At 40.6% G+C, this 115,343-nt stretch carries 118 protein-coding genes (2 of these 118 only partly in view); 69 read left to right on the forward strand and 49 right to left on the reverse strand.

Annotation, left to right across the window (positions count from 1 at the left end):
- Together KF820_04840 and KF820_04845 are read left to right on the forward strand one after the other, a co-directional pair.
- Positions 1-830, forward strand: the 3' portion of a protein-coding gene (locus KF820_04840; protein ID MBX3457667.1) for a hypothetical protein. The gene continues 346 nt to the left of window position 1, outside the view; the window shows 830 of its 1,176 coding nt (coding positions 347-1,176); its start codon lies beyond the left edge, outside the window; it ends in the stop codon at positions 828-830.
- A 3-nt stretch (positions 831-833) separates the two neighbouring features.
- Positions 834-2,045 (forward strand): hypothetical protein, encoded by a 1,212-nt coding sequence (locus tag KF820_04845; GenBank protein ID MBX3457668.1) that lies wholly within the window; start codon positions 834-836, stop codon positions 2,043-2,045.
- A gap of 61 nt (positions 2,046-2,106) precedes the next feature.
- Here KF820_04845 and KF820_04850 read toward each other — a convergent pair whose 3' ends face one another.
- Entirely contained in the window at positions 2,107-3,606 is a 1,500-nt protein-coding gene (locus KF820_04850; GenBank protein ID MBX3457669.1) for a serine protease, read from the reverse strand.
- A gap of 83 nt (positions 3,607-3,689) precedes the next feature.
- Here KF820_04850 and KF820_04855 point away from each other — a divergent pair, with 83 nt between their 5' ends.
- The 9 genes from KF820_04855 to KF820_04895 all read left to right on the forward strand — a co-directional run bounded on the left by KF820_04855 (position 3,690) and on the right by KF820_04895 (position 14,824).
- A complete protein-coding gene (locus KF820_04855; GenBank protein MBX3457670.1) occupies positions 3,690-4,778 on the forward strand; it encodes a glycosyltransferase family 4 protein in 1,089 nt (362 codons plus the stop codon).
- Between the two features lie 122 nt (positions 4,779-4,900).
- Positions 4,901-6,202: an MFS transporter gene (locus KF820_04860; protein MBX3457671.1), complete on the forward strand. Its 1,302-nt coding sequence runs from the start codon at positions 4,901-4,903 to the stop codon at positions 6,200-6,202.
- 2 nt (positions 6,203-6,204) lie between these two features.
- The gene (locus KF820_04865; protein MBX3457672.1) at positions 6,205-6,963 is read left to right on the forward strand and encodes a class II aldolase/adducin family protein; all 759 of its coding nucleotides are present in this window, start codon (positions 6,205-6,207) and stop codon (positions 6,961-6,963) included.
- Between the two features lie 138 nt (positions 6,964-7,101).
- On the forward strand, positions 7,102-8,028 hold the full coding sequence (locus KF820_04870) for an ABC transporter substrate-binding protein (GenBank protein MBX3457673.1): 927 nt from the start codon (positions 7,102-7,104) through the stop codon (positions 8,026-8,028).
- 70 nt (positions 8,029-8,098) lie between these two features.
- Positions 8,099-8,959 carry an ABC transporter substrate-binding protein gene (locus tag KF820_04875; GenBank protein ID MBX3457674.1) on the forward strand — a complete coding sequence of 287 codons (861 nt, stop codon included), beginning with the start codon at positions 8,099-8,101 and terminating at the stop codon, positions 8,957-8,959.
- A complete protein-coding gene (locus tag KF820_04880; GenBank protein MBX3457675.1) occupies positions 8,956-9,837 on the forward strand; it encodes an ABC transporter permease in 882 nt (293 codons plus the stop codon). Before KF820_04875 ends, KF820_04880 begins: the two co-directional genes overlap by 4 nt.
- Entirely contained in the window at positions 9,837-10,616 is a 780-nt protein-coding gene (locus tag KF820_04885) for an ABC transporter ATP-binding protein (GenBank protein ID MBX3457676.1), read from the forward strand. The genes KF820_04880 and KF820_04885 overlap by 1 nt, the downstream gene beginning before the upstream one ends.
- A 51-nt stretch (positions 10,617-10,667) precedes the next feature.
- Positions 10,668-11,780: an efflux RND transporter periplasmic adaptor subunit gene (locus KF820_04890; protein ID MBX3457677.1), complete on the forward strand. Its 1,113-nt coding sequence runs from the start codon at positions 10,668-10,670 to the stop codon at positions 11,778-11,780.
- A complete protein-coding gene (locus KF820_04895; protein MBX3457678.1) occupies positions 11,777-14,824 on the forward strand; it encodes an efflux RND transporter permease subunit in 3,048 nt (1,015 codons plus the stop codon). The genes KF820_04890 and KF820_04895 overlap by 4 nt, the downstream gene beginning before the upstream one ends.
- 6 nt (positions 14,825-14,830) lie before the next feature.
- Here KF820_04895 and KF820_04900 read toward each other — a convergent pair whose 3' ends face one another.
- Positions 14,831-15,814 carry an RluA family pseudouridine synthase gene (locus KF820_04900; protein MBX3457679.1) on the reverse strand — a complete coding sequence of 328 codons (984 nt, stop codon included), beginning with the start codon at positions 15,812-15,814 and terminating at the stop codon, positions 14,831-14,833.
- A 90-nt stretch (positions 15,815-15,904) separates the two neighbouring features.
- Between KF820_04900 and KF820_04905 the strand changes: the two genes are divergently transcribed.
- The 4 genes from KF820_04905 (at position 15,905) to grxD (ending at position 17,843) form a co-directional block, all read left to right on the forward strand.
- On the forward strand, positions 15,905-16,333 hold the full coding sequence (locus tag KF820_04905) for a hypothetical protein (protein MBX3457680.1): 429 nt from the start codon (positions 15,905-15,907) through the stop codon (positions 16,331-16,333).
- A 125-nt stretch (positions 16,334-16,458) separates the two neighbouring features.
- Positions 16,459-17,274 (forward strand): hypothetical protein, encoded by an 816-nt coding sequence (locus KF820_04910; GenBank protein ID MBX3457681.1) that lies wholly within the window; start codon positions 16,459-16,461, stop codon positions 17,272-17,274.
- 6 nt (positions 17,275-17,280) lie between these two features.
- Entirely contained in the window at positions 17,281-17,514 is a 234-nt protein-coding gene (locus KF820_04915) for a BolA family transcriptional regulator (GenBank protein ID MBX3457682.1), read from the forward strand.
- 8 nt (positions 17,515-17,522) lie between these two features.
- The gene (gene grxD, locus KF820_04920; protein MBX3457683.1) at positions 17,523-17,843 is read left to right on the forward strand and encodes a Grx4 family monothiol glutaredoxin; all 321 of its coding nucleotides are present in this window, start codon (positions 17,523-17,525) and stop codon (positions 17,841-17,843) included.
- A 15-nt stretch (positions 17,844-17,858) separates the two neighbouring features.
- On the opposite strand, the gene KF820_04925 is transcribed toward grxD, so the two are convergent.
- Both KF820_04925 and alaS read right to left on the reverse strand, forming a co-directional pair.
- Complete coding sequence (locus tag KF820_04925) at positions 17,859-18,992, reverse strand: glycosyltransferase family 4 protein (GenBank protein ID MBX3457684.1); 1,134 nt, start codon at positions 18,990-18,992, stop codon at positions 17,859-17,861.
- A complete protein-coding gene (gene alaS, locus KF820_04930) occupies positions 18,989-21,631 on the reverse strand; it encodes an alanine--tRNA ligase (protein ID MBX3457685.1) in 2,643 nt (880 codons plus the stop codon). Before alaS ends, KF820_04925 begins: the two co-directional genes overlap by 4 nt.
- A gap of 331 nt (positions 21,632-21,962) precedes the next feature.
- Here alaS and rpoH point away from each other — a divergent pair, with 331 nt between their 5' ends.
- Positions 21,963-22,838 (forward strand): RNA polymerase sigma factor RpoH, encoded by an 876-nt coding sequence (rpoH, locus tag KF820_04935; GenBank protein ID MBX3457686.1) that lies wholly within the window; start codon positions 21,963-21,965, stop codon positions 22,836-22,838.
- Positions 22,839-22,862: 24 nt separating this feature from the next.
- On the opposite strand, the gene KF820_04940 is transcribed toward rpoH, so the two are convergent.
- From KF820_04940 to hslV, 8 genes are read right to left on the reverse strand one after another with little or no spacing between them, the layout of a single operon-like run.
- Positions 22,863-23,093, reverse strand: coding sequence for a succinate dehydrogenase assembly factor 2 (locus tag KF820_04940; protein ID MBX3457687.1), 231 nt, complete (start codon positions 23,091-23,093; stop codon positions 22,863-22,865).
- Entirely contained in the window at positions 23,090-24,124 is a 1,035-nt protein-coding gene (gene zapE, locus KF820_04945; GenBank protein ID MBX3457688.1) for a cell division protein ZapE, read from the reverse strand. Before zapE ends, KF820_04940 begins: the two co-directional genes overlap by 4 nt.
- A complete protein-coding gene (locus KF820_04950) occupies positions 24,121-25,248 on the reverse strand; it encodes a glycosyltransferase (protein ID MBX3457689.1) in 1,128 nt (375 codons plus the stop codon). Before KF820_04950 ends, zapE begins: the two co-directional genes overlap by 4 nt.
- Before the next feature lie 44 nt (positions 25,249-25,292).
- Positions 25,293-25,838, reverse strand: coding sequence for a 16S rRNA (guanine(966)-N(2))-methyltransferase RsmD (gene rsmD / locus KF820_04955; protein MBX3457690.1), 546 nt, complete (start codon positions 25,836-25,838; stop codon positions 25,293-25,295).
- On the reverse strand, positions 25,813-26,610 hold the full coding sequence (locus tag KF820_04960) for an rRNA pseudouridine synthase (GenBank protein ID MBX3457691.1): 798 nt from the start codon (positions 26,608-26,610) through the stop codon (positions 25,813-25,815). Before KF820_04960 ends, rsmD begins: the two co-directional genes overlap by 26 nt.
- Positions 26,607-27,329 (reverse strand): gamma-glutamyl-gamma-aminobutyrate hydrolase family protein, encoded by a 723-nt coding sequence (locus tag KF820_04965; protein MBX3457692.1) that lies wholly within the window; start codon positions 27,327-27,329, stop codon positions 26,607-26,609. Before KF820_04965 ends, KF820_04960 begins: the two co-directional genes overlap by 4 nt.
- 11 nt (positions 27,330-27,340) lie before the next feature.
- On the reverse strand, positions 27,341-28,651 hold the full coding sequence (hslU, locus tag KF820_04970; GenBank protein MBX3457693.1) for an ATP-dependent protease ATPase subunit HslU: 1,311 nt from the start codon (positions 28,649-28,651) through the stop codon (positions 27,341-27,343).
- Positions 28,648-29,187, reverse strand: a complete 540-nt coding sequence (hslV, locus tag KF820_04975) for an ATP-dependent protease subunit HslV (GenBank protein ID MBX3457694.1) — start codon at positions 29,185-29,187, stop codon at positions 28,648-28,650. Before hslV ends, hslU begins: the two co-directional genes overlap by 4 nt.
- 60 nt (positions 29,188-29,247) lie before the next feature.
- On the opposite strand from hslV, the gene KF820_04980 reads away from it, so the two are divergent.
- Entirely contained in the window at positions 29,248-29,607 is a 360-nt protein-coding gene (locus KF820_04980; GenBank protein ID MBX3457695.1) for a histidine triad nucleotide-binding protein, read from the forward strand.
- A gap of 45 nt (positions 29,608-29,652) precedes the next feature.
- Here KF820_04980 and KF820_04985 read toward each other — a convergent pair whose 3' ends face one another.
- Positions 29,653-31,071 (reverse strand): chloride channel protein, encoded by a 1,419-nt coding sequence (locus KF820_04985; protein ID MBX3457696.1) that lies wholly within the window; start codon positions 31,069-31,071, stop codon positions 29,653-29,655.
- Positions 31,072-31,262: 191 nt separating this feature from the next.
- Here KF820_04985 and KF820_04990 point away from each other — a divergent pair, with 191 nt between their 5' ends.
- Positions 31,263-31,778 (forward strand): hypothetical protein, encoded by a 516-nt coding sequence (locus tag KF820_04990; GenBank protein MBX3457697.1) that lies wholly within the window; start codon positions 31,263-31,265, stop codon positions 31,776-31,778.
- A gap of 31 nt (positions 31,779-31,809) precedes the next feature.
- Here KF820_04990 and gyrA read toward each other — a convergent pair whose 3' ends face one another.
- A complete protein-coding gene (gene gyrA, locus KF820_04995) occupies positions 31,810-34,569 on the reverse strand; it encodes a DNA gyrase subunit A (GenBank protein ID MBX3457698.1) in 2,760 nt (919 codons plus the stop codon).
- A gap of 59 nt (positions 34,570-34,628) precedes the next feature.
- Complete coding sequence (ssb, locus tag KF820_05000) at positions 34,629-35,120, reverse strand: single-stranded DNA-binding protein (GenBank protein ID MBX3457699.1); 492 nt, start codon at positions 35,118-35,120, stop codon at positions 34,629-34,631.
- A 129-nt stretch (positions 35,121-35,249) separates the two neighbouring features.
- On the opposite strand from ssb, the gene KF820_05005 reads away from it, so the two are divergent.
- From KF820_05005 to KF820_05015, 3 genes are all read left to right on the forward strand, one after another.
- On the forward strand, positions 35,250-35,969 hold the full coding sequence (locus tag KF820_05005; GenBank protein ID MBX3457700.1) for a dienelactone hydrolase family protein: 720 nt from the start codon (positions 35,250-35,252) through the stop codon (positions 35,967-35,969).
- A gap of 149 nt (positions 35,970-36,118) precedes the next feature.
- Entirely contained in the window at positions 36,119-37,672 is a 1,554-nt protein-coding gene (gene ftsZ / locus KF820_05010; GenBank protein ID MBX3457701.1) for a cell division protein FtsZ, read from the forward strand.
- A 235-nt stretch (positions 37,673-37,907) separates the two neighbouring features.
- Entirely contained in the window at positions 37,908-38,093 is a 186-nt protein-coding gene (locus KF820_05015; GenBank protein MBX3457702.1) for an entericidin A/B family lipoprotein, read from the forward strand.
- Between the two features lie 63 nt (positions 38,094-38,156).
- Here KF820_05015 and KF820_05020 read toward each other — a convergent pair whose 3' ends face one another.
- Positions 38,157-38,822 (reverse strand): NUDIX domain-containing protein, encoded by a 666-nt coding sequence (locus tag KF820_05020; protein MBX3457703.1) that lies wholly within the window; start codon positions 38,820-38,822, stop codon positions 38,157-38,159.
- A 285-nt stretch (positions 38,823-39,107) separates the two neighbouring features.
- Here KF820_05020 and KF820_05025 point away from each other — a divergent pair, with 285 nt between their 5' ends.
- Positions 39,108-39,269, forward strand: coding sequence for a hypothetical protein (locus tag KF820_05025; GenBank protein ID MBX3457704.1), 162 nt, complete (start codon positions 39,108-39,110; stop codon positions 39,267-39,269).
- Here KF820_05025 and KF820_05030 read toward each other — a convergent pair.
- The 4 genes from KF820_05030 to KF820_05045 form a co-directional block, all read right to left on the reverse strand.
- Complete coding sequence (locus tag KF820_05030) at positions 39,266-39,841, reverse strand: DUF3501 family protein (protein ID MBX3457705.1); 576 nt, start codon at positions 39,839-39,841, stop codon at positions 39,266-39,268. The two genes, KF820_05025 and KF820_05030, sit on opposite strands and share 4 nt — an antisense overlap.
- Complete coding sequence (locus KF820_05035; GenBank protein MBX3457706.1) at positions 39,838-41,157, reverse strand: hypothetical protein; 1,320 nt, start codon at positions 41,155-41,157, stop codon at positions 39,838-39,840. The genes KF820_05030 and KF820_05035 overlap by 4 nt, the downstream gene beginning before the upstream one ends.
- Before the next feature lie 118 nt (positions 41,158-41,275).
- Positions 41,276-41,737, reverse strand: a complete 462-nt coding sequence (locus KF820_05040) for a rubrerythrin family protein (protein MBX3457707.1) — start codon at positions 41,735-41,737, stop codon at positions 41,276-41,278.
- Positions 41,738-41,775: 38 nt separating this feature from the next.
- The gene (locus tag KF820_05045; protein MBX3457708.1) at positions 41,776-42,375 is read right to left on the reverse strand and encodes a DUF882 domain-containing protein; all 600 of its coding nucleotides are present in this window, start codon (positions 42,373-42,375) and stop codon (positions 41,776-41,778) included.
- A gap of 151 nt (positions 42,376-42,526) precedes the next feature.
- Between KF820_05045 and KF820_05050 the strand changes: the two genes are divergently transcribed.
- From KF820_05050 to KF820_05065, 4 genes are all read left to right on the forward strand, one after another.
- Positions 42,527-44,116, forward strand: coding sequence for a lysine--tRNA ligase (locus KF820_05050; protein ID MBX3457709.1), 1,590 nt, complete (start codon positions 42,527-42,529; stop codon positions 44,114-44,116).
- A 176-nt stretch (positions 44,117-44,292) separates the two neighbouring features.
- On the forward strand, positions 44,293-45,240 hold the full coding sequence (locus KF820_05055; GenBank protein ID MBX3457710.1) for an L-histidine N(alpha)-methyltransferase: 948 nt from the start codon (positions 44,293-44,295) through the stop codon (positions 45,238-45,240).
- Positions 45,240-46,499 (forward strand): HAMP domain-containing histidine kinase, encoded by a 1,260-nt coding sequence (locus tag KF820_05060; protein ID MBX3457711.1) that lies wholly within the window; start codon positions 45,240-45,242, stop codon positions 46,497-46,499. Before KF820_05055 ends, KF820_05060 begins: the two co-directional genes overlap by 1 nt.
- 78 nt (positions 46,500-46,577) lie before the next feature.
- Entirely contained in the window at positions 46,578-47,282 is a 705-nt protein-coding gene (locus KF820_05065) for an aquaporin (GenBank protein ID MBX3457712.1), read from the forward strand.
- Positions 47,283-47,323: 41 nt separating this feature from the next.
- Here the strand turns inward: KF820_05065 and KF820_05070 are convergent, their stop codons facing one another.
- From KF820_05070 to KF820_05085, 4 genes are all read right to left on the reverse strand, one after another.
- Positions 47,324-49,261 carry an acetoacetate--CoA ligase gene (locus tag KF820_05070; protein MBX3457713.1) on the reverse strand — a complete coding sequence of 646 codons (1,938 nt, stop codon included), beginning with the start codon at positions 49,259-49,261 and terminating at the stop codon, positions 47,324-47,326.
- A 12-nt stretch (positions 49,262-49,273) separates the two neighbouring features.
- Positions 49,274-49,897 carry a MarC family protein gene (locus tag KF820_05075; GenBank protein ID MBX3457714.1) on the reverse strand — a complete coding sequence of 208 codons (624 nt, stop codon included), beginning with the start codon at positions 49,895-49,897 and terminating at the stop codon, positions 49,274-49,276.
- A 10-nt stretch (positions 49,898-49,907) separates the two neighbouring features.
- A complete protein-coding gene (locus KF820_05080) occupies positions 49,908-50,978 on the reverse strand; it encodes a Glu/Leu/Phe/Val dehydrogenase (GenBank protein ID MBX3457715.1) in 1,071 nt (356 codons plus the stop codon).
- Between the two features lie 67 nt (positions 50,979-51,045).
- Positions 51,046-51,921, reverse strand: a complete 876-nt coding sequence (locus KF820_05085) for a hypothetical protein (GenBank protein MBX3457716.1) — start codon at positions 51,919-51,921, stop codon at positions 51,046-51,048.
- Between the two features lie 75 nt (positions 51,922-51,996).
- Between KF820_05085 and rsmG the strand changes: the two genes are divergently transcribed.
- From rsmG to KF820_05120, 7 genes are all read left to right on the forward strand, one after another.
- The gene (rsmG, locus tag KF820_05090) at positions 51,997-52,608 is read left to right on the forward strand and encodes a 16S rRNA (guanine(527)-N(7))-methyltransferase RsmG (GenBank protein MBX3457717.1); all 612 of its coding nucleotides are present in this window, start codon (positions 51,997-51,999) and stop codon (positions 52,606-52,608) included.
- A gap of 6 nt (positions 52,609-52,614) precedes the next feature.
- The gene (locus KF820_05095; protein MBX3457718.1) at positions 52,615-53,409 is read left to right on the forward strand and encodes a ParA family protein; all 795 of its coding nucleotides are present in this window, start codon (positions 52,615-52,617) and stop codon (positions 53,407-53,409) included.
- A complete protein-coding gene (locus KF820_05100; protein MBX3457719.1) occupies positions 53,381-54,253 on the forward strand; it encodes a ParB/RepB/Spo0J family partition protein in 873 nt (290 codons plus the stop codon). Before KF820_05095 ends, KF820_05100 begins: the two co-directional genes overlap by 29 nt.
- Complete coding sequence (locus KF820_05105) at positions 54,246-54,689, forward strand: 3-dehydroquinate dehydratase (protein ID MBX3457720.1); 444 nt, start codon at positions 54,246-54,248, stop codon at positions 54,687-54,689. Before KF820_05100 ends, KF820_05105 begins: the two co-directional genes overlap by 8 nt.
- Positions 54,686-55,138, forward strand: coding sequence for an acetyl-CoA carboxylase biotin carboxyl carrier protein (gene accB / locus KF820_05110; protein MBX3457721.1), 453 nt, complete (start codon positions 54,686-54,688; stop codon positions 55,136-55,138). The genes KF820_05105 and accB overlap by 4 nt, the downstream gene beginning before the upstream one ends.
- A gap of 13 nt (positions 55,139-55,151) precedes the next feature.
- Complete coding sequence (accC, locus tag KF820_05115) at positions 55,152-56,510, forward strand: acetyl-CoA carboxylase biotin carboxylase subunit (GenBank protein MBX3457722.1); 1,359 nt, start codon at positions 55,152-55,154, stop codon at positions 56,508-56,510.
- A 123-nt stretch (positions 56,511-56,633) separates the two neighbouring features.
- Positions 56,634-57,689, forward strand: coding sequence for a low specificity L-threonine aldolase (locus KF820_05120; protein ID MBX3457723.1), 1,056 nt, complete (start codon positions 56,634-56,636; stop codon positions 57,687-57,689).
- A 10-nt stretch (positions 57,690-57,699) separates the two neighbouring features.
- Here the strand turns inward: KF820_05120 and pyk are convergent, their stop codons facing one another.
- The 6 genes from pyk to ykgO all read right to left on the reverse strand — a co-directional run bounded on the left by pyk (position 57,700) and on the right by ykgO (position 62,301).
- Entirely contained in the window at positions 57,700-59,133 is a 1,434-nt protein-coding gene (pyk, locus tag KF820_05125; protein ID MBX3457724.1) for a pyruvate kinase, read from the reverse strand.
- Positions 59,134-59,196: 63 nt separating this feature from the next.
- On the reverse strand, positions 59,197-60,648 hold the full coding sequence (locus tag KF820_05130; protein MBX3457725.1) for a Tad domain-containing protein: 1,452 nt from the start codon (positions 60,646-60,648) through the stop codon (positions 59,197-59,199).
- Positions 60,629-61,192, reverse strand: coding sequence for a pilus assembly protein (locus KF820_05135; protein ID MBX3457726.1), 564 nt, complete (start codon positions 61,190-61,192; stop codon positions 60,629-60,631). Before KF820_05135 ends, KF820_05130 begins: the two co-directional genes overlap by 20 nt.
- A 1-nt stretch (position 61,193) precedes the next feature.
- Complete coding sequence (locus tag KF820_05140) at positions 61,194-61,751, reverse strand: pilus assembly protein (GenBank protein MBX3457727.1); 558 nt, start codon at positions 61,749-61,751, stop codon at positions 61,194-61,196.
- Positions 61,752-61,773: 22 nt separating this feature from the next.
- Entirely contained in the window at positions 61,774-61,956 is a 183-nt protein-coding gene (locus tag KF820_05145; GenBank protein ID MBX3457728.1) for a Flp family type IVb pilin, read from the reverse strand.
- 219 nt (positions 61,957-62,175) lie between these two features.
- On the reverse strand, positions 62,176-62,301 hold the full coding sequence (ykgO, locus tag KF820_05150) for a type B 50S ribosomal protein L36 (GenBank protein ID MBX3457729.1): 126 nt from the start codon (positions 62,299-62,301) through the stop codon (positions 62,176-62,178).
- A 194-nt stretch (positions 62,302-62,495) separates the two neighbouring features.
- Here ykgO and KF820_05155 point away from each other — a divergent pair, with 194 nt between their 5' ends.
- From KF820_05155 to KF820_05220, 14 genes are all read left to right on the forward strand, one after another.
- Positions 62,496-62,915: a DUF2750 domain-containing protein gene (locus KF820_05155; protein ID MBX3457730.1), complete on the forward strand. Its 420-nt coding sequence runs from the start codon at positions 62,496-62,498 to the stop codon at positions 62,913-62,915.
- A gap of 150 nt (positions 62,916-63,065) precedes the next feature.
- On the forward strand, positions 63,066-64,889 hold the full coding sequence (gene typA / locus KF820_05160; protein MBX3457731.1) for a translational GTPase TypA: 1,824 nt from the start codon (positions 63,066-63,068) through the stop codon (positions 64,887-64,889).
- A complete protein-coding gene (locus tag KF820_05165; GenBank protein MBX3457732.1) occupies positions 64,889-65,821 on the forward strand; it encodes a mitochondrial fission ELM1 family protein in 933 nt (310 codons plus the stop codon). The genes typA and KF820_05165 overlap by 1 nt, the downstream gene beginning before the upstream one ends.
- Positions 65,812-66,552 (forward strand): hypothetical protein, encoded by a 741-nt coding sequence (locus KF820_05170; GenBank protein MBX3457733.1) that lies wholly within the window; start codon positions 65,812-65,814, stop codon positions 66,550-66,552. The genes KF820_05165 and KF820_05170 overlap by 10 nt, the downstream gene beginning before the upstream one ends.
- Positions 66,553-66,597: 45 nt before the next feature.
- Positions 66,598-67,515 (forward strand): aspartyl/asparaginyl beta-hydroxylase domain-containing protein, encoded by a 918-nt coding sequence (locus KF820_05175; protein ID MBX3457734.1) that lies wholly within the window; start codon positions 66,598-66,600, stop codon positions 67,513-67,515.
- 62 nt (positions 67,516-67,577) lie between these two features.
- Positions 67,578-67,991: a hypothetical protein gene (locus tag KF820_05180; protein ID MBX3457735.1), complete on the forward strand. Its 414-nt coding sequence runs from the start codon at positions 67,578-67,580 to the stop codon at positions 67,989-67,991.
- A gap of 76 nt (positions 67,992-68,067) precedes the next feature.
- Positions 68,068-69,027 (forward strand): arginase, encoded by a 960-nt coding sequence (locus KF820_05185; GenBank protein ID MBX3457736.1) that lies wholly within the window; start codon positions 68,068-68,070, stop codon positions 69,025-69,027.
- Positions 69,024-70,226 carry an ornithine--oxo-acid transaminase gene (rocD, locus tag KF820_05190; GenBank protein MBX3457737.1) on the forward strand — a complete coding sequence of 401 codons (1,203 nt, stop codon included), beginning with the start codon at positions 69,024-69,026 and terminating at the stop codon, positions 70,224-70,226. Before KF820_05185 ends, rocD begins: the two co-directional genes overlap by 4 nt.
- 77 nt (positions 70,227-70,303) lie before the next feature.
- Positions 70,304-71,962: an ATP-binding cassette domain-containing protein gene (locus tag KF820_05195; protein MBX3457738.1), complete on the forward strand. Its 1,659-nt coding sequence runs from the start codon at positions 70,304-70,306 to the stop codon at positions 71,960-71,962.
- Positions 71,959-74,031 carry an ABC transporter ATP-binding protein gene (locus KF820_05200; protein MBX3457739.1) on the forward strand — a complete coding sequence of 691 codons (2,073 nt, stop codon included), beginning with the start codon at positions 71,959-71,961 and terminating at the stop codon, positions 74,029-74,031. The genes KF820_05195 and KF820_05200 overlap by 4 nt, the downstream gene beginning before the upstream one ends.
- Positions 74,028-75,365: an HlyD family efflux transporter periplasmic adaptor subunit gene (locus tag KF820_05205; GenBank protein MBX3457740.1), complete on the forward strand. Its 1,338-nt coding sequence runs from the start codon at positions 74,028-74,030 to the stop codon at positions 75,363-75,365. The genes KF820_05200 and KF820_05205 overlap by 4 nt, the downstream gene beginning before the upstream one ends.
- A gap of 66 nt (positions 75,366-75,431) precedes the next feature.
- Positions 75,432-75,602: a hypothetical protein gene (locus KF820_05210; protein MBX3457741.1), complete on the forward strand. Its 171-nt coding sequence runs from the start codon at positions 75,432-75,434 to the stop codon at positions 75,600-75,602.
- Between the two features lie 8 nt (positions 75,603-75,610).
- Positions 75,611-76,972, forward strand: coding sequence for a phosphoglucosamine mutase (locus KF820_05215; GenBank protein MBX3457742.1), 1,362 nt, complete (start codon positions 75,611-75,613; stop codon positions 76,970-76,972).
- Positions 76,969-77,532 (forward strand): sugar transferase, encoded by a 564-nt coding sequence (locus KF820_05220; GenBank protein ID MBX3457743.1) that lies wholly within the window; start codon positions 76,969-76,971, stop codon positions 77,530-77,532. The genes KF820_05215 and KF820_05220 overlap by 4 nt, the downstream gene beginning before the upstream one ends.
- A 45-nt stretch (positions 77,533-77,577) precedes the next feature.
- On the opposite strand, the gene KF820_05225 is transcribed toward KF820_05220, so the two are convergent.
- The gene (locus tag KF820_05225; protein MBX3457744.1) at positions 77,578-77,808 is read right to left on the reverse strand and encodes a hypothetical protein; all 231 of its coding nucleotides are present in this window, start codon (positions 77,806-77,808) and stop codon (positions 77,578-77,580) included.
- 152 nt (positions 77,809-77,960) lie between these two features.
- Here KF820_05225 and KF820_05230 point away from each other — a divergent pair, with 152 nt between their 5' ends.
- The gene (locus KF820_05230) at positions 77,961-78,821 is read left to right on the forward strand and encodes a polyprenyl synthetase family protein (GenBank protein ID MBX3457745.1); all 861 of its coding nucleotides are present in this window, start codon (positions 77,961-77,963) and stop codon (positions 78,819-78,821) included.
- A 332-nt stretch (positions 78,822-79,153) separates the two neighbouring features.
- The gene (locus tag KF820_05235) at positions 79,154-79,774 is read left to right on the forward strand and encodes a porin family protein (protein MBX3457746.1); all 621 of its coding nucleotides are present in this window, start codon (positions 79,154-79,156) and stop codon (positions 79,772-79,774) included.
- 52 nt (positions 79,775-79,826) lie between these two features.
- Here the strand turns inward: KF820_05235 and grxC are convergent, their stop codons facing one another.
- The 4 genes from grxC to KF820_05255 form a co-directional block, all read right to left on the reverse strand.
- The gene (grxC, locus tag KF820_05240) at positions 79,827-80,081 is read right to left on the reverse strand and encodes a glutaredoxin 3 (protein ID MBX3457747.1); all 255 of its coding nucleotides are present in this window, start codon (positions 80,079-80,081) and stop codon (positions 79,827-79,829) included.
- Positions 80,082-80,125: 44 nt separating this feature from the next.
- On the reverse strand, positions 80,126-81,556 hold the full coding sequence (gene lnt / locus KF820_05245) for an apolipoprotein N-acyltransferase (GenBank protein ID MBX3457748.1): 1,431 nt from the start codon (positions 81,554-81,556) through the stop codon (positions 80,126-80,128).
- Between the two features lie 105 nt (positions 81,557-81,661).
- Positions 81,662-83,665, reverse strand: coding sequence for an F-box protein (locus KF820_05250; GenBank protein ID MBX3457749.1), 2,004 nt, complete (start codon positions 83,663-83,665; stop codon positions 81,662-81,664).
- A gap of 342 nt (positions 83,666-84,007) precedes the next feature.
- Complete coding sequence (locus KF820_05255; protein ID MBX3457750.1) at positions 84,008-84,940, reverse strand: leucine-rich repeat domain-containing protein; 933 nt, start codon at positions 84,938-84,940, stop codon at positions 84,008-84,010.
- A 134-nt stretch (positions 84,941-85,074) separates the two neighbouring features.
- Between KF820_05255 and KF820_05260 the strand changes: the two genes are divergently transcribed.
- Both KF820_05260 and KF820_05265 read left to right on the forward strand, forming a co-directional pair.
- Entirely contained in the window at positions 85,075-86,760 is a 1,686-nt protein-coding gene (locus KF820_05260; protein MBX3457751.1) for a hypothetical protein, read from the forward strand.
- A gap of 10 nt (positions 86,761-86,770) precedes the next feature.
- Entirely contained in the window at positions 86,771-87,241 is a 471-nt protein-coding gene (locus KF820_05265) for a hypothetical protein (protein ID MBX3457752.1), read from the forward strand.
- A gap of 7 nt (positions 87,242-87,248) precedes the next feature.
- Here the strand turns inward: KF820_05265 and KF820_05270 are convergent, their stop codons facing one another.
- Positions 87,249-87,482, reverse strand: a complete 234-nt coding sequence (locus KF820_05270; protein ID MBX3457753.1) for a DUF1653 domain-containing protein — start codon at positions 87,480-87,482, stop codon at positions 87,249-87,251.
- A gap of 6 nt (positions 87,483-87,488) precedes the next feature.
- Entirely contained in the window at positions 87,489-90,851 is a 3,363-nt protein-coding gene (gene mfd, locus KF820_05275; protein MBX3457754.1) for a transcription-repair coupling factor, read from the reverse strand.
- Between the two features lie 123 nt (positions 90,852-90,974).
- Here mfd and KF820_05280 point away from each other — a divergent pair, with 123 nt between their 5' ends.
- Positions 90,975-91,649 (forward strand): tRNA-dependent cyclodipeptide synthase, encoded by a 675-nt coding sequence (locus KF820_05280; protein ID MBX3457755.1) that lies wholly within the window; start codon positions 90,975-90,977, stop codon positions 91,647-91,649.
- Positions 91,650-91,677: 28 nt separating this feature from the next.
- Entirely contained in the window at positions 91,678-92,889 is a 1,212-nt protein-coding gene (locus KF820_05285; GenBank protein MBX3457756.1) for a PAS domain-containing sensor histidine kinase, read from the forward strand.
- On the opposite strand, the gene KF820_05290 is transcribed toward KF820_05285, so the two are convergent.
- Positions 92,852-93,754 (reverse strand): cation diffusion facilitator family transporter, encoded by a 903-nt coding sequence (locus KF820_05290; protein ID MBX3457757.1) that lies wholly within the window; start codon positions 93,752-93,754, stop codon positions 92,852-92,854. The two genes, KF820_05285 and KF820_05290, sit on opposite strands and share 38 nt — an antisense overlap.
- Entirely contained in the window at positions 93,727-94,317 is a 591-nt protein-coding gene (pdxH, locus tag KF820_05295; protein MBX3457758.1) for a pyridoxamine 5'-phosphate oxidase, read from the reverse strand. Before pdxH ends, KF820_05290 begins: the two co-directional genes overlap by 28 nt.
- Before the next feature lie 111 nt (positions 94,318-94,428).
- Between pdxH and KF820_05300 the strand changes: the two genes are divergently transcribed.
- Positions 94,429-94,803, forward strand: coding sequence for a CrcB family protein (locus tag KF820_05300; protein MBX3457759.1), 375 nt, complete (start codon positions 94,429-94,431; stop codon positions 94,801-94,803).
- A gap of 160 nt (positions 94,804-94,963) precedes the next feature.
- Here the strand turns inward: KF820_05300 and yihA are convergent, their stop codons facing one another.
- The 5 genes from yihA to rpmH are packed head-to-tail and all read right to left on the reverse strand — an operon-like array spanning position 94,964 to position 98,038.
- Positions 94,964-95,620: a ribosome biogenesis GTP-binding protein YihA/YsxC gene (gene yihA / locus KF820_05305; protein MBX3457760.1), complete on the reverse strand. Its 657-nt coding sequence runs from the start codon at positions 95,618-95,620 to the stop codon at positions 94,964-94,966.
- Positions 95,620-97,302 (reverse strand): membrane protein insertase YidC, encoded by a 1,683-nt coding sequence (yidC, locus tag KF820_05310; protein MBX3457761.1) that lies wholly within the window; start codon positions 97,300-97,302, stop codon positions 95,620-95,622. The genes yihA and yidC overlap by 1 nt, the downstream gene beginning before the upstream one ends.
- A complete protein-coding gene (yidD, locus tag KF820_05315; protein MBX3457762.1) occupies positions 97,302-97,550 on the reverse strand; it encodes a membrane protein insertion efficiency factor YidD in 249 nt (82 codons plus the stop codon). Before yidD ends, yidC begins: the two co-directional genes overlap by 1 nt.
- Positions 97,547-97,891, reverse strand: coding sequence for a ribonuclease P protein component (gene rnpA / locus KF820_05320; protein MBX3457763.1), 345 nt, complete (start codon positions 97,889-97,891; stop codon positions 97,547-97,549). Before rnpA ends, yidD begins: the two co-directional genes overlap by 4 nt.
- Before the next feature lie 12 nt (positions 97,892-97,903).
- Complete coding sequence (rpmH, locus tag KF820_05325; protein ID MBX3457764.1) at positions 97,904-98,038, reverse strand: 50S ribosomal protein L34; 135 nt, start codon at positions 98,036-98,038, stop codon at positions 97,904-97,906.
- A gap of 150 nt (positions 98,039-98,188) precedes the next feature.
- Between rpmH and KF820_05330 the strand changes: the two genes are divergently transcribed.
- Positions 98,189-98,602 (forward strand): flagellar assembly protein FliX, encoded by a 414-nt coding sequence (locus KF820_05330; protein MBX3457765.1) that lies wholly within the window; start codon positions 98,189-98,191, stop codon positions 98,600-98,602.
- Here the strand turns inward: KF820_05330 and KF820_05335 are convergent.
- Together KF820_05335 and KF820_05340 are read right to left on the reverse strand one after the other, a co-directional pair.
- Entirely contained in the window at positions 98,547-98,759 is a 213-nt protein-coding gene (locus KF820_05335) for a hypothetical protein (GenBank protein MBX3457766.1), read from the reverse strand. The two genes, KF820_05330 and KF820_05335, sit on opposite strands and share 56 nt — an antisense overlap.
- A gap of 52 nt (positions 98,760-98,811) precedes the next feature.
- Complete coding sequence (locus KF820_05340; GenBank protein ID MBX3457767.1) at positions 98,812-99,369, reverse strand: hypothetical protein; 558 nt, start codon at positions 99,367-99,369, stop codon at positions 98,812-98,814.
- A gap of 161 nt (positions 99,370-99,530) precedes the next feature.
- On the opposite strand from KF820_05340, the gene KF820_05345 reads away from it, so the two are divergent.
- The 6 genes from KF820_05345 to KF820_05370 all read left to right on the forward strand — a co-directional run bounded on the left by KF820_05345 (position 99,531) and on the right by KF820_05370 (position 104,318).
- On the forward strand, positions 99,531-100,538 hold the full coding sequence (locus KF820_05345; GenBank protein ID MBX3457768.1) for a hypothetical protein: 1,008 nt from the start codon (positions 99,531-99,533) through the stop codon (positions 100,536-100,538).
- Between the two features lie 334 nt (positions 100,539-100,872).
- Entirely contained in the window at positions 100,873-101,283 is a 411-nt protein-coding gene (locus KF820_05350) for a hypothetical protein (GenBank protein MBX3457769.1), read from the forward strand.
- Positions 101,284-101,336: 53 nt separating this feature from the next.
- A complete protein-coding gene (locus KF820_05355; protein MBX3457770.1) occupies positions 101,337-102,062 on the forward strand; it encodes a flagellar hook-basal body complex protein in 726 nt (241 codons plus the stop codon).
- 26 nt (positions 102,063-102,088) lie between these two features.
- Positions 102,089-102,886, forward strand: a complete 798-nt coding sequence (gene flgG, locus KF820_05360) for a flagellar basal-body rod protein FlgG (GenBank protein ID MBX3457771.1) — start codon at positions 102,089-102,091, stop codon at positions 102,884-102,886.
- An 11-nt stretch (positions 102,887-102,897) separates the two neighbouring features.
- Positions 102,898-103,578 (forward strand): flagellar basal body P-ring formation protein FlgA, encoded by a 681-nt coding sequence (flgA, locus tag KF820_05365; GenBank protein MBX3457772.1) that lies wholly within the window; start codon positions 102,898-102,900, stop codon positions 103,576-103,578.
- 2 nt (positions 103,579-103,580) lie between these two features.
- A complete protein-coding gene (locus KF820_05370) occupies positions 103,581-104,318 on the forward strand; it encodes a flagellar basal body L-ring protein FlgH (GenBank protein MBX3457773.1) in 738 nt (245 codons plus the stop codon).
- A gap of 275 nt (positions 104,319-104,593) precedes the next feature.
- Here KF820_05370 and KF820_05375 read toward each other — a convergent pair whose 3' ends face one another.
- Positions 104,594-105,877: a DNA-packaging protein gene (locus tag KF820_05375; protein ID MBX3457774.1), complete on the reverse strand. Its 1,284-nt coding sequence runs from the start codon at positions 105,875-105,877 to the stop codon at positions 104,594-104,596.
- A gap of 81 nt (positions 105,878-105,958) precedes the next feature.
- Positions 105,959-108,361, reverse strand: coding sequence for a sulfur globule family protein (locus KF820_05380; protein MBX3457775.1), 2,403 nt, complete (start codon positions 108,359-108,361; stop codon positions 105,959-105,961).
- Between the two features lie 116 nt (positions 108,362-108,477).
- On the opposite strand from KF820_05380, the gene KF820_05385 reads away from it, so the two are divergent.
- Complete coding sequence (locus KF820_05385) at positions 108,478-109,284, forward strand: TIGR01459 family HAD-type hydrolase (GenBank protein MBX3457776.1); 807 nt, start codon at positions 108,478-108,480, stop codon at positions 109,282-109,284.
- A gap of 140 nt (positions 109,285-109,424) precedes the next feature.
- Positions 109,425-109,979, forward strand: a complete 555-nt coding sequence (locus KF820_05390; protein MBX3457777.1) for an ABC transporter substrate-binding protein — start codon at positions 109,425-109,427, stop codon at positions 109,977-109,979.
- A 33-nt stretch (positions 109,980-110,012) separates the two neighbouring features.
- Here the strand turns inward: KF820_05390 and KF820_05395 are convergent, their stop codons facing one another.
- Positions 110,013-110,888 (reverse strand): UTP--glucose-1-phosphate uridylyltransferase, encoded by an 876-nt coding sequence (locus KF820_05395; GenBank protein MBX3457778.1) that lies wholly within the window; start codon positions 110,886-110,888, stop codon positions 110,013-110,015.
- Between the two features lie 144 nt (positions 110,889-111,032).
- Between KF820_05395 and KF820_05400 the strand changes: the two genes are divergently transcribed.
- The 6 genes in view from KF820_05400 to mutM are tightly spaced (each overlapping or abutting the next) and all read left to right on the forward strand, a layout consistent with a single transcriptional unit that may run on beyond the window.
- Entirely contained in the window at positions 111,033-112,466 is a 1,434-nt protein-coding gene (locus tag KF820_05400) for a type II/IV secretion system protein (GenBank protein ID MBX3457779.1), read from the forward strand.
- Complete coding sequence (locus tag KF820_05405) at positions 112,456-113,469, forward strand: type II secretion system F family protein (GenBank protein MBX3457780.1); 1,014 nt, start codon at positions 112,456-112,458, stop codon at positions 113,467-113,469. The genes KF820_05400 and KF820_05405 overlap by 11 nt, the downstream gene beginning before the upstream one ends.
- Entirely contained in the window at positions 113,462-114,367 is a 906-nt protein-coding gene (locus tag KF820_05410; GenBank protein ID MBX3457781.1) for a hypothetical protein, read from the forward strand. The genes KF820_05405 and KF820_05410 overlap by 8 nt, the downstream gene beginning before the upstream one ends.
- A complete protein-coding gene (locus tag KF820_05415) occupies positions 114,364-114,870 on the forward strand; it encodes a hypothetical protein (GenBank protein MBX3457782.1) in 507 nt (168 codons plus the stop codon). The genes KF820_05410 and KF820_05415 overlap by 4 nt, the downstream gene beginning before the upstream one ends.
- Positions 114,845-115,192, forward strand: coding sequence for a hypothetical protein (locus KF820_05420; protein ID MBX3457783.1), 348 nt, complete (start codon positions 114,845-114,847; stop codon positions 115,190-115,192). Before KF820_05415 ends, KF820_05420 begins: the two co-directional genes overlap by 26 nt.
- A protein-coding gene (mutM, locus tag KF820_05425; GenBank protein ID MBX3457784.1) for a bifunctional DNA-formamidopyrimidine glycosylase/DNA-(apurinic or apyrimidinic site) lyase crosses the window boundary here: on the forward strand, positions 115,185-115,343 show its 5' end (the start). The gene runs 675 nt beyond the window's last position; 159 of the gene's 834 nt are visible here — the first part of the coding sequence; its start codon is at positions 115,185-115,187; its stop codon lies beyond the right edge, outside the window. Before KF820_05420 ends, mutM begins: the two co-directional genes overlap by 8 nt.

The following is a 115,343-nucleotide window of genomic DNA, read 5'->3' on the forward strand; positions in this document are numbered from 1 at the left end:
TAGTCTTAGGTTTATCGTCGATTTCCTATTTGTTTGTCCTCGTCCTATCTTTAGGAATCATTGATAAAATCAATCGTGTTTTGTTTTTGATTATGTTAATGATTTTAATTGGGTTTACTGGAATTCTTGGCCAGTTTATCGATTGGAAAATACCTGTATTAGAAGGATTGCAGACGGGATCAATATCATCTATGTTGGCTGCTGTTCCTGTTGTCTTCACATCGTTTGGCTTTCAAATTATTTTTCACACCATTGGTCAGTATTTGAATTTATGTCCAACCAAAATGAGGCGGTCTTTTTTCTGGGGAAGCTTCATACCAGCATGTGCTTATGTAGTTTGGACCTGTGTGAGTTTATTGGCTATTTCTAGCAAGAACCCTGATCTTATTGGGGCAATTCAGCAAAAACCCTTGGATGTTGGACAGTTTATGACTGTGCTGGGATCAATTACTCAGTCGCTAGTATTTACGAAACTATCTTGGGTTCTGTCAATTCTAGCAATTGTAACTTCCGGAATTGGGGTTGGTTTGGGGTTGGTTCATACCCTTGAAACTTACTTAAAAAATAGATTTATGTCCGCCCTGGTGACGATTATTCCTGCGTATCTTGTGGTTTCTTTTATTCCGGGCGCTTTTATTAAAGCCTTGGGGTTTGCTGGGATGATTCTTGTGGTAATCGCATTATTGCTCCCAATCTACCTTCTCTATCGGTCTGACGACCGAGATACATTTTACTCTATTTTAAAAAATAAATTATTACGATGGATTATGGTTCTGCTTAGTTTTGGAATCATGGCCATTGAGATTGCTCACTTATTAAACTGGTTATAAAAAATGAATAGAACCTTTGGTTCAATCTGCATGATTGCAGGAACAGCTATCGGTGCAGGTATGATTGCTCTACCGATGACGCTTGCCAAACTCGGTGTATTAGGCAGCTTAACATTAATGTTGGGGACATGGCTTGTTATTTATTATTCGGCGTTAATAGGCTCTGAATTAACATTGCGGGTTAAAGAAAATTTATCCCTGAACGAGATTGCTCATCGTTTGAGTGGTAAGGGAACTGCATTCGCTGCCATGGCATGTGTGATGATTCTATCCTATGCCTTAATTGCTGCTTATTTATATGGAGGAAGCTCTATTACTGCATCCATATGCCAATCTTTGTGGGGGGAAAGTCCTGATCCATATAACCTCATTCAGTATTTTTCATTAGCAATGATGGTTGTATTGGTTCTGGGGATCACTTGGGTTGATTATATCAATCGCTTGATGTTTTTTGCCCTCATCGGTATTTTGGGCGTCACTATTGTTGGATTAGGGGTGACTGTTAATTTTCAATCGTTGCCAACGTTAACCGATAAAACTTTTGATGTTTCCACGTGGACGGTTGCGATTCCTGTGATCTTTACGTCTTTTGGTTTTCAGATGATGATTCCTGCTATGTCAGGGTATTTGAATCGGGATAGTCACCTTTTAAAAACAGCTTTTCTTTGGGGGAGCTTAATTCCTGTTGCGATCTATTTAGCGTGGACAGTATCAACTCTTGGCACCTTGACAACGCATCATATTGATTCTTTTAATCAGGTTCTGTCTGGGACCATTGATGTGGGTGATTTTGTCAAAATGCTCTCGAGTTCGGCTTCATGGCGTCATTTACAGCATTTGGTCTGGGGGGTATCTTTTTTTGCGATTATCACCTCTGCTTTTGGGGTGGCGTTGGGATTGATCGATTTATGGAAGCGCTTATTGGCCCATAGATTTCAGGGGGTTGTCCTGCAAAGCGTGGCGGCATTTTTAACAATAGTTCCATCTTTTATTATTGCCTTGTTAACACCGGGAGCCTTTATTAAAGCTTTGGGATTTGCTGGGATGATTTTGGTTGTAATTGCCATTGTTTTGCCAATCTATCTTTTGTTCAAAAGCGACCAGAATAGTAAAATGACTTATTTTAAGATCACTCAGCATAAAGGCCTAAGAGTATTAGTCCTAGGCCTTGCTTTTGGATTGATTGCCTGTGAGATCTGGAATTTATATCAATAATAAATAGTCTGGAAGGCCCTACGTAGCCTTGTCCTTGGATTTACCGTACTCCTTATTGATATTATTCAATCTCTTTTGAATCCCATTCGAGTGACTTATCATTAAAGGTATAGAGCTTGGGTGAATCAAATTTACCCTCATAGGTAATGATCGCCATACGTTCTTGCCGATCCATACTTGAAAAACTCCCGAGTCCTATTGATCCTTGATAATCAACAAAGCGAACAGTAAATGTTTTTTTCTTATTAAGTTCCGGGATTATTTTTTGGAGCTCTTCAAGACTTGAAACTTTTTTGCCATCCAGTTCACGAATCATGAAGAGGCGAGATGATGGAAAAAAGGGGTGGCTAAAAACTTCACCTTTGGTTATAGACTTAAATGGTGATGTTTGTCCCATACCCATGACAAAAACACCTGGTTTTTGTTCACCAAACAAATATTTAACATATTCATTTCCTTCAAACCAAGTTACATCAGCAAAAGAAACAAACTTTTTATAGGGTGAGGTAGATAAAAGTGTTGGGGTTACTTTAACATCCAGAAGCTTACCATTTTGGTAAATCCCTAAAGTAATTTCCTTACCTTGGGCATGATTAACAATTTTTTCAAAGTCATACAGGTTTGGCCCAACAAGGTCCCCGTTGACTGACCACAAAACATCCCCAATTTCAATAGATTCGCTTGCCTTTGTTCCCTTAACTGTCCCTTGAATAACAGCAATTTTATTGTGAGAATCAGGAAATTTCTCTTTGTATGTTGCAATAGCTTCTTTTGATAGGATCCCTGCTTTTTCATAATCTGACAATGATCCGTAACCAGGGACAGCACCGGTTGTGTAAATTTCTGGAATCTTATCTTGCTTTAGAGCGACTAGAGCATCTTGAATATAACTAATGGGTAGGCCCGATCCAGAGGTGAATTTTCCGCCGTAAACAATACCAACAACTTTTCCTAGATCATCAAAAATTGGCGACCCGCTGGCCCCGCCAACCGTAAGACCTGAAAAACTAAAGGATTGCTCGCCATAAGGGCCAAGGTTTTCAAAAATACTATACACAGTTCCTTTGAAGGTAGAAAACTCATCGCGTGCCGAATTTCCCATAGAATAAACCGTATCATTAACACTAATGGGTTTTTGAGAAAATTCTAGAGCAATGGCTGTTTTGGGTAGTTTTTCCGGATTAACTTTTAAAAAGGCATAGTCCCCTAATGTTGCAAATGGGATGTGTTTAGCCTCTGCTGATGAACCGTCTGAAAATTTAACAGAATAGGTGCTGACTGTCATGTCGCCAGCGACGTGTTTATTGGTAGCAATTATGCCTTTATCACGATCAACAATGAATCCGCTACCAGCCCAAGAAACCCGCTCATTGGCATCAACATTCGCATAGGTTTTAACATCAATGACAACAACACCCTTGCGAACAAGGTCTAGGATTCTTTTTTTTCCTTTTGAATCAACTGGTTGTTCCTCTTGTAACGGTTGAGAAATTGCTGTTTCGGTTGCATGTATCTGGGACAAAGAAGACAATAAAAGAGCAATTAACAATTTTTGTGGCATTTTGTGGGCTCCTGTTGTGAATTAAATCATTTAAAAGATAGGTTAAGAACGTTAATATAACTTTAACAGAAAGTTATTATTGAATGAAATTAGCCCTATTTATATCCTCTCTCGGATCTGGTGGAGCAGAGCGTGTTATATCTGACCTTGCGAATCATTGGACTCAGTGTGGTCACGATGTGCACTTAATCACTTTTGCGTCCCGTGACGAAATACCATTTTACCCATTGGATGAAAAAATCACAATTCACCCTTTGAACTTATTAGCCGAAACATTGTCAATATTTAAGAGATTTGTTAATATAATCAATCGATTAATCGTCATAAGACGAACGGTTAAGTTTCTCAAACCAGACAGAATCCTATCTTTTGTCGATATTACCAATATCACTGTTTTAATGGCAACTTTGGGGCTTAAAATACCTGTGGTTGTATCAGAGCGGATAGACCCCCATTTTCACAATATTTCTAATTTATACAAAAGGTTGAGACTATTTTTTTATCCTAAAGCTGATAAAATTATTGCTCAGACTCGAAATGCTGCTGATTATTTTGATCTGAAAAATAAAATGATAATACAAAATATCGTCCCTATGCCGTTACACAAAAAATCTGCTTGGGGTTCTATGATTAACATTATCTGTGTTGGTAGGCTTAGTTTGCAGAAGAATCATGACTGGCTCATCCGTGTATTTGAGAAAGTTGGATTTTTACCTCCCAATACAAGCCTCACCATTTATGGTGAAGGCCCCGAGCGTGCAAATCTTGAAAGGTTAATTCGTCAACTAAAATTAGAAGATCGTATTTTTCTGCCGGGTGCTGTTAAAAATATCCAAGAAAAATTAGCTGAAGCTGACCTTTTTATTTTTCCGTCGCGGTATGAAGGGTTTCCTAATGCTTTGTGTGAAGCAATGGCCGTGGGTTTACCCGTTATTGCTTCTAACTGTACTGGTAATATTGACGTGGTTGAGGATGGTTGTAATGGGTTGCTGTTTCCAATTGGTAACGAAGAAGCACTAATAAATCATATGAAAATTCTATGTGATGATGCTGGGTTACGTGAAAAGTTAGGGAAAAAAGCTATGGAGATTTCGGACACTTATAGCCCTGAAAAAATATATAGGCTTTGGGATGAAACCGTAATAAAATTAACTGAGTTTAATAAATTTTAGAAAACTTCAAAACAAAAAAGCTTGACCAGATTGTCTTTTTTTTGCCAAAGTGAACGATATTGTGTTGTATTTTATTCTCGGCAACCTTGTCTAGAGCTTATTAAAGAAAGGGTTTGTTCGCATTGACTGAACTATCAAGAAAAATATTTGGTATTCCACGAGCGTGGATTGTTGTCTCAAGTGGTGCTTTGTTTTATTGTTATCAATTTATACTTCGTGTTGCCCCTAACGTTTTAAAAGACGATTGGTCTCGTTATTTTTCATTAGATGCCAGTGATTTTGGTCAGTTGATCTCTCTTTATTCGTGGTCCTATGCTGCTGTTCAATTACCTTTAGGGGTTATGCTTGATCGATTTGGTGCAGGTCGAATCATTGTGATAGCCTCGACCTTGTGCGCCCTCTCTTGTTTTATTTTAACAATGACTGACTCAACGGTTGTTGCTGGTATCGCCATGCTTTTAATGGGGTTGGGCTCTGCTGCTGGATTTTTAGGGAGTATTAAACTTGGGACAACATGGTTTCCTCCATCTCAACTTGCAAAAGTTGTCGCATTGACCCTTGTTTTTGGGACAGTTGGTGCCAGTATCGGAGGATCTCCCCTGTCTGCTGTGGCAACAACTTATGGTTGGCAATATGCTGTTAATATCCTTGGTTTTGTTGGCTTAGCTATATCGGCAATTATTTTTCTGGCTGTAGGGCGTCATGGCGAGCCGCATACGTATCAACCATCAGAAGATTTGTTGCATGGTGTACTCAAAGTCATTAAAAAGCCTCAGGCTTGGCTTATCGCTACTTATGGCATGTTAATGTACGCTCCAATCACAATTATGGGAACAGCTTGGGGCGTTCCGTTTATCAAATCAGTTTATGAGATTCCAGAAACGGTTGCAGCGACTTTGACGACAGCTCTCTTTATTGGCGCTGCTGTTGGGAGTCCTGTTTTTGCTCTTTATTCCGATAAGATTCAACGTCGTCTACCGCCGATGATGCTGGGTGTTTCCATGAGTTTACTCATTAATGCCTTGGTTATTCTTGTTCCGAATATTCCTTTGCTGATGATGTATGTTTTGTTTTTTGGGATTGGTTTTTGCTATACAGCAAAATCACTATCTTTTACGTCCATCTGTGAGATTATGCCACCATCATCGAGTGCAGTGGCTGTTGGGTTTTTAAATACAATTACCATGGCAACGGGTGCTCTTTTCCATCCGCTGGTTGGGCGTTTATTAGATCATCATTGGAATGGGACTGTCATTGATGATGTGAATATTTACAGCCAATGGGATTATCGATTTGCTTTGGCAATTGTTCCTGTTTGCATGTTGTTTGGTGTTGTTGTTGTTCGATTTATCAAGGAAACACACCATGCTCATAAATTGACCCCAGCTGAAGAATCAGCTGCTACTTTAAGCTCTTTGGAGTAAAGATGAGTGTCCATAAATTGAAACCCCCCTCTCCTGAAGAACAGGTTATTCGTGAAGAATTGACAGATTGTTATCATTTAGCAGCAAAAATGGGATGGACAGATTCTATTTTTACCCATTTTACAGCCAGAGTTCCTGGGGAAGAAGCTTTTTTAATTAATGCTTTTGGTTTGAATTTTGAAGAGGTTACACCGGCAAACCTTGTCAAAGTAACTCTAGAGGGTGATGTCATTTCTCCGGAAGGCAGTTTTATTAATAAAGCAGGCTATACATTGCATAGTGCTATTCACGAGGCACGACCCGAAGTTAATTGTATTCTTCATACTCATACGCCTCATGGGGTGGCCTTATCAATGTTGGAAGATGGGCTGGGTGTTTATTCACAACATTCCTGTCGATTCTATCAACGAATTGCGTATCACGAATATTCGGGTATTTTATTTGATCATTCTGAAAAAAACCGGTTGATTACATCCTTGGGAGACCGAGATACGTTGATCTTAAGAAATCACGGATTGGTTACTATGGGCGAGACAATTGGTGATGCGTTTTTTGTAATGTATAACTTGGAGCATTCAGCCAGAACACAGTTAATGGCCATGGCAACCGGTCAGAAATTAACACAGATTACCCCAGATGTAGCGGGTTATACATCCAACCAAATGAACCATTCCAATCATTACGTGATTGATGATCTGGCATGGCAAGCATTTCGACGCTGGTTAACCTTAGACAAAAATAGTTTGACATCAAATAAATAAAACTTATATATCTAAAGTATATAAAAAGGGAAACTTTAATGTTTAATATTTCTAATATTCATTCATGGCGTTGGCGACATCATCACAGCTGTTAAGTGATCGTTGTTTGTTGTCCATAGTGTTTGTTAGAGAGTTAAAATGTTAAAATCTATTTTCGTAATTTGTGCCCTTAGTCTATCCCTATCCCATTCAAAACCGGTTATTGCAATCACAAAAATTGCACCTCATCCCTCCCTTGATGCTATCGAACAAGGTGTACGAGATGGTCTGAAAAATTCTGGTATTGAGGCAGATATTATTGCCGATAATGCGCAAGGAAATATCACAACAGCAACCCAGATTGCAAAAAAATATGTGGGTAAAAAAGTTGATTTGATTATTCCGATTACAACACCATCAGCACAAACTGCCTACCAGGCTGCAAAAACGTCGAGTATCCCGATTGTTTTTGCGGGCGTTTCTGATCCAGTTGCTGCAAAATTAGTTGATGCCCAGACAAAAAAGGGGGATGGGATTACCGGTGTGAGTGATTTATCTCCCATTAAAGAACAAGTTGACCTCATTAAAACCCTTCAACCAACAGCAAAAACCATTGGGGTTATTTATAATCCATCTGAAGCAAACTCAGTATCGCTTCTCAGTTTATTTACGGTTGAAGCTAAACAGCAAAATATTGATGTTAAAGGTTTCGCTTGTCCATCTGTTACTGATTTAATCATGGTCAGTAAGTCAATTTCTGAGAAAGTTGATGCGGTTTATATTCCTAATGATAATACAGTTATTTCTGGTTTAGACATTGTTTTAAAAAATGTAAAAGAGATTCCGATTTATGCAGCAGATCCTGAATCTGTTGACCGAGGATGTCTAGCCTGTGTTGCTATGGGGCAATATGATATGGGGGTTAAAACAGGAGAGCTGGCTGCTTTAGTCCTCAAGGGAAAAGTAATTTCTGAAATTCCAGTGGTACAAACCACGGATGTTGTTAAAAAAATCAATCAATCCACAGCAGATAGATTGGGAATTGAAATTCCCAAAGATCTGAAGTCTAAGAGAATAGGAGCATAATTATGGACCATCATCATTGTTGTTTAAAAATACCTGACGATTTACCAATTTTCCTGAAAAGAGATTTATTATGTTTAAGATTATTACAACCGTTTCCGCTTATTGTTTTTTAACACTTGCCTGTTGGGCAAAATCCATTGGGATTATTCAGGTCATTGAACACCCTGCCCTTGATTCAGCCCGTGCTGGGATCATCAAAACCCTTTCTCAAAAATATCCAGATCTTAAAATTACTTGGCAATCTGCCCAAGGGAATATGGCAACAGCCGTGCAAATTGCTCAGACTTTTGCCGGTAAGCAAGTCGACTGTGTTGTCGCACTGGGAACAACACCGGCTCAAGCGGCTGTTAATGTTTGCAAAAATCAGAATATTCCTGTCATTTATGCTTCAGTTACCGATCCAAAATCCGCTGGTCTGATTGATAAAGCTGCAGGGATTACCAATTTTGTTGATGTGACGCGTCAGATGGATGCGATGCTGAAATTTGTACCTAACATGAAAACCTTAGGGATTATTTATAACCCGGGTGAGGCAAACTCTGAAGAATTGCTCAAATTAACCCAAAATGAGTGTACCAAAAGGAATATTCAACTCAAAACCGCTATTGCTTTAAAAGTGACCGATGTGCGATCTGCTGCTCAAAAACTCATTGGATCTGTTGATGCGATTTTTGTGAATAATGACAATACTGCCCTTGCTGGATTTGCAAGCATTGCTAAAGTTGCAAATGAGGTTAATTTGCCGTTGTTTGCCAGTGATGCAGATTTGATTAATCAAGGCGCTTGGGCGGTTTTAGGTCCTGATCAATATGAAATTGGTGTTCAAACAGCAGAATTTGTTTCGGAAATTCTTGATAAAAAATTAACCATAAGTGATTTAGGAATTGGTTATCCTCGATCCGTGAATCTGTATACAAGGGATAAAATATGACCATTTTACAACTAACAGGAGCCTTAGAATTAGGGCTTATTTACGGCCTGGTTGCTCTGGGTGTTTATTTAACGTTTCGTATCTTGAATTTTCCAGATTTAACGGTGGATGGAAGTTTTCCGTTGGGTGCCGCCGTTTCTATTTCGATGATTTATGCTGGATATAATCCTGTGTTTGCAACTTTTGCGGCTATTATAGCGGGATGTATAGCCGGATTAATCACAGGAATTCTGGCAACTCGTTTTAAGATTATGGATCTTATTTCGGGGATTATCACGATGACCGCTTTATACTCTGTTAATATTCGGATTATGCAAGGTAAACCTAATATCAGCATTATGAATCAATCAACGATTATTACAAATTTAAAGGCATGGGTCAGCCCGTATTTAGGTATGTTTAGCCTTTCCGTGATTCTTATTGTTCTAATTGCTTTGATTATTTATATTCTGTATCGATTTTTATCCAGTCAGTTGGGTCTTGCGATTCGTGCAACTGGCAATAATGCCACAATGGCACGGGCTAATGGTATAGCGGACCATCTGATGATTTTAATCGGACTAGCCCTATCTAATGGATTAATCGCTCTCGGTGGGTCTTTATTTGCCCAAGAGAACGCCTTTAGTGATGTTAATATGGGGATTGGGACAATTATCGCAGGATTTGCCTCTGTTATTTTAGGCGAAGCCCTTATCCCGGCTCGTCGTCTTAAGTATCAGTTGTTGGCTTGTATTTTCGGAGCGATTGTTTATCGGACAATTGTTGCGTTTGCTTTGAATGGCAGTGATTTTGGCCTTGAGGCTACAGACTTGAATTTAGTAACAGCTGTTATCTTAACAGTGGCGTTAGTCTATCCAAAGTTGAAAGGACAAAAATAATGATTACACTTTCAAATATTAATTTAACATTCGCGCCGAAGACAATTCGGGAAAAAAAAGCCCTTAGAAATATTTCTCTACAAATTAACGAAGGTGACTTTATCACTGTTATTGGGAGTAATGGGGCTGGTAAATCCACATTATTGAATACAATTTCAGGCGAGTATATTCCTGACTCAGGGCGAATCCAGATAGATGACGCGGACGTTACTAGAATTAACGCTGCTGGTCGTTCTAAGGATGTGGCTCGGGTATTCCAAGACCCGCTCGCGGGCACGTGTGGCGATTTGACAATTATGGAAAATATGGCGTTGGCGCAACGACGTGGTCAAAGCCGAGGGTTATCGCGTGCGCTTAAGAATCATGCGTTGCAGTTTTATCAAGAGGCACTACAAAAATTGGAACTCGGTCTAGAATCTCGTCTTGAAACGGCCATGGCGATGTTATCCGGGGGGCAACGTCAAGCCGTTAGTTTATTAATGGCAACACTCAGCCCTCTTAAAATTTTATTGTTAGATGAACATACATCTGCCCTTGATCCCAAAACAGCAGCATTTGTCATGGATTTAACGGATAAGATTATTCAGGAACAAAATTTAACAACTCTTATGGTAACCCACAGCTTGCATCAAGCTTTGAAATACGGAAATCGGACGATTATGTTGCACGAAGGACAAATTGTTAAGGATATTTCTGGCGATGATCGTCGTCGGATGACACCTGAGGATGTGATGATGCTTTTTTCGGATGCTGCTGATGATAAGTTATTATTAGGTTAACGAACTTTTTACCGAAAAAGATGTACTCTTAAATTAAGGGAGTACATCATCTTGACCACAAATTTACACAAATATAAATATGGGCTGATCGGCATTGCCATTTTATTGGTCTGTTGGTTAATATATGTTTTTATACCGGCATCTCCGCCTGTAAAGACACCCCCGCTTGTTAAGATTGCTCAAGTGATTAAAGGAGACCGTGTTGAACAACTGCATTTAATCGGAACCGTTGTTGCACCTGAGTCCGTGACCATTAGATCGCGGTTAGATTCACAAATTACTAAAATATATATTCAAAATGGCCAAACTGTTAAAAAGGGTGACAAACTCGTTCAATTAGATGATCGGAGCCTAAAAGCACAATTGGATCAAGCCAAAGCAAACTTAGACAGCAATAAAGCCGAGGTTATTCGCTCTGAAAAGAAATTCCAACGAGATACTGAACTTGCTAAACGCGGTGTAGCTGCTAAAGAAACATTGGATCAATCAACACAAACATTTTTATCCGCTAAGGCTGCTCTTGCTGCGACCCAAGCGCAGATTGTCAATCTGGAAACGCAAATTGATTATGCTGATATCAAATCACCGTTGGATGGTGTTGTTGGCACTATTGCCATAACTGAGGGGAATCTTGTTAAGGCGAATGATACGAATGCTATCATGACCATCAATAAAATTAACCCAATCAACGTCGATATTCCCCTGCCCCAGCGTTATTACGATGCCCTGAAGAGTAAAATCGATAAACTAGATTTGACAATTAAGTATTCTGACTTGAGTTCTCCTAAAAAGTCTAAAGGAGCAATTTTAGATAACTCAATAGACACAACAGCCCGTACTTTAACCCTGAGGACAGAGTTAGATAATACAGATCGAAGTTTGTGGCCCGGTATGTTTGTCGATGTCATTCTCGACTTAAAGAATTATAAAGATGTTCTTGTTGCGCCCATAAAATCGATTATGCACACCCAGAAAGATCAGCAAGTTTTTGTAGTGACACCAGATAATACAGCTCATTTGCATTCGGTGACTGTTTTATTCACAACCGAAACCGAAGCCGTTATCACAAGTGATTTAAAAGAAGGGGATTCAATTATTACTGACGGTGGTTTTAACGTCAGACCGGGTGGTCCAGTTGTTGTGGCTAAGGATTCTGTCCAATGAACCTTTCTGAATTTTGTATACGCCGTCCTGTTTTTACCACATTGTTGATGGTGTCTTTTCTCACCTTAGGTATTTATGGGTACTTACGTCTTGCAACAAATGCGTTGCCAAATGTTGATTTTCCAACAATCCAAGTAACGGCTTCTTTGCCGGGGGCAAGTCCTGAATCTATGGCGGCAACAGTTGCAACGCCTTTAGAGCGAGAGTTTGCAACCATTTCAGGTATCGATAACATGACATCCTCCAGTATTACCGGATCGTCGAGTATTACGATTCAATTTAACTTAGATCGTAATATAGATGGGGCAGCTCTTGATGTTCAGACGGCCATATCTGCAGCACAACCGGATTTGCCAAAGGAAATGACATCAGTTCCGAAACTTCGTAAAGTCAATCCTGCAGATCAACCCGTTTTTTATATCGCCGTTGCCTCTGATGTTTTGCCCATGACCCAGTTGTCCGAATATGCTGATACAATTATGGGACAGCGAATTGCTATGTTACCCGGTGTATCTCAGGTTAATATATATGGGCAACAAAAACGAGCTGTCAGAGTTCGGGTTAACCCTGAACTTTTAGCAGGTCGCAATCTAACCATGTCGGATATTGCTCAATCAATTCAACAAGCGGCTTCGATCACGCCGCCTGGGACATTAATGGGGCGGTATCAACAGTTTAATATCGATATTGTCGGTCAACCAAACGTTGCTAATGCTTTTAAATCTTTGATCGTTTCCCAGTCATCTAAAGGAGGGATATCCCGTTTATCTGATGTGGGTGATGTTATTGAAGGGGCAGAAGATGATCGGACTGCAGGCTATGCCAATGGTAAATCTGTTGTCACATTAGCAATTCAGCGCCAACCAGGGAGTAATACTGTTGATGTTGTTGATCGTGTTAAAAAATTGCTTCCCCAATTTGAGCAGATTATACCAGCTTCGGTGACGCTAACGCCTATGTTCGATCGATCTGTTTCAATCAAAGATTCGATCCACGATGTGCAAATAACGCTCTACATTGCGGTCATTCTGGTTATTTTGGTTATTTTCTTATTCCTGAGACAGTTTTCTGCAACCTTAATTCCTTCTTTAGCAATTCCCTTTTCCCTTATTGCTACTTTTGGTGGGATGGCAGCCTTAGGTTTTTCTTTGAATAATGTTTCTTTATTGGCATTGGCTTTGTCTATTGGGTATGTTGTCGATGATGCAATTGTTATGCTGGAAAATATCATTCGGTATCGTGAAAAAGGATTACCCGCCCAAGAAGCTGCTTTAGTCGGAGCAAAGGAAATTGGTTTTACAATTTTAGCCATTACTTTTTCATTAGTTGCTGTGTTCATTCCGGTATTATTTATGCCCGGCATTGTTGGCCGGTTATTTCGTGAATTTGCGGTTACGATTAGTATGGCGATTTTGATATCAGGGGTTGTATCCTTAACATTAACGCCGATGTTGTGCCAGTATATGAGTTTTAAGGAAGGTGGGTGGTCTCATGACAAAACGCAATGGTTTCAGACAGCCTTTGACCGTGTTTTAGGATTTTATGGTCGCACGTTAACGTTTGTCCTTGCGCATCGATTCAAAACGCTGATGCTCACGATCGGCTCATTGTTTGTCACTGTTTTGATGTTGATTTATTCTCCAAAAGGTTTTTTTCCCCTTGAAGATAATGGTTTGATTTTGACACAAACCGAAGCCTCTCAAGATATCTCGTTTGATGCGATGGTCGCTCTGCAGACAAAGTTAGCCCAGATTGTCGAAAATAACCCTATGGTTGATAAGGTAACGTCACGTATTGGGGGGCGCGGTTCTTTGAATCAGGGTATCCTTGTCATTGGTTTAAAACCCCAATCTCAACGCCCGAAAATACAAGAAGCTATGCGCCAATTGCGTCAAGAGCTTTCAAAGATCCCGGGGATTAATTCATATATGCAACCCGTGCAAAATATTTCAGTAGGGGGACGCTTATCACGGGGGCTTTATCAATATACCCTTCAAGGATTGGATTATCATGATTTAAAAAAATGGTCGGAATCTATGATTGCAGAGATTAAAAAGATTGATGATGTAATCGAGGTGTCAACAGACCTTCAGATGGGGAGTCTTCAGATTAATGTTGAACTTATAAAAGATAAGGCTGAATCTTTAGGGATAACCTATGATCAGATGCGTAAAGAGCTATATTATGCTTACGGAACAGCGCAAGTCGGTACCATTTATACTCAAAGTAATAATTTTGAAATTATTCTTGAGGTTGATAAATCCTATCAACGTGAAATTGATAATCTTAAAGATTTATATCTGAGAACATCTAGTGGTAAGCTTATTGAATTTGATTCTGTTGCTCGGTTAAAACTAGGGCCGACGGCTTTGTCTATTAACCATCAAGGTCAACTTCCCTCAGTGACGATTTCTTTTAACCTGAAAGAGGGTGGATCCCTTGGTCGGGTCACCGATCAAATTAAGGCCATTGAAAAACAGATTTTCTTACCCGCATCGATTATTTCATCCTATCAAGGCACAGCGCAGGTTTTTCAAAATTCAATGGCTGGTATGGGATGGCTCTTGTTGCTATCTGTTGTTGTTATGTACATCATTTTGGGCATGTTGTATGAAAACTTTATTCACCCCATTACCATTTTATCCGGTTTGCCGTCGGCTATTATTGGGGCGATTATTGCCATCCTGATCATGGGGATGAATGTGGATATGATTGCCATGATTGGGATGATTTTATTAATCGGTATTGTTAAAAAGAATGGCATTATGATGGTTGATTTTGCCTTGCACGCTCAACGCAGTGGTGTTTCGGCAGATCAAGCAATTTATGACGCCTGTTTGGTCAGATTTCGTCCTATTATGATGACGACTTTATCCGCCTTTTTTGGGGTTTTGCCGATCGCTTTTGCTTTGGGGGCCGGGGCTGAACTTCGACAACCCTTGGGAATTGCGGTTGTCGGTGGATTGCTGACTTCACAAATTCTAACGCTTTATATTACCCCTGTTATCTATTTGTATTTGAATCGGTTCGTTAGAAATGTATAACCTTCGTTAATCCAGGGATATAAGTATGGATTCCAGCTCTTTTAAATCATCGGCCAAATCGCATTCAAATGTTTCAATATCTCCTGATGTTGGATGGATGAATGAGATGATTTTTGCGTGTAAGGCTTGGCGCGAAAATTTTGTAACACCATCACTCCAGATTTTATCGGCCCCTTTTGGTTTGTGGCCATAGACGGGATCACCAATTAGCGGATGGTTGATATGGTTCATGTGGACACGAATTTGATGAGTACGTCCTGTGGCTAATTTGCACTCAATTAAACTGATGCGCAGACGCGGATCATCGGACTGTCCAAATACTTTTAGGCATTTGTAGTGTGTTATAGCATCACGACCACCTGAATTTAAAACAGCTTGTTTCTGGCGATTTGATGGATGTCTGCCGATCTGTGTTTCAATCGTTCCTGTGCGCGGGATAACATCACCCCAAACAAAAGCCCAATAAGTTCGGGACAGGGATCTGTCTGTAAATTGAGAGGATAACCCGTGATGCGTTGCATCATTCTTGGCAACAACCATCAGTCCGGATGTTTCTTTATCAAGGCGATGGACAATGCCGGGGCGACGAACGCCACCAATGCCTGATAAACTATTCCCACAATGGGCGAGTAAGGCATTAACGAGCGTGTCATTGGCATGACCGTTGGCGGGATGGACAACCATGCCAACAGGTTTATTCAAAACAATTAAGTCTGTATCTTCGTAAAGAATGTTGAGGGGAATGTCTTGTGGAATCGGATCTGCATCTTGGGGGGCAGGAACAAATAAATAAATAACATCGTTGAGTATTGTTTTGCTAGAAGACGAAATTTTGCGATCTGATTCTAACCGAACATGTCCTTGATCAATCAAATCCTGAATTCGGGATCGGCTAAATTCAGGAAAAGCTTCTTGTAATGCTTTGTCTAGGCGGATGCCAACTTTGTCTTCTGCGATTATTAATGTATAACTCATTGATGAATTTTGCATTTTAGATAAATTAAAGAAATATATTGATAAGTTAAAAAAATCAATTAAAGTCAAGTATATCAGATTTAATTTAAAAGAGGTAGTTTTATCATGTCCAAGTTATTGTTATTAACTGTATTTACACTTTTTCTAGGTCAAGAAGCTTTTGCAGACACTGCTAAGCAAGAAGAAGCTAAGACCGAAACAGCGAAAAAGAATGAGCCAAAGGCAGAAGAGTCAAAATCTCGTGATGAAAAAAAAGCTGAGAAGAAAGCTGAAAGAGCGCATAAAGTTCTAGAGAAATGTGAAGCATCTTTAAAAGAATCGGAAGAAAAAGGTAAGGCTCTCACGGGGTCAGATAAGAAGATGTTTGATCTATTTGTTGCCCATGCAAAACTCGAAATGGAGGCAGCAAAAGACGTCGATATGAAAGATCATGCGTTGAGTCATGCACGCCATTGTAAACGCTTTATGGCTAATGCTCATAAATATTTAAAATCTGAGTCAAAAGAACAGGCAAAATCAGAAGAGAAAAAATAAATCAATTCTGATCTTGGGTATAGGGCTATGTTGTTCAACATAGCCCTTATCTATTGTATGATTTGTCCTTGTAATTGTCGGTGTTTAATCCTATTTTAGAGATAAGTTAAAAAAGGAAATAATGTATGGCAACCAATTTTCTATCCAACCTCAAAGGAATGTTTGGATCACGGCGTCGCCAGGCAGTCGAAGGTTATCGTAAGACACTCTATGAAATGGCCGATTCAGCTGGATCTTATGCCATGCAATTTCGTGATATACTCAATGGAGTAGAAGAACCGATACCGGGCAAAGGATCTTTAAATAACCGTCTATCAGAACTTTTTATGTCGCGGTTGAATGATATTGGGATTGAAACGCATTTTGTGCGTCGTCTTAATATGTCAGAGCAACAAATCAAAATTGCCGATCCCTATAACTTTAAAATAACGGTCCATAATGTGGCATGTGACGCCCTACAGGCAAGATTAGGGTTGAGTGAGCATGAAGTTCTGCCAAAACCGATTGTTGAACTGGCTTTGCGAGACCTTGAGTTAAATTATCCAATTATTGCACCAGAACATGTGGATGCTATGGATTGGGCCTCAGCAGATGAAGTCGAAGATATGATTGTCTTATCTCGACGAATTAATGATTTTATCAGTGGGCAGTTTTTTGCTGTTGGTTTGCGTTTATTGACACTTGATCTTGAATTTGGGCGTCTTTATCAAGGTGAGTTTTTTGAGCAAACAAAAATTATTTTGATTGATGAGATTACGTTAGATACATGTGCAGTTCTTGACCTTCAATCGGGAGAAAGGATTGATGGTCGTTCAATTCAAGATAAAATATCTTTAGATATAGCGGCTCGTTATCAAGAAGTTGCTCGGCGTTTTCGCATTTTGGGAGATGTTGCCCCCCTTGATTTAAATGAAAATTTTGGTGTCATTGAAAAGGATTAAATACCGATGGCTATGAAACAAGAAGATATTCACGCGTTGATTTTGGCTGCTCTACCGGATGCAGACATCGAGATCAAAGATTTAGCCGGTGATGGTGATCATTATTCTGCAACGGTGAAATCATCAGTATTTGCTGGAAAATCGCGTGTTCAGCAACATCAGTTGGTTTATACTGCACTTGGTGGTCGCATGGGCGGAGAGCTACACGCACTCGCTTTAACAACTTTAGTAAAAGAATAGGAAAGAACATGGCTCGTAATATTCATGCTGAACTTGAAACAACAATTAAAGCATCTCCAATTGTTTTATTCATGAAGGGAGACGCAGAAATGCCACAATGTGGATTTTCTGCTGTTGTTGTGCAAATCTTAAAACTTTTAGACAAGCCATTTACTGCTGTTAATGTTTTGCTTGATGCTGAAATACGTCAAGGTATTAAGGATTTTAGCAATTGGCCAACTATTCCTCAGCTGTACATTAGCGGTGAATTTATTGGTGGTTGTGATATCGTCCGTGAGATGTATCAAACGGGTGAGTTACGCCAGATTCTTGAATCAAAAGGCTTATAGCCATTCCATTTGACTCTAGGAGAAAATTTGCAGTTTACTCAGTATTTGTTGATTAACAAAACGAACATCATAAACAGTCTCTGCTAATCGGCGACTATTTTGAGCAAATTCTTCAAGTTTAGGCCTATCTAACAGAATCATCTGCTCCATAGCTTGTTTGAGGGTCTCTGTATCCTGAACAGGCACCATAAAACCATTATTTGAAATTAAATCACGGCAGCCTTGGGTATCTGTCGTGACAATGGGGCGAGCACAACTCAAAGCTTCTAGCCCTGCTCGGGGCATACCTTCGCGATAAGACGGCAAGACAAAGATACTCGATGCTTGTAACGCTTGAGGCATATCCTTAACTTCTCCCATATACATAAGATTATGGTTTTCGCAGAATTCTTGAATATCTTCAACCTTAAGAGCTGCCGGGTTATCACTCTTCCCACCGGCTAATTTAAAAATCACATGAGGGTATTTTTTTTTTAATGCTGCTGCAGCTTCTAAGTATTCCAGTACACCCTTATCTCGTAAGAGTCGAGCTGCCATCAGAAAACTCAATGTTTTTGGCAACGGGGTTACAGGAAAGGTATCAAGATCAACACCTGATCCGCCCACGACAGATGTTTTTGCTGTGTTTACTAGATTCTGGTTTAGAAAGAACTCTCGGTCATCTTTGTTTTGAAAGAAAATCCAGTGGGATCGTGCTAAACTCAGGCGATATAATTGATTGGTAATAAACCTTAGAATCGTTGTTTTAGCGGTTTTCTGCGTATAGACATATCCAAGACCCGTAATGGTTGCGATGGGTTTTACAGACGTTCCTAATGCAGCGAGTGAGCCATAAATAACAGGCTTAACCCGATACAGTAACGCATGAGTAATTACGTGTGTTTTGTATAAACGCCTTAACCATATCAAAAATTTTAAGTCTGCTAATGGATTCAATCCGTTGTTACGAATTGGATAAGGGATGAGTTGAACCTGATCTTGTTTGGCTGCCTGTTGTAGGGCATCAAACGAAGCATCTTGATTACAGACAATAGACACGGTGGTTTGTTGTTGTCGCAACGATTGAATCAAACCCCACCTAAAGTCTAGGAGAGATTTGCTATCGTTGCTCACAATCAAAACATGTGTTGTAGCAATGCTTGGTATCATTGAAGCTGAGCCTCAATAGCTGAGATTGCTGCAGGCACGAGTGAGGCATCAGATCCGCCAGCCTGTGCCATGTCCGGACGACCACCGCCCCCTTTACCGCCTAGTGCTTCAGCACCACAACGGACTAAATCAACAGCACTAAGTGTTGGTGTCAGATCATCGGTTACGCCAATCACTAAGGCAACTTTGTCTTCCACAACACTAGTGACAACCACAATGCCTGATCCAATATCTTTTTTAAGCTGATCCGCCAGTGGTTTTAAGTCTTTGGCTGGAACGTCCTGCAATTGACGTGCTATCAACTTATAGGATCCGACTTGCTTTGGCTCATTTGATGAGGTGGTTGAGCCTGATCCTGATAACGCAACTTTCTGACGCAGATCACTCACTTGTTTTTCTAAAGATTTGCGCTCTGCAAGTAAAACATCAATTTTCTCATTAACTTCAGGACTTGGGCATCGCAGGGTTGATGCTATTGTTGCGACTTGATTTTGTAGGGTTGATAACACATCAAGGGATGCCATACCTGCAACTGCTTCAATTCGTCGAACTCCAGCAGAAACCCCGGTTTCGGACATGATTTTAAACAAACCAATATCACCCGTTCGGTGAGCGTGAGTTCCGCCACACAGTTCAATAGAATAGGATTGATCGTTCGACACTCCCATTTTTAAAACACGGACTTCATCACCATATTTCTCACCAAATAAAGCCATGGCACCGCTGGCAATTGCATCATCAGAAGTCATTAGATGGGTTTCAATTTCTGTATTCAACAAAACTTGACGATTAACATCATATTCGATTGCTTTGAGTTCTTCGGTTGATAATGCTTTTGTGTGGGTAAAGTCAAAACGAAGCCGATCCTCAGAGACCAATGATCCTTTTTGAGTTACATGGTCGCCCAAATGACGACGTAGCGCTGCATGCAATAAATGAGTTGCTGAGTGGTGTGCACGCAGTCCTTGGCGACGATCTGCATCTACTTTAAGCAATGCAGAGCTTTCTAAAGTAAATTCTCCAGATATAACTTTCAATTTATGAACATGTAAAGTGCCAACACTCTTTGTTGTATCTAAAACATCAGCAATAGCACCATTCGATAATTTGATTGTTCCTCTGTCTCCTTCTTGTCCACCGGATTCTGCATAAAATGGGGTTTGATTAAATAGGACATCCACCGTATCACCGGCTTTGGCTGATGTCACGGTTTTGCCATCTTTAACCATGGCGATCAATAGGCCTTCTGCGGATTCCGTTTCATAACCTAAGAATTCCGTTGCACCGTGTTCTTGCCGTAGATCAAACCAGACCTGATCATTTTTTGCATCTCCTGAACCGGTCCAACTTGCGCGAGCTGCTGCTTTTTGTGCTTCCATGGCTGTATTAAAACCCATAAGATCCACATCTCGGTTTTGACTGCGTAAAACATCCTGTGTCAAATCAAGCGGGAATCCATAGGTGTCATATAATTTAAAGGCAACATCACCAGATAAAGCCTGAGAACCGGATAATTTTGTTGTTTCTTCTTCAAGAAGTTTAAGGCCTCGTTCAAGTGTTTGGCGGAATCGTTCTTCTTCGAGTTTTAAATTTTCAGTGATCATGGCTTGAGCGCGAACCAGTTCAGGGTAAGCCGTCCCCATTTGCTCAACCAATGACTTAACCAAACGGTACATCAATGGTTCTTTGGCTCCTAATAGATGAGCGTGACGCATAGCGCGGCGCATAATACGACGCAATACATAACCGCGTCCTTCGTTGCTCGGCAAAACACCATCGGCGAGTAAAAATGAGCTCGCCCTGAGGTGATCTGCAACCACGTTGTGGGAATGACGGTGATCTGCGATCGTTGCACCTGTCAAATCTGCCGAAGCTGAAATAAGAGCTTTAAATAAGTCGGTGTCATAGTTATTGTGAACACCTTGCATGATTGTTGCAAACCGCTCTAGCCCCATTCCAGTATCAACGGATGGTTTTGGCAAGGCAATGCGTGAGCCATCAGCCTTTTGTTCGTATTGCATAAAAACAAGATTCCAGAATTCCGTAAAACGGTCGCCATCTTGATCCGGACTCCCCGGAGGGCCACCTGCTATAGATTCGCCATGATCATAGAAGATTTCGGTGCACGGTCCGCAGGGACCTGTATCGCCCATTGACCAAAAGTTATCATTGGTGGTAATGCGAATAATTTTATGATCCGGAAGGCCAGCAATCTTTTTCCACAAATTGGCTGCCTCTTCATCCTCATGATAAACCGTGACAAGCAACCGTTCTGGTGTTAATCCAAAATTCTTAGTCACAAGATTCCATGCATAATAAATTGCTTCTTCTTTGAAATAATCCCCGAATGAGAAATTTCCTAACATTTCAAAAAATGTATGGTGACGGGCTGTGTAGCCGACATTTTCTAAGTCATTATGCTTACCGCCTGCGCGAACGCATTTTTGGGATGTTGTTGCGCGTGTATAAGGGCGTTTTTCCATGCCCGTAAAGACATCTTTAAACTGTACCATTCCCGCGTTGGTGAACAAAAGAGTGGGGTCGTTACGGGGAACAAGGGGACTGGATGAGACAACTTCGTGTTGGTTCTCTTTAAAATAATCCAAAAATGTTGAACGAATGTCGGCTAAGCTGCGCATAAATTATGTCTCTGTTATACACTATATTAGGTCCAAATTAGCATAGCTCTTTGTAAAAGTGAAATAATACGAACTCTTGGAAATAATTCTAATTTTGAAAATTAATTTTCTCATCTTTTACTCAGGGAGGATATAATATAATCGTTCGGCTGTTCTTAAATCAATATAATTTAATAAAAAAATATCTTCAGGTAATAAAAAACGTGATATTTTATAAAAGATGTGGTATTTTATGACGAGTTAATAAAATTGTAACAAGTTTATAAACACGTTTTGACCTGTTACACTATTAAGTATACAGCATAAAAGCTGTCCTTAAATGAGGTTTATTATGGTGAGCCGTCCAGAATATCAGGAAATGACCAACAATTATTTGCATCGGATGAAAAATTTACCGATGCTTGAAATTGATGAAGAGTATCAACTGGCAAAGCAATGGAAAGAACATGGCGATACAAAGGCTGTTGACAAGTTAGTCACAAGCCATCTTAAGCTTATTTCCAAAATTGCCCATGGATATCGTGGATATGGCCTACCTGTCAGTGATCTGATTTCTGAAGGTCATGTTGGTATGATGCAAGCCATGAAACATTTTGATCCGGACAAAGGTTTTCGGTTGTCAACCTATGCTATCTGGTGGATTAAGGCTGCTATTCAAGAATATATCTTACATAGCTATTCCCTTGTTAAAATGGGAACAACGTCCGCTCAGAAAAAATTGTTTTTTAATCTTCGCCGTGAAAAATCAGCATTCCAAGATTATGACGAAGTTGATTTATCCCCTGAAAAAGCCAAAGCGATTGCAACGAAATTAGGCGTGAAAATCGACGAAGTGATGCAGATGAATCATCGTATGTCAACCAACGATCAATCGCTCAATGCTCAGGTAAAATCAGCTGGAGATAGTGCTTCAGAATGGATGGATTGGCTTGCTGATGATCGCGAACGTCATGATGTGACTTTAGCTGAAAATGATGAATTAGCTAAGCGTCGTGCTTTATTGGATGAGGCGATGGATGGTTTGACCGAACGTGAAATGATTATTATGCGTGACCGTCGTCTGATTGATGATCCTCTAACTCTTGAGGAAGTCAGTGAAAAACTTGGAATCTCGCGTGAACGGGTTCGTCAAATTGAGGTTCGTGCTTTTGAAAAATTACAAAAAGCTGTTAAACGTCTATCACGGCAGCAAATGGATCGACATTAAATGGGAGAAGATCTCTCCTCTTAATCACTGTTGAACTATAATACGAATCATATCTTGATATTCATTCGGGGCTAGTTTCTTTCCTAAGCACCAATCTAAGATATCGGTATCTTGCTCTTCCAAAAGACGTTCAAAAATCAATAGATCTTTGTCAGATAGGTCAGTAGCGTGGCGATTGGCAAAACCACCTAATAAAACATCCATTTCTTTCAGTCCACGATGATTTGCATTATAAATAATTTTTTTGAGAGTCACTCGACTAAACCTACCATTTGTGTTAATCGTGAAGCTGTTCGATCAAAAGGAAGTTTAGATTTGTTTGTATCTTGATACAGATGATCAGGATCTGCTGCTGCATGAAGATGGAGCATAACACCTTCGTCATATAGACAGTCAATAAGCGTCATAAAGCGTTTAGCGCTATCTTTTTGATCGGCTGTTAAAATGGGCACATTGACAAGAAACAGATGCTTGACTGATTTCGCGATAGCTTGATATTCTCCGGGTCCATAGGGGACTTCGCACATATCTTTGAAATCAACCCACAGTGTTTGATTTGATGCTTCTGGAAAGATTAGAACCCGTCCATGAACTGTAAGTTTAAGTCCGGAATGACCTTCTAACTTTAGACGTCGAAGAAATTGTTGATGGAGTTCGCTGTAGGTCTGGGGGTTAAAGGTTGATATTTTTTCTAAATCTTGTCGCCTGTAATCAACACTATTTTGACTATCGAGATGAATGATTTGTAGGTATTTTTTTAAGATCTTAACAAACGGAGAAAAGCGGTCATAGTGCAGCCCCCCCTTATATAGATTGTCAGGTTGAATGTTTGACGTTGTCACAAAATGAATTCCCTGATCAAATAGAGATTCAAATAAACGTGCCAGGATCATCGCATCAGCAATTTCGGTGACTTGGAATTCGTCTAAACAAATTAGATCGTATTGTTGACGGAAACTTTTAGCTGTTGCCATAAGATCACCGTTATGAGCTTTCAATTCTTGATGAACGCGTTGCATAAAAGCCGTAAAGTGTAGGCGAATACGTTTCTCGATATATGAATTATTAAAGAACAAATCCATCAGATAGGTTTTGCCGCGCCCGACATCACCCCAGATATAACACCCTAACATAGTATTTGTTTTAGATCGCCGAAATATGCTTGAAAAAAGGCTTGCTTTTTTATAGAACAAATCTTGAATTTGCTGAAGGATTAACTGATGATTGATATCAGGTTGCCATCCTTGAATCTCACAATCTTGTTGATAGATTTCAGCTAAACTCATGGAGTCTCCGTTATCATCGAAGTGTAAATTTTTTCATACTTTTTAACTATATCAGAAAGAGAAAATTCTGTCTCAATTCTTTGTCGAGCTTTGTTTCTTAAGGTTACATGATCGGGATTATCAATTATTTGACATATCCCTTGAGCTAATAGTTTTGGATTCATTGCCGGAACAACAATGCCTGTATCACCAACGCATATTGCTGAATCACCAACGTCAGTGACAACACAAGGAATCTGACAAGCCATGGCTTCACCCACAACGTTGGGAAATCCTTCTTGATGGGACGGCGAGACAAAAATATCAAGAGCAGGCAAAACTCGTTCTGGGTTGGATAGATCACCTAAGAGCAAAACATGATTGTTCAGTTTGAATTGATTTAACTTGGCTCGAATCTCTGGGTTAGATTCGTCTACGTGAAGTCCTGCCAGGGCTAATTTAGTTTTAGGAAATTGACGATGAACCTGGCTAAAAGCCTCGATTAAATCAAAATGCCCTTTCATTTTATGGAACCTAGCAAAATAACCAATAAGCACATCATGGTCATCGATATTCATTAATGAACGATACTGCCGGCGATAGTCGTCGTTCGGTTGGAATTTATTAAGCTCGAAGCCATTGGCAAGAACACATGAGTTTGCAGATTGATATCCAATTGCTTCATGATGGTCTTTGGCAACCTGAGACACATAGATGATTTTATTGGCAGCCTTTGACAATAGAGTTCCCAAACGAATAATCACGCGAGTGCTAAAACGTTCAAAGTTGAAATCATAAAGGGCGACTCTAACCCCAAAAACCAATTTAGCCCGTGTGAATAATGAGGCAAACCAAGCCAAAATATTACCATGATACATCCAACCTTGAAGGATATCCGGTGAAAATTCTCGGCAATCTTTAATAAACTTGATTAAGTGAAATACAAGATATAGCGGTGAATTAATTCGGTAGCTTTGGACTGAAATACCAATTGCCTCTAGTTCAGGTTTTAGGACTAAATTATTGCTTAAGCAAAAAACTGTTGGATCAAACTGTGTCCTGTCAATAGAGGATAGGAGTTTAATGAGCATTCGCTCTGCACCACCACGCCCTAATCCTGTAATAACAAAAGCTATTTTGATCATTTTAATATCCATATGAAATGTATTTTTAGCTTAACGCATTTCAACTATGCCTGCAATTTTCCAAAGATAATTTTTGTCTGCCCGTACTGACGATGATCTAGGCATTGGAACCAGTGAATTTCTGGCAAATCATCTTGTCTGTGCATCTCCAGACAAACAAGGGTATCGTTATTAATCCAACCTTGATTCTTAAGATGTGTCAGTATTGGAATTTCAAGCTCTTTTTTATAGGGTGGGTCTAAGAGCACCAAATCCATAGGACGTGAAGTTGGTAAGATTTTTTCAATGGGATGCGTTAAGAGATTTTTATCCCCAGAAACCGCTTCCATATTTTGCTTTAAAATAGGGATAATTTTAGGGTGCGATTCAACAAATGTAACATGAGCTGCTCCTCGAGAAAGAGCTTCTAGACCTAAGGCTCCGCTTCCGGCAAAAGCATCGAGAACGTATGCCCCATTCCAATCAAAATCAGGATGGTGGGACAAAATATTAAATAGAGATTCACGCACCCGATCTGTTGTTGGGCGTGTGATTGTCTCATCTGGCAAAATCAGTTTTTTGCCTTTATTTTTTCCGCCGATGATTCGCATAAGACTGACTTTTAGTGTTTTTCGCAAGAGATAAAGTTCCTTTTGAGATCATACCGGGAAAATGCCGTGAAAAATCTGAAAACGGGATTTCCCATAGGTCATCTGGCTTCTTTGATTTATCTAAACCAAAGGGACCATAGGCAACACGAATAAGACGGTTCACATGCAAGCCCAAATGTTGCATAACGCGTCGAATCTCACGATTTTTACCTTCGTATAAGGTGACAAATAACCATGTGTTCCGACCTTTTAGCTCACCCACATCCACATCAATTCTGCCATAATTAACACCTTCAATGGTGATGCCGTTTTTTAGATCAGCCATGATGTCAGGATTAACCTCTCCAAAGACACGAACTCGATATCGGCGAGGCCATTGTGTCGAAGGGAGTTCAGCATGTCGTGACATAGAACTATCTGTGGTTAACAGAATGAGTCCTTCTGAATTCAAATCTAAGCGTCCAATAGAAATGACCCGTGGCATATCCTCTGGCATTTGGTCAAAGACCGTTGGACGACCCTGTGGATCATTGTGGGTTGTAATCACGCCTGTTGGTTTATAATAACCCCATAGTCTGGGTTTTTGAGCACTAGGTAATGTCTTACCATCGACAAAAATCTTAGCTTCAGGGCCGACATCTAGAGCCGGCGATGTAATAACAACACCATCGACATTAACGCGACCAGCTTCAATCCACCGTTCTGCTTCTCGACGAGAACACAGACCAGCAGCGGCAATCCGTTTAGCGATTCTTTCTTTTTCTTGGGTCACTTTTTGGCTGCTTGTATAAAATGATTAAAAATAGATTTGTCCACTTCACTAATGTGGAATTCAGGGTGCCACTGAAGTCCAAGGGCAAATTGACCTTGGTCAGACAATTCAATTCCCTCAATAACGCCATCGCATGCCCGTGCATTCACGATAAAGCCTGGTGCTACTTGACGAATGGCTTGGTGATGGGCACTATTCACAGCAACTTGAATTTGGGATTCTGCAATACGATGCAATAACGTTCCTTCAACCACATCAATATCGTGGCCCGCTTCATGACGAGGGTTGGGTTGTTCATGCGCGAGTGCATTTTCAACTTCAGCAGGAATATGTTGAATTAAGGATCCACCAAAGATCACATTCATCAGTTGCATTCCCCCACAAATCCCAAGCAATGGTTTGCCTTGTTCTTTGATGCGACGAGTCATTGCAAACTCAAAGTTTGTTCTCTCCGGGTTTGTTTTGACGGACTCATGGGAAATCTCTTCACCATAATGGCTTGGGCAGATATCGAAAAATCCCCCAGGAATCAACAAACCATCAATACGATTCACGTATTCCTCGAGCAAATCATAGGCATAAGGGAGTAATAATGGAACGCCACCAGCATCAATAACAGCATTTACATAGTTGTACCGGATTGCATACCATGGATAGCGCGAATAGCTTCCACCAACATCAGAATCTAAAGTTATACCAATGACGGGTTTTAATGACATTATTTTTCTCCTTACAGAATGAATTTGGACAGATCCGTATTCTTTGCTAAGTGTCCTACTTTGTTATGGACATCCTGAGTGGAAATTTCAATGGTTTGTCCGGCCATATCAGGTGCTTTAAAGCTAATATCTTCGACAAGTTTTTCCATGATGGTATGCAAACGACGTGCCCCAATGTTTTCGACATCTCTGTTCACATCAGCTGCCAGTCCTGCAATGGATTCAATGGCATCCTGTGCAAAATTAACGGTTAAAGATTCTGTCGCCATCATGGCTTGAGCTTGCTTAATCAAGTTTGCTTCAGGTTCTGTTAAGATGCTAACAAAATCATCCTTGGTCAAGGCACTTAGTTCGACACGAATTGGCAAACGACCTTGAAGTTCTGGCAACAAATCAGATGGTTTAGATACATGGAAAGCACCCGATGTGATAAATAAAATATGATCTGTTTTAACGGTACCATGTTTAGTTGTAACACTGGTTCCTTCGATTAACGGCAACAGATCACGTTGAACACCTTCACGGCTTACATCGCCACCAGATTGTTCTGTTCGAACGCAAATTTTGTCGATTTCGTCTAAAAAGACAATGCCGTTTTGCTCAACAGCCTCGATGGCTTCTTTGGTCACGCGATCCTGATCCAGTAACTTGTCACTTTCTTCTTGAATCAAAAGCTCTATTGCATCTGAGACTTTCATTTTTTTGGTCTTCATGCGTTCGCCCATGGATTTACCAAAAATATCCCCCAGACTAATCATTCCCATTTGCGCACCAGGCATTCCCGGCACATCAAAAGCGGGCATACTGGCTGTTGCTGTATCCAAAACCTCAATATCGATTTCTTTGTCATCGAGTTTTCCTTCATTCAGCATTGACCTGAACTTGGTTCGTGTTTCAGCCCCTGCTGTATCGCCGACCAACGCATCCAGAATACGCTCTTCAGCATGGACTGCTGCTTTGGCTTCGACTTCATACTTTAAGCGTTCACGGGTCATATGCAACGAGATTTCGATCAAATCCCGAATGATTTGTTCAACATCACGTCCCACATAGCCAATTTCTGTAAATTTTGTTGCCTCAACTTTAATGAAAGGTGCATTAGCCAGTTTTGCTAATCGACGAGCAATCTCTGTTTTACCGCAGCCTGTAGGTCCAATCATAAGAATGTTTTTTGGCAGAACTTCATCTCTTAAGTCTTTTGGTAATTGCATACGACGCCAACGATTGCGTAAAGCGATGGCAACAGCGCGTTTTGCTTCATCTTGACCGATAATAAACCGGTCAAGTTCACTGACGATTTCGCGAGGAGTCAAGGTAGTCATAGGGAAATACTCTCTAAAACGATATTATTATTAGTATAAATGCAAATGTTAGCCGCAATCTCAAGGGATTTACGGGCAATGTTTTCAGCAGTCAATCCATCAATATCATGGAGAGCACGGGCTGCTGACAGCGCAAATGAGCCTCCGGATCCAATCCCCATTAATCCGTCTTCCGGCTCAAGAACATCGCCGTTTCCGGTTAGAATCAGGCTGGTTGTTTTATCAGCCACAGCCATCATGGCCTCAAGGCGTCGCAAATAACGATCGGTACGCCAATCTTTGGCAAGTTCCACACAAGCCCGAGTGAGTTGTGCCGGATATTGCTCAAGCTTTGCTTCAAGGCGCTCAAATAATGTAAAAGCATCAGCTGTAGCGCCTGCAAATCCGGCAATGACATGACCACCCGCTAATCGGCGAACTTTACGAGCCTGAGATTTGATCACCACATTCCCTAAGGTTACCTGACCATCACCAGCGATGACTACTTGATTTCCTTTACGAACGCTAATTATTGTTGTTCCGCGCCACTGTGGCATTGAAGTACTTGATTCCATTTTTAAGCTCCTGCAAAGTTGTATCGAAAGGAGAAAAACATTATGTCTTATGATTTAAATAACATATTTGCGCGAATTTTGCGCCAAGAAATTCCATGTAATAAGGTTTATGAAGATGAGAAACTGCTCGCTTTTCATGATATTAGTCCCAAAGCCCCTGTGCATATTCTCATTATCCCCAAGGGATCTTATGTAAATTTCCATGATTTTCATCATTCCGCAAGTACAGATGAAATTACCCATTTCTATGAGAAAATTGCAGAAATTGCAGCTTCTCAAGGATTGGTAGATTCTGGCTATCGTATCATTAGTAATTGCGGCCTTGATGGCGGGCAAGAAGTCCCCCACTACCATGTTCACTTACTGGGAGGGGGTAAATTGGGAGCTATGGTCGGAAAGTAACGCCAATTATCAGAAATAGTTCTATGGTGAATTCTGAGGAAACCCCTAATAAGTAGGATGGTCTTTGGTCGCAACCTTACTGAGTGGGATTTTATCTCCGCGACGAATTAGTTTTAGCGTATAAATCGATGCACTTGAGATGATAAAACTGATACAGGCTGCAGTTGAGGCAACACAGGTAATTTCAAGGACGGCACTATAGGATGAGGTCATTTCGACCATCATGATAATTGCTGTTATAATGGCGTGTGTTGTACCAGCAATCATGCCAGCCATACAAAGAACAGCAAATAATGGTGTGGGAATGGGGCAGTCAAGCCATACACCATGGACCATTCCCCCAATAAAACATCCAAATGCGGCGCCTATAAATAGGCTGGGCGAAAATATTCCACCAGAGCCACCAGAACCAAGGGTTATACTTGTTGCGATTATTTTCAAAAAGACGAGGTATAGTAAAAATGAAACGTTAAAAGACGCATTGTTAAGGATGGTCTGAATGGTTTCATACCCAACTCCAGACACATAAAAATGGCCAAAACTCATTTTTAAATTCCAGATAATGAATCCTAAAAATAGCATCCCTATAAAATGCCGCTTATAAGGATTAGGAAAATACTTTTCGAATGTATCTTCGAAGAGATAGATTGAGCGACTAAAAATAAATGAAATTCCACCGACTAAAACCCCCAGAACACATAAATAAACCCAGTACTGAGGATCATTATTGATAATTTCAGGAGTTGCTATTGATGGAATATTAAAGGCTGTCATATCCCCAATTAAGATACGAGCAACAAAAGTTGCCATTGTACAGGCAACAATAACAGGCGCAATTGTGCGCATACTGATTTCTGACAAAATTAATTCGACAGCAAATAAAATGCCGCCAATTGGTGTATTAAAAGTCGCAGCAATGCCGGCTCCAGCCCCAGCCGCAACAAGAGTCATTTTCTGCCAGGGTTCCATTTTCAGCTTATGACCAAAAAATGAGCCTACTGCACCCCCTATCTGGATAATGGGTCCTTCTCGCCCGACAGATCCACCTGATCCGATTGTAATGGAGGATGCTAACGCTTTGATAAAACTGATGCGGGGTCGAATATGACCGTTTTTATTAAAGACAGCATCTAAAACTTCGGGAACACCATGCCCTTTGGCCTCAGGGGCAAAATTTCTGACGATATAGACAACGGCTAAACCGCAAACAGCCGGAACAAAAATAATCCCCCACCCCCAAAAATTAGTATCATCATAGACAAGAGGATCAAAATTCAATGAGAGTTTTCCCAACAGCAAAAGATTGTGAAAAAATCCCAATAGCTCCCGAAATCCATAAGCACCAAAGGCTGTCACAACACCAAGTAAGGATGCCGTAAACAACGTTGTTAGAAAACCATTTCGTGCGAGCAGTAGTAATATTTGTGGCTTTTGAATGTCAGTCTGCATGGATATCATACTCATAATCCTCTCCCTTACTCTTAAGGTTAGAATTGATCCGCAAGCAGGGTCAATGGGTAAAAAGAGTAAAGACAAATCGACTATCATATTAATAAGTATTTTTAAATATGGATATATATGGATATGTTTATGGATATTTTTAATAATAACATATTGATAAAAAATTGTTTTTATCATGTAAAATGGATTATTTTATGTTTGAAAAATTACGTAACGCTTTTAACAAAGTCAAATCTCTGTATTTCTTTTGTTCAATTATAGTCATTAAAATACAACTCCTTGCTCTCCCCTTAATGATATTTTGCCTCAAACAAATGAATCAACCTTCTCACTATGAAGCTATGAATAACATGTTTAATATTGATATTTCTCCTAATGAGGCATCAGCTATTCACTGCACAAAAACATTTCTGGACATAAGTCGATGTATGACTTTTTGTTTGATGGTTTCTGCAATTTTAGTTTTCAAAGCGATAACATCCAAGCATGTAACAAAATGGACAAAATTTAACGTACAAGCCCCAACTTTATCGGTCATAAAATTTTCAATTTGGTGGGCGTTAATTGGTACATTTATGAATGGCATCTTCGAAGTTGTCGTGACATCAATTACACTTTATTATCCGCTGACATTAGTTAGTCAGATAGTTATTTTATTTATTATGGTCAAAGACCAATCTTTTGGTATTAAAATAAAGCTCGCACGTTAGGAAATAGGCCTTCGTTAAAGAAGGCCTTCTTTTATGCATCCTCTGGGGTGTTTTCCTCAGCAGTTTCAACAACTGGATTCTCAACAGTTTCTACTGTATCCTCTAGGGAGTCATCCTCATCATCGTTGATTTTATCGCCCGGGATGTGGCTGACAGAGACAACCCGTTCATCATCTGCGATACGGAAGATTGTCACACCTTGGGTTCGACGTCCGGCAATTCGTACATCATGAATTGGGCAACGAATCAATTTACCGGCATCGGTCACCAACATGATTTGGTCTTTCTCTTCCACAGGGAAAGAGGCAACAACTCCACCATTACGAGCATTGACGATAATGCTGTCAACCCCAACGCCACCACGACCTGTGGTTCGGTATTCATAGGCTGAAGATCGCTTACCATAACCGTTTTCTGTAATAGTTAGAATGAATTGCTCGCCCGCTGCAAGTTCATCGAAACGTTCTTGAGATAAACTTCCTTCAACAGTATTTTCTTCCTCAGGGGTTTCATCGTCGACTTGACGTAGCTTTGAGGCTTGACGCAAATATAGATCGCGCTCATCCGGAGATAGCTTTCCTTGACCCAAAATTGTCATAGAAATCACGCTATCTTTATCGGCAAGTTTAACACCTCGAACACCTGTTGAATCGCGTCCGGCAAATACACGAACTTCATCAACGTTAAAGCGAATACACTTACCAAGAGCTGTTGATAACATAACGTCATCTGCTTCGGTACATGTTTTCACAGCAATTAGGTCTTCACCTTCATCTAGCTTCATGGCAATTTTACCGTTGGAACGAATATTCATAAAGTCAGAGAGTTTGTTTCGGCGGACATGACCACGCGATGTTGCAAACATGATATGGGTGTTTTCCCAGTCTGATCCCTCTTCAGGCAATACCAATACGGTGGATACTTTCTCGCCATCGCTGAGAGGCAACATATTAATCATCGGGCGTCCCTTAGAGGTCGGACTACCCAATGGCAAACGATAGACCTTAAGGTTATAGACGATTCCCTTGTTGGTAAAGAACATCACCGGACAATGAGTGTTGGCAACGAACAAATCTTGGACGATATCTTCTTCTTTTGTGGTCATGCCAGATCGACCTTTACCACCACGGCGTTGGGCGCGGTAAGTGCACAACGGTACGCGCTTGATGTATCCTTCCATGCTGACTGTAACAACCATTTCTTCTCGTTGAATCAGGTCTTCCATCTCAACAGAAGAATCGCCTTCTTCAATGCTGGTTCGGCGTGGGGATTTAAATTGGTCGCGTACGGCAACCATTTCTTCACGCATAATGGTCAAAACACGATTGCGATCCCCAAGGATATCCAAAAGGTCTTTGATTTGCATCGCGAGTTCATTCAAATCATTGGCAATCTTTTCACGTTCTAGGCCTGTTAAACGATGGAGGCGTAGATCTAAAATAGCTTGAGCTTGGGCATCGGTTAGGCGATAGGTTGTCTGACCTTCAACAAACGAGCCATTTTCATCGACGATCGCTAAAAGTGGTGCTACAGATTCTGCTGGCCAATCCCGCGCCATCAATTGTTCTTTGGCAACCACACGATCAGGGGCTTTGCGAATTAATTCAATAATTGGGTCAATGTTCGCAACAGCAATGGCAAGTCCAACAAATAAGTGAGCTTTTTCACGAGCTTTAGCCAATTCAAAACGGGTGCGACGCAAAATAACTTCTTCGCGGAAAGCTAAAAAGGCTGTCAGAATTTGTTTGATTGACATTTGTTCGGGGCGACCATGATTCAAGGCCAGCATGTTGACCCCAAAAGACGTCTGCAACTGCGTAAAGCGATACAATTGGTTTAAGACCACGTCTGCAACCGCATCTCGCTTAAGTTCAATCACAACACGGACCCCGTCACGGTCTGATTCGTCTCGTAGGTCAGAAATTCCTTCAATAATTTTTTCTTTGACGATCTCAGCGATTCTTTCCACAAGACGGGCTTTGTTGACTTGATATGGAATTTCATCAATGATGATGGCTTCTTTTTCACCGCGAACTGTTTCTGTGTGGGTTTTTCCGCGCATAACAATAGACCCACGTCCTGTGCGAAATGCCTCATAGATTCCTGTCCGGCCAACGATAATACCGCCTGTTGGAAAGTCAGGACCCGGAATAATCTGCAACAGATCTTCGACTTCAAGTTCGGGGTTTTCAATCAACGCACAGCAGGCATCAATAACTTCGCCTAAATTGTGTGGCGGAATGTTTGTTGCCATACCAACAGCAATACCGTTACCCCCATTCACCAAAATGTTGGGGAACTTCGCTGGCAAAACTTTTGGCTCAACAGTCGAGTCATCGTAGTTTGGTTGAAAATCAACAGTGTCTCGGTCAATGTCTTCCAAGAGTTCATGAGCTGGTCGGCTCAGACGTGCTTCCGTATAACGTTCTGCCGCTGCGGGGTCTCCGTCCATGGAACCAAAGTTACCTTGACCATCAATGAGCGGAACTCTAAGGCTAAAGTCTTGGGCCATACGAACCATTGCATCGTAAATTGCCATGTTACCGTGGGGATGGTATTTACCCATCACATCACCAACGGTACGCGCTGATTTACGGTACGGACGATTGTATTCGTTGTTGGCTTCTTTCATGGCGTACAGAATACGACGATGAACGGGCTTAAGGCCATCTCGGACATCTGGGAGTGCACGCGATACGATAACGCTCATGGCGTAATCGAGATACGAGCGCTTCATTTCATCTTCAATTGCAACAGGCTTAATGTCGGTTGAAAGGACAGCGTTAGTCATGAGTTACCCTCACTTTAGAATAAAAAAGATCAGCAGAAATTAAAGAACTGAGCACTTAATTAGAATGGAATATCGTCATTTAAATCATCAAACCCTTTAGATCCACCGGCCGGCGGCAAACTAAATGGATCATTGTTTGATGAAGCCCCCAACGGAGAGGAATCAAATTCGTAACCACTGTCAGAATTATTGCTTCCACTTGCCCCACCCATGAGTGTCATTTCGCCGCGATAGCGTTGTAAGACAACTTCGGTTGTGTACTTTTCTTGCCCTTGTTGATCTGTCCATTTACGAGTTTGAAGGCTACCTTCGATATAAACAGAAGATCCTTTTTTCAAGAAACGCTCTGCGACATCACCTAGGCGATCATTAAAAATAACAACACGGTGCCATTCTGTTTTCTCTTTGCGTTCACCTGTATTTTTATCTTTCCATGTTTCACCAGTGGCCATGGTAAATGTTACAATTTTTGATCCATCGGGGCTGTTACGAACCTCCGGGTCCTTTCCCAAGCGACCAACCAAAATTACTTTATTTACTGAACCACTCATTCCTCAACATCCTTAACAAAAAATATACATGTATTGTTATAGTTATACGAAACTATAGGGCAAAAAGCTATCCCCAAAAATACTTTCAACAAAACAATCTTTGTGCAACCATAGTAGCGGAGGTGCCCCATGAAAACCAAACAAGAAATTCGTTCAATTACCCATAACAACCAACGTCTTGACTTATTTTATAGTTGGCCTCAGGAAAATGGTAAAAAGCGTCCTGCTGTTCTTATTTTCTCCCCTTGGTCGGGACGTGATCACTTTGCCGAACACAAAGCCCATTGGCTTTCTTGTATGGGTTATATTGCTATCGCCGTGGATCTTTATGGTGAGGGAAAAACAGGCGAATCGCGCGAAGAATGTTCGGCTTTAATGATGCCCTTTATCACGGATCGCACTTTATTGAAAGGCAGAATTCAAGCAATCATGAGTCATGTCAAAAACGATCCTGCTGTGGATGCCTCAAAAATTGCTGCGATTGGCTATTGCTTTGGCGGATTATGTGTTTTAGATACTGTACGTAACAATCTGGGCTTATGTGCGGGGATCAGTGTCCATGGTTTGTATAGCAAGCCCGATTATAAACTTCCTAATACTTATTCAGCTAAGGTTTTGACACTTCATGGTCAAAAAGATCCCATGATTAGTCGTGAAGATGTGTTGAATTTGCAAGACGAATTGCAAAACGCCGATGTTGATTGGCAAATGATCACCTATGGCCTTGGATATCATGCTTTTACGACCCCAGAAGCGGATGATCCTGACTTTGGGACAGTTTTTAATACTTATCTGGACGACCGGACAACGAAATACATAACAGCATTTTTAACAGAAACATTCGCTTAATCTCAAAAATTGATTTATGTTATTTCTTTCTAAGATAAGGTGCCAAATTTGTTTAACTTATCAAGGATTTTCATAAAACTGTGGAAATTGAAATTTCTTTAGGCGATGATATACTTAAATGATCTAAAAGCAATTCGGAGAGGGTTTCTATGGCGATGGATACGGAATTAAGACCACGCATCACAGTTGTCGGTGTTGGAGGAGCAGGCGGCAACGCAGTTAATAATATGGTTCGAGCAAAGCTTGAAGGGGTTGAGTTTGTTGTAGCAAACACGGACGCTCAGGCTTTGGCTCAGTCCTTGGTGAATGCAGAAAACCGTATCCAGCTTGGGTTAGGGGTAACTCAAGGTTTGGGTGCTGGATCGAAACCAGATGTTGGTCGTTCGGCAGCCGAAGAGTCCCATGATGATATTACAAAACTCATCAACGGAAGTAACATGGTCTTTATTACTGCCGGTATGGGTGGTGGAACCGGAACGGGGGCTGCCCCGGTCATTGCTCGTGCAGCACGTGAACTGGGTATTCTAACCGTTGGTGTTGTAACTAAGCCATTCCATTTCGAAGGATCTCATCGTACCCGTACAGCCGAACGCGGGATTGATGAACTTCAACAATATGTTGACACTCTCATTATCATCCCAAACCAGAATTTATTCCGTATTGCTAATGAACGCACAACATTTGCTGATGCTTTTAAGATGGCCGATGACGTTTTGTATTCTGGCGTTCGCGGTGTTACTGATTTGATGATTATGCCTGGTTTGATCAACCTTGACTTTGCTGATATTCGTGCTGTTATGGCGGAAATGGGTAAAGCGATGATGGGTACGGGCGAAGCCCAAGGCGAACGCCGTGCGCTTGACGCCTCTGAGGCTGCGATTTCCAACCCACTCTTGGATGACGTTTCGATGAAGGGTGCTCGTGGTGTCTTGATTAACATCACCGGTGGTTTTGATATGACCTTGTATGAAGTTGATGAAGCAGCGAACCGTATCCGCGATGAAGTTGATCCTGATGCTAATATTATCTTTGGTTCCACCTTTGATGAAAAACTTAATGGTACGATGCGCGTTTCTGTTGTTGCAACGGGTATTGGCGATTTTAAACCGGCGCATGCAGGCTTAACAGCAACAACACCAAAAGTTGAAACGCAACAATCCACAGCGCCATCTTTTGGCGGATCAAGTTTTGCTCATCGTGATTTTGGTTTTGGTGTTTCAAACTTTACACCCCCAAAAACCGATGAACAACAAGATGAGCATGCCACTGAAGAAGTCAGTTCTGCCGAGCCGGTTGTTCAAGAACCAAGTGCTGCTATTAATGAGTCAGGGGGTTCTGAAGACATATCAGTAGAGAATGCTGATGCAAAACCTGCTTTACAAGAGTCATCAACTGTTGATTTGTTGAATGATATTGTTGCTGATCTTGGTCAAACACGGGATAAGGTTGATTCGATACAGTCGGCACCAACGCCTGAACCGGCAGTATCGACAAAGCCAGCAATTAGTGTTGAGCCTCAGAATACTGAGAAAAAGAAATCGATTTCATTGTTTGAGCGTTTTACAGGTGTATCGCGTAGTAAATCCCAATCAGAGGAAGAGCCACAACGACCTGCGCCTTCGATTATTTCGACAGCTCAGCAAACTCAGGAGGACGATAACGATATTCTCGAGATCCCGGCATTTTTACGTCGAGAAGGATAATCATATTTGACTCAAAAGACGGCCGTTAAAGGCCGTTTTTTAATGAGAAAATTAACGAAATATTTTCAACTTTGTTATAAAGATAAATGAGACCTACACTATAACTATAGCCATTCCATTTGAGCTTGGAAGTTCGTCACCATGTCGCTCACCTACTTATGGTAGGCATTGCTCTTTGTTTCTGTTTCCAAGCTCAATTTGAATAACTCTAATAGAAAACTACTGAACGGAGATTATGATGAAAAAGATGTTTTTCCTTATTCCAGCACTCGGAATTATTTTAAGTGGTTGTGAAACTGCCGAAGGATTTGGACGCGACCTTAAAAAAGCAGGATCGGCTATTGAGAGAAAAGCGAGTCATGAAAATGATGATGTGTCTCATCCGCCAAAATCTAAAAAAGTCCATTCCTACGATCGCTAGAACTATAAAACTAGACGCTAAAGCCAATTCGAGATAAGAATTGGCTTTATATTTGAAATATAATTATTCAGGTTTTTTTCGCGACTCTATATATTGAGCAACAGCTACTTTTACAACTGCTTCATAATCCTTAACAAGATTTTGGTCCGGATTAAGGGGATGGTGGCCAAAATCAACAAGGTCACGATTTGTAAACGCCTCAAGAGGAAATGCTTGAACGGAGTCAAATTTCCGTGAATTTTTGTCATTCTTTTGATGCAATTGTGTCATATGCAGTTCGTGAAGGCTTGTATTCACTCTTTTGACAGCTGTTTCTGCTGTTTCTTGAAGCTTAACAACCTGCAAATAATAGCCGTTAAAAAATACTCGAGCAATGTGTGTTGATGTACCGTTTGTAATCATATTGGCAGCCATTATACCAAATTCTTCTGATAATTCGCGTGTTGCACCGGCAACAAGCGTTAACTCATTTGTGTTGCGACGGTCTTTTTCCTCGAGTTTTCCTGAGGGTGGTGAAAATTCTGGTTTTAAATTTGGCTGATGGTCTTCCGTCTTTGTATTCATCGAGGCTGTAGTATGACCAAGAATGACTTGATTGTCAGCTGTAATAACGAAATAACCCGCGTGACTGATAGATTTATCTTGTCCGCTAATCTCTACAGAAATATGCTCTGTTGCCAGGGATTGAATCAATGTCAAGCCTAGCATGGCAATGATATTTTTAAACATCAGATTTTATCCTTGTAGTAAAGTTTTATACCTATGTATAGGTGTTCAAGTTGATTTTGGGAGAAGTAAATAAGGGACGACGTGCAAATTATCGCATGAACGATACAGGGACAGACTTCCAAACGCAAATTGAATGACTATAACCATTGTCACTATAGACATAAATTACCATGAGGAAAATAAAAAAAGATAAATTTTACTAAAATTATACTAATGGTGTGATTAAGACAAATTTAACTGAATCTGGTTGATCCTGAATATGTCAACAATAGAGGAGGATTAAGCATGAGTGAATTTGTTCGGACCCGATTATTCTTTATCTTGGTCATGTTATCACTGTCCATTGCCCAAGGATTAGTCGTTCACGCCAGTCAGCAAGCAACAAATAAACTCAATAAAATCCTTCCCTCTCCTGTTTCGGTAGATATGCTCCAGCACTATCCTTAAGAGAAATCGCTGCACAAAGACTGACGAATAGGGTCAGATAAAATTGTTTTATGCAGATATTCAGGATGACGAGACTCTAAAATCACGTCTTGATTCCTTTGGTGGAGCAGCTCTTTTTGGTTGGGTGTAAATTGCCAACGAATGAAATGAACAGATGACGTTTTTCCATCTGCTGTGGTTCGCTCTAAATCGTCTTCAGGTTTTCCAACAACTTCATGTCCTGCAAATTTTAAGACAAGATTAAATTCAAAATGTCCAAGCTTTGATAGTTTTAAGGTTCGTACAGCAGGGTCTGGTATTTCAATCATAACTGTAGCAACCCATTCATCTCCCTTGGGCTCTAAAGGCGCATAGGCGGCAAGCTCATCATCAATCTGCTCTTCTCCCCCTTTTTCAATATAGAGCATCTCTTGAATTTGCCACAGTAGTGTGTCGCGATTTTCGAAATAGCACGTCACATCAGGCCCCAAAGCAAGCCGACGATTTTTTTTCAGGTTCAAAATATCTTGTCGCCGTTCAGGGCGTTGCTTAGTAAATGTTTCAAGATCTAAGATATTGTCTTTAGTAATCATTTTTTCCATCCGTAAGCTTTGGCTAACACAAAAACAGGGTGTGTCGTCGTTAGCTGGTGTTCTGGCGATAGTCGCTCAATTCCTTGCAAAATATGCTCTCCGGCTAAGGGGCATTCTGAAAGAACTTGGCTGCTATTGTGGGATAGCGCTGTTTTAGCAACGGGTTTCCCGACTTTTAAAGCCACATCAAAGTTATCAACCATCATCCCCCAGCTACCACCATGGCCAGAGCATCGCTCAATGACTGCAACCTCTAAGTCCGGGATGAGTTTAAGCATTTCAACCGCTTTGTGTCCCATATTTTGGGCACGAGAGTGACAGGATATATGGGCTGTAACCTTATCCCCTAAAGCTTGAATCCCGTCAGCAAGTCCTTTAGTTTTTGCTAATCTGACAATATATTCCGCGATATCGACAGTATGTTTTGCTAACTTTTCCACATCAGGATGAGTTGTCAGTAAGGGCCATTCTTGCTTCAGCATTAACGCACATGATGGCACTAATGCCATAACGGTATAGCCTTTATCAACCCACTGACAAAGTTCGGTTGCAATAGTTTCTGCTTGGCGAACCACGGCAGGGATGTTCCCCTGTTCAAGTTTGGGCATACCACAACATCCTGGATAAGCAACCTGAACATCGACACCATTTTTTGCTAGGATATAACGTGTTGCCAAGCCTAGATCCGGTTGATGATAATTCCCAAAACATGTTGCATAAATGACAACTCTTTCGCCAAAGCTAGGGGCTGAATTATTAACAGGTTCACCTGCTTTTGCTTGTGAGATCAACGTTGATTTTGAAAATTTTGGGACACTGGCTCGCCGATCAATACTTACAGTTTTTTCTATTAAAGATCGGCTGATTGTGTTGTCCGTCTTGGTCAACCAATTAACAGCCGGGGCGAGTGTTGTCCCTAACTTTCCGTTCCGATCCATTTCGCTTAGTTGGTTTTGAATAAAATTCTTTTGATTTGCATAGCGATAGCGCAACATCAAATGCGGAAAATCAAGATTGAATTCATGGGGCGGTACATAAGGACATTTAGTTAAATAACACATATCACATAAGGTGCACTGGTCCACTACATCGGGAAAACTATCGCTTGAGACAGAATCAAGTTCACCTGTTTTTGACTCATCAATTAAATCAAAAAGTTTGGGGAATGAGTCACACAAATTAAAACACCGCCGACACCCATGACAAATGTCAAAGACACGACGCATTTCTTCATCAAGTTTTTCAGGATTAGTAAAGTCTGGATTTTTCCAATCTATTTTGTGACGGATTGGGGCGTCAAGGCTACCTTCGCGCATTGATTTTTTTCTAAAGTTTGGTGCTATTGATCGGCATTCTTTTGGGCGGTTGCTATGTGATGTGATATACCCCTCAACCGCTCTTTGAGCGACCTCTCCCACAAGGGGAGAGGGATTATTAAGCAGCTTCTTTTAAGGTTTCAAGAGCTCGTTGAAAGCGTCCTGCGTGGGATTTTTCGGCTTTTGCTAGTGTTTCAAACCATTCAGCAATTTCGTCAAAACCTTCGTCACGAGCAACTTTTGCCATGCCAGGGTACATGTCTGTATATTCATGGGTTTCGCCAGCGATAGCTGCGATCAAATTATCCTTGGTTGAGCCAATTGGTAATCCTGTTGCAGGATCTCCGGCTTCTTCTAGGAATTCAAGGTGTCCATGTGCATGTCCTGTTTCACCTTCGGCTGTTGAACGGAATACAGCAGAGATATCATTATATCCTTCGATGTCTGCTTTTTGCGCAAAATATAAATAGCGACGGTTGGCTTGGGATTCACCAGAAAACGCATCTTTTAGATTTTGTTCAGTTTTTGAACCTTTTAAGGTCATCTGTTTTTTCCTCCATAGATAGTTATTGTTGAACATCTTACGGTATTGCTCAGAAATGTCAATGGCTATTGACCTTAGGCAGGTCCCCAGTAACGAACATGTCCGGTGTCTACATGCACAAACCGTGAATATCGACCAACGCCTCCTGCTTTCAGGGATTTAGCGGCTTGTTGAATTTGTTTCATGGTACGCCCCGGGATCATGATGTCAGCTGCTTTACCGCATAAATGTTGGCTGTTTTTAGCAACTCCACAATTCGCAGATCGAAGTTGAGCATTTGTCTTTGGCGAACGATATCCTGAAATTAAATGGATGGGTTGTATTGAATCAATTTTATTTTGAATGGCATGAATCAGGTGCATTAGATCTGGATCAAGATCATGCTCTTGATTGGTGCGATGATCGCGGAAATGATATTTGAGTTCAGCCATGGCTTGAGTATTAAGCTCTCCATCTGCCCAAAATAAACAATTTTTTAAAGACTCGCCTGTATGCGTATTATAAAAACTAAGTTTCTTCTCAAGTGTTGGCACACCAGATGCCCAGCCGGATACAGTCAAAGCCGGAGCTGCGGTGACAAGAAGCCCTAAAGAAGCCATACCTTTTAAGAATTGACGGCGCTCAACTATTTTTTCTGACAAAATGGGCACGTCAGCCCTTATTAACTCAGACACTAATCTTTCCTTATATCCCACTGCTTATCAATTGGTTATATCCTGATCTTGTTTTATTTGTCAAATTATACGGGCAAATAGGTTGCTTTTTTTAAGTAAAAGCAGTACGTTACGGAGTAAATACTTATATTGTAATAATGGATGTTAAACGATGCAGAATATGGCTGAAAAAATTCAAGAAGAACTCAGATCAGTTGCTGATCAAGCGAAATCATGGCCTTTTGAAGAGGCTAAACGAATTCTTGAACGCATAGGTCATAAAACGCCAGAAAAAGGGTATGTTCTTTTTGAAACAGGGTATGGTCCTTCTGGGTTACCCCACATTGGAACCTTTGGGGAAGTGATGCGAACAACAATGGTTCGCAAGGCATTCCAAATACTGAGTGATATTCCAACACGGTTGTTCTGTTTTTCTGATGATATGGATGGTTTGCGTAAAGTGCCAGATAACGTTCCAAACCAAGATATGCTTCGTCAACACTTAAATAAGCCATTAACTCAGGTTCCGGATCCCTTTGAACAATATGAAAGTTTTGGCCACCACAATAATGCAATGTTACGTCGATTCTTGGATTCTTTTGGGTTTGAGTATGAATTTCAAAGTTCTTCGGATTGGTATAAAAGTGGCCGCTTTGATGCGTATTTAAAACTTGTCTTAGCCCATTATGATGAAGTCATGGCTGTGATGCTGCCATCTTTACGAGAAGAGCGTCGTCAGAGTTATAGCCCCTTCTTGCCGATTTGCCGGAAGACAGGTGCTGTTCTGCAGGTTCCAATTATCAGTCGTGATTTAGGGGCTGCAACAATAACCTACCAAGATGATTTAGGAAAGATGATTGAAATCCCGATTACGGGGGGGCATTGTAAGTTGCAATGGAAAGCTGACTGGGGAATGCGTTGGAGAGCCTTTGATGTGGACTATGAGATGTCTGGTAAGGATCTTATTGATTCGGTCAAATTATCAACTCAGATTTGTCGCATTATTGGTGGTCGACCCCCTGAGAACTTTACCTATGAATTATTCTTGGACGAATTGGGGCAAAAAATCTCCAAGTCAAAAGGAAATGGTTTAACAATCGATGAATGGCTGAAATACGCGCCCGATGTTAGTTTGGCTTATTACATGTTCCAAGCGCCACGTAAGGCAAAACGTCTCTATTTTGATGTCATTCCAAAGCACATGGATGATTACCTAACCCATTTGGCAAAATTTGAGACTCAAGACGCATTACAACAGCTAGACAACCCGGTATGGCATATCCATCAGGGTAATCCACCCAAAGCTGAAAGCGGTTTAAGTTTTTCCATTCTGTTGAATTTAGCAAGTGTTTGTAACGCCGAAGATCCGTCTATTCTCTGGGGATTTGTTTCGCGTTATCAACCAAACGCAACGCCAGAAACCCTTCCATTGCTGGATAAACTTATTAAGCACGCGATTGCTTATTATCATGACCGTGTCTTGCCAGATAAGGTTTATCGTGCGCCAACAGACTTAGAGCGTTCTGCTTTGCAAGATCTTTTGGTTTTGCTTGGGGCAATGAATAAAAAATCTTCAGCCGAAGAGATTCAAACGGCAGTTTATGAGGTTGGTAAGCGTCATGCTTTTTCTGAGCTCCGTGCTTGGTTCTTATGCTTGTACGAAGTTCTTTTGGGGCAATCCGAGGGGCCACGCATGGGATCATTCATTGAATTATATGGGATTAATGAAACAATTGCCCTTATTAATTCTAAACTTGCATAATTTTATAAAAATGCTATGATCCATCCAACCTTAGAATATTGTTGCTTATATTGACTCTCTGACGTTGTTATACTGTTGTTTGTCGAGGGAGTCAGTTTGGCTAGCTATACAGGGTATCTATTTTTGTTTTTTCTAAAGAAAATAATGGCGATTATATGAAGGTATTCAATCAATAAATGCTTAGGGTTCAAGATTTTGTTGATCTTTTTAGGCGAGAAAAGCAAGGCCATCTCGGGAAATATGTTTACGAGTACCGGCCTGATATTTATGAATCAATTTTAAGTCAAGAAAGTTATTATCCATTTCATATCGAAAGCTTTTTGATTAGCAAGTACGCCAAGAATATTATCACCCATCTTGGAAAAGTTGGTTGTGTTTTAGAGTTAGGGCCGGGATCTGAGTGTCCCATTAACTATAAGACTGTTCCCTTGCTAAAAGAATTTATTAAGATTGGTGTTTATCCTGCTTATTGGGCTATAGATACCTTAAAATTATATGCAGATCAGGCTTGTGCTCTTATCAAGAAAACAATCCCCTCTATTTCAACACAAAGTTATTGTTCTGATTTTTCAGGTGAATCTGGATTATTGCCTTTGGGAGATATTTTAGGGGCTAAACTTATTGTTTGTTTTGGGCAGTCTATTTTTGCCAATAATGCGCCTGAAATTTCAGAGATTATTTTAAAAAACATTGCCGCAATTATGCGTCCCGATGACTATTTGTTGATTGGGCTGGATATGACGCGGGATCAGGAAAAAATTGAAAAAGCGTATAATACAGACTTAGGGCAGCAACTTTTATTTAATGCCTTTTTTTATCTCCAGAAAGAATTAAATCCTAAGGGATTTGATCCTGAGCAATTTCAACATCAATATAATTGGAATACCCTAAAAAATCGCGTTGAACTTTCTTTTGTTGCCTTAAGCGATCAGCAATTTGAATTAGACAAGCAATATATTCATATTCAACAAGGTGACCAATTTATACTGATGTACTCTTATAAGCCCGACTTTTTAGAAATTGTGGACTTATTAACTGTAGCAGGTTTATCGGTGGTTTCTGGTTTGATTGATGAAGTGAAAAATGACCAATATTCGTTTCTACTTATAAAAAGAACGCTGTGATGTTTAATAAGCTTCTTTGTTTTATAGATCGACGGATTGAGCTTTTTGGTGGGGCTCAATATAAAACTTTTGGTCTCTTTGGTTTGATTAATTTTCCGTTGGGGCATCTTGTTTTGCAGTTGATGGGAACTGAAGAAAGCATTGTTGCGCGAGCCATTGCAACGCTGATCTGCATCCCTCTTGTTCTTGTATCCTATTGGCCTGCTTTTTTAAAAAAATATTTGAATTTATATTGGATTTTTATGCTGTTGTATTGCTTGCCGATATTTGGCGTCTATACGTTACTGGTTAATCAATCATCCTTGGATTGGCTCCTGAATTTATCATTGAGTTTATTTTTGTTATTTCTGCTTGTAGACTATATTTTACTGTTAATTATTTACAGTCTGGGGGCACTTATTGGCGTTTTTTTGTTTAATGTTTTACACCCTGATATTTTTTTTCTAGAAGAAATCCCACCTAATTTTATTTACGTCTATATCTCAATGATTCTTCTTGGGTGCATCTTTGCCCGTAAAAAGGAGAAGATTGGGCATGACCGATTAAATACCCTTAAACTTTTAGCGGGAACAGTGGCGCATGAAATGCGAAGTCCATTAATGGCGATGTCTATTACATCCCATGGACTCAAAAAATATCTCCCCCAGTTAATCGATTCGTATTTTAAAAATAATGATCGGAAATTGACAGAATCCCAGTTAACGTTTTTAAAACAGGCACCATTTGATTTAGAGCGGACTGGACGAAACGCAGGTCTTTTTATTGATATCCTTTTAATGAATCTGAAAGAAGATTTAAAAGAAAATAATAACACAATTTGTTCAATGAATTGTTGTATTGATGATGCTTTAAATAACTATCCTTTTATGGGGGGTGATCTTAATAAAATCCATTTATTACCCTCAGTGGATTTTAAATTTATGGGGGATGAAATATTAATTCGCCATGTCTTCTATAATCTGATAAAAAATAGTATTTTCTCTATAAAATCAGCGCGTAAGGGATCTATTGTTATTTCTTGGGGTATTGAAAATAATAAAGGCATTGTTCGGTTTAGAGACACTGGCTTAGGAATTTCCTCAGATCATTTACCCCATATCTTTGAAAGGTTGTACAGTCAAACAAAATATGGAACAGGAATTGGCCTTGCATTCTGTAAAATGGTTATGAGCCATTTACAGGGCGATATAAGATGTTCTTCTGAGCTGGGGCATTATACGGAGTTTCAACTGATATTTCCGTTAGCCTCAGTAAATTAAGATTGATTAATCAACTGGATATTTATTTTGATATAAATCAAACTGAAACTGTGTTTCTTTATTTAATGAGGTTATGAAATGCAAAATTGTAATACTATGTCTCGCTATTTTGCGGAATTTTTAGGGACAGGAATTCTTGTTATGATGGGGGTAGGAAGCGCCGTTTTAGCAGGATCATCTATTGGTGCTTTGGGTATCGGTTTGGCTTTTGGCTTAACATTAATGTTATTAATTTATATGATTGGCGGGAAATCTGGTTGCCATATTAATCCAGCCGTTACATTAATGATGTTTTTTACGGGTCACACAAAACTGGTGGATGCCCTATTCTACATTATCGTCCAGTTGGCTGGTGGTATTGCCGGTGCTTATGTGGTTTATATGGTGGCAACCGGTAAAGCAGAATTCTCTCTTGCTACGGGCTTTGCCTCGAATGGGTTTGCTGAACATTCACCGGCCGGATACTCTATGCACGCGGTTATGTTGGTTGAGTTCCTGATGACATCCGTGCTTTTGCTGGCTGTTTCAGCCACAATGAATCAGGATTTTCCTGCCGGATTATCTGGGTTAGTTGTTGGCCTTGTTCTTGTTGCAATACACTTAGTCAGTGTTCCTGTCAGCAATACTTCTGTTAATGTGGCGCGATCTTTGGGATCTGCCTTTATTGAAGGTGGATGGGCAATGCAACAATTATGGGTTTTTGCTGTTGCGCAAGCTGCGGCTGCAATTTTTGTTGCGGCACTCCATAAATGTTTTTTGGGGTATGCCAGTTGCTCTAAATAAATCGATTCATTCATAAAAAAGAGCCCTGATTTGGGCTCTTTTTATGTTTGCAGTTCAGGGATATCTTTATACTGAGATAGTGCTTCTGGATTGGCTAAGGATTCAAGGTTTTTGATTGTTTCATTGTGTATTGTCTTACGAACAGCAATTTCAACGATTTTACCATTTTTTGTCCTCGGGATGTCTGTTACTTGAATTATTTTTGCAGGGACGTGTCGTGGTGTCGTATTATTTCTAATTTGCTGCTTAATCTGCATGACTAACTTGTCATCTAATTTGATTTTATCTCTGAGTTTTACAAAAAGAATTACCCGGACATCACTTTGCCAATCTTGTCCGATGACAATGCTTTCTATAACCTCGGGTATTTGTTCGACTTGGCGATAGATTTCAGCTGTACCAATTCGGACACCGCCGGGGTTTAAAACTGTATCAGAGCGTCCATAGATGATTAGACCATCATGATCTGTTATTTCAACAAAATCCCCGTGGTGCCAGATATTTTTATAGGTACTAAAATAAGCACTATAATATTTTTGTCCGTCCGGATCATTCCAAAAACCCAAAGGACGAGATGGGAACGGTGCCGTGCAAACGAGCTCACCTTTCTCTTGTACAATAGAGTTCCCTTCGTCATCAAAGACTTGAACTTTCATACCCAGTCCCCTACTCTGCAATTCTCCACGCCAGACGGGAAGGATGGGGTTGCCCAAAGCAAAGCAAGAGAGTATATCAGTTCCGCCGGATATCGACGCTAAGCATAGGTCTGATTTAATTGATTGATATACATAATCAAATGCTTCGGGGACTAAAGGTGAGCCTGTGGACATGATCATCTTTAGTGACGTGAACGTGTACTTCTTGTTTGGTTGGCATCCAGTTTTCATAAGGCTATCAATAAATTTTGCCGACGTTCCAAAATGTGTGACGTTAAGATAATCAATTTGTGATAGTAAGCTATCTTGGTTTGGATATGCGGGGTTACCATCATACAACATTAACGTTGCACCGCTGGCTAGGCCAGATGCGAGCCAATTCCACATCATCCAACCACATGTTGTGAAATAAAATAATCGGTCATTGGGTTTGATGTTGCAGTGAAATTGATGTTCTTTGAGATGTTGGATTAATGTGCCACCAGCACCATGGATAATACATTTTGGAACCCCTGTTGTTCCCGATGAATACATGATAAATAAAGGGTGATTAAAGGCCAGAGGCTCATAAATAATTTCGCTCTCTGGCTGAGCCAAAATTTCTTGGAATGTTATGTGATTATGGTGTTCACCGAGTTCAACAAAATCAACCACAATAATTTGATGAATTGACGGGATGTGCTGTTTAATAATAGTTAGTTTTTCCAGATTGGAAAATTTTTTTCCCCCATAAAAGTAACCATCAGTTGTAATGAGGATTGTTGGTTCAATTTGACCAAAGCGATCAATGACTCCTTGTGTGCCAAAGTCAGGAGAACAAGAAGACCAAATGCCTCCGATACTCGCTGTTGCCAGCATAAACATTATTGATTCTGGTATGTTAGGCAAATAGCCTGCAACACGATCGCCTTTCTTAACGCCGTTATTTTTTAAGAAAGCAGCTATTTTGGCAACGCTTGATTTAAGTTCTTTTTTGCTGATCTGTCTGATTATTTGTTCTTCATTCCAAGAAATTATCGCCAGATCAGGTGCTTTTTCTATTAAGTTTTCAGCATAATTTAATGTTGCTGTTGGGAAAAAGACTGCTTCTTTGATATCCTCAGGTTTTTGCACGTAAGGTTTTTCCCCTTTATTGCCAATGATTTGGCAATAGTCCCAACACGTTAACCAGAACTGATCTAAGTTACTAATGGAGTAATCATACATTTCCGGATATGTTTCCATGGAAAGTTGGCTCATGACATTATGTAAATGAGTTTCTTTGTCGTGTGGAGCCCATAAGGGTTGATTCACTGTGTCAATGGTTTGTATCCTCTGAGCCATAGTCATTACCTCTTAATTAAGCTTTAAAATGCCATCTAAGATACTTTGAACGGCTAAACCGCATAGAATGATACCAAAGACGCGTGTTAATACATTGATGCCTGATCGTTTAAATAGTTTAAGGACCTGGTTTGATGATTGCATAATGAACCATGTAACCAAGAGAGCCGTGTACATACTGCCGAGTACATACAATTGTTGATGCGCATTAATTTCTTGAGCTTCTCGCATCATCAGGACGACTGTTGTTAAGCTACCGGGGCCTGCCATTAAGGGAATAGATAAAGGAAACACAGCGATATCCATGATGTTTTGGCTATTTGGATGTTCTTCTTCTGTTGGTGTTTGGATTGCATTGGGTTTAGCCATGACCATATCTAGGCCTGCTATGCCAAGAATTATTCCGCCAGCAATTCTAAAGGCTGCTTCTGATATTCCTAAGCTGTCTAGGATATAATCGCCAAGGAAGGCAAAGATGGTCAGGAGGGTGGCTGAGATGAGTACAGCTTTGTTAACAATGCTACGTTTTATAGAATTATCAAGATCCTGTGTGCTATCAATAAACATACTGGTAACAGCAAATGGATTAATAATTACTAATAGTGTTGCAAATGTATTGATTGCTGTTTCTGCCACCCCTGCCCCACTATGCTGTTATTCGCTGGTTTTGTTCATTGCTACTATTCATAAACCTTGATTCTGCAACCATGTCACTGGCTCTATTGGACGATATATTTTTTTCCTCTGCTAGGTCATATATTTCCATCAATGTATCGTGTATACCATTAACGTGAGTTTCAACAGCTAGGGCATCGTAATTTGCCCCTTCATATGAGACGTTAATTAGGCCGCCAGCATTAATAAGATAATCAGGTGCATACAGAATGCCCCGTTCTTTCAACAGGTCTCCGTGACGGACGTCTAAGAGTTGGTTGTTTGCAGCACCGGCAATAACTTTACAGTTTAGTTTATTAATAGTCTGGTCATTAATAACGCCACCAAGGGCGCAAGGCGATAGAATATCACATTCTTCAAAGAGAATCTGATTGGCATCAACTGATTTTACACCATATTGTTTTGTAATAGCATCAACGTGGTCTTTATTGATATCGGCTACAATAACTTCTGCCCCATTATCGAGTAAGTGTTTTAGTAAATATGTACCGACGTGACCTAAGCCTTGGAGAGCAACTTTTGCGCCAGACAAACTTGTTTTTCCTGTTCTTTTTTGATGGGATGTTTTTATGCCAATATAGACACCGTAGGCTGTGAAAATTGAGGGGTCTCCACTGCCGCCGTTATTATTTTCCAAGCCAACTACATGGTTTGTTTCTGTGTGAATATTCTCCATGTCTGTAGGGCTTGTGCCTACATCTTCGGCTGTTATATAGAGTCCGTTGAGTTTGTCAACAAAGCGTCCAAAAGCTTGCATCAATTGCGGTGTTTTGATTTCTTTTGGGTCGCCGATAATAACTGCTTTTCCGCCGCCTAGTTTTAGATTTGCAAGTGCAGATTTATACGTCATGCCCCGTGAAAGCCTAAGGACATCATTGATGGCTTCTTGTTCGTTTTGATAGTTCCAGAAGCGGCATCCCCCTAATGCTGGACCTCTATTGGTATTATGAATAGCAATAATAGCATTCAGTCCTGTTTCAGGGTCATTGGCAAAACATAATAGTTGATGCTTATCAAAAGCGTGATTAGTAAAAACAGTCATAGATTGATATCCTTATTTAATGAGTTATCATTCTTAGATTATCTAAGCCTCATTCTTAAGTAAATATTTATCTATGTAAAAGACTTGATAAGCCATGGGCGACACTATTTAATTTTGAATGTTGTCTTTGATTAGGTGGATATCCTGCCATTGGTTGCCCATATGGAGGGGTGGGATATTGCCCGTAATGTGGTTGCTGATAGCCCATTCCTGTTTGTATTCCATAAGGGTGTGGTTGATATCTGGTCGGGACCATACCTGATGTAGTCATTGCGTTAGGTCCGCATCCATAACTTTTATGTATTACTCTGACGCCAGACATGCTTTCAATTCTTTGCACGAGCTGATTCCACTCTTGTTGGCATTGTGCTGGTGGTTTTCCGACACAATTGAATCGTTCTGTTGCTGTTCTTCCTTGCGCCATATGCGGATTGAGGTGACTTGCTTGATTATGTTGAGAGGATGCCCCCATGGCCCCTATTGCTGCAAAAGCAGCGCCTATCCCTGATAATGCTGCACTTCCGCCAGTGCTTACTTGAGCTGCGGGTGGTGGTGTTGTGGTAGCGGGCGTGCTTTGGGTTGTTGGCGTGGGGTTTTGGGTGCGGGATAATGTAGGTGTTTGTTCTCTTGGTTTCTGTTGTTGTATTGGGGGGGCTATTTGTGTTCTAACAATCTGGGCATTTGTGCTGATACTCGATGATGGATCTCTATCAATTAGTGCTTTTTGCTGTTGATATGGTATTAATGCCGTATTGCTTGTACTTGGGATTGGTTGTGCTTGGTTTGTTTGGGCTGCCATTGTTTTGGGTTCTTCTGAGGGTGTTGTCTCTGACTTTGTTCCAATATTTGGCCAATAGCCCCCCCATGGGAGCTGTAGTGTATTCGCATAAGATGAACATATTGATAGTATTGTCGCCACAAGCAGCAAAAGAAAATTTTTCATTGCAAGTACCCTAGTGTATTATCTAATATAAGTATTGCACTTAAATATAAATATTTTATTAAAAATGGTTTTTTTATGAGTATTATTCCAGAACGTATCTTTGATTTTGTTTCACGTGAAACAGAGGATAAATTTGAGCAGTACCGAATTTTGCTGGAGTCGTGGAATCGAAATACATCGCTTGTGCAAATCGGGACAATTGACCAATTTTATATTAGACATATTCTTGATTCGTTACAGTTAATTCCACATCTTCCTGTTCATCACAAGATGATTGATTTGGGAACCGGGGCCGGATTTCCTGGGATGGTTTTATCAATTGCCGGGATCGATAACATTACGTTGTGTGATTCAAATCAAAGAAAGATTGTTTTTCTAAAGGAATTGGCTAGAATTATTGATGTGGATGTTTGTGCAATGAGTTGCAGGATAGAAGATATTCGTCAGTGTGATTATGATGTAGTTCTGTCCAGGGCTTGCTCAGATCTTACCGCTCTGCTTGAACAAACATTGCATGTTTCACGTGAAACAGAAAAAACAGTGACTGGTATTTTTCTTAAGGGGCGAATTGTCGATGAAGAGATTAAAGTTGCTTGCCAACAATATGATTTTAATTATGAGAAAATTGATAGCATTACAAGTGATGACGGTGTTATACTAAAAGTATATAACATTCGGAAGTTATGATCATATATGGCACATACAATAGCAATAGCAAATCAAAAAGGTGGTGTTGGTAAGACAACAACAACCATTAACCTTGCAACGGCATTAGCGGCAGCAGGAAAGAGGGTTTTGATTATTGATTTGGACCCGCAGGCGAATGCCTCAACAGGATTGGGATTATCAAAACAAAATAGAGTTATTAGTATCTATGGGCTAATTATCGGAGAATATACTCTGGCTCAAGCATTGATCAAGACGTCAATACCGGGGTTGTCAATAATACCATCGACGATAGATTTACTGGGGGCTGAGGTAGAGCTTGTTGATATGCAAGACCGCGAGCGGCGGCTTAAAGATATTTTGTCACCATATGCGACGATGTTTGATTATATTCTTATCGATTGTCCTCCTTCTATGGGGTTGTTATCTCTTAATTCGTTGGTTGCTGCAGATAGTGTGCTCATTCCCCTTCAATGTGAGTATTATGCGCTTGAGGGCTTGAGTTATCTTCTGGGGTCAATCCAAAAAATAAAAAAGAGCTTAAACCCAAATTTAGATCTGTATGGTGTTGTTTTAACGATGTTCGACAAGAGGAGCTCGCTTTGTCAAATGGTGGCAACTGATGTGCGACAATATTTGAAGGATAAAGTTTTTGAGACAGTAATACCGAGGAATACGAAAGTATCAGAAGCACCGTCACATGGAAAACCGGTTCTGATTTATGACTTTAAGTCACCCGGGTCACAGGCCTATATGTCATTAGCTAAAGAAATACTATTGAGGGATAGAGAACATGACAGTTACAGAATTAAAGCGTCCTAATAAACCAAGTCTTGGTAGAGGCCTTTCTGCGTTATTAGGTGAGTCTATCTATGAGCAGAGCGAGGATGCAGTTTCCAATCTTGATATGGACATTCATCTCATTCGACCGGGTAAGTATCAACCCCGTCGACGTTTTGATGATGAACAATTAGCATCGCTCATAGACTCTGTCAAAACAAAGGGGATAATTCAGCCCCTCGTGATCCGTCCGATAGAGCTTGATGGACGACAAGTATATGAAATTATAGCGGGTGAGCGTCGTTGGCGTGCAGCACGAACTCTTGGTTTGGCGACAGTACCGGTTGTTATTAAGAACTTTGACGATAAAGAAGCTCTTGAGACTGCGATTATTGAAAATATCCAACGTGATGATCTAACGCCAATCGAAGAAGCCGAAGCTTATCAACGGTTAATGTCTGAATTTAATTATACCCAAGAAGAACTCGCACGGTCTATTGGTAAGAGTCGAAGTCATGTGGCCAATATGTTACGATTGATGAATTTACCTGAAAATATCAAAGAATTAATTAATGAAGGTAAAATATCTGCCGGTCATGCTAGAACCCTCATTAAAGCGCCCAACATGGAAGAAATGGTTGAGGAAATATTAACAGGCGGAATGAATGTCCGAGAGGCAGAAAAGCTTGCTAAGCAGAAGAGAATGCAAGTTGACCCGAGTGACCATGAGATTCAAACTCAAGGTTTAGAGACACAGTTAACACAGATGCTTGGCCTGCGGTGTCTGCTTAAAATTAATAGAAGTGGCGGAACATTAACCATTCATTTTAATTCCTATGAAGAAATTGACGATTTGATGAGTAAACTCAGGATGGCTCATGCCTAAGATATGGGTCATTAATGGGCCAAACCTTAATTTGCTTGGGCAAAGAGGTAATCTATATGGGGATAATAGTTACAATCAACTTGTTCAGACATTAACTGATTATGCAGCGTCATCAAGTGTTGAATTAATCTGTTTGCAGTCAAATAGTGAAGGCCAGCTTATCGATTGGGTTCAAGATGCTCGCCATAAAGCAGACGGGCTTATTATTAATGCCGGTGGGTATAGTCATACTTCTGTGGCACTTCATGATGCATTAGAACTTCTTGACAAACAAAAGATAGAAGTCCATATAACTAATATATATAATCGAGAAAGCTTCCGTCAAAAATCCTTAACCAGTCTGGTTGTAAATGCAGTTATTGCAGGATTCGGCCAAAAAGGGTATATTTTGGCTTTAGAGCATATGATAACAACGCTAAAGGCACAGAACAAATGACCGATAAATTTTCCATTGAAAAGGATGCGATTCGCGCCCTTGCAGACATCCTTGTTGAAACTGATTTAACTGAAATTGAATATGAAAACGAAGGGCATCGTATTCGTGTCGCACGTAATACAAATATGAATACGACAGTTGCTCTTGCGCCTCAGGTAGCAACGCATGCCCCTGTTCAGACAAAATCCGAGCCTGCCCCTGCAAAACAATCGTCTGAGAATGCCTTAAAATCACCAATGGTTGGTACAGTTTATGTGGCTAATGAGCCAGGAGCTGCTTCCTTTGTTTCAGTCGGTGATACTGTATCTCAGGGCCAAACGTTGCTTATTATCGAAGCGATGAAGGTTATGAACCCTATTAAGTCACCACGAGCCGGTAAAATTGCGGCGATTATGGTGAAAGACGGTCAGCCAGTTGAATTTGGCGAACCACTCTTAGTTATTGAATAAAAAGAAGAATACAATGACGCAAAAGCCATTTTTTGATAAAATTCTGATTGCTAATCGCGGTGAAATTGCCCTAAGAATTCTAAGAGCATGCCGTGAAATGGGCATAAAAACCGTTGCTATTCATTCAATCGCTGATGCTGATTCGATGCACGTTCGTCTTGCCGATGAGAGCGTTTGCATAGGTCCGGCTCCATCGAAAGATAGCTATCTTAATATGGCAGCTATTTTAAGTGCTGCAGACATAACAGGCGCGGATGCTATCCACCCTGGCGTTGGGTTTTTGTCAGAGAATGCTACATTTGCACGTATGGTTGAAGAACACGGAAAAGTTTTTATTGGCCCGACACCCGAGCATATCGAAATGATGGGCGATAAAATTACCGCTAAGAAAACAATGATTGATCTTGGTGTTCCAGTTGTCCCAGGTTCAGATGGTGGGATTCATGATGAAAATGATGCTGTAGAAACTGCATTAAAAATAGGATTTCCTGTCCTTATTAAAGCAACCAGTGGTGGTGGTGGAAAGGGGATGAAAGTTGCTCATTCTGCAGAAGAAGTTCCTCAGGCATTTAAATTAGCTCGTGCCGAGGCAAAAGCAAACTTTGGCAATGACGAAGTTTATATGGAGCGTTATCTTGGCCAACCTCGTCACATTGAAGTCCAAGTTCTTGCTGATCAATATGGTAATGCTATAAACCTTGGTGAACGTGACTGTTCGATTCAACGTCGTCACCAAAAGATTTGGGAAGAAGCACCGTCACCTGCTCTGAATGATGAAATCCGTGCAAAATTAGGGCAAGTCGTCAATAAAGCCATTGCTAAAATGGGATATCGGGGTGTTGGTACACTTGAGTTTTTGTACGAAAACGGCGAATTTTTCTTTATGGAAATGAACACGCGTATTCAAGTTGAACACCCAATTACTGAACTTGTTACAGGTGTTGATCTGGTTAAGGAGCAAATTAAAGTTGCAGCAGGTCAACAGCTTGGGTTGACTCAAGAGGATATCAAAATTAATGGCCACGCCATTGAGTGTCGAATCAACGCTGAAAATGCTGAGACATTTATCCCGTCTCCGGGGGAAATTACCCGTTACCACGCCCCTGGTGGTTGGGGTGTTCGCGTTGATAGTCATATGTATCAAGGTTATCGCGTTCCCCCTCATTATGACAGTCTAGTTGCAAAACTTGTTGTCTATGGTCATGATCGGTCTGAGTGTATTAGTCGTGTTGAAAGTGCTTTGCGTGAGTATGTTATTGATGGGATTGATACAATTATCCCGCTTCATCAAAAATTAGCCAAACAGACGGATATAATTTCCGGAGACTATGATATTCATTGGCTCGAGAAAAAACTGAAGGCAAGTGATTAATATAGAAAGTCAAAAGCAACCTAAACACGAGGTTGCTTTTTTCCTTTACTTATTTATGGAGTCAATATTAATCTAAAACCTTCAACAGTTTAAGAAATAAAAATAAAACTGAAGGCACATAAAATGAATTTTACCAGTGATAATGTTGCACCTGCGCATCCTAAAATTTTAGAAGCGATCTTGATAGCTAATCAAGGTTACGAGCCTGCTTATGGCGTTGATAGCTATAGTCATGAATTGCAAAAAAGATTGTCAGATGTTTTTGAAAAAGAAGTGTCCGTCTTTTTAACAAATACAGGAACCGCTTCTAACTGTTTAGCTCTTTCATCCATGGTGAGACCCTATGAAGCTATTTACTGCCATAAAGAAGCCCATATAGCAACTGATGAAGGGAATGCACCTGAGTTCTTTACCAGTGGTGCTAAACTTGTTCTTTGTGATGGAAAGAATGGTAAAATAGATCCTCTTTTCTTGGAAAGTAAAATCAGTGAAGCCATTGGTAAGAAGGCTTTAGCGCCAAAGCCAGGTTGCATAAGCGTTACTCAATCCACCGAGTCAGGTACAGTTTATACAATTGATGAACTCAGCGCTATTTCTCAAGTTGCGCGTCATTATAATTTACCTGTTCATATGGATGGTGCCCGGTTCGCCAATAGTCTTGTGAGTTTAAACTGTTCACCTGCTGAATTAACATGGAAGCAAGGGATTGATATTCTTAGTTTTGGGGCAACTAAAAATGGAACAGTTTGTGCTGAAGCTGTTGTTATTTTTAACCCGAAAATGGCAGAGAATTTTGAATATCTTCATAAAAGAGCTGGGCAAACTTTATCCAAAGCTCGTTTTTTCTCGTGTCAAATCCTTGAATACTTAAAAGATGATTTATGGCTCAAAAATGCTTCTCAGGCGAATACGATGGCTCAAAAACTTGCTCATATCTTGACAAAGAATCATGTCAAAATTCTGTATCCAGTTGATGCAAACGAAATATTTTTTACGATATCTTCTGACGTCGAAACACAGCTGCGTAATCAGGGATGCAAGTTTTACAAGTGGCATCCTACTGAGAATGTGTATCGATTTGTGACATCTTTCTATACAACAGATCGAGATATCTATAACTTTGATTTATGTTTACAATCTGTATCGAGCATACTCCAAACAGATGTAAATGCAGCTTAAGTTAATTGCCTTATCGATCTTTATAATCTGAATCAATTTCAAGGATACGCATGATATTTGTCCCGCTGCGTTGGCCAAAAGGAACCCCTGCAAGGATAATAACACGATCACCTTTTTCAACAACTTTATTAAGCACAAGTTTATCGCTCGCTTTTTTGACCATTTCAGCTAGACTTGCGATGGGGTCACACATGATGGGAAGGGTTCCCCAATATAAGCTCATCATCCGAGCTATTCTTCGATTTGGGGTTAAGGCAACAACAGGTGATTTTGGTCGCTCACGCGTTTCACGCAATGTTGAATTTCCTGTTTCAGTAAATGTAACAATCGCTTTGATGGGGATCGTCTGGGCGACTTGACGCGCAGCAGATGTCATTGCATCGTAAGTATTGGCACGAACTGATGGTTTATAAATTTGCACCATATTGAGATAAAAGGGATCGTGCTCGACTTGTTTAATGATGCGATTCATCATGGAAACAGATTCTTGAGGAAAATGACCGCTTGCTGACTCAGCAGATAACATAACGGCGTCAACACCATCATAGATTGCTGTTGCCACGTCAGAGGCTTCAGCGCGAGTTGGAGACGGGTTCTGGATCATAGAATCAAGCATTTGTGTTGCAACGATAACGGGTTTACCGGCTTCGCGACATTCGCGAATGATGGTTTTTTGGGCAGTTGGGACTTCTTCTGGGGCCATCTCAACACCCAGATCACCACGTGCTACCATAACAGCGTCAGATAAACCAATAATTTCTATTAAATGTTCCATTGCTTTGGGTTTCTCAATTTTACTGATTAGTTTTGCTTGATTGTTAATCAGTTCACGTGCTTCCAAAACATCTTCTGGGCGTTGTACGAAAGAAATTGCCACCCAATCAACACCCAGTTCAAGGGCAAACTTTAAATCTTTCCGATCTTTTTCAGTAATTGCTGAAATAGGGATTGTCACTCCTGGTATATTGACACCTTTGCGGTTAGAGAGTTTCCCGCCAATAATAACTTTAGTGATGATTTGATGTTCCGATGTAGATTCAACCTTTAATCGAATTTTGCCATCATCGAGCAATAATTCTGTTCCGGGTTGTGCTGCCTCATAAAGCTCGGGATGGGGCAGATTAACCCGGATATGATTACCAAAATCAGTATTTGTGTCGAGAATAAAAAGTTCGCCTTGCTTTAAGTCAATACTGCCATCTTTGAATTGCCCAATCCTGAGTTTCGGGCCTTGAAGATCTGCCAATATGGCAATAGGGCTTTGAATTTTTTCTTCGATCGAGCGAATAATATCATACGTATTTCGATGTTGTTCATGGCTACCATGGGAGAAGTTTAGTCGGAAGACGTCGACACCCGTTTCATGGAGTGCAAGAATCTGATCATATGTTTGACTAGACGGACCTAATGTTGCAACAATTTTTGCTTTTCTGTGACGGAGCATAGGAAGACCTTCATCGGAACTATATCTAACTATACCTTTAATTCTCTTAACGTCAAATACCGACTATTTGATAATGGCAATTTTTTTCAGTTGATTGGCGATGGTTGAGAAATGATCATATAATTCTTGAGATGTATCTGCTTGATAGGCCCATTCAGGTTTTGTCGCACAATTTCGATAAAGTGTTTTAGCGTTATTGCTAGATACCTGAAAAGTCACTGTAAAAATCTGAATTCCTGATTGTTTTATGCGTGTACATAAATTTGATACACGAGTATCAATTAATGAGTCGACAGCATTTACAGAAGTTACCCCCAGTGTATTCACGCGTGTACGATTAAACAAGCTAACCGTTGACGCCTCCATGGCATAGGCAATCGGGTCGCCCAAAGGATTATATCCGGGTTGATCTGTCCAGTTGTTTTCGCCGTCTGTTACAATAACGATTGATTTTAACGTATTTGTATTATTGTTGGTTGGCTGTATAGGACCATCCCATAAACCTGTCCATCGTGGTGATATCGTATTCCATCCCCAAACAAGGCCTAAGTTACCAAATGTTCCGGCGCCGTATCGAATATTATCAAGAGTAAATGTATTAATTTTGTTGATGAGAGTTTGTTTGACATTCGTCAAGGGAACTAAAGATGACGGACAGGATCGATTCGGCCCAACATTAATACCGGGTACTGCTTGGTAAACACGAAGAGTACCGTTTGAATACGTTCCCCAGTCATTATCTCGAGGCGTCCCATAGCTTGCATTGCGTGTGGATTCAGCAAAATAGACCGGCCATTTTCTTGTCGAGCTGGGCGGGGTATCCGTATCCATGGTTGTCCCTGTATCTACGGCTCCAACACATCCTTCCCACTTATCGTTTGAGGGGAAAGCGCTTAGTTTACTTGGGTTGGATAACCAACTTGTGTGTTGAGAACCAATGTTAACAGCAGCGATATAAGGGACAATAGACAAAGCGATGTTTGATAGCGTTGCGTTTCCCTCAAAAATTGTATTCACAAGTTGTGTTGCCGCATTGCGGAGACCATCAATTTTACCGTTTTGTGCCATGGACCCCGTGACATCTAAGACTAATGCGATTTGACTGCTGACTAATTCCCGGCGAACGCGCGAGAAACATTGAACTTTAAGCGTGTTTTTGCCAAGCAATTCCGAGAAAAATAGAGGGGCAGGGCCTTGGGCGGAAACATCCACATAGGAATTATCTGATGCTAGTGTAACAGTTGGGGTAACACTAACACCGTTTAATCCATTTTTATAGTTCGCATAAAAAACTTTAGTGGCATTGGTTGTTGCATCTGCTGCGTTGTAACGAACGGCTGCAATGGATGCGGCATCACAGGCATAAGCAAGTTCTGTGTTAATCAATGAAATTCGAGTCAGATCGACGACCATGGCCGCAAGGACAAGAATAGGTAATAGACATATGGCGAACAACGGCATAACAGCTGCCGATTCTTTTTTTAGTCTTAGATGTTTATCCAGCCAGTAAATCATTCATATCTCCTGATCTTGGGACAAAAACAGCTGTTTTATAGATTGATTTGATAGGGAGGTAATTTTTAAAAATTAAGGGCGAGTATTGGTAAAATACTTCAGTTACAACAATACTTTGATCTTGAATAACCGTAATATCTCCCGGCAAATTTTGGGGCGATGTACCAACGGATCCGATGAGGCTAACGCCGCTATTTTTGCTTTGTTGCCATCCGATAACCATGTCGCTTGCTTTTGTGCTTTGTTTCTTATTGTGAACTTGGGAAACAACCATTTTACCGTTGAGAGAAAAATTAAAAGGATTTGTAATATTATCTGCTGTGTTCATTAGTCCAATTAAGGCAGATTGTGTTAGATTTTGTCGCGTAATGGCGTCTGTTATCACACCTGCCATGCGTGTTAATTTTGAATGCAGTAATATGTACATCCCCATCTCAAAAATAAGGGCAACAAGCATGATTAAAATAGGAAGGACGAAAGCGGTTTCGACGATTGCTGCGCCATCGTCGTTATGAAATTTTTTGTTAAATGAATGAATTTTCATCTCAAAAATCCTCATTCATAACAGGGGTAATACCGTGTAACGTTAATTTTGACTGTGTACCAAAGATAGGGAAAATAGTGTCCCATTGATAACTGATATCATACTCAACAACTTGTCCTGATAAACCAAAAGATCCTGAAATACCTTGATCAGCATCCCACACACCATTGCCGTTAACATCTGTAAAAGGTTCGCTTGGATCGCGAATGCCGTTATTATTGGTATCTGTAAAGGGTTCTGGCGAACCGATTCCATCTAAACTCGGATAAGCTTTAACGGAAATGTTGAGTTTAGCCGGGTTTAAAAACCCGCCTGAGTATCGTCGTACAACTTCTTGAGCTTTTGCGCGAATTGCTTGTTCTCGTGTCATGCCGGTATCGGCTGCGCCCGTGATGCCGACTCGCGATGCTTCTCTGGCTGCGGAATCTAGCGCATTCTGGATCAGAAGGACTAGGCCAATCTGGAATGTTGCAAACAGAACAAGAATGAATAATGGTGCCACTATTGCAAATTCAACAATAGTGGAGCCATCATCCTTTCGGTAATTGGTCTTTAACATTGAATTGCACAAGTATTAAAGGTTAGCCACCACTACCACCGCCAGTTGTGATCAAACCAGCAATATTTTCAAAGACACCGGCAATGTTGCCACCCAATGTTGTTACGGCGCCAATGGCAACCGCTGCAATTAATGCAACCAAAATACCATATTCAGCCAAAGACGCGCCATTTTCTTGCTTTAGAAAATTAACAATTTTATCCATAACTACCTCCTAACAGTATGCAAGAACACACCCTGCACATAACTATATAGTTCAATTGTAGGAAAAGTGTATTAATAAAAAGTAAAAATAAAATTTTATTATTTATTTTTTATTATAATGGATTTTTATGATCAGAAAGGGATGTGATTTTTTAACTATTGTTATAATATCGACATAAAAAAAGCGGTACTCAGACCACTTTTTTTGATTTAGCTTTAATTAGCCCTGACGAGCTTTGAAGCGTGGGTTTTGTTTGTTGATGACGTATGTGCGACCACGACGACGAACAACTTTACAACCTTTGTGACGCTCTTTTAGAGTCTTAATTGAATTAGCAATTTTCATTTTCGAAAACCTTCGTAATTATAATTACCTTTAGATATATCCTTACCTCTTTATAAAGTCAAGATTTTTCTATCAAAGCTGATAAATGAAATCAAAGGGTTGTCTTTTGCGGTTTACCTATATAAAAACCCCTTGTTTAATTTTAAGAATAAGCGCATCCTTGACTAAGCAAATTTTTAGCATAGGAAATAATTATGACGGATCAAGATTTAGAAAAAGAATTTAATGGCCGTGCCTTGAAATTTATTCAGGAAGCTGCTGCTACTGAAAAAGTTTACGTCCTTGTTCAAGACAAGATGTGTGTTCAAACGGAATCTCTTGAATTCACCCGCGATGATGATGAGCCAATGGACACTATTCCCCTATGGACAGAAAGCTATAAGGAAAATGCCGTCACATGGGCTGAAGATTACGCAACTCTTGAGGAAATGCCCGTATCCTACTTGATTGAAGAATTTCTTCCAGAAGTTGAAGAAGGATATTGCAGTATTGGTTTAAACTGGGATCAAGATGGTATTGGTCGTGAACTTCCCCCATTTAATCTTGTGCAACTTCTTGTTAAGCAAGTCAAAGAGGGTAAAGTCACCGAAGCTGACCTTGACGTCGAAGAGTAAAATGGTATTCTCCCCTATTTTTGGGGAGAATTCTTTATTTGTATTTCTAGAAATAATCCAAAAAGCAAAAACTTTAACTTGTTGAGTTTTTTCACAATCTCTATATACTCAATGTATATTTTTTATATAAACAATTAATTAGAGTATCTTATGACATCGATTCGCAATATTGCTATTATCGCCCACGTTGACCATGGTAAAACCACACTGGTTGACAGTATGCTTAAACAAAGCGGTACTTTCCGCCAGAATCAGCAAGTTGCTGAACGAGTTATGGACTCGAATGATCTTGAAAAAGAACGTGGAATTACCATCCTTGCCAAGTGTACGTCCCTTGAATGGAAAGGGAACCGTATTAACATCGTGGACACACCGGGGCACGCGGATTTTGGTGGTGAAGTTGAACGGATTTTAAGTATGGTTGACGGGGTCGTTGTTCTTGTTGACGCTGCCGAAGGTCCCATGCCTCAGACAAAATTCGTCCTAACAAAGGCTCTTAAACTGGGGCTTCGTCCTATTGTTTTGATTAACAAAATCGACCGTCAAGATGCTCGTGCTGATGAAGTTCTTGATGAAGTATTCGAACTTTTCCTCGCGCTTGAGGCGGATGAAAAACAACTAGACTTCCCGATCATGTATGCCTCTGGCCGTAGCGGATGGGCTGTTAAGGAACTGAATGACGAACGTAAAGATATCGGACCGTTGTTTGATTTGATTCTGGATCATGTTCCAGAAGCTGCTGGTGATAAAGAAGCTCCGTTTTCAATGCTTGTAACAACCCGTGAATATGATAACTTTTTGGGTCGTGTTTTGACAGGCCGCGTTAAAACTGGTCGCGTCAAACTGAACACAGCCGTCCGCGTTTTAAACCGTGATGGCGATGTGGTTGAAACCGGCCGTATTACAAAACTCTTGTCTTTCCGTGGATTAGAACGTCTTCCAATCGAGGAAGCCGAAGCAGGGGATATTATTGCGATTGCCGGTCTTGAAAAAGCAACCGTAGCTGACACCGTTGCTGTGCCGGAAGTTAACACACCAATCGAAGCCCAACCAATTGATCCGCCAACCTTGGCCATGACGTTTTCTGTTAATGACTCGCCCCTTGCAGGTCGTGAAGGAGCAAAACTAACCTCTCGTGTTATTCGCGATCGTTTGATGAAAGAAGCCGAAGGAAACGTTGCCATCCGTATCACAGAAACAGAAGAAAAAGATGCCTTTGAAGTTGCCGGTCGTGGTGAGTTACAATTGGGTGTTTTAATTGAAACCATGCGCCGTGAAGGATTTGAGCTTTCTATCAGCCGTCCCCGCGTTCTGTACCGCAATGACGAGGTAACAGGCGAACGTCTGGAGCCAATCGAAGAAGTTCAGATTGACGTTGACGAAGAATACAGTGGTACAGTTGTTGATGCCATGAACCAACGTAAATCTGAAATGACGGATATGCGTCCGTCCGGTGGTGGAAAAGTCCGTATTACATTCCATGCACCATCTCGTGGTTTGATCGGATATCACGGTCAATTCCTAACCGATACACGCGGAACGGGGATCATGAGCCGTGTGTTCCACAGCTATGGCCCATATCGCGGTCCTATTGATGGTCGTCACACCGGTGTGTTGATTTCCATGGGCAATGGTGAAGCGGTTTCTTACTCATTGAATACACTTGAAGAACGCGGAATTTTGTTTGTTGGACCAGGTGCCCAAGTTTACGAAGGTATGATCATTGGTGAAAACAGCCGAGATAACGACTTGGAAGTTAACCCGCTCAAAGCAAAACAGCTAACCAACTTCCGTGCTTCAGGTAAAGATGATGCAATTCGTCTAACACCACCAAAAATCATGACCTTGGAACAAGCGATTTCGTACATTCAAGATGACGAACGTGTTGAAGTTACACCAAAGAATATTCGTATTCGCAAAGCTATTTTGTGTCCGCATGAACGCAAAAAAGCAGACAGAAAGAAGGATGCTTAATGACAACCTGCTGGGTGATTTCCGATGGAAGCGCTGGCATGATCAATCAAGCTTGGGGACTTGCTGAGTCTCTTGGCTTTGAGGTGACTCTCAGAAAGATCAAGCTGCGCCAACCATGGGAGTCCCTAGCACCTTATTTTCGCTGTGGATTGAATTTTTGTCTATCATCAACCAGCGATTCTTTGAATGCTCCGTATCCAGACATTGTTTTTGCCTCAGGGCGCCGAGCTACTCTACCGGCTTTATTGATTAAGCAAAAATCCCCTTCGACTAAAATTGTCTATTTTCAGAATCCAAAAATTTCATCGGAACATTTCGATGCGGTTATTTGCCCAGAACATGATAATTATATAGGGGCAAACGTGATTACAACATTGGGGGCAACTCATCGCATCACCGATGAAAAATTAAAAATAGCAGCCCAACACTTTGCTTATTTAAATCCCGATCACAGACCTGTCTTATCTGTTATCATTGGTGGTCCCAATAAAAATTACTCAATGCCAGATGATTTTGCTGAACGTTTAAGCCATGACCTCAACCAATTGCTGAATCAAGGCTGGCGAATATTAATTACTTTGTCTCGTCGTACGCCCTTAACCATTGCAGAAAAATTAAAACAACTTCCTGATTCGATTTATATTTGGGATGGAAAGGGGAATAATCCTTATTTTGGATTGCTTGGATTAGCGAATGTCCTATTAGTTACCTGCGACAGCATTAGTATGATCTCTGAAGCTTGTGCTACCTCGGCTCAAGTTTATCTTTATAAATTGGATGGCACCTATCCTAAATTTGACCATTTTCACACAAGTGTTATAAATTCCGGTCGCGCTGAATGGTGGACAGGAAACATAATATCTGGTGACGTAATCCCCCTGACTGTCACTCAGGATACAGCAACAAAGCTAAAGGAGCTTTTATGCTTTTAACAGCACTATGCTTAAGCCTTTGTCTGGCTAGCCCAGAGCCCTCATTCCAACCTCCATTTGTGCCCGATCACTTGAATGAAAAGGAAAGATCCCGAGAGCACACGTTATTGACTATTGCTGTATATAAATCATCGTTTTTACCGGTTAATGCTCCGCTCAGTCTTTGGGATTCCATGTATTTAGAGGCAAATCCAAAACTCAAGCAAGCAATTGATGAATTCAATACGGGTAAACGGGGACAAGCCTTAAAAAAGATTGATGTTCATACAACTAAAGACCGACTTCACAAGCAATTATTAGACCTTGGTTTTGTTTGGACTGAGGTCCCGTTAACAGCCGGAAAAAAACGTTATTGGACAGTTACCGGGGACAAAACAAAAGATAAAAATGCTAAAAATCTTGTTATGATGCAGATCTATGTTCATCAAGACGGTAGTATGGTTCGTATAAAATCTCTTGGTATACCTGATAAAAGCGGTAAATACCCCCAACGACTGCCTCAGATTTTGTTGGGTGTCCTTTTGGATATATCGTCTCAATCCCCTAACGATTATGATACATCCTATGACAATGAGGCATTTAAAGTCACAGTAGAGGGGAATCCTGTTCCTAAGTCGCCTTCACCCAAATTCGGGATTAAAATTCCGGATTATCCTGGTTTTTCCCCATCTGTTCTGAAGAAAGTGCCCGATATCTTGATGGGAATGGTTCATATTTCTCTTGAGAATTAATTAGACGCTCCTTATTCTAAAATAATTATAATATAAGGGCCTATTATGTTTGCGATCACATCTCCTGTGAAATTTGTTAGTTTTATCCTATTTCTACTTTCTGGATTGTTTGTTCATTTTCGGGGAAGAGTCAGATATAAACCAATTCGCCAACTAACGGACCATTCGACCTTTATGGCTCCTATTAATGTTTTGGTTTACCTTTTTTCAAAATCACCCAGTACGCCCTATCTTAATAGACGGGATTTTCCCCAACTGGATCTCTTCAAAGAAAACTGGCATATCATAAAAGAGGAAGCGCAAAATTTGCTCTCAGAGGGCGGTATTAAAGCCTCTACAAAACGGGATGATATTGGTTTCAACTCGTTTTTCAAGCGAGGATGGAAACGATATTATCTAAAATGGTATGCCGGGAACTTACCATCTGCTGAACAAACCTGTCCGAAAACATTGGCTTTAATTGCTCAGGTGCCCTCTATTAATGCTGCTATGTTTACGTATCTTCCTGCGGGCAGTAAACTGGGGCTTCATCGCGATCCGTATGCGGGATCTTTGCGATATCATTTGGGACTCATTACACCGAATGATGATCGTTGTTTTATTGACGTCGACGGAGAACGTTATTCTTGGCGGGATGGTGAAGATGTCATGTTTGATGAAACCTATTTGCATCAGGCAGAAAACAATACAGATGTTGATCGCTTAATTTTCTTTTGCGATGTGGCGCGTCCTATGAAAAATCAAGTTGCTGATTCGATAAACAAATTTTTTGGTCGCTACTGTATGACGGCAGCGGCGGCTCAAAATGTTGAAACAGACCCGATTGGACTCCTCAATCGCACATTCAAATATATCTTTATGATTCATACATCGACACGCGGTCTAAAACGGAATTATCCGCGACTACACTTTGTCTTAAAGGGCTTATTATTTGGCGGTCTTGCCTATTTTGTATTTTTCTAAAATTATTTGTGGATGTTTAATACTCACTTATGCTACAAGCAAAAGAAAAAAGGAGGTTAAGCATGAAAGTATTACTATCATTTATACTTATTATTATTTCTGGTGTTGCCCAAGATTGGGACGGCCAGCCGCAATATGAGCACAGAACCTCCCAATACACGCAGCCCCTTGAAAATACGCAACAACCAACAGAACAATATTCTTTGTTATCCAAATCTGTTCCCTTTATTTTTGTTGGTGTTGCCACGCCCCTTTTGGCATATGTTGGTGTCAAAGCAGGAAGTTCTCTTTGGTTTCAGTCAACAGGATTAGCGCAAACAATTAATACCGCACTATCAAGTTTTGTTTCTTTTTACCCCAATGCACCACGCAATATCTTTGCTTTGCTTCTCTCATGGGGTGTTTGCTCAACTTTTGGCTTTATCAAGGCATCTAATTTACACCTTAGTCTATCCTTTTCAAAAGACAATCGTTAACTTTCCTGACATGTCCTAGACTTTCACTAGTCCATCCCCTAGACTTGAATTATGAGAAATTTGTGGAGGGGCTAAAATGTCACGCCATCGTACCCTCATTAGTGTATCAAGTGGCTGGGGCGCATCAAACATGGGAACCGGAGCAGGGGCGCTGTGCTTGTGCCATAGTGTGAATCCGCTGCTGCGTACTCACAAAAGATTTGATGAAACTTTCTTTCAGAAATCCTATCAAATTCAAGCCCATCCGATGGGGATACCAACCCCTAAATTATCGTTTAGCTACCCGAATAGCAAAACTCGATTTGAAAATGTACTTGATACTATTCAGCAAACTTATGACTATGTTAGTCGGACACTTAAAAATCAATCTTTTCCTTTTGTTTTAGGGGGGGATCATTCCATTGCCGTTGGGACCTGGTCTGCTGTTAAAACTCATATTAATCAAGACTTCGGATTGATTTGGCTTGATGCGCATTTAGATGCTCATACGCCTCAAACATCGCCATCGCAGGCCAGACATGGTATGCCCTTAGCGGCACTTATGGGGTATGGTGACTCTGAATTAGTCACTTTGGGATCTGAGCTTCCTAAATTAAAACCTGAAAATCTTGTCATTATTGGTGCTCGGAGTTTTGAGGACGGCGAACATGACCTTCTAAAAAGACTCAAAGTTCGCGTTATGTATAGCGATGAAGTCAGCGTACGTGGGTTTGAAGCTTGTTTCAATGAAGCATTAGCAATTGCCACTGCGAATAATAAACCTTTTGGTATTTCTTTTGATATTGATGGATTTGATGCTTCTCTTGTCCCGGGTACTGGAACCCCTGAACCAAATGGGTTTGATGAGGAAAGCGTTTTGAAATCCATGGTTAATATTCTTAATCACGACAAGCTTGTTGCTTTTGAGCTTGTTGAATATAACCCAGCTCTTGATCAGGATAACAAAACCCTGAAACTTATCTGGAAACTTGTCTCGACTTTAGAAGGAGCTCAACAATGGATAACCTCGCAACCACAAAAAACTCACAGCCTATGACAACAAAAAATTATATGGATATAGAAGATCGTTGGGGAGCCCATAATTATAAACCAATCCCTGTTGTCCTCAATCGTGGTGAAGGGGTTTGGCTTTGGGATGTTGAGGGGAGAAAATATCTGGATATGATGTCGGCTTATTCTGCGGTGAGTCATGGCCATTCAAATCCACGTATTGTTGCAGCGATGATTGAGCAAGTCAATAAGCTTGCTATGTGCTCACGTGCTTATCATAATGATGTCATGCCTCGTTTTTTGGAAAAAGTCTGTCAAATGACGGGTATGGACATGATGTTGCCGATGAATACCGGGGCTGAAGCTGTTGAAACCGCAATCAAGGCTGTTCGTCGTTGGGGGTACCGAGTCAAAGGAATTCCTGAAAACCAAGCTGAGATTATTGTTACCTCACAAAATTTCCATGGGCGCACCATCGGCATTATCAGTTTTTCATCTGAGGCTGATTACAAGTCAGGGTTCGGGCCTTTCTTGCCAGGGTTCAAGGCTGTGCCATTTGGGGATGCCGAGGCTATTGAAAAAGCGATCACGCCCAATACCTGTGCCGTTATTACCGAACCCATTCAAGGGGAGGCTGGGATTATTGTTCCGCCAAAAGGTTGGTTGAGTCAAGTTCATGATATTTGCCGTAAAAATAACGTTATGCTTGTTGTTGACGAAGTTCAAAGTGGTTTGGGCAGAACGGGTAAAGTTTTAGCGTGTGAGCATGAAAATGTTAGTCCGGATGCGGTTATTTTGGGTAAGGCTTTGGGCGGTGGGTTATTCCCGGTATCAGGTGTTGCAGGCAAAAGACATTTGATGAGTGTTTTTGACCCGGGGAGTCATGGTTCAACTTTTGGTGGTAATCCTTTGGGCGCAGCTATTGCTCTTAAGGCACTTGAACTCCTTGAAAGTGATCATATGTGTGAGCGTAGTGTGGAAATGGGTGCCTATTTAATGAAAGAACTTAGAGCCATTGATAGTAAAATGGTCAAGGATGTTCGGGGAATTGGCCTGTGGATCGGTCTTGATATTGACCCAACAGTCACTTCTGCGCGACAAGTTTGTGAAAGTTTGGCAAAGCTTGGTGTTTTGTCCAAGGAGACTCATGAAACCGTTGTTAGGTTAGCTCCCCCCCTTGTTATTACTCGCGAAGAACTAGACTGGGGTTTGCAACGGATTAGACAAGTTCTGACTAATTCTTAAGATTATCACAAGAACTTTGACCCCAGAGGAAACTCAGGATATTCTGTAATAAAGAAATATCCTGTGGTTTTGTACTGATGCAAGAACTCGATTCTGCCCAAAAATTGACATGGTGGCGATCCGATTTGATTGTTGCAACGATTGCCTATAATTTTACTCTTGGCCTTGGTCTGTTAGTTGTCATTCATATTTTGGCAAATGGGTTGGACCTATTTGTTTTATCGGAAGCGATCGTATTGGTTGGGCTTTTTTGTGGTGTTGTGATATTAAACGCATTTTTGTACAGGTCGCGACAGAAAATTATAAATTGGGTTGAGCGAAGAAACTTCTTACAAAGGGCATATGCTTCCTTTTTAAAACCACGGGATTTTCCTATTAAGGATAGCATTTATGCAGGCACCCTGTCTGATAGTCAGCGCATGTTTGCTCGTTCCCTTTTAATCGATCTGATCAGAATTCCGGTTATTACAATTTTTGTAGCACTCATTTCAACAGAATTAGCTTCTGTGATGAGTATTATGATGTTGGTCTTGGTTGTTCTGATGCTGTACCAAGGGAGCAAGATGCGTCATGTTTTTCAAGATCATCAGGAACAAGCTAAACAAATAGATACGATTCAGCGGGAGTGTCTGCGGAATTACCAAACAATTAAGTTATTGGGTATGGAAAATCTTATCCTTCGTCGATATGAAGGGCATTGCTATAATAAGGGATTCAATGTTAATAGTTCAACGTTATTAGGATTAACAATCCAAGATGCGTATTTGATTTGGCAAACAATTTTCTTGATTTCAGTCATAATGTTCTTGGGCAGAGCGTATGCTCAAGCTCATTTAGCGCTCGATCAGGTTATTTTAGTTTTATTGATGATGGCATGTCTTTTGCCTCCCTTACAGACAGTGTTAAATCATTGGAGCGATATTATCAGCTATTATGTATCGGATGCACGGCAGGTTCTGACTAAAATAAAGAAAAGAACATCCGTAGAGGATGTTCATATTGATGGTTCAGTGACACTTCAAGATATCAGCTTTGCGTATCCGAATTTAAAAAGTTCAGTCCTAGTGTCAGCAAATTTGATAATTCATCCAAAAACATTAGTGACAATTTACGGCCAAAGTGGGTCTGGTAAAACAACACTTGCTAAATTGATTAAGCATGACCTTAGCCCGGATAGCGGAAGGATTCTATTTGGTGATAAGCGTATTGACGAGGGGACAAAACATTCAATTCAAGACCAAATCGCTTATTTATCTTCTGACCCTCAACTGTATGTAGGGACTATTCTTGAAAACTTAACATCTTTTAGAATCGGCCCATTGATTGAGGAGGCTATTAAGTTATCAGAGAGAATGGGGCTTGACCATTGGGTAAAAACACAACACTTGGGTTATCAAACGCCAATTGTAAATTCCATGGATGTGACCATTCCATCGGGCATTAAACAACGCATAGGGCTGATTCGATGTTTATTGCAAGAACCAAAAATATTGATTTTGGATGAGGCTAACTCCCATCTGGATGATCCGGGCGATTTAGCTTTAAAAACCATTTTGACCGAAATGAAAGAAGGAATGACCATCATCTTTATTACGCATAGGCCAAGTTTTAAGAAAGTAGCCGATGACTCGTATGATCTTATTAATGGACAGCTATTACCAAGTATGAATGTCGAAAGTCAAACTGAGCACGTCTTTCAAACATCGTGTGTAAGTTATGCTGCAGGTGAGATATGATAAAAAGTCAATTTAACTATATTAATTGTCTTAAACCGTTGCTGCGTATTTTGGGCTGGAAGGGGAGTTCTCGGGATGTTTTTGAGGCTGTCCCTTATGATATTAATGAGATTGATCTTATTGATTTAAAGAATATCTTTGTTGATCTTGGCTATACGTGTTACCACAAATCTATTGCATTAAATCACTTAAGCCGGAGTTTCTTGCCAACACTTTTTATCAATGAGCAAGCGGGTATCTATTGGGTTATTTATGAAAAGACCGAACGTGATTATCTTTATATTGATTGTACAACGGGACAAAAATCTGCTGTTTCTGTTAAAAAGAAAATCAAGGGAATACGGTATAACTTTATCAAGGATGTGACGCCCAAGCAAAAATCTAAAGCATGGTTGAGTGATATAGCAAAAAGACTTGGGGGTGATCTGAAGCGTCCGCTTGTTCTTTCGTCCTTAATTGCAATTATGGCTTTGGTTCCGCTCTTTATTCTGCAGATGATTATGTCGAACCATTTGTTTCATCAGGATACACTGATTATTCTATCGATTATCGGTTGTCTTGGCGGAGTTGTTTTGTCAATTTATAGCTTGTCGTGGGTAAAAAACAAAACGTTGGCGTATCTATCGGCACGTCTGAGTATTCTTAGTAACCGAGAGAGTTTACATCATTTACTGTACTTGAGTGTGGATGATCGCCATAATCTTGTCTCTCAAGTTGAGTTGAGTCATTTAAAACAAATTGATCTGATGCAAGATAAACTTGCACGGTTTATACGGCATGTGGTTAGTGATGTACCGATGGTTATTATTCCTCTCATGGTGCTATGGGTTGTTAACATCGTACAGGCTTTAAGTATTACAACGGCCTTAATTTTTTCCTATTTCTACCTAAGGTATAAAGCGAATCAGATGAAATCGGAGCTTCAAACACTCGGTCAAGTTGAACAGGTGTATGATCAGTTTATGCAAGACGCGGCAGTGATTAAAGATGAGATAAAAGATACATCGACGTCTCGGTTATGGATGGATCGTTTGAAAATCTGTCTGTCTGATTATCTGCAGGCGCACAAGGTATCATTTAACACCCTAGGGGCAATGCAAGTTAGAATTAGCCTTATTCTGGGGCTATTCTATTTAGGGGGACTCCTTCTGGCGTATAAACTTAATAGTCTGAGTGGCTATGGTATCGCCAATTTACTTGTATCTTCTGCTCTTGTTTATTTTGTTCTTAATAATGCTTATGAATTAACTTATCTTATAGGGGACTTTTTTCAGCTTAAGCATTTAATCGATAACAGTGAAGCCTGGCTTAAAACTGTTGGTGAAACAAAGGATTCTATGAGAACCCGTCACTCTTATCAAGGAACAATAGGTGTTTCAAATATCTCATTTACTTACCCCGAACAAAACCACATTGCTTTACAGTCCGTAACTCTCAATATTAATTCAGGTGACGTTGTTGCTATTGTTGGGCATAATGCTTCTGGCAAATCAACATTAATTAAATTGCTGATGGGGCTATACGAACCATCGCAGGGCAATATAACGTTTGATGGTATAGATTTGCGGGATATCGACATTCACTATCACCGTCAATCTATTGGTTATGTGTCGAGTCAGGTTGATCTATTTACGGTGTCAATTGCTCAGAATTTAAGGTTGGCTCAGCCTGATATTACGGAGCGAGAAATTATCTCTGTTTTGGATCAATTGGATGCTCTTGTCGCGATTGAACAACTGCCTGAAGGCATTCATACAATTTTGACGCCTGAGTTGCAAAAAACGTTGCCATCTGCATTGCTTCAGAAAATAAATTTGGCTAGAGCTTTTGTGCGGGATAGTAAAATTCTTATTTTTGATGAACCGACGGGGCATTTGGATATGAAGGCTGATATGGTTTTTAAAAATTTGATTCAAAAAATGAAGAGACAAAAAACAATCCTTATTGTTACGCATCGCCCGAGTATCGTAAACCTTGCAGATCAAGTTTTAGTTTTAAATAATGGTATTATGCGTTTATTTGGCCCTAAAAATCACGTTCTTAAACTTCTCTCAGGAAATGCGGCATGACACAGACAGCTCAGAAAACAACTTTACCTTCATCAACATTGTCTGAAATTAATGAGAAAATGCCGGCTTTAAAGCAGTCGATTATTCTGGAAGAAACGCGTGCACCACGTCAGGCTCAATGGGCAATTATCGTGTCAGCGATATTGATATGCTGTTCTCTTGTCGCTATTATTCTTACGCCTTATGAGCATTCAATTACGTCAACAGGGACAATTGCAACAACGAACAAAGTTCATGCTATTCGCCCTTTGTTTTCCGGAACGATTGAGACTATTAATGTTCATAACGGAGATTTAGTTAAGGCAAACGACGTTATTTTAGGATTAGATACACATAAATTAAAGACAGAACTTGAAGCCCTTTTTTTAACAACCCAGAGTCTTCAAGTTGTTGCTGATCGTCTGCGGGCTATTGGCCTCAATCAAGAATTTGATACGGGGAAATATCCTAATGAACTTGAGAAAATGGTCTCAGAGCAAAAAGCGATTTACGAAATGCAATTGCGCAATAAAGAAGATTTGAAATTAGCTTTATCGACGCAACTTGAACAAAAACGTGCGCAGCTTGCCTTAACTTTGGGTCAAGAACATGATTTAAGGCAACAAATGGAAAATGCAGAACAGCAACGAGATGTTGCTAAGAAGTTGTACGAAAAAAAACTAGGAACAGGTACTGATTATCGACGTGCGGAAGCAGCTTTGTCCAAGCTTCGTCAAGAATTAGCAAATCTCATTAACTTATCTCAAGAACACAGACATCAAATCACAGAGCATGAGGGAAAAATTATTGAACTTGAAGCGAAATTAAGAACAGACGCTTTAACTGAAATGACCAATATTTCAAAACAGTTAACCCAACTCCATGAGAAAAAAATTCATCTCGACGATCAGATTAAAGCTATGGATATTAAAGCCCCGATCACAGGAATTATTCAGGGGATAGTGGCCAAGAAAATTGGTGACGACGTATCCGGGGATATGCCAATTGCACAGATTATCCCTTTAGAAAATCTTGAGGCTACAGTATACCTAAAACCACGTGATGCGGCATACGTCAAACAAAACCAATCTGTAACGATCCTTCCGCCTCAAGCACTAGATATGCCACGTCAAGAAATCTGGGGTAAAGTTGTTAATGTTGCTGATGCTCCCCTGAAGACAGAGTCGTCTACCGTTATTCCTGTTACTGTTGCTTTGAATAAATCGTTTTCTGGCTCTGACCCAAAAAACACTGTTTTAGCCCCGGGCACAGATGTGAGCGTTACAATTTTTACAGGACCTTACAGTTTATGGGGTAATCTGGTGAAGCCATTGAGAAAGCGGTTGCAGCAATAAGAGCATGTTCTTTTTTGTTTATATTTGTTAGACTGTTTTCAATTATTAGTACAATGGAAATTAAAAATGTTAATGGATATCATCATCTTAGCAAATGATTTGCAACAAACTGTATCAACGTACTGGGATAAACACCCTATTTTTACAGGGATCCTTGGCGTTTTTATTGCTTGGCGTGTGTTAATCGCCTTGATGAAAGCTGTCAAACAAATTTACAGCGTTCTCACCAATAATTAAGGCTTGCTATGCCCCATACACCTAAAAAAGTTTTATTTGGTACCGATGGTATTCGTGGTAAGGCAAATCAATACCCGATTACACCGGACATGATGATGAAAACAGCGATGGCTGCTGCGCAAATTTTTACGCGGGGAGACCACAGACATACGGTTGTGATTGGTAAAGATACGCGACAATCAGGATATATGATTGAAACGGCATTGACATCTGGTTTTGCTGCCATGGGGGTGGATGTTGCTTTGTTAGGACCACTTCCAACACCCGCTGTAGCGAATTTAACGCGTGCTATGCGGGCAGATTTAGGTGTTATGATTTCCGCCTCCCATAACCCGTACCATGATAATGGCATCAAGTTTTTTAATCCCGATGGCCAGAAACTTACTGATGATGAGGAACTTTCTCTCGAAAAGCTTATTTTAAAAGCTGAATTTAATTTAGCTGATCCCTATCATGTTGGAAAAGTCAGACGGATTGATGATGCTATGGGACGTTATGTTGAATATGCCAAAGCGACCCTTCCCCGATCCTTGCGCCTTGATGGACTAAGAATTGTCATTGATTGTGCGAATGGTGCAGCTTATAAAGTTGCTCCTCAGGTTTTGTGGGAATTAGGGGCTGATGTTATCAGCATTGGTGTTACCCCGGATGGTATGAATATTAATGATCAATGTGGGGCAACCTCACCTCAATCGTTAAAGGATGCCGTGCTGACGCATAAGGCACATCTTGGCATAGCCTTGGATGGTGATGCGGATCGTTTAATTATGGTCGATGAAGCAGGTTCTGTTCTGAATGGTGATGCTCTCATGGCACTGATTGCGACATCATGGCAACAGCAAGGCCTGTTAAAAGGAAATGCTATTGTTGCCACCCAAATGTCCAATCTGGGGTTAGAACGCTATCTTAAGGCTCAACATATCGATTTGATTAGAACAGCTGTTGGTGACCGGTATGTGATTGAAGGTATGCAGAGTCATGGGTGTAATGTGGGTGGTGAACAATCAGGTCATATGATTTTATCTGATTATTGTACGACGGGTGATGGGTTGATTGCTGCTTTGCAAATTCTGCATGTTATCATTGATCGACAAGAGAAATTATCTGTTCTTGGGCAACCATTTAAGCCTGTGCCTCAGTACATGCGTAATGTTCGTGTCGCTAATAAAAGCGTTTTGTTAGATTCAACAATTCAAGAATCTCTTAATGTTGCTGAACAAAAATTGCGTGATCTTGGTGGCCGCTTGCTTGTACGTCCTTCAGGGACAGAACCCCTTGTTCGTGTTATGGCTGAGGCTGATGATGCTCATAAAATTCAAGAAATTGTCCATGCTGTTGAGGCCACAATTTTGCGAGTTAATTCCCAATGATCAAACGGTTAGTTGATGTTATTGGCGCTCTTATTGCATTCGTTATTTTCGCCATTCCATTACTGGGGGTTGCCTTAGCAATCAAATGGTCATCTCCTGGCCCTGTTTTGTATTGGTCCCAACGAATTGGACGTTATGGCATCCCTTTTTGGATGCCTAAATTCAGATCCATGCGTGTTGACACACCTCAAGTGGCAACGCATTTATTAAAGAACCCCCATCACTTTTTAACACCTATTGGTAGTTTTATCCGTAAAACGAGCCTTGATGAGTTGCCGCAAATATGGTCGATTCTCAAAGGAGATTTAAGTATTGTGGGGCCTAGACCAGCTCTATATAATGAGTATGATTGGCTGGAACTGCGGCAAATGATTGGTATTGACCAAATGCGCCCGGGGTTAACGGGGTGGGCTCAGATTAATGGCCGTGATGCCTTGACAGTCAAAGAGAAGGTTAAGTTTGAGGAAGAATATCTGCACAACCAGTCTTTGCGTTTTGATTTATATATTATTTGGAGAACAATCATTCTTGTTCTTAAAAGAGAAGGGATCAGCCATTAAGGCCTGACCCCTTTAATAACAAAACCAGATTAAATCTGGTTCATGTTATTTCTCCTCTTTGTGATCTTTGCTATGGTGCTCTTTTTTACCATGATGGTCTTTTTTCTCATCATGTTTTTTCTCTTCATGCTTTTTATGATCTGGTTTACCATGGTGGCCTTTGTCTTTATGATCCATTTTTCCGTGGTGGTCTTTATTATGATGTTCTTTGCCTTCGTGATTGGCGGAAGCTAAAGATACACCTGCTAGTAATGCTAAAATTGTTTTAACGTTCATCGACTATCTCCTTGATTTATTACCACTTAAAGGTACGACTAATTTAGTTAAGGAATTATTAATTAAAATCACTTTTCTGAAAAAGATACTTGTAAAACGAGAAATACTTTATCAATCTAAAGCAAGGTTATCTTCTCAATATAATGCCCAAAATGTCTTTACCTTCCTTTTCTCAAATTCTTGTTGAAACTAAGAAGTTTGTTGAGCCTCGACTGCATGCGTTTGTGCGGCAAGCAACAACTCATGGCCGTTTATCGGATGCTTTGCTTCATTCAACGCGGGGATCGGGTAAATATATTCGTCCTCATCTGACCTTAACCTTTGCTCAATCAACAAGTCAGACAGCGATTGATCTTGGATGTGCCATTGAACTTGTACATTGTTATTCCTTGATTCATGATGATTTGCCTTGTATGGATAATGCTGATCTTCGGCGCGGGTTACCCAGTGTCTGGAAGGCTTTTGATGAGGCAACAGCGGTGCTTGCCGGTGATGCTTTAATTCCATTAGCTTATGATATTCTGGCGAAATTAACCTTACCTGCGGACACAAAAATTGAGTTAATTGCTGAGTTTTCACAAGCAATCGGCGGTAATGGTTTAGTTGGTGGGCAAATGATGGATCTTTTCCCCAGTAAAAATCTAAACGATATTGAGCAAATGCAACTGTTGAAAACAGGAGCCTTGCTGAGTTTTAGTTGCCTTGCTGGTGCGATCTTGGCTCATGGGGTAAAATCCCCCCAAGTTAGAATTGCTCAAGATTTTGGTGCAAAACTTGGCTTAATTTATCAAATTACGGATGACTTATTAAGTGTTCGGGGGACATCTGAACAAACCGGTAAACCTGTTCAGAATGATGATGACAAAATTACCTTTGTATCAGTTTTTGGGGTTGAGGGTGCGCAACAGCTCCTATTGGATCTCTCGGCAGATCTGGCTGTTCTATCGCAACAGACTCAGGTTGACCATCAGTTACAACCGATTTTGGATTTTGTATTGCATAGATCGTATTAGCATGAGGGTTATCCGGGCGCATAGTCCCAAAACGACGCCTTGTTTCCGGTGTTAAACATACGGAATTATCCTGTATATCTATTTCGCCAGCATAAGCACTTATAAGACAGAGCATGTAAAGCATATTGCACCTTGTTATATAGTCTAGTTTCTTGAGTATAATCGATTAGCTGATGTTACTCAAATTTTACTAAAATCCGTGTGCTTTATTTTACACATGCTTGTTTTTTAAGTAGTTTTTTGCTGCATATTTCTTTCCTGAAGGAGGTGCTTCTATGATATAAATTGCGGTGTGAATAAAAAATCACTATAAAATTTTTAAGGATTAAATTATGAAAAAGATTATTGCTTCTGCAGTTATCGCAGCTGCTACATTATCTGCTTCACAAGCAGCAGTATTCAACGGCGCATCAGCCGGTTTGACAATGGGTACATTGACATCAAAGTTTGACAACAAAGTTAATGGAACAAAATTTAACGCAAGTAAAACATTTGGATCATATGGTATCCACTTTGATTATGACCGCTCTTCAAGCAATTCTTTCTACTGGGGTCTAGGTCTTGATTTTGCTATGTATTCAGGTAAAATGCAAAAGACATCTGCTCTCTTAAACAGAAAATTAAAAGCAACATACTCTTGGTCTTCTGAATTTGATGTTCGTCTCGGTTACAATTTCTGTAATCATGTAGCTGTGTATGGTTTGGCTGGTCTACGCTTATACGACAAAACAATTAAAATGTTTAATGCAACAACAAATGTTCAAGTCGTAAAAGAAAGCAAAACGCGCCTTGCTCCAACACTAGGTTTGGGTGCAAAGGTTAAAGTTTCTGACGCAGTTTCCTTTGGTGCAGAATACCGCTACGCTTTTGAACGCAAAGAAACATTGGGAACAATAGCAAAATCAAAGCAATCTTCTCATGCTGCTTTGGTAAAGGTTTCTTACCACTTCTAGTCCGTTTACGGATCAGAATTAAAAAGCTCCCAATTGGGAGCTTTTTTAATACCTAAACCAAAAGCTTATCTAATTCACCTGAGGCCTCGAGGGTATACAAATCATCACACCCACCGATGGGCTTGTCGTCAATAAAGATTTGTGGCACTGTGCGGCGTCCTTCGGCTTTGACGAGCAGTACTTCACGAGCATTTGGATCGTCACTGACATCAATTTCAGTAAAAATAACGCCCTTTTTGATTAATAAGTTTTTTGCCTTCACACAGTAAGGGCAAACTTTTGTTGTATAAATTTCTACTTTATTCATAATTTATTCCTTTTTTATCCATACTAAGTTTTTAGTTGTGGTAATTAATTTATCTTATGATGAAGCCATCTAGAATAAGGTGTTCGATTCGCGAGTGGGGCCGGTAAATCGAAATCGATAAAGCCAACATCATCTAGATCTAACTGCTCACGAATGCGGCCCAGTGGGTCAATCACGGCAGATATCCCGTTGTTAGCAGATCGAACAAGGGGGATACCTTGTTCAATGGCACGAACACGAACGATCTGTAAATGTTGATAAGGGGCACTCGAGTGTCCATACCAAGCATCATTGGTTTGATTGAGCATCCATGTTGGGTTTTGAGAATCAACCACATGGCCAGGGAAAATTGCTTCATAGCAAACTAGGGGGGAAAACTTACCTAGTCCGGATAGATCGATGGTTCGGATCCCAGATCCGGCAGAATAATCCTGAGCTCCGGGTGTTAATTTACTAACAAAGGGAAGCCATCGACGTAAGGGGAAATACTCACCAAACGGGACAAGATGACTTTTATCATAAGAGGCAACAAGATTCCCTTTGTCATTAATGACAAGGGTGCTGGTGAATATCTCGCCTTGATTGCCATGGCGTGGCCCGCCGACGATGATATAGCCGTCTTTAGGCGCAACGGCAGCCAGTGTTTCCATTAGAATAGGGTAATCTGTTGCAAATGTTGGAATGCTTGCCTCTGCCCAAATAACAGCCTTTAGAGGGCGTTCCGCTTCGATGGCACTCAGGCCGATATGTTTGTCAAAATTCTCACGGAAATGATCAGCTAACCATTTTGTGGATTGAGGGATTGATGCTTGGACTAAACGCATATTGATGCCCGTCAAGTGCGTTGGGGTATCAGCCAACCGATGGTGCCCCCATCCATATAATCCAATAAATACGGCAACCCAAGTGAGCATATACACTCTAGACTGGCTCGCAAAGCTGGTTAAAAATAGGATCGTTAGTAAACTTAGCCCATAAATACCAATGATGGAGCAAATCTGTAAAACTGGCAGAGGCCACATATACCCAGCCAAATTCCAAGGCAGTCCTGTTAGGATATTGCCTCGTAACCATTCAGCAATAAACCAGAAAACTGAGAATTTTATAGCGATTACCAAAGGGGATTTTATTATTCCTTTGAGGGATAACCACGTTGCTGTTGCAGGAAAAAGCGCTAAAAAGGCCGGTAAGCCAAACCACCCGAGCGGCATGAGATACCATAACCCCACAGTTTGGATCGCATTCCCTAACCAATAAAGACCGACCACAAAATGCCCGAAACCAAACCACCAACCAAACTTAAAGGGAGTAGAGGCATAAGAATCTTTTGTGATCAAATATAGGAATACAGAGAATCCAAGGCCTGCTAAGGGAATTAAATAGACCGGGGCAAAGGCTAAAGATGTTAACCCTCCTAAAATAAAACACGATAATTTGGGGTAGTTATTAAAAAGCGAATTAATTTTGTCTATCATGAACGACTAATTTTTGAGTCAATATTGAATCATCATACCAAAAAATAGCTTTCGATCCTAGAGTGTATAGCCGATTGATAGCAATCGGCTATAGCTGTATAAAACTTAATTTCCAGTTTTAGTGTTTGATAGGCCTAGCGCACTGTCAGTAGGGATTAATCCAAGATTTTTGGCGATACGTTCATATTTTTGGATTTTTATGATAAGTGGCTCTGTTGATCGGCAGAATTTTCCAATTTCTTTTGCAATTTCTTGTTGCAGATGAGCATCACGACCTCTTAAACTTTCTACAATAGCTCCCCAAAAACAATAAACTGTAATTGAAAGTTCGTTTGTTAATGACTGCTCTAGATCGGGGGACAGTTGTGGTCCATGCTTAAGAACTAAGGCGTCCCATATTGTTGTAGCAATACGTAACATTAATTTTGCATCTTTATGATAAAAATGGGGCTGATCATTATCTTTCTTATCGGAATCGTACAATTTCTTTAGGAAAACATAAGGCATGGCTAAATATGCTAATGCTACGGTACCTTTATTCCTAGTTGTATTGATAAAAATAATATCCATAGGAATAGACAGGCGTAAGATAGGCTTGTTAGATTCATCACTAGAAAAAAAACTACTATCATATAAGAAAGATTTAAAGCGAGCAGCAGCCTTTTTACGGTCGCCTTCTATTGCGTTAGTCCAAGCAAGAATTGCTTGTTGCCAATACACTTGGGTTTCTCGCAAAATGTTTTTTTTATCCTGATCCGTAGGGCTTGTTGTATTGCTAAGCTCAATCAGACGCCATAATCCTAATTCAGTAAGGGCTTGACCTTTTAAATCATCTGGCAACATATTGGCTATGTCTATGGCTGTTTTAAAATATTTATCAGATTCGCCCTTATCCGGTGCAATAACTTCTACATATTTCTTATAAATTTTTAATGATAAACCTTCTGCGTATATCTTATAAAGGATAATGTTGGCGCCTATCGAGTGGGCCATAAAAGTTTGAAATATCTTGACAATACTGAGCGTTTTTCTTTTTTGTGAGGCGTTTGTAAATTCACTCTGCAGGTAATTTAAAATTACAGTATCTAATAGGAAATTCCTGTTCGTGCCTAGCTTTCTATAAGTTTGTCTAATTATGTTTAAAATCCTTTTGTCGTGGATCCCTTGTGATGAGATAAATAAGCGATTATGAAAGACAAAAGCAACAGCCTGTGGATTAAATGCGGTAAACCCATCGTCCAAGAAACTATTCCGTTTGTTTTTTTGGGAGGCTCTACAATAAGAAAATACTGGACGATTAAAATTCAAGGTAAGATGCCGATATTTATTTTGTATATCATAAAACTGTTTTTCATCTTGATCTTGTTCACGTAAAAGAGCAGCGATACCTACGGCAGCATAAGCACGTGGGCTACCACTGAGAAAATCGCCTTTAAATTCATTAACATTTTGATAGTGTCCATAGATAGAGGTACTTTGAAAATATTTTTGGAAAACAGGTAACCCATACACCGCATGTCTTGCTGCATGAGACACCTGCACCAGATTTTTTAAATCCTGAACTGGGAAATAAGAAAGGATGTGCTGGATGACTTCTGGTGACAAATCTTTTGTTGGGTCGAAATCCTCAGCATAAGCTCGTCCGAAGAAGTCACGGGTATATCTTTCCAACAATTGACTGTATGTTGTTTCCATGTCTTGTAATTTATTTTCTGCATGGTCCCCGAGGAGCAATATCCTAATTTGTGGTTCTAGACCTTTTAATGATTCTATGCTTTGTCGAATTTGGTCGATTTGCTGATATTTTCTAGTTGTTCTATAGACAACCTGATTTTGTTGGCCTGGTACTGTTTGATCAAGCACGTCACTGATTTTTTGACCGTTGTTTTTTTGATCAGATTCAATCGTGCTCCTATCTTCTGACTTAAGCGATTCTTGCTCTTCAGTTTTTTTTCTCTTGCTTGTGTTAGGTTCATTTTTTGCTTTTTCTGTGGTACTGATTATGCTATGTGGTCTTTTTTGACCAGCCATATTATCTGTGTCCATTGCTAATAGTATGAATGGCGCAACAGAAAGGAATAGGGGTAAGATTTTTGTTAATATTGTCATGTTAAAATTCCTTAAATTTTGCCTTAGATTTCTTTTTGTACAAGGAAAACTAGCGTTTCTAGTACTCCTCAGTAATGTTTCCTTATATTCTGACTTGGTTTGAAAGTTCAGGCCACGTCAAAATCGGCCCTGCCTTTTCATATTCATCACAGCTGGCAAGAGTTAAAGCTATTGTTTTCGATTAATACATAAGAAAAATACTTACTTTTTTAGAAGTGGGTGGTGAAATAAATATTTCAATAGATATTTATGGGCAGAATAAATATTTCGGCTGTCTGAAAATAAGTTCCGACCAATGGAAGATATATATTCTTGACTAGGAAAGGGGTATTTTAACTTATTTTAGATGATCAGTTTTTTTCCAAAAACTTGCTTTAAATTTGCTATAGTTTTTTCTGGTAATTTGGGACAATTCTTAAGGTTTAGTTCTTGAATTGTGGTGAGTTTTTCGAGTGAAACGGGGATTGTTTGGAGCTCTGGGGATTTTTCAAAAGAAATAGACTGGAGTTTTGATAACTCAGACAAAGTTTCAGGAATTTCTGTAAACTCATTTTCACCAGCATTTAGCGTATCCAGGCGTGACAAAGATAGAATAATGGTTGGGAATTCTGTGAATTTATTTTTGCGGATATTTAAAATTTCAAGCTGACTTAATTCATCTAACCAATCAGGTAAAATTTCAAATTCATTATCGGCAATTGCCAGATTTTCCAGTTGCCCTAACTCTTTGACGGACTCTGGCAGCGCAGTTAGAGAATTTGATGCAATGTTTAATGTTTTGAGCGTGACAAGCCCCTCTATTTTGTTGGGTAGCTCTGTTAGTTTGTTTTTAGAAGCATCAAGACTATCAAGATTGATCAACGAATTAATAGTATCCGGTAAAGCCGTCAGTTGATTCTGTTGGACGTCAAGTTCTTGGAGTTGTGTCATATCCCCTAACCGATCCGGTAGTGATGTTAGACTATTTTGTGAGACGTCAAGGACGGTGAGTTCAGTCAAATCCCCAAAAGAATCCGGAATATTCTCAATGTTATTATCTGCAATAAATAATCGTGTCAGCCATGTCATTTGTGCGATAATCGCCAGAGCTTCTGCTTGTTTGTTTTTTTTGATTTGTGCTGTTAATGTTAAATCCCCATCATCGGCGAGTTTTTTGGTGTCTAAACGTGTTTTTACAAGCGGTTGAAGTTGATGAATCAAAAAAACACGATCTGTGGATTCCCCCGTGCTCATCAAAACAACCATAAATACTAAGGTACCTAGGATTTTTTTCATGGATTTATTCCTTTGTTGCCAATAAAGGTAGCGCGTTTTAGACCTAAGTAAATATATTCCTCTAATAAATTAACTTTTCTTTAGATAGTTCTCTATATCTTGTAAAGTGAATTATTATCGTCGGTGGTATTACTATGATAAAACACTTTATTTTTTTTATGGCACTTGTTTTGACAAGCTATGCTTCGCAAGACCTTGTAAAACGGGAACTGCGAAATGAAACTCAAACTGTTATTTCTATGCCTTTTCAAGTAGGCTTTGAATTTCAAGAACTATCAAGTTTATGTTTGTGGGCCCAGAATCAGAATAATTTGAAGAAAAAACCCATTTTCTCGGTTTTTATTAGTGGTCAAGAACGGCCCATTTTTCACGTTGAAATTGATGATACAGACGTTGAATTTGTCACCCGTCCTTTTAATCCCATGGAAAGAGATATCTTGGCAACAACGATAGCCCTCGTTGTTCAGAGTCTTGATCTTCTTCGGATAAGCTTAAATGAAAAGGGAGAAGTATCATTTGGGCAATGGGTTGATTTGTTGGATAATATGGCAAAATACCAAGACTTTCCAGTTAAAATTAAACCTAACATGGATTTTTCCCAACTTGGGCCACTTAGAATACCAGAGCGGTTTTTACCAGATAAGATTGATAATCCGTCAGAAGGAGCGTTAGTCATTTATAAAAATAGGGACTGGCAGCCTATTTTTGGGCCACAAGTAACGATTCAGCATCCTCTTGAAGAGACCATTCCGCTTTATTTTAGTTTATTTGGTTTTGATAATCCTCTGTTGATTGATTGTGTCTCAAGTATGCCTTTATTGGGGTTGTATAATACAGTTCTTAGTGAAAGCGATTCGAAAAGGCTAGAGGATATAACGACAATTTTGCGTAGTAAAGTCAGTGGACTTGTTTTCTTGCATGCTTTAACGATGCTGTCTCTTGTAACAGATAGGGGGAAACCGAAGGCGCAATTACATCCGGATCAACAAGCTATAGCAGAAACTAGAAAACTCTGGGAAAAGTATATGCAAGTAGACCCCAAAATAAAACTTTTATTGATGTCAAGACGTCCTTTTTCTGAAATGTTTAAAGATATTAATCAACAAGGATATCAGGTAATTTTTGAGCAAATGATGGGGAATAATTTTCGATTTACGATCCATGAAAATGTTCCCGGAAAATTCAAACATATAAATTATGGCATTAATCTTTTAACGACTGATGGTAGATACGATAGCTTGAATTTTGATTGGTTCAGGGGATACTTTAATCCCGGTTTTGTTGAACGCAATGAAGATAATTTGAACTATCTTTTTAGAGAGGGAATTATCTCGACAGCAATGATTCGTAATTTAAAAGATGAGATTAAAGCGGATATTTTTAGTAAGAAATACCCGCTTAATATGATGTTTGATCTTTATTACCAGCAGGCAATCGAGAGTGTTGAATTTCCTAAAAGTACCTATAGAATTGATCGAAATTTGGGGTTTAGTCTTGTTCCTAGTAAGTTCGATGTTTTGTCTCCTCCTTGGTTTTTGGATAATAAATATGCTATGGGGGCTATAAAAACTTTGCGAAACGATGATTTAGTTTACGGTGAGGCTGTTGTCGAAATTCGTTCTATCAGCCGAGTTAGCCCTAGATTCCTGCGTAAAATAAAACAACCAGATTCTCTGACGGGTGATTTCCTTAGAAAGCCAAATTCTGGTATGGTTAATCAAGCTCTGGGGTTATTTGACTATTTAAGTAACTTTAGATCGCCTGACAATATACATGATATAACGTATTTAGGATTGCCTTATGCTGTCTTAAAAAACTGAGAGGGTAGACATGAATTTAATAAAGATTCCCGTGCTGGTTTTATGTGTGATCGGTTGTTTGTCCGCCCATGAATGCACACCCTTGGCGGTACAGTCTAATGTGGATAGTTTGGTGACAAAACTCAACATGAAAGTTTCCGTGAGCCAAAATGATTTGACAGCTATGTTGCAGACCTGTGAAATCGCCCCTGAGCAGAAGACAACTACTTTAACGTATAAAGATGTTCTTGAGAATTTACAAACCCCAGCACCCTTAAGAGAATTTGCTTTGGTTTGCCAATCTATTAATCAAATTCCAGACTCAGCACGAACTACGTTATTATATTTGTTTAATCGAGTATACCAACAATTTCTTGAGGAAAATCAGTACTTAGATTCCATAAAAAAGGCAGAAGAAAAAGATATTAACTCCGGAGGTTTAGGAACGATTGATTATGCGTTGTCAAAGTTAAAGCAGATAACTCAGGAACGTAATCAGTAATTCTGGATCAGCGCAACTCAGCGGGTTCGGTAACGCCACCTGAAACATAGGTAAAGCGGGATTTGTGTGTGCCGTCTACCTTGATGATTTCTTTGAACATAGTCTTGGGGCGTACCCATAGGCCATAACTGCCGTACAAACATTGGTATACGACAAGTTCTTCTAGGGTTTCTGAGTGACGAGCGATACCAATCACTTGATAGAGTTTCCCTGAATAGTGTCGATAGATGCCAAGTTTCATGGTTATTTATCCTTTTGCGAGTTTCGCTAAATTAGCACAGATAATTCTTGTGGAATAGGCGCGTTTTGTTTGATCTTCCCAGGCACGCACAAAGACGATTTTCTGATCAGGTCTGACTTTGGCTTTGACCTTGGGATCTTGAAGGTACGTCATGAGCTTTTCCGGTTGTGGGAATGTCCCGTCTTTTAAGGTGATAACAAGTCCTTTGGGCCCGGCATCAACTTTCTCAATATGGGCTTTGCGGCAATATCCTTTGATCTCGATGATCTCAAGAAGATTGGTTACTTCGGGCGGCAAGGACCCAAATCGATCAACCAGTTCTGTTGCAAAAGCATCGATTTCTTTGCGGGAATCTAGGCTTGCAATACGACGGTACAAATTTAAACGCAAGGTTAAATCGGCAACATAGGCCTCAGGAATCATCACAGATGTGCCCAGATTAATTTGTGGTGACCAGTCTTCTTCTTGCGGGGTACCCATTTCTTGCTCAATACGCACTTGCAAAATGGCTTCTTGGAGTAAATGTTGATATAGCTCAACGCCAACTTCACGCACATGTCCGGATTGTTCTTCGCCCACAAGATTCCCTGTGCCACGAATATCCATATCATGGCTGGCAAGTGTGAACCCAGCGCCTAGCTTATCTAGGCTTTGCATAACCTCTAAACGTTTAATTGCTGTTTCAGAAATAGGGGCATTGTTGGGGATGGTCAAATAAGCATAGCCTTGCGCTTTAGATCTTCCTACGCGACCACGTAGTTGATAGAGCTGAGCAAGACCAAATAAATCAGCGCGGTGAATGATCAATGTATTGGCGTTTGGAATATCGATGCCTGATTCAACAATATTGGTTGAAAGGAGGAGGTCGTACTTCCTGTCGTAAAAGGCTGTCATCACATCCTCAAGCTGTCCTGCGGATAGTTGGCCGTGTGCAACCACAATTTTAATCTCGGGCAATAATTTACACAGAGAGTCATATAACGATGTGAGGTCTTCAAGACGGGGCGAGACATAAAAAATTTGCCCGCCTCGATGATATTCACGTAAAATGGCCTCCCTCAACGTTAGAGCATCATAAGGTGTAATAAATGTTCTCACAGCAAGGCGGTCGATTGGTGGGGTGGCAATTAAGCTCATCTGTCGCACCCCTGTTAAGGCAAGTTGTAATGTGCGTGGAATTGGTGTTGCGGTTAGAGTTAAAACATGAACATCTTTTTGCAGAGATTTTAATTTTTCTTTTTGTTTTACACCAAAATGCTGTTCTTCATCGACAATAACTAAGCCCAAATCTGCAAACTGAACACGATCGGAAAATAGGGCATGGGTTGCAATAATAATATCAACGTTCCCATCGGACAGATCTTTCCTAATTGCATCGGCCTTTCGGAGGGCAACAAAACGAGAGAGCTGCTCAATGCGGTATCCGGAATCCTTAAAGCGTGCTGAAAAATTGTGAAAATGCTGTCGGCATAACAATGTGGTTGGGGCAATGATGGCAACTTGTTTACCACTGGCAACGGTAACAAAGGCAGCACGCAGAGCAACTTCAGTTTTGCCGAATCCAACATCGCCGCACACTAAACGGTCCATAGGGGTTCCTGAGGCCATATCACTGAGCGTTTCTTCGATTGCTCTGAGTTGATCGTCTGTTTCCATATAGGGAAATTTGGCACAAAATTGGTCATAATCTGTTGATTTTGCCTGCAAAGACGGTGCTTCATGTAAAGATCGTTCTGCCGCTAATTTGATTAGATAATCCGCTACTTCTCGGATCCGTTTTTTAACGCGAGCTTTACGGTTTTGCCAAGCTGCTGAGCCGAGTTTATCCAGTTGAATTAAGCTATCGGCATCACCGTAGCGACTAATGGTATCAATATTTTCAACAGGGAGAAATAATTTGTCTCCTCCGTAATAACTTAAGGTCAAACAATCGTGGAGTGCCTGGTTCACCTCAATCGGGGACAAACCTTCATAACGGCCTATACCGTGATCGCGGTGGACAATGAGGTCGCCTTGAGAAAGTTGTGATGATTCTAGCAAGAATTTATCGGTTTTTTTCTTGCGACTTACTTGGCGAATAATGCGTTCCCCGAGTAAATCAGATTCGGTGATCAATAACAGATCTGGCGTTGAAAATCCATGTTCAAGAGGATAAACCATTAAGGCTTGTTTGTGCTTTGGCCAATGATCTGAGACGGTAAGATCAATCTTCGCATCTCTAAATAGGGCATTGAGACGCTCCCTAGAGCCTAAACTCATGGCTGCAACAATGATTTGGCGGTCTTCGCGGGCGAGAATATCTTTTAAGGTTGAAATCGCTTGATGGGTGGGCGTCCCTGCCGGGAGACTCAGGCCTGTTCTGCAGCGATAATCTGGGGTTCCTTCTTGAGAAAATGGTGTTACCAAATGACTCGTCTCTCGGATTTTCGACCAATCATCCAAAGTTAAATAACCCAATTCAGGAGGAATAGCGTTATAGGGAGGACTTGTATCCCCCGGTAATATTGCCAGGCGGTTTTGATAATAATCATGAATGAGCTCTAGGCGGGTGCGGATGGCGTCATCGACTTGATGATCATAGAATATCTGCGCTTGCTTTGTATACTCCGTGAGGGGGCTCATATGCTCAAAAAACAACGGCAGCCAATGTTCCATCCCCGCATAACGACGTCCTTCTGAAATGGCTTCATAAAGAGGTGTTGGTTTTGCGCCAAATAAGCTGCGATAATTTACCCTGAATCGGGTTATTTGATCAGCAGTTAATGCCAAATCGTGACTGGGGGATAGTACCACATGATCGAGTGTGGCTGTTGTTGTTTGACTGATAGCATCAAACTGGCGGATTTTTTCTAAAGTATCGCCGAAAAAATCGAGTCGAACAGGATGATCTGCAGTTGCTGGGAATACATCTAAAATATCCCCACGTACAGCAAATTCCCCCACTTCACGTACGATATCTACGCGTAAATAACCCCCATGACTTAATGAATCAATCAAAGAGGTCATCGATATGTCTTGATTAATTTTAAGATATTGTTCGCGATGGCTGAGAGATGAAGAAGGGGGAAGGCGATTGAGAAGACCTAAGGCAGAGACAACTAAAACATCAACATGTCCTTGAATTAGGGTTGATAAAGTGGTTGTGCGATGATTGATGATGTCTTGACTGGGGCCAATTCGATCATAAGGCAGGCAATCCCAAGCCGGTAACCAGTGACATCGTTTAGATGGGGCGATAACGGCAAGTTGCAACATAAGAGATCTCGCCCGTTCTTCATTGGGGGTAATATAGAGAACGGGTGTATCAATATTTTTGATGAATAGGGGTTCAAACCCTTGCGCTATTCCGGAAAAAACCTGTGGCTTCATTGACTTATTTATCATAATTGGTATTACTACCAGTATCATTTGTGTACCATAGACGCAAGCTTGAGTTTTATTTTGTATTTGCGTACAATTCTATAAACTGAATATCTTAATTTTCGACCTCATATGACAGTAGTGCCCAATATTGTAGATCAGCCAGAAATTATGTATGATCCGCGTGTCGATAGCAAAGGACATGCCTTGATCGGTGTAAGCCCATTTAATGGGTATTATAATAGTCAAAATATCGATGTTCTTGTAGCATGGGCTGCAGAGAATTTCAAAGAATTTCATGTTTTTACGATGGATGGGGCTTCTAAATATAATCTGATGGCGCAAGGCTATTCAGAAGAAGAAGCGATTAAGAAAACTCGCAAACAAGATAAGCATTTATATAATAAAATAGTTCGTGCTTTAAAGAAAATAGGATGTCCGCCATCTGACGTAATGTCTAAAATCTTGCTCATTAGCGATCTCAAGAGGAATAATAAATATCAAGAGCTTTACAATATATATTGTGATTTTTATGAAAAAAATCAGGATTTCCAAGAGGATTGCTTAAATGCAGCAAAGGCCATTTTACATGGTAAAATGATGACAAATATTGACCAAGCTGCAGAAATTGCTGTTAGGTACTTATTAGAGGAAATTCCTGTATGGTTTGATACACCGGCAATTATGAATATTCAATCGTCGGTATTTGTATATAAGGATCTACCATTTTATTGGAAAAAGGTTTGTTGTGACTATAATTTAGTATCCCCGCATCAACAAATTTATATCAAAGACGATATATCTTAATTTTATAGAAAGACTTGTGGGGTATTATATGAACTATGCGGAAAATTATTATTATTTCAGAGATTCTATGGAAGGACTATCTATTCGCGAAATCCTAGCACATTTGAACGAAGTCCTTAAATTACTCCCGGGCAGTATTTACTTAAAAGATATTAATGGGGTTTATTTGGGATGTAATGAATATCAGGCTAGAATGGCAGGATTGGATAGTTCAGATCTTATTGTTGGAAAAACTGATTATCAGCTTCCTTGGAAAGAGCGAGCTGATCGTATCCGAGAGACTGATCAACGGATTATAGCATCGGGCTTGGCTGAAGAAATTGTAGAACAGGCGTTGACTCATGATGGCCAGCTTTTAACAATGTTAAGTATTAAGGCTCCGTTTTACGATGAGCAAGGCGTAATTATTGGGATTGTGGGGACTTCTCTGGATATTACAGAGCGAGTAAAAGCAGAACAGCGTGAATTAGAGGCTTTAGAGGAAAAACGTAAGATCGAAGAAACAGCGCGACGCCTACTTATGGTTTTGGCAGGGAGTATTTCCCATGATTTGCGTAGCCCCTTACTTTTTATTGATTCATTAAATCGTGATTTGAAGGTAGCTCTGCCATTGCTCTTAAATCAACCGGTAAAGGCTGAGCTAACCCTGAAACAAAAAAATGCTTTAGAGTCCATGAAAACAATTTCTGATAAGATTGATGATCAAATTGCAAGAATGCACGCGTTTATCAATGATAATTTAAAAGCAATTAAGCAGAGTACAACCAATCACTTAAAAGAAGATGATCTGGTCGAATGTCAAACTTATAAAGTGATTATGAACGCACTTGATTCTTATCCATTTCAGCCCAACGAACGAGATCTGATAGACTGGGATCGTCGTTATTATTTCTCCTTTATGGGAAACCCCTTACTGTTTATGCGGGTAATTTTTAATTTGCTGAGTAATTCTTTGTACCAAATTAATGAGAATGGGCATGGTCGGATCTATATTTCATGTGCACAAACCCCTTCAGGGAACATCATCCGTTTTAAAGATACGGCAGGTGGTGTATCGCCAACTGTTCTTAAGACGATATTTGAGGGTTATGTTTCCAATAAAAAATATGGAACAGGTGTTGGGCTAGCCTTTTGTAAAATGACGATGGAAAGTTTTGGTGGGAGTATAAGCTGTCATTCTAGTGAGGGTGATTATATTGAATTTATCCTGACTTTTCCATTAATGGGTCATGGTGAATAATCACTTCTGCTTTTGGATAGGCTTGAACAATTTTTTGCTCAATTTCATCTCCGATGGCATGGGCGCGCCACAAAGATAAGTCTTTGTCTAAATCTAAATGAAATTGTATGAAGTAGTGATATCCACTGGTTCGTGTTCTCAAATCATGGAATCCAATTATATCAGGGTGACTGGTGATAATCCCACTAATATGATCTCTCGTTGCGTCATCGAGTTCTTTGTCCATCAATACATCAACCGCAGTGAGCGCTATTTTTACGGATGTCACGAAAATATAGATAGCGATACCGGCCCCCACAAGGGCATCAAACCAGAGCCAGCCAAAGTAGGCAGAAATATTTAAGCTGATTAAAACGCCGATATTAGTCAATAGATCTGTTTCGTAATGTACAGAATCTGCTTTGATGGCAAGGGATCCTGTTTGGCGAACCACATGGCGTTGAAATGCAATTAAGGCGACCGTAATAACGGACGAGATAATCATAACGACATTGCCGAGGCCAACATTTTCAAGAGGATGAGGTTCTAAAAGACGATGAGCAACATCTATAATAAGCCAGGCCGCGGACCCTGCGATAAAGGCTGTCTGTACAAGGCCGCCAATAGCCTCGGCTTTACCGTGACCAAAGCGATGATCATCATCGGCTGGTTTTGTTGCTTGGCGAATAATCAGGTAATTTAAGATGGATGCCAAAATATCAAGCATAGAATCCACAAGGGATGCTTGCAAACTGAGTGAGTCTGTGGCAAACCAAGCATAGAATTTTGCTGCAACCATGACGCCAGCAGCAACGATGGCTGATTTCGATGCGAGTTTAACGAGGGAGTAATTCGGGGTTACGGATACAGTTTTATTGTTTGCCATGTGTTATTCTCATGAAAATAGACAAGTCGATTGTGCAGTCTGAAGGGTTGTTCTTCCCAAAATTCGATAATTTCTGGGGTTACGGCAAAGCCTGACCAGTGAGGAGGACGAGGGATATGATCATCGCCAAACTTAAGGGAATAAGTGGCTAGTGCTTCCTCGAGGTCGCTGCGATCTGATAAGGGACGCGATTGTTTTGATGCCCATGCCCCAATTTGCGAACCAACAGCGCGGGTTGCAAAATAGGTGTCTGCTTCTTGATCACTGACTTGATGGGCCGTGCCTTCAATTCGTACTTGTAGATGGAGGCTTTTCCAATGAAAACACAACGAGACATTCGGATTATGGGATAACTCGCGGCCTTTGCGACTCTCTAAGTTCGTAAAAAATACAAACTGACCATCATGAATCCCTTTTAATAGGACGATCCGTGCGGACGGTCGCCCCTGATTATCAACCGTTGCCAGTGTCATCGCATTTGGATCATTGGGCTCTGATTCTCCGGCTTTTTGGAACCACGTATTGAAGAGTTCTATGGGGTCAAGAGGTGGATTTTGTAGCATTTCTTCAGTTATCAATAAAGTCATTGTCCCCATCTTAATCATTTTTTTGTTGGTTTAACACCCCCAAAAAGACATGTTAGACTTAAAAATATTAAAATCGGATTATCTTTTATGATTATACATTATCTTTGGATTGGTTTTGGCGGTGCTTTGGGTGCTATTGCGCGTGCTGTTGTTGGATCTTTACTGCCGTCACAACTTTTAGGGATGCCGATACAGATTATTGCGGTCAACATCATAGGCAGTGGTATTATGGGGTTTTTAACTGAAGTGATGGCTCTCTATTGGTCACCCCCGGATGGTGTGCGCTATTTTTTGCTGGCAGGTTTTTTGGGGGGCTTTACAACCTTTTCATCCTTTGCTCTTGAGACAGGGCTTTTAGTTGAACGCAACGAAATCCTGCTGTCGATTCTCTACGTTACTTTGAGTGTCGCATTTTCTCTAGGGGCTTTTTTCTTAGGAATGAGAGTCGTTCGTTTATTTTAACGTGAGTTCGATATAAGAAAGATCAGACAGGCTCGTCATCTCCGATCAAGAAATCCTTAGCGTTTTCTAACGAAAACTTAGAATTTCTAGTCGAGGATGACGGATTCTATTGCTGGATAGACCTTCTTATGTCGAACTCACGTTATTTTAGGTTTAGGGATCACTTTGCAAAAAACGCCATTTCAGCACGGAGTTCTTCGATGCCAATCCCCTTGGCTGAGCTGGTTGGCATCACTTTCGGGTGAGCAGCAGGATGATTTTTTAGCCGTTCTTCGAGGTTTGAGATAATCGCTTTAAGCTGATTGGAGCCAACTTTATCACATTTGGTCAGAACTACCTGATAGGATACGGCTGTTTTATCAAGTAGCGCCATGATCTCAAGGTCGTGTTTTTTTATCTCGACACGAGCATCGAGCAAGACATAGGTTCTGAGCAAGGTCGGCCGACCACGCAGAAAAGCCTCAATCATTCTGCGCCATTCGTCAACGACTGTTTTAGGAACTTCGGCATAGCCATAGCCTGGCATGTCCACAAGAAATAGTCTTTGCCCTAAATCAAAGAAGTTTAGTTGCTGCGTCCGACCAGGTGTGTTTGACGTTCGGGCTAAGGAATGGCGTCCTGTGAGCGCGTTTATTAAGCTGGATTTTCCAACATTAGACCGGCCGGCAAAGGCAATTTCCGGCATATTAAAATCGACAAGATCATTGAGTTTTTGCACGCCTCGAACAAAGGTACATTCTTGGGTGAACAGCCAACGCCCATATTCCAGAGCATCGGCTGTGTAGGTTCCATCAGGATTCAGGAGTTGTTTATCCATTATTTTTCCTTAACGGGAGTGACGTCTTGGCGCATAATCCACCATTGTTGAATAATGGACAAGACATTGTTCCATGCCCAGTAAATAACCAATCCTGCTGGGAAGTTTGCCAAAAGAACCGTCATCATAAGAGGCATGATCATCATGACTTTTGCCTGAGCAGGATCCGCCGGTTGCGGGCTGAGTTTCTGTTGCAAGAGCATCGTTGCTCCCATAATAATCGGCCAAGCACCAATCATTAACATGCTTGGCGGTGTGAAGGGGAGCAAGCCAAATAAATTAAAGATACTTGTTGCATCCGGCGCGGATAGATCATGAATCCAACCATAGAATGGCGCATGACGCATTTCTAATGTCACAAACAGAACTTTATAAAGGCAGAAGAAGACAGGAGCTTGGATAAGCATCGGTAAACACCCTGCCATTGGATTGATTTTCTCTTTTTGATAGAGAGTCATCAATTCTTGGTTCAGCTTCATTTTGTCATCGCCGTATTTTGCCTTGAGTGCTTCCATCTTCGGTTGCAAGACTTTCATACGTGACATAGAGCGATAGGATTTGTTAGCGAGCGGGAACATGGCTGCTTTGAAGATAACGGTCAACAGCAAGATCGCAAGGCCCATGTTGCCTAAGAGTTTGTTCATATACTCTAAGACATAGAACAATGGTTTGGTTAAGAAATAGAACCAACCAAAATCAATAGCAAGATCAAATTTTTCAAAACCAAGTTTTTCTTCATAAGCATCCAGCATGCGCAAAATCTTAGCACCAGAAAACATATGTTGTGTTGTCTCAATGCTTTGATTCGGTGCCACATCAAACTCAGGGGAAATGGTTTCCGTTGAATAACGGTCAATACCATTAATTGTCTGGGATTTGAATTTTGTTTGGTACGATGTTTTTTGATCAGGGATCAAGCTAACCAACCAGTATTTGTCAGTGAATCCGATCCAACCACCGGTTGTTGTGTGATCTTCAGATCCTTTTTCTTTGAGTTTATCATAATCGAGTTCGGTGAGTTTGCCATTGACGACACCAATAGGGCCTTCGTGGAGAATGAAGTATCCGCCAGTTGCAGGTTTGCCAATACGGGTTACCTGCCCGTAAGCATTGAGTTTAATGCTCTCATTGGATTTGTTTTCTACTTTGTCTGTGACAGTGAACATATATTGATCATCAACAGAAATCGTGCGGGTAAAATGTAATCCATGGCCATTATCCCATGTTAAGATAACTGGTTTTTTAGGGGTTAAATCCGTCGATGTTGTTTTCCATTCTGTATCCTGAGACGGTAAAGTAATATTTGACCGGCTAATCCAACCAAAATCAACAAAATAAGCCTTATCTGTTTTTTTTGGGGCGAGTAAGGTGATTTCTGGGCTTGATGAATCAGTTGTTTCTTTATAGTCCACTAAGGTGATGTCGTCAAAACGTGCCCCTTTAAGATTGATCGATCCGTGTACTTTCGGGGCGTCAATTTTTAAACGATGTCCGGACGAGAGTGCTTCTGGCAAGGATATTTTCTGTTCCGATGATGGGACTTCCTGAGGGACGGTTGCTATTTGTTGCTTTAGCTCAGCTTGTCTTTTTGCAGCTGATGGGGCTTCGATAAAATAGTTGTATCCGAATAGGATGCCCAAACTGAGAATAAAAGCCATAATTAAATTTTTTTGTTCGTTCATCAACGATCTCCAGAAGATTGAGGTTGGGGGACAGGATCGTATCCTTGGCCGGCCCCGAGTTTTTCAATAGGATGACACCGAATAAGTCGGCGAGCAACTAAATAAAGCCCTTTTTTAAGTCCATGATGGTGCAAAGCATGGACAGCGTATGCCGAACACGTCGGCGTAAAACGACAACGAGGTGGTAAATAAGGTGAAATTAACCAGCGGTATAAATGGATCAGACCGATCAGAAACTTGATGATCATTTTGTTGCCTCCTTCATACATTTGCGAAGTGCATAAGCAAAATCACGCTTTAGATTTTCAAAAGGTGCATCGACGGTCGCAGCCTTGGCGATGATAACAATATCACAATTGGGAATAGCTAATTCGGGAAGAATGAGTCTTACGATTTCACGAAGTCGACGTTTTGCGCGATTGCGTCGCACAGCATTGCCTACACGACGACTGGCTGTAAAACCAATGCCTGTTGTTTCCTCTATACTGCAGGGAATTAAGAGTTGAACAATCAAAGTCGCCGCAGGGCAATAAACACCATCCTGGGCGACTTTGATAAACTCTTTGCGTTTTGTTAAACGTCGCAACATGCGACCTATCCTTTAGGCGGATAGACGCTTGCGGCCTCGTGCACGACGTGCAGCAATAACTTTACGACCACCAACTGTTGCCATACGAGCGCGGAACCCATGACGACGCTTGCGAACGAGCTTACTTGGTTGATATGTTCTTTTCACGGTCTTAATCCTTATTCTAGAGCAAGCAAACCACTTGCCAATAAACTTATTTAGATCACTTATACCTTATTTTATATTCTAAAATCAAGATTCTTTCGCGAAAAAAAATAAGATAGACTTGTTTTACAAGATAAAATAGATGGGTATAACATGGTTACAACACCTAAAGTTGGGGCTCCGAGCTCGATTGCTCCGGTCAAGACAGCAACATTAAAACCTAAAGATATTTCAGCTGGTAAGTTTTCCTCCAAAGAAGCATCGAAAACGAAGCCAACAGGTGAGACCTATCAAACATTTTCTGTTTCTGCTCTCTCAACATTGATGTTTGATGAAGGCTCGAAACGTCAACAGCATCAAGCGGTTGTTTATGGTAATGAGTTGCTGGATCAATTGGAAAAAATCCGTAAAGGACTCATTTCTGGGGCACTTTCACCGGCAGATATTCAAGATCTGATGCAAAAATTGAAAAATCGTCCGAACCTCAGTGTCGATCCGCAATTAGAAGAACTTATCCGCGAGATTGAGACACGGGCTGCGGTTGAGCTGGCGAAGTTGGAATCTTAGTCTGTTGCTTTTGATCGCGTCGTTCTTTTAGTTTGCGTTGTAGATCAAGCATAGACCCGCATCTTGGTTCTTTTTGACAAGGGGCAGCTGTTTTGTTTTGCGCCTGATTTTCTTGGGCAATAGCAAGATTTAAGATTGTATATAAGATTGTCAGCATCTGTGCCCCCTTATGATCAGGATGGCACAGGAACATTTAAACGATCGTTAACTTAACCAATAAAGTTCGCAGAGTTGCGACGATGTTTTGTCGGGTTAACTTTTTCGATAGGGACACCTTTTTTTAAGGGAGATTCAAATAGGCTGCCCTGAATGTCGCGTTGGTGGCGAGGCCGTTTTTTGTTTCGAACTTCTTTTTTAACTTTGTCCCATGCTCCATTTAAGTTTTGTCTTAGGTCTCGTGCGCGCTTTAAATTTCTAAGTGTATTTTCGAGTTGTTGATCGAGTTCAGTATTTGTTGGATTAGCGTAGAATTGAGCATCTAAGTTTCGCACTTGATCTTCCAAAGCCTGTTCATCTAAATGAAAGAGCTTGTGGTCTAATAACTTCCTGACATTAAATTGGCCTCTTAGAAATTGTCGGTGTAATTCAGATGACACCCTTTCCGGCGTTTTGGGGAGGGGGAGTTTTTTGCGATGAGAGGGAGGTACAAAATCTTGAGGCATACTGGTGGTCAATAAGTCAACTTGTTGAGAGTCAAGGCGAATTGTAGCATCAGCAATACATGGGAATAGAATTGTTAGTAAAAGTATTAAGGTATTGTTTTTCATTGTAAAGCAACTGTTGTTTCTATAATTATGTTTATGGTATAAAACAAGATATAAAAATTCAATATAAACAATTTTATTGAAATAATATATCGTATAGTTGTTTAATTTGTGTTTGACTTGAGTAACTATAGAACAACTAAAAGAGGTTTAAAAAGTAAAAAATGAATATAACTAAAATGCTTTGTTTAGCCAGTAGCGTGCTATCTGTTTATGCTGCTGACGATAGTAGACCAACTAGTGTTCGCTTTGGATCGTCAAATATTGAAAAAGTAATTGAGCCAAGTTTTGCTGAAAAAACAGATATTGCTAGATTGTTTATGGCGTCTTTGACATCTGATGTTGATGCTTTAGGCTTGAGTCAAGCTGATATCAATCATATATATAAGATATATCAACTTACTGAACATTCTAAAAACACTTCATCACGAACTCGCTCAAGATTTGTTAGTGATAATATTGAATTTCCAAGACTGTTCTGGGGTATTGATCTTCACGAGTTTTTAAAATCACAGTTGCCATCATTGCCGCAAAAGGGTGTAGATGGTTATCAAAAAGCCTTTGTGCGGTCTGATATCCAACCCAGCTCAACTTCTACTGTTTACGCTCAGTCACGGTTGCAATGCCTAGTAGAAGATATTAGTGTTTTAGAATTTCTCGCATCCAGACCAAATATATTAGCATGGTGCTCTCATTCAGAGCCAAATCCGGCAGAAGGAACGAATGCTCTACCAAAAACGACAGTTCGATATGCTTTTTATGAAATTCCTAATTATCTTTCATTGATTTTAAAACACTACTATCCAGTCTTAGGGGGGCATATTGATGCAATTATTACTTCATTGCAATTAAAGCCTTTGACTTATGCAGATATACGGGAACGTATCGGTGAAGATGCAAATTGGCAGACTGTAAAAACGAATCTTGGTTCTAAAAAATTAAAATTTGAAATTTCTGGAATTTTTACTCAACGGACAGCAAATTCCCCTAAGGGAGATGAAAAGTCTCTAAAACAATTATTTAATCAGTCAATTAAAAATTTTAGGTCTGTTATGCAAAGTGAAAGCCAAGCAGATCAATCCATGGTTGCTTCATCATCAACGTCTGGTATTCCGCCTGCAAAAAGAGAAAAGGCGCAACGTCGAAAAAGTTCTGTTACAAAAAGAGCTTAATGGTGTTTTGGGAAGTGTCAGTTTTGGATCGGCACTTCTACATCTGTTCCATATTGGCAGCAACCATAATAAGGTATACGGCTAATGCTGCTGCAGCACTGATAGCAAAATTAAATTCGAATCCCATGTCTTGGCTCCAGGTCGTGAGTGCTTATCTTTGTTATTAAGTAGTTACGTTAAACAACAATTGCAATATTTTATAGCCATTCCATTTAAGTCCGGACGGTCGTCACCACGTTGCTCACTGACTAATTTTAGGCATCGCTCCTTGTTTCTGCTTCCAAACTCAACTTGAATAACTGTACCTATTTATTGTACCATCAATTATCATTTTATGAAAGTCTATGCCGTTGTGAGTAGTAAGTTTTACATTATTTTTTCATTAATTATCATTACAGTTGCCATATCGTTTGTTGGATATGAGCGGTATCAGAAAAATATTGTGCTGCCACTATATTCGCAAGAACGACTTTTGGGCGAATCTGTTCATGAGCGTAACAAACCAATGATTAAAGAGCTTTTTCGGTTGGGTGATCGTGTCGGTGATTTAAAAGAGGTAAAATCGAGAGCTATCGTTAATAAAGATCAACGGGATGCTCATATTCTCTTGAGTAAAATCTGTAAAGATTCTTGTTTGCCTGTCCGTTGTCGACTTGATCCTGGCTTAGGCCATGCCTGTCGTGTGAATTGCCCTTCTCGTAAGATCCGATTCTGTGTGACAACATTAAAACCCATTAAAAACTAACTTGGCACGATAATTGCTGTCTTCTGAGTGAATCAATTCAGGAGACATTATCAATGGTTTCAGTTCCTATCCAACGTCCTGCAACAGTAGCCCTGTCTTTACAAGAGACCTTATGGCCACTTCTTGAGGCCACTGCTTCTAATTTGGCGAATAGTACGACAAGTGGATTCAAACGTGTTTTCACCGAAACGATTGAGGCTAAGCAAACATCACCTCACGGTGAAGTTTCTTATGTTTCTTTGTCGACAATCAACCATGACTTTACCCCCGGATCAATCCGCCAAACAGGAAATACATATGATATTGCTATCTCAGGCGATGGTTTTTTCCAAGTAACAGGTGGCAAGTTAACTCAAAACAGTTATTTTAACTTGAGCGTTGATGGGCGGCTCCTGACACCATCTGGTGATGCTTTAATGAATGACGGTGGTGGTGAGATTACAATTCCGGCTAATTCGAAATTTGTTAATATTTCTCAGGACGGTACGATCACCAATCAAAATGGCGTTATTGGTAAAGTCGGCGTCTTTAGTGTGGCCGATAAAAAAACGCTAAAATATGGTAAAGATGGTTATTTCTTCCCCGAAGGACAGGTTGATGTTGCGACTGATGTGACTGTTTATCAGGGGTTTGTTATGGAATCTAATGTTAATCCAATTGAAGAAACCATTCGTCTGATTGAAATTCAACGTCGTTATGAACAAGCTGAAAAGATATTAAAAGAAAGTTATGAACTCGCAACGGACGTTGTTAACGTTTCGTCAAGGTCTGCTGTGTAAAAATTTAATTAAACTGGAGATTGTTTATGTCTTTAACAAATGCAATGAATATCGCGAAAACAGGGTTGCACTTACAAGAAACCAATATCGCGGTAAAATCCCAGAACTTAGCGGCACAAGGTGTTGATTCTTTCAAACGTCAATACTTGGTTGCTCAGGATCTTGGGTATCAAGATAAAACTTTGGCTGGCGCGCAAACATCAGCCAACACAACGTCAACGATTGGTTTGGCGATTGGTCTCGGTGTAATGCCCGCTGGTATTTATCGTTCATTCGATATTGGTGATCCTGTTTCAACGGGGGAGAGACTGGATATTATGATTTCAGGCGATGGCTTTTACCAAGTCTTAATGCCTGATGGAACCTTTGGCTATACAAGAACAGCAACTTTTCAACGCGATCCACAGTCCGGGCAAATGGTGACAATTGATGGGTATGTTTTACAACCGAACATTACAATTCCACAAGATGCCGTTGAAGTTTCTGTCTCTCAGGATGGTGTTGTCTCTGTCTTGTTGGCAGGGCAAACAACGATGCAACAGGTTGGCCAAATGCAGGTAACACGTTTTCTGAATCCCAATGGTCTAAGGGCGATGGGTAAGAATATTTTCTTTGAAACCACGGGATCAGGGACACCCATTACGTCGAATCCGGGATTACAAGGAGCAGGAATATTGATGCAAGGCTATCGCGAAGCATCAAATGTAAATTCGGTTGAAGAAATTACAGATTTGATCAAAATCCAACATGCTTATGAACAGTTAACGAAAGTCATCACGACCAGCGATGCTATGTTCGATGCCAGTAATAGAATGATTGCCTAACGGAGGGTAAGATGACAATAGCAGTTTTGATTTTAACTTTGTGTGGCGTTAGTTTTGCTGGTAATTTTAATGCCCAAGATCTAAGCCAATCTATTAAGTCAGAACTGCAACACAAAGTTCCATTTTCTGGTGATTTTGATGTTCATTTGTCGGATCAAAAATGGTCTATCCAAGGGGATAAGTTTCAAGTAAATGACGTAAAGTTACAGACAGATCAGCGGTCGTTCCAAGCATTTGTTTCAGTCATTTCTGGGGATACAGAGACTCGTCTTAAAACAATTGTGGGCAAAATTGACCCATTGACGGATGTGCCAATGTTAACACGGATTGTTGCCCCCGGTGATGAAATTAGCGCAACAGACATTACATGGCAAAAATTACCGAGTGTCAGGGTTAATCAGAACTTTATCATTAGTCAAGATGACTTGATTGGCAAAACACCGCGGAATCGAATGTTACAACCTGGGCAACCTATTTCAAAGCACGATGTCCGTTATCCAATTGTGATCAAGCGCGGTGATACGGTTGCTGTTGCGTATCGAACCGATAAAATGATGATCACAACGACAGGGGTCGCAGAAAAAGATGCGGCAACGGGTGATACAATTCGTTTAAAAACAGCGGGGAATAAACTTATCCAAGCTAAGGTTATTGGTCCGCAAAAAGCCGAAATAAAACCAATGGAATTTTAATTATGGGAAAAATTATTTTTTTACCGATAGCGCTTTTGTTAACAGGATGTAATATGGCTGAACGCTTGTCAGAGGTTGGGGAACCACCATTGGTAAGTCAGATCCAAAACCCAACGCTTGTTGATGATTATAAACCAGTGACCATGCCGATGCCTGCCCCTGAATCGCAAAGCCAAAATGGCAATTCCCTTTGGCAAACGGGATCTCGCGCCTTTTTCAAGGATCAACGCGCTTCACGTGTGGGGGATATTTTAACAGTGAATGTTAACATGGAACATACATCATCCTTGGATGGAAAAGTTGAGTCTGAACGGGATAATTCTCTAACTTCAGGATCGATAGGTGCTTTATTTGGGCATGAAAATAAATTGAAAAAGATATTCCCGAATTCGGTTAACAAAGACGATTTAGTCAGCTATAATTTTCATCCGCAAATGAAAACTAAAACAACCACCCAATATGATAATAAGTTGAAATTTAAGATTGCGACATCGATTATTGAAGTTCTTCCTAATGGGAATCTTGTGATCCAAGGTCGTCAAGAAGTTCGCGATCGTGGTGAAGTTTATGTGATTGATCTTAAAGGAATTGTCCGACGGGAAGATATTTCATCAAATAATTCAATTAATTATACCAAGATTGCAGAAGCACGAATTTCCAGAACATCTCGCGGTCAAATTAATGATCTCAATAGTACACCGTGGGGATCGGAAGCATTGAATAAGATTTTGCCGTTCTAGAATTAACGCGAATTCGATAAAAAAGTCTGGGTGAGACTAAAGCCCGTCATTCCCGGCTAGAAATTCTGGGTTTTCGAAGAAAACCGTTAAGAATTTCTTGATCGGGAATCCATTATAACGTCAGAAAATGCTGGATCTCCAATCAATTAAAGCTAAGTTTTTTTTCGAAACCCTAGCTTTGCTCGTCGGAGAGGACGATCTCGCCTTGCAACCAGATCTATAAAGAGATGCGCCTATTTATTCAACAAGGCCTTCAAAGGAAAATTGTGAATAATCTAATCCCAAATCTTGAGCTTGGGTTGCCTTTCACTCTCAAGCATGAGTTCAGTAAGTGCCCAAACGAGGGCATCCATGCGGTCAGGGGATTTTGCCGTAATTCCGGGAATATAATCACAAATCTGTTGCTCTAATGCGGATAAGGGGGTTGCGTGGAAAACACGATGTTGTTCATATAAAGCTGCAATCGGTTCGGCGCGGGTATATTTACCTCGAGTTGCGCGAACGGATTTTAAGGGGATTGTCGGATCAATGGATTTTAAGACGTTTTCAACAAGATCGCCCCCCTTGTTAATTTCAACAACGATGCGGTCAGCCTTAAGACGATAATAACTGTCAACCACGCGTCTTCCCCAATCATGGGGTGATAATTTACCGCTTAAATCTTCAAGAACGTAGGCCTGTTTGCTAACATCGATTCCTGCTACAACAATGCCCGTTTCATCACTGTGGTCATGGGTTGTGGTGGCAGGATCAATGGCGATGACAATTCTCTCGAGCTCAGGGCGACCTTCGGGTGAATAGGCGGGTTGTTGGTACTGAATCATGGATCTTTGCCACAAAGCGCCGGCTGTCTCGGTTAGCATTTCGGCATAGAGTTCTTGTGCTCCCAAACGGGTATTAATAAATTGCTTACGAATTTGTTCCAGATAACTGGGGGCAAGATTTTCTGCGTTATCAAAGGTTGATCCCCGAGTGATGACAACGTTTGGGGAATTAAGCAGTTCTTTCATAAGTTTTGTTGGTCTGGGTGTGGTCGTGACAATACATTTTGGGTTGTTCCCTAAACGTAAACACAATTGGAGTTGTTGCCAAATATCTTCGGCCCGACGAAATTTCGCGAGTTCATCAATCCACGCGCAATCAAATTGAGGCCCCCGTAATTGTTCATAGGCTTCGGCACCAAAAAATTGGGCGATGGCACCATTAGGCCATTTGATTAAGCGTTGTGATGGGATATATAGGGGGCGATCTTTCGGAGGATGGACATTTAAGATGCCACTTTCACCCTCGACCATGACACTGCGGACTTCATGTAAACTACCGCCCACTAAAGCAATTCTTTTGACTTGTCCTGTTTCAACCCAACTTCTTAATGTTTCAGAACCTGTACGAGTTTTGCCAAAACCGCGTCCAGCTAGAATCAGCCATGTTTTCCAGAAGCCATCGGGAGGTAATTGATTGGGGCGCGCATTTTCAAACCAGCTGTACTTCTTTTTAAAAACCCGTCGTTGTTTAAGTTCTTGTTGGAGTAAACGACGCAATTTCTCTGAGTTTTTCATGATATAACCTCTTAAAATATAAAAGGTTATATCACAAAAAACAGGACTGTAATTCACAGAGGCAGAAATACTTCTTTTAAATTAATAGTCGTAATCAGAGTCATAGCCTGATCTAGAAGAATTATACCCAGATCCATAGGACGAAGAGCTATTTCGAGAGCTATAGGATGCCCCTGAAGATCCATAAGAAGAGCTGGAGGGATTGCTGTAACTACTTGAACTATAGCTAGAACTAGTAGATGGGCTGCTATAGCTACGAGATCCATAAGAAGAGCTGGAACTTCCGTAGTTGCTGCTGCCATATTCCGATGGACCTGTTGTTGAGGCATAGTCCCCAGATCCACCGTATAGATCATCGAGATCCCCATCATCTTGAGGCACAACAGTTTGTGGTGAGACTTGTTGCGGTTGTTGGGCAGGTGCAGGTGGTGGTGCTGCTGGTTGTTGTGCCGGTACTGTCGCCGCTGGTTGTTGAGAAAGCAGTCCACCAAGAATACTGCCGAATGCTGTCATGGCCGCTGCTGCTGTGTTTGCATTATTTGCTTGGTTATCAGTTTGGTCACTGCGGAAAATTTCTCCGCCAGTGTATGGATAGGGATACATTGGTCCTGATTCTTCATGTGTGGTCGATGAACTACCGTAAGGGTTGTACCCATAATTTTGACCGTATGGTGCCATTTGGTTGCCGTAAGGATTATTGTAAGCATTATAATTTCCTGTGTTTTGATTATATCCATAACCTTGGCTATAATCTAAATCATCATCTGTACCATAAGGATCGTAGCCGCCACTAGAGGGGCTAGTTGATTGCAGTGGTTGATTATAATCGTCATCAAGTCCGTCATCGTCATAAGGGACGAGAGCTCCCCCTGTGTTATCGTCATTATTATCAAGTTCATCATCGTCATAAGGAACGAGAGCTCCCCCTGTGTTATCGTCATTATCATAGGGAACGAGTTGGTTGTTGGATCCAGATGATGACGGATTTTTTCTGATTTTGTTTCGAATGCTTGATGCACCGCTAGTTATCTTTGATTTAACACGACTAAAGAATCCGGGTTTTTTCTGTTTTTGTGGTTGATCAGTTACATCTTCATTAGTTGGGCCTGAGTAATCATCATCGAGGTTGCCCCCTGTATAAGGGACTAGCGCATTATAATCATCGTCAGGTTCAGTGATAATCGGACGAGAATGATCTGATTGCATTTGTGTGATTGCTTGATTTAATTGGCTTTTCCGTTTTTCCAATTGTTTGAGGTTGTTACAACCTGCAGGGCAAGTCACGCCAGTTTTAACAGCAGAGATTGGTTTGTAGGTTTTTACGCGATAACTTGGATCTGCCTTGTGTTTGAGTTGATCCAATTTCTTATTAAGGTTTTGGATTTCAATGCGGAGGGCTGTTTCATTATCACAACCTGGTTTGCATTGACCTTTTAGGCCTTGTTGTGGTGCCGGTAGGGCATTGCCAGCATTGATAGCGGCTAGTTCATCTTGGTATTTCTTCAATTGGCGTTGAATGCCAAGAACTTGTGGGCAGTCACCATGGCAATGCTGGGTTGAGTCTTGCATGGTTGGTGGCTTGATTGTTTGTATCTGATAGGATGAATTTTTTGCATGCTTTGCTTGTTCGATTTGCTGGCGAACATCATGAATTTCATGCAAATAATACCAAGCTTCGTGACAATTTTTTGGACATGTTCCCGCTGCAATTTCTTGTTGCGGTATGCGAAGAGATGGTTTTTGAGGTTGAGCTGGGTTTGTAGCATTTGTATGATCAGCTTTAAGTTTGGCAAGTTCAGCTTTGTACTTGTCAACTTCCCGTTGGATGCCTTTGACTTGTGGACAATCTGCATGGCAGCTTTGACCGGAATCTTGCATGGTTGGCGCCTTAATTTGCTTCATTGCATACTGAGGGTTATGGGCATGTTTAGTCTGTTCAATTTGTTGGCGTAATTTATAAACTTCTTGTAAATAATACCAAGCTTCATGACAGTTCTTCGGGCATGTTCCGGTTGCAACAGGTTGATGAACAACTAATGCTGTTGAGTGATTAGTTGCTTGTGGTCGTGGTGGTACCTGCGCTGGTGTTGCCTTGATTTTTGCAAGATCAGCTTGGTATTTCTCAATTTGACGTTGGATTCCTTTGACCTGAGCACAGTCGGCTTGACAGTGTTGATTTGAACCTTGGATCTTTGTCTGATTAATTGTCTTCATCGTATACTTAGGGTTTTGAGCATGCTTAGCCTGTTCAATTTGTTGGCGCAAATGATAGACTTGGTCAAGGGCATGGACAGCTTCAATACAATTACGAGGGCAGGTTTCAGGTTTTTTCTGATGTGATTGTGTTGCTGTTGTATGTTGGCTGGTCGTCGTTACCTTTTTCGGGATAGAACGATGTGACCCGATTTGGGGTTGAGAATGTTGTATTTCTGTTTCTGCCTCAGCAAAGCAAATCAATAGTAAAAAGGATAAAAACTTAATCATAACACATATCCATCTTGAATTTAGACCATTTCAATTCTAAAGTTAGACCAAAATCTTTAAGATATAATTAAAACGCTTCGGATTTTGCTAGGTTATTTCTGCAAGTGGGGCGTGTTTTGACAATGGAACTAATGATGAAAATAAAAACATTAAATGATATTGTAGATTCGTACGACTTGTTGTTTGTCGATATGTGGGGCGTTGTCTACGATGGGGTTCACGCTTTAACACCGGCAATTCAAGTGTTAAATGAATTGCATCATCAGAATAAAATCATGATGTTTGTCTCTAATAACCCGCGTCCCCAAAGTATTGCTCGTAAGACTTTGGATCAAATTGGTGTCAATTCAGATATTCCGATTGTGACATCAGGAGATGTAACGCGACATTTAATTCAGGAACAACATTCCGGACATAACGTTTTTCATATTGGTGCTGAAACAAATCAGGATATTTTAAAAGACATGCCCGTTACGGAAGTATCAAATTTGCATGAGGCTGATTTTGTTTTGTTAAGCCCTTTTATGGATGAGGTTGAGGACTGTACAGTTTTCGATGAAATGCTCAAAGAAATTGCTGGAGTCGAACTTCCTGTTTATTGCCCCAATCCGGATGTTCATGCTCCCCATCACGGAACACTACGTAAAACAGCCGGTTTTTTTGCTGAAAGGCTTGAGCGGTTTGGGGGGACGGTTATTCGCATCGGAAAACCCTGTGCGAATATATTTGAATATGTACTTGAACAGTATGGTCAACCGATTGCCAAAGACAAAATCTTGATGATTGGCGATGGTATGGAAACGGATATCAAAGGTGGAATTGACTTTGGGATCGATACGTTGTTTGTTGAAGATGGGATTTCGAAATTGATTTCTAAGGACTATGATTTTAGTTCTAAATTTAGGATTGATCACTTACAATAATTCAAAACTTACCTCTTCCACAAAGAGAGAAGTGAGTTTTACCTTGAATTTATGTTACAATAATCATAAAAAATTTACGGAATATCAATGAATATAGAGTAATAATCTTTATATAATTGGTTTTACTGACAGGAAAAAAGATGAAAAAAATAATCCAATTAATGGTTCTGGTTGCTCTCTACGCAACACCGGGACTGTGTGAATCCAAGTCTCTGATTGAGGATTTGGGAAATCGTGCTATTACAACGTTGACGAATAGTTCAGAGTCTTCAGATACGATTGAATCTAATTTTTTAAAGCTTTTTGACGAAGGGTTTGATGTGCGAAATATCGCAAATTTTGTCATGGGGCGTTATTGGAAGCAAGCAACGCCAGATCAGCAAGAGCGTTTTATTAAGATCTTTCGTACCCGTGTTAAAAAAGCTTATGCCAGCCGATTTCGTGAGTACAAAGGTGTAAAATTTGTTATCGGGAAAGTTCACAATCGTCATGGGTCGGACTATGTTGAATCGACAATTCAAAAGCCAAATGGTCCTTTGACCAATGTGGAATGGCGTGTTAAAAATGACAAAATTCAAGATGTAAAAGTCGAAGGCGTCAGCATGAGTGTTACTATGCGCGATGACTATAATAGCTTATTAGGTCAGAAGAATGGTGATATTGAGGCCTTCTTAAAAGATTTGGAAAGCCGATAAAACCTCTCTTTTTAAAGAGAGGTTTTACAGAATTTAGTTAATTTTAAGTTTCTTGAGTATTTCCAATAGTCGAGGGCGTATGGTCTCGTCATTATAGGCATTGGCAACGTTGGCTTCGAGCCAACCCTCTTTTGTACCACAATCAAAACGGTGCCCTTTAAACCTAACACCATAAAAAGGGATGCCTGCATCAATCATCGGTTTAAAGGCATCCGTTAGCTGAATTTCTTTGCCAACACCAAAATTATTGATATTAATTTTGCCAAAGGTCATTGGGTCCAAAATATAACGCCCAACGATTGCTGTACGAGATGGACTGGTGGCCGGATCTGGTTTTTCTACAACGTTTTGAGCTTGAACTAAAACCCCATCATCTTGGGCAATGTCTAAAATACCATAACGAGATACATGTTCTTGAGGAACATCCATAACAGCGGTATAATTGCCGCGCCCGTTTTGATTATAGGCTTCGATCATTTGTGCTGTACAGGGAGCCCCGCCAATGATCATATCATCTGCGAGTAACAAGGCAAAAGGTTCATCTCCGACAAGGTTGCGCGCACACCAAACGGCATGACCAAGACCAAGGGGTTGTTGTTGACGGATAAAGACCGCTTCGCCTGGTCCTAATTGCAGGGATTGAACACGATCAAGTTCCTGAATTTTACCGCGATCAGCCAAAGTTGATTCTAAGACTTGATTTACATCAAAATGATCTTCGATGGCTGTTTTACCTTGAGAGGTCACAAAGATGAACCGTTCGATTCCTGCGGCTTTTGCTTCTTCAACGGCATGTTGGATTAAGGGGCGATCACCAACAGTCAACATTTCTTTGGGAATTGATTTTGTTGCTGGTAAAAAACGAGTCCCTAGACCTGCGACCGGAAATACAGCGGTTCTAACTTTCATCGATGATTCTTTCGTTATTATATCCATCCTCAGTTTAACGAAAGCAGCTATGATTTTCTATGGGGAATTTTTCATACTGTTTGCTTTTAATCAAATAATACTTATGCTAGGGTGAGTCCAATTAATTTTATTTAAATTTATTGTATGCGTCTTGGGGATTATCTTTGCCAAAAAGGTCTGCTTCGACCTGATCAGTTGGATACAGCTCTGCGAGAGCAACAGCGGTCACGTCGTTTTCTTGGGGATATTCTCGTGACATTGGGGTTTATTAAAGAAAAAGTGCTTTATCCTGTATTGGCTGAGTGTTTGGGTGTGCCGTATTTAGAAGATATTTCTTCCCTCCATACCGTTGATCTTGGTGGATGGGTTGAACTCGAAGTAAACCCTCGTTTAATTTTAGCAACACCTGACCCCGACAATATCTTTCTTCATTATCGTTGGATTAAGCGTTATGGACGTCACCCGGATCAAGTTTTTTTGATGTCAACAAGGCAGCTTTCTGAGATTGCATTGCCAGAGCAACACTTAAAGGAAACGATACCTGACCTCTTTAAGACAATTGTTTTGAAAGCCTTATCCCATCAAGCTAGTGATATCCATTTTATCCCTGGGCATCATCACTGCCAGATTCACCTTCGAGTTGATGGTGTTTTGACCTCATTACAGACAATTCACAAAGATCAGTGGCAGCAACTGTGTGCTCATATTAAAATTCTTGGGCAACTAGATTTAGCAGAAAATCGTCGCCCACAAGATGGGGCTTTTCGCTTAACATATTTACCGGAACCGATTGATTGCCGATTATCAATTATGCCAACCAAGGATGGTGAAAGTTTAGTCATTCGGTTATTAGATCCAAGATCTATTGCCTTAGGATTAGATCATCTTGGATTGCGCCGTCATCAGCAAGAAGCATTGACGCGTATTGCCCAAAGGCCGAGTGGATTATTTGTTATTACGGGGCCAACAGGATCGGGCAAAACAACAACACTCTATGCGATGCTATCGGCAATGGCGGGTCAGGGGCGTAATGTCATGACGGTTGAGCAACCCATTGAATATCGCCTTGACCATATTCGCCAGACAGAGGTCCACCCTGATGTTACTAGTTTTGGTGATGCTCTGAGGGCAATTCTTCGTCATGATCCTGATGTTATTTATGTCTCAGAAATTCGGGACGCCGAAACAGCGATGACTGCGGTCCGGGCAGCGATGACAGGACATTTAGTTCTAACAACATTGCACGTGACGGATGTTCGTCTTGTTTCAAGACGTCTGGAAGACTTAGGGGTGCCCGCAGGATATCTTAATGGAGTTTTGCTTGGGGCAATGGCACAGCGTTTGGTACGTCGAAAATGCTGTCATGCTGGCTGTGATCATTGTTTTGGGATGGGATATCGTGGACGGCAAATAGTGGCAGAGCTGTTTGATCAAGGACACGATATTTTAAGTCAATACGCTAGTCGTCCAGAAGAACGAATCTCTCTTTTTGCTGAAGAGGATATCCACAATCAGGTGACAACACGATTGGAAATTAATCGGGTTTTGGGAGAGTTGGAGTTTGCCCATGTCGCGTAAATTGAGTCAGCAAATTACATTTTGGCGGACACTTAGTCATTTAACGAATGCCAATATTAGTCTCTTTGAATCATTGACGATTGTAAAAAGAGTGATTGTCTCTAAGCCGTTACTTAGTTTTATTAACCACCTCCAAGATATGATTATGGACGGGGCAGTTTTGTCACAGAGTCGGGGATTAAGTTCATTTCAGTCACAGATGTTGACTGTTGCGGAAAAAACAGGTGATTATGGGGCCGTTTTTTCCCTGATTGCAGATCATTTGTCTTGGCGACAATCATGGCGGGCTTTATTGCTTCAAGCTATTCGTTATCCTTTGATTCTTTTAGTGTTGATGGGTATTTTGGTATCCATCATTATTATGTTCGTTTTGCCGGGTGTTAGAACGCAGCTGGGATTATTGGGCGTCAAGGAAATTCCAATAGCGACTCAAATTCTAATGACTATTGGGCAATCACCTGTTCTTATGGGGAGCGGGATTTTAATAATAGGTTGTGCCTTATATGGTACGAGTCGTTGGCGTCGCTATCAGGGGGTAAAACCTTGGCGATACAGTTTGCCCGTTATTGGGGATATTCTCTATCAACTAGAATTTACCCAATTTCTGTATGCTTTGGGCGTGATGCTGTCGGCCAAGCTTGACATGTTAACCAGTCTTTATCAGGCAGCACAGACCCCATCTTGTCCATGGTTACGTTCTCAGCTTACCCAGTGTGAAGTCTTTTTAGTTCAAGGGCAACCCTTGAGTCAGGCTTTATCTGGTGTTATCCCTTTGTCTTTGCCGGCAGCATCTTTAATACCGATTGGTGAAGTAACAGGGGGATTGGGTGATTTATTGACCGTTACTTGCCAAGCAGATTTAGATGAATTGCGACAAAAAATTAGATCGATTTTGGATCTATTGCAACCGAGTCTTGTTCTGTTGATGGGGGGGATTATGATTTGGGTTGTTTTGGCTGTTTTATTGCCACTTTATAATGCGGTGGGGCAGTGGCATGGATAGAATTATTTTGTTACCCGATACGTGGGCATTATGGACAAAATCGGCGGTTTTTCCTGTGCAACGATCCGATTTGCCTCAGGTTTTTATTTTGATTATTAGCCCAGAGCTGTACCTTTATCAAAATCAAAAGACCGAACTTGTGTTGTCTGACTTCCAACAGCAAGAACTCGACTATTTGGCGACCACAAACCATGGTATATTTCGATCTTATATGTTCACTCAATTGATCAAAGGCAGTGGCTGTTTGACTCTTGCAGGTCAACAACTGTGGGTTCATCACCACGATCAAATCTTATTTCAATCCTCAGCAAATTTTGATCGCCAAACAGTTACTGATTATCTTAAGCGATTTGGCGTCACCTATCAGCCTGAAGTAGTTGATCTCATGTGGCCATCGCTGGTGTCGCTGCTCAGACAGCCAAGCCTGATTGACCTGAGTCTAGGAAAGGCGTATCAGCGTGCTATACAAATACAAGGTCTGAAAGGAGGGCTCGCGCTATTGAGTTTTATCCTAGGTGTCAATGTTATCCAATCGGGATACAGTGCTTTGCAGCATTGGCATGAAATCAAATCTTATGTGGCTGGTGATTTAACTGAGACTGAGAAAATTCAGGCGCGCCGATATCAATCTTATTTACAATTGAATCGTACTCCTGACTTGCCGCACGATGTCTATGATCGCTTTGTTCAAGACTGGCGGGGGCGATTAGTCGTGACAACTGTGGCTATCAGTCCTGATAATTATCGTTGGCAGTTCGTTATGCACCCGGATTTTAAAGATCAAAGTCATCTGATTGCTGATTGGTTGGATACCCATGCCTCCGGAAGTATTTTTAAAGAGCCGGAAGAGAATGAAGAATATTCCGTATCTATTTCTCAGGAGGAAGGTGGCTTATGATTGTCCGATTACCAAAAACCCTATTCTTGGCGCCTTGCCTCCTCACTGTTATGTTGCTTATCATTAAACTTTTTGACCCCCGAGATCGACTTCGGCAATTGCATCAAGACTATCCCTTGATTCAAGCCTATCGACAAGCCCTGCAAAGCGAAGATCGTGGATGGCTTAAGTTGAAAGATAGCCCGCCCTTAACCCAAAATCGTTTGCGCAAGATCATACAGTATCTTTTGGAACAGTTTAATCTTGAGATCCGTCAACTTCGTATTGAGGAACAGGATTTATCCCCGTTGAAGATTTGGAAAATTAACCTTATTGTTGGTGGACAGACTGATGTGGAGATCTGGGATTTACAACGCTATCTTCAGGCAGAACTTGCCCCATTGGTTCATATGCAGAAATTTTCATTACACAGAAGTGGGTCTTTGGATGAATCTGTGGTACAACAAGGAAACACGCTAAATTTAGTAGAGGGTCGTTTTGAACTGGATTGGATTACTCAGTAGTTTGTGCTTTGGTACCCTTTGGGCAGATGCGCCGTCGTCAGCGATGGTTAGTGATGCTGAACTTAAGGTTTTAAGCAATTTACCCATCAAAAAAGAGGGTGGGGCTCCGGCCTTAAAAAAGGGGGAATGGCGCCTCGATGGAATTATCTTTATATCTGAATCTAAGTGGACGGTTTGGTTGAATGGCCAGCGCTATACACCCCAGTCCTTGCCAGAAGATGTTTTGCTGTCTAATATAACAGCCACATCGCTTGATATTCGCCGCGAAGGTCAACCTGTGAGGCAATTGCAATTAGGACAAGTGGTAAAGCTGGATGCCTGAATTACCCGAAGTTGAAACCGTCTGTTCAGGATTGCGCCAGTTGCTTGGGGGGTGTCGCCTAGATCGTCTCGAGTTGCGTCGATCCGATTTACGTTATCCCTTTCCACCGTTGATGAGTGAACGCTTACAAGGATCGGTGTTACAAGATATC

The sequence above is a fragment of the Candidatus Paracaedibacteraceae bacterium genome (assembly GCA_019636055.1).
Lineage (GTDB): Bacteria > Pseudomonadota > Alphaproteobacteria > Paracaedibacterales > Paracaedibacteraceae > Paracaedibacter.

Excerpts from the sequence above, each read along its gene's own strand:
- KF820_04845 (MBX3457668.1), top strand. The coding sequence starts at position 834 with ATGAATAGAACCTTTGGTTCAATCTGCATGATTGCAGGAACAGCTATC.
- KF820_04850 (MBX3457669.1), bottom strand. The coding sequence starts at position 3,606 with ATGCCACAAAAATTGTTAATTGCTCTTTTATTGTCTTCTTTGTCCCAG.
- KF820_04855 (MBX3457670.1), top strand. The coding sequence starts at position 3,690 with ATGAAATTAGCCCTATTTATATCCTCTCTCGGATCTGGTGGAGCAGAG.
- KF820_04865 (MBX3457672.1), top strand. The coding sequence starts at position 6,205 with ATGAGTGTCCATAAATTGAAACCCCCCTCTCCTGAAGAACAGGTTATT.
- KF820_04870 (MBX3457673.1), top strand. The coding sequence starts at position 7,102 with ATGTTAAAATCTATTTTCGTAATTTGTGCCCTTAGTCTATCCCTATCC.
- KF820_04875 (MBX3457674.1), top strand. The coding sequence starts at position 8,099 with ATGTTTAAGATTATTACAACCGTTTCCGCTTATTGTTTTTTAACACTT.
- KF820_04880 (MBX3457675.1), top strand. The coding sequence starts at position 8,956 with ATGACCATTTTACAACTAACAGGAGCCTTAGAATTAGGGCTTATTTAC.
- KF820_04885 (MBX3457676.1), top strand. The coding sequence starts at position 9,837 with ATGATTACACTTTCAAATATTAATTTAACATTCGCGCCGAAGACAATT.
- KF820_04895 (MBX3457678.1), top strand. The coding sequence starts at position 11,777 with ATGAACCTTTCTGAATTTTGTATACGCCGTCCTGTTTTTACCACATTG.
- KF820_04900 (MBX3457679.1), bottom strand. The coding sequence starts at position 15,814 with ATGCAAAATTCATCAATGAGTTATACATTAATAATCGCAGAAGACAAA.
- KF820_04905 (MBX3457680.1), top strand. The coding sequence starts at position 15,905 with ATGTCCAAGTTATTGTTATTAACTGTATTTACACTTTTTCTAGGTCAA.
- KF820_04910 (MBX3457681.1), top strand. The coding sequence starts at position 16,459 with ATGGCAACCAATTTTCTATCCAACCTCAAAGGAATGTTTGGATCACGG.
- KF820_04915 (MBX3457682.1), top strand. The coding sequence starts at position 17,281 with ATGGCTATGAAACAAGAAGATATTCACGCGTTGATTTTGGCTGCTCTA.
- grxD (MBX3457683.1), top strand. The coding sequence starts at position 17,523 with ATGGCTCGTAATATTCATGCTGAACTTGAAACAACAATTAAAGCATCT.
- KF820_04925 (MBX3457684.1), bottom strand. The coding sequence starts at position 18,992 with ATGATACCAAGCATTGCTACAACACATGTTTTGATTGTGAGCAACGAT.
- alaS (MBX3457685.1), bottom strand. The coding sequence starts at position 21,631 with ATGCGCAGCTTAGCCGACATTCGTTCAACATTTTTGGATTATTTTAAA.
- rpoH (MBX3457686.1), top strand. The coding sequence starts at position 21,963 with ATGGTGAGCCGTCCAGAATATCAGGAAATGACCAACAATTATTTGCAT.
- zapE (MBX3457688.1), bottom strand. The coding sequence starts at position 24,124 with ATGAGTTTAGCTGAAATCTATCAACAAGATTGTGAGATTCAAGGATGG.
- KF820_04950 (MBX3457689.1), bottom strand. The coding sequence starts at position 25,248 with ATGATCAAAATAGCTTTTGTTATTACAGGATTAGGGCGTGGTGGTGCA.
- rsmD (MBX3457690.1), bottom strand. The coding sequence starts at position 25,838 with ATGCGAATCATCGGCGGAAAAAATAAAGGCAAAAAACTGATTTTGCCA.
- KF820_04965 (MBX3457692.1), bottom strand. The coding sequence starts at position 27,329 with ATGTCATTAAAACCCGTCATTGGTATAACTTTAGATTCTGATGTTGGT.
- hslU (MBX3457693.1), bottom strand. The coding sequence starts at position 28,651 with ATGACTACCTTGACTCCTCGCGAAATCGTCAGTGAACTTGACCGGTTT.
- hslV (MBX3457694.1), bottom strand. The coding sequence starts at position 29,187 with ATGCCACAGTGGCGCGGAACAACAATAATTAGCGTTCGTAAAGGAAAT.
- KF820_04980 (MBX3457695.1), top strand. The coding sequence starts at position 29,248 with ATGTCTTATGATTTAAATAACATATTTGCGCGAATTTTGCGCCAAGAA.
- KF820_04985 (MBX3457696.1), bottom strand. The coding sequence starts at position 31,071 with ATGAGTATGATATCCATGCAGACTGACATTCAAAAGCCACAAATATTA.
- KF820_04990 (MBX3457697.1), top strand. The coding sequence starts at position 31,263 with ATGTTTGAAAAATTACGTAACGCTTTTAACAAAGTCAAATCTCTGTAT.
- gyrA (MBX3457698.1), bottom strand. The coding sequence starts at position 34,569 with ATGACTAACGCTGTCCTTTCAACCGACATTAAGCCTGTTGCAATTGAA.
- ssb (MBX3457699.1), bottom strand. The coding sequence starts at position 35,120 with ATGAGTGGTTCAGTAAATAAAGTAATTTTGGTTGGTCGCTTGGGAAAG.
- KF820_05005 (MBX3457700.1), top strand. The coding sequence starts at position 35,250 with ATGAAAACCAAACAAGAAATTCGTTCAATTACCCATAACAACCAACGT.
- ftsZ (MBX3457701.1), top strand. The coding sequence starts at position 36,119 with ATGGCGATGGATACGGAATTAAGACCACGCATCACAGTTGTCGGTGTT.
- KF820_05015 (MBX3457702.1), top strand. The coding sequence starts at position 37,908 with ATGATGAAAAAGATGTTTTTCCTTATTCCAGCACTCGGAATTATTTTA.
- KF820_05020 (MBX3457703.1), bottom strand. The coding sequence starts at position 38,822 with ATGTTTAAAAATATCATTGCCATGCTAGGCTTGACATTGATTCAATCC.
- KF820_05025 (MBX3457704.1), top strand. The coding sequence starts at position 39,108 with ATGAGTGAATTTGTTCGGACCCGATTATTCTTTATCTTGGTCATGTTA.
- KF820_05030 (MBX3457705.1), bottom strand. The coding sequence starts at position 39,841 with ATGATTACTAAAGACAATATCTTAGATCTTGAAACATTTACTAAGCAA.
- KF820_05035 (MBX3457706.1), bottom strand. The coding sequence starts at position 41,157 with ATGCGCGAAGGTAGCCTTGACGCCCCAATCCGTCACAAAATAGATTGG.
- KF820_05040 (MBX3457707.1), bottom strand. The coding sequence starts at position 41,737 with ATGTTCAACAATAACTATCTATGGAGGAAAAAACAGATGACCTTAAAA.
- KF820_05050 (MBX3457709.1), top strand. The coding sequence starts at position 42,527 with ATGCAGAATATGGCTGAAAAAATTCAAGAAGAACTCAGATCAGTTGCT.
- KF820_05055 (MBX3457710.1), top strand. The coding sequence starts at position 44,293 with ATGCTTAGGGTTCAAGATTTTGTTGATCTTTTTAGGCGAGAAAAGCAA.
- KF820_05060 (MBX3457711.1), top strand. The coding sequence starts at position 45,240 with ATGTTTAATAAGCTTCTTTGTTTTATAGATCGACGGATTGAGCTTTTT.
- KF820_05065 (MBX3457712.1), top strand. The coding sequence starts at position 46,578 with ATGCAAAATTGTAATACTATGTCTCGCTATTTTGCGGAATTTTTAGGG.
- KF820_05070 (MBX3457713.1), bottom strand. The coding sequence starts at position 49,261 with ATGGCTCAGAGGATACAAACCATTGACACAGTGAATCAACCCTTATGG.
- KF820_05080 (MBX3457715.1), bottom strand. The coding sequence starts at position 50,978 with ATGACTGTTTTTACTAATCACGCTTTTGATAAGCATCAACTATTATGT.
- KF820_05085 (MBX3457716.1), bottom strand. The coding sequence starts at position 51,921 with ATGAAAAATTTTCTTTTGCTGCTTGTGGCGACAATACTATCAATATGT.
- rsmG (MBX3457717.1), top strand. The coding sequence starts at position 51,997 with ATGAGTATTATTCCAGAACGTATCTTTGATTTTGTTTCACGTGAAACA.
- KF820_05095 (MBX3457718.1), top strand. The coding sequence starts at position 52,615 with ATGGCACATACAATAGCAATAGCAAATCAAAAAGGTGGTGTTGGTAAG.
- KF820_05100 (MBX3457719.1), top strand. The coding sequence starts at position 53,381 with ATGACAGTTACAGAATTAAAGCGTCCTAATAAACCAAGTCTTGGTAGA.
- KF820_05105 (MBX3457720.1), top strand. The coding sequence starts at position 54,246 with ATGCCTAAGATATGGGTCATTAATGGGCCAAACCTTAATTTGCTTGGG.
- accB (MBX3457721.1), top strand. The coding sequence starts at position 54,686 with ATGACCGATAAATTTTCCATTGAAAAGGATGCGATTCGCGCCCTTGCA.
- accC (MBX3457722.1), top strand. The coding sequence starts at position 55,152 with ATGACGCAAAAGCCATTTTTTGATAAAATTCTGATTGCTAATCGCGGT.
- KF820_05120 (MBX3457723.1), top strand. The coding sequence starts at position 56,634 with ATGAATTTTACCAGTGATAATGTTGCACCTGCGCATCCTAAAATTTTA.
- pyk (MBX3457724.1), bottom strand. The coding sequence starts at position 59,133 with ATGCTCCGTCACAGAAAAGCAAAAATTGTTGCAACATTAGGTCCGTCT.
- KF820_05130 (MBX3457725.1), bottom strand. The coding sequence starts at position 60,648 with ATGATTTACTGGCTGGATAAACATCTAAGACTAAAAAAAGAATCGGCA.
- KF820_05135 (MBX3457726.1), bottom strand. The coding sequence starts at position 61,192 with ATGAAAATTCATTCATTTAACAAAAAATTTCATAACGACGATGGCGCA.
- KF820_05140 (MBX3457727.1), bottom strand. The coding sequence starts at position 61,751 with ATGTTAAAGACCAATTACCGAAAGGATGATGGCTCCACTATTGTTGAA.
- KF820_05145 (MBX3457728.1), bottom strand. The coding sequence starts at position 61,956 with ATGGATAAAATTGTTAATTTTCTAAAGCAAGAAAATGGCGCGTCTTTG.
- ykgO (MBX3457729.1), bottom strand. The coding sequence starts at position 62,301 with ATGAAAATTGCTAATTCAATTAAGACTCTAAAAGAGCGTCACAAAGGT.
- KF820_05155 (MBX3457730.1), top strand. The coding sequence starts at position 62,496 with ATGACGGATCAAGATTTAGAAAAAGAATTTAATGGCCGTGCCTTGAAA.
- typA (MBX3457731.1), top strand. The coding sequence starts at position 63,066 with ATGACATCGATTCGCAATATTGCTATTATCGCCCACGTTGACCATGGT.
- KF820_05165 (MBX3457732.1), top strand. The coding sequence starts at position 64,889 with ATGACAACCTGCTGGGTGATTTCCGATGGAAGCGCTGGCATGATCAAT.
- KF820_05170 (MBX3457733.1), top strand. The coding sequence starts at position 65,812 with ATGCTTTTAACAGCACTATGCTTAAGCCTTTGTCTGGCTAGCCCAGAG.
- KF820_05175 (MBX3457734.1), top strand. The coding sequence starts at position 66,598 with ATGTTTGCGATCACATCTCCTGTGAAATTTGTTAGTTTTATCCTATTT.
- KF820_05180 (MBX3457735.1), top strand. The coding sequence starts at position 67,578 with ATGAAAGTATTACTATCATTTATACTTATTATTATTTCTGGTGTTGCC.
- KF820_05185 (MBX3457736.1), top strand. The coding sequence starts at position 68,068 with ATGTCACGCCATCGTACCCTCATTAGTGTATCAAGTGGCTGGGGCGCA.
- rocD (MBX3457737.1), top strand. The coding sequence starts at position 69,024 with ATGACAACAAAAAATTATATGGATATAGAAGATCGTTGGGGAGCCCAT.
- KF820_05195 (MBX3457738.1), top strand. The coding sequence starts at position 70,304 with ATGCAAGAACTCGATTCTGCCCAAAAATTGACATGGTGGCGATCCGAT.
- KF820_05200 (MBX3457739.1), top strand. The coding sequence starts at position 71,959 with ATGATAAAAAGTCAATTTAACTATATTAATTGTCTTAAACCGTTGCTG.
- KF820_05205 (MBX3457740.1), top strand. The coding sequence starts at position 74,028 with ATGACACAGACAGCTCAGAAAACAACTTTACCTTCATCAACATTGTCT.
- KF820_05210 (MBX3457741.1), top strand. The coding sequence starts at position 75,432 with ATGTTAATGGATATCATCATCTTAGCAAATGATTTGCAACAAACTGTA.
- KF820_05215 (MBX3457742.1), top strand. The coding sequence starts at position 75,611 with ATGCCCCATACACCTAAAAAAGTTTTATTTGGTACCGATGGTATTCGT.
- KF820_05220 (MBX3457743.1), top strand. The coding sequence starts at position 76,969 with ATGATCAAACGGTTAGTTGATGTTATTGGCGCTCTTATTGCATTCGTT.
- KF820_05225 (MBX3457744.1), bottom strand. The coding sequence starts at position 77,808 with ATGAACGTTAAAACAATTTTAGCATTACTAGCAGGTGTATCTTTAGCT.
- KF820_05230 (MBX3457745.1), top strand. The coding sequence starts at position 77,961 with ATGTCTTTACCTTCCTTTTCTCAAATTCTTGTTGAAACTAAGAAGTTT.
- KF820_05235 (MBX3457746.1), top strand. The coding sequence starts at position 79,154 with ATGAAAAAGATTATTGCTTCTGCAGTTATCGCAGCTGCTACATTATCT.
- grxC (MBX3457747.1), bottom strand. The coding sequence starts at position 80,081 with ATGAATAAAGTAGAAATTTATACAACAAAAGTTTGCCCTTACTGTGTG.
- lnt (MBX3457748.1), bottom strand. The coding sequence starts at position 81,556 with ATGATAGACAAAATTAATTCGCTTTTTAATAACTACCCCAAATTATCG.
- KF820_05250 (MBX3457749.1), bottom strand. The coding sequence starts at position 83,665 with ATGACAATATTAACAAAAATCTTACCCCTATTCCTTTCTGTTGCGCCA.
- KF820_05255 (MBX3457750.1), bottom strand. The coding sequence starts at position 84,940 with ATGAAAAAAATCCTAGGTACCTTAGTATTTATGGTTGTTTTGATGAGC.
- KF820_05260 (MBX3457751.1), top strand. The coding sequence starts at position 85,075 with ATGATAAAACACTTTATTTTTTTTATGGCACTTGTTTTGACAAGCTAT.
- KF820_05265 (MBX3457752.1), top strand. The coding sequence starts at position 86,771 with ATGAATTTAATAAAGATTCCCGTGCTGGTTTTATGTGTGATCGGTTGT.
- KF820_05270 (MBX3457753.1), bottom strand. The coding sequence starts at position 87,482 with ATGAAACTTGGCATCTATCGACACTATTCAGGGAAACTCTATCAAGTG.
- mfd (MBX3457754.1), bottom strand. The coding sequence starts at position 90,851 with ATGAAGCCACAGGTTTTTTCCGGAATAGCGCAAGGGTTTGAACCCCTA.
- KF820_05280 (MBX3457755.1), top strand. The coding sequence starts at position 90,975 with ATGACAGTAGTGCCCAATATTGTAGATCAGCCAGAAATTATGTATGAT.
- KF820_05285 (MBX3457756.1), top strand. The coding sequence starts at position 91,678 with ATGAACTATGCGGAAAATTATTATTATTTCAGAGATTCTATGGAAGGA.
- KF820_05290 (MBX3457757.1), bottom strand. The coding sequence starts at position 93,754 with ATGGCAAACAATAAAACTGTATCCGTAACCCCGAATTACTCCCTCGTT.
- pdxH (MBX3457758.1), bottom strand. The coding sequence starts at position 94,317 with ATGCTACAAAATCCACCTCTTGACCCCATAGAACTCTTCAATACGTGG.
- KF820_05300 (MBX3457759.1), top strand. The coding sequence starts at position 94,429 with ATGATTATACATTATCTTTGGATTGGTTTTGGCGGTGCTTTGGGTGCT.
- yihA (MBX3457760.1), bottom strand. The coding sequence starts at position 95,620 with ATGGATAAACAACTCCTGAATCCTGATGGAACCTACACAGCCGATGCT.
- yidC (MBX3457761.1), bottom strand. The coding sequence starts at position 97,302 with ATGAACGAACAAAAAAATTTAATTATGGCTTTTATTCTCAGTTTGGGC.
- yidD (MBX3457762.1), bottom strand. The coding sequence starts at position 97,550 with ATGATCATCAAGTTTCTGATCGGTCTGATCCATTTATACCGCTGGTTA.
- rnpA (MBX3457763.1), bottom strand. The coding sequence starts at position 97,891 with ATGTTGCGACGTTTAACAAAACGCAAAGAGTTTATCAAAGTCGCCCAG.
- KF820_05330 (MBX3457765.1), top strand. The coding sequence starts at position 98,189 with ATGGTTACAACACCTAAAGTTGGGGCTCCGAGCTCGATTGCTCCGGTC.
- KF820_05335 (MBX3457766.1), bottom strand. The coding sequence starts at position 98,759 with ATGCTGACAATCTTATATACAATCTTAAATCTTGCTATTGCCCAAGAA.
- KF820_05340 (MBX3457767.1), bottom strand. The coding sequence starts at position 99,369 with ATGAAAAACAATACCTTAATACTTTTACTAACAATTCTATTCCCATGT.
- KF820_05345 (MBX3457768.1), top strand. The coding sequence starts at position 99,531 with ATGAATATAACTAAAATGCTTTGTTTAGCCAGTAGCGTGCTATCTGTT.
- KF820_05350 (MBX3457769.1), top strand. The coding sequence starts at position 100,873 with ATGAAAGTCTATGCCGTTGTGAGTAGTAAGTTTTACATTATTTTTTCA.
- KF820_05355 (MBX3457770.1), top strand. The coding sequence starts at position 101,337 with ATGGTTTCAGTTCCTATCCAACGTCCTGCAACAGTAGCCCTGTCTTTA.
- flgG (MBX3457771.1), top strand. The coding sequence starts at position 102,089 with ATGTCTTTAACAAATGCAATGAATATCGCGAAAACAGGGTTGCACTTA.
- flgA (MBX3457772.1), top strand. The coding sequence starts at position 102,898 with ATGACAATAGCAGTTTTGATTTTAACTTTGTGTGGCGTTAGTTTTGCT.
- KF820_05370 (MBX3457773.1), top strand. The coding sequence starts at position 103,581 with ATGGGAAAAATTATTTTTTTACCGATAGCGCTTTTGTTAACAGGATGT.
- KF820_05375 (MBX3457774.1), bottom strand. The coding sequence starts at position 105,877 with ATGAAAAACTCAGAGAAATTGCGTCGTTTACTCCAACAAGAACTTAAA.
- KF820_05380 (MBX3457775.1), bottom strand. The coding sequence starts at position 108,361 with ATGATTAAGTTTTTATCCTTTTTACTATTGATTTGCTTTGCTGAGGCA.
- KF820_05390 (MBX3457777.1), top strand. The coding sequence starts at position 109,425 with ATGAAAAAAATAATCCAATTAATGGTTCTGGTTGCTCTCTACGCAACA.
- KF820_05395 (MBX3457778.1), bottom strand. The coding sequence starts at position 110,888 with ATGAAAGTTAGAACCGCTGTATTTCCGGTCGCAGGTCTAGGGACTCGT.
- KF820_05400 (MBX3457779.1), top strand. The coding sequence starts at position 111,033 with ATGCGTCTTGGGGATTATCTTTGCCAAAAAGGTCTGCTTCGACCTGAT.
- KF820_05405 (MBX3457780.1), top strand. The coding sequence starts at position 112,456 with ATGTCGCGTAAATTGAGTCAGCAAATTACATTTTGGCGGACACTTAGT.
- KF820_05410 (MBX3457781.1), top strand. The coding sequence starts at position 113,462 with ATGGATAGAATTATTTTGTTACCCGATACGTGGGCATTATGGACAAAA.
- KF820_05415 (MBX3457782.1), top strand. The coding sequence starts at position 114,364 with ATGATTGTCCGATTACCAAAAACCCTATTCTTGGCGCCTTGCCTCCTC.